Source organism: Fulvimonas soli (assembly GCF_003148905.1).
Taxonomy (GTDB): Bacteria; Pseudomonadota; Gammaproteobacteria; order Xanthomonadales; family Rhodanobacteraceae; genus Fulvimonas; species Fulvimonas soli.
In genome coordinates this window covers 1-112,427 of record NZ_QGHC01000004.1, presented here as the reverse complement: position 1 = coordinate 112,427, position 112,427 = coordinate 1, and the positions used below count along the sequence as shown (strand labels likewise).

Below are 112,427 nucleotides of genomic sequence, written 5' to 3'. Positions count from 1 at the left end.
CGATGCCCATAGCCTCATACAAGGCCAGTTCAAACTCCCCGACCAGCTCGTGCACGAACACAGCGCGGTTGCTTCCGGCCTTGTCGGCCGCGTAGTGGATGCCGTCGAGCGCGGCCATGGCGATCTGCGTCTCGGTCAGCCCGTAGGGCGCAAGGGTGTTGTCGTCGTTGCTGGTGCCGACGCTCACGATCTGGCTCATTGCATGGTTTCCTTGCGGTAGGCCCGGACTACGCCGTGAGACACGTCGATGCGCCAAGGCGTGGGGAGTAGCTCGCCGGTGATCAGGTGGACGAAGCCGCCGGCCACCCGTTGCAGCGTCGGGAAGCCCCGCTGCTCGTAGCGGCGAGCGTACGCGCACCACTGTTCCTCTTCAGCGAGGCGGCGTTCTTCTTCGGCGATGCGCAGCTCCCACCACGCGGCGCTATCCTCGGGCGGACGGGCCGGATCGACGTAGCGGATGCGCACAGTGCCGTCCGGCTGCGGCGTGCGGACCTCGATCCGACGCGCCTTCCACGCCTCTTCGGCCTCCAGGTCAGTGCACCATGCCTCACCTTGGCGCTGGTCCCACTCCTGGCGGACCCACATCGGCCAGAGCCGCTCGCGCAGCTCCACGCGCCGGGCGGGATCGTGGCCGCCGTTGCCGTGCAGGCGCACGCCCTTGGGCAGGCGCTTGATGTCCTCGGGGCGGGTCTTGGTGGCGTACTTGACCATGTAGCCAACCGGGTTGCGGGCGGTTTCGATGTTGCTCATGCCGTAGGGCCACCAGCCGCATTGGTCGGGGCGGGGCAGGCGGAGCCTGCGCGGCACCCAGACCAGCACGTGGTAGTGCAGCGCGCCGCGTTTCTGCAGCTCCCCGACCCATGCGAAGCGGCACGGGTAGTCGCGGCGCTTGAACCACTGGCGCATCAGGCGCACGAAGCGCGACACGTGGCACGGCTCCCACGTCTGGCCGGGGCGGTAGGTGAGGGTGATGAAGGTCTTGCGGTAGGCCGACCGTCCCAGCCGTTCCGAGGCCCAGCGGGCCTCGCGCTCATGGAGCTTGGCCGCTTCGGTCACGGTGCGGCGTAGCCGCTGGCAGCGGGCCTTTCGTGGGTCGATGACGACCATGTCAGCCTGCACGACGCACCCCCGGGAACCGTTGCTGGAAACGGGTTTGTGGGGAGCGGCGTTCCACTTGTTTGGAAGAGCCGACAAGCCCCGCGGCGCTGCGCGCCGCAGCCGCGCTCTGTGCCCGTACGGCACGCCGGTACCGACTGACCGCCATGCTGGCCTGGCTCGTTCGCTCCGCGATCCGAGGCAGGCCAGCAAGAGCGGTCAGCGTGGAAGCGGCTCCGATCGGATGCGCCAGCGCGGCTGCGGCTTCCTCTGCGGCCTCACCGGCTTCGGGTTGGAGCGTCAGCGCGGGGGCTGGCGCCCCCACACCCCCGAGGGTGCGGCGGTCGTAGTCCTCGCGCCACCACCGGGCCTGCTCGCTGGTGATCCACCAGCGGCGCATGGTGCCTTGGTGGTAGCGCTTGCCGTCCGGCGCCCACAGGCCGTTGCGGTTGAGGGTCCAGCCGTCCCACGCGTCATCGAGCGCGCCCAGGTCACCGAGGCGCACGAAGCGCAGCAGCCGGACCACGGCCCAGGGCACGCGGCAGCGGCCGGCGTCCCAGTAGCGGACGGTTCGCAGGCTCACACCCAGGTACTTGGCGCAGGCCTCGCGGCTCAGAAAGCAACTGTGCCGGAGGGCGCGGAAGCCGTCCGGCGAGAGCCGCCACACGCGCTTGGGGCGAGCCCGTGGGGTCCGCCCTTGAGTGCGCATAATGTATATTATGTAAAATTAAATATGGCCAACAAACGTCGCCCGCCCAAGCCCTGGCTCATCTCGCCCGAGGAGTTCCGCACACTCCGCCATTCCTGGCCGACTCGGTGATCTGGGCGCGCTTCATCCGGCATGGCAAGGCTGGACGCTTGAACCTTCAGGCGATCTGGTCAGCCTCAACGGTTACCGCTTCCAGCCCGACCGGCTAGCCAAATGGCCCATCATCTGCGAACAGGCCCGCTTCTGGTAGCGCCAATGCAACCCGCCGACTGGCACACAACTGCACTTGTTCTGACGTAGCGGCAAAAAGGAGCACGCAGCCTCAGGGCAGCCCACCCGCACGTATCGTCGCTTCGTTGATCGCCCGCACCTGGGCCTCGTCCACCTTCTCGACCTTGCGGTCGTAGGTGAACAGGCCGTTGTGCTCGCCCTCGACGTCGGTGATCTGGGTGTAGACGCTGCCGGACATGCCCTTGGGCACGCCCTTGTCGCGCAGCACGGCGGTATTGGCGACGTAGCCGGCGGTGAGCGCCGCGCGGTCTTTCACCGCGCCGTAGGGGTTGATCGGCGTGTTGGGCCAGACGTGGCCGGGAATGCCCAGGGTCAGGCCGCCGTGCTCGCCGTCGATGGCGGCGCGCTCCGCGTCCGGGCTGGGCAGGCCGGGCCCCTGGTAGTCGTGCACGTCGTAGACGTCGCCGGCGTGCGGGTCGCCCTGGGTGTCGCAGCAGTTGGCGCCGCTGCGCGCATCGACCAGGCGCGAGGGGTCGAGCTGCTTGATCTGCGCGGCCAGCTCGGCGGCGGCCGGGATGCTCCATTGGCCCCAGCCCTCGTTGAACGGGATCCAGCCGATGATCGAGGTCTCGCCCCTGAGCTGGTCGACGATGGCCGAGACGCCGGCGCGGAAGCCGGCCTTGTCGGCGTCGCCGAGCCTGTCGTTGCGCCCGTTCGGCAGCGCCGGCATGTCCTGCCACACCATCAGGCCGATGCGGTCGGCCCAGTAGTACCAGCGCGCCGGCTCCACCTTGATGTGCTTGCGGATGGTGTTGAAGCCCAGGTCCTTGGTCTTCTGGATGTCGAACCTGAGCGCCGCGTCGGTGGGCGCGGTGTAGATGCCGTCCGGCCAGTAGCCCTGGTCCAGCGTGGCCAGCAGGAAGGTCGGCTTGCCGTTCAGCACGATGCGGTTGCGCCCGCCCACCTTCTCCACGGCGATGGTACGCAGGCCCGCATAGCTGGTTACTTCGTCGCGCTGGTCGCCCTGCGTGAGCGTGGCCTTGAAGGTGTAGAGGAACGGATCCTGCGGACTCCACAGATGTGGATGCGCGACGGCCAGGCGCAGCGGCTGGCCGGCCGGTCCGCCCGCCTCGCCCACCGCCTTGCCGTCCGCGTAGGCGGTGACGTGCAGCGTGGCGCCCTCGCCGCCGCCGTCCACCTTCGAGGTGACGGTGAAGGCGTCCAGGCCGCGGTCCGGCGTGAAGACCAGTTGCGCCAGGCTGGTGGCCGGCACCGGCTCCAGCCACACCGACTGCCAGATGCCCGAGGCCGCGGTGTAGAAGATGCCTTCGGGTTTCAGCCGCTGCTTGCCGACCATCACGTTGGCGCCGTCCACCGGCGCGTGCACGGCGACGACGATCTCCTGCGGGCCGTGCGGGCGAAGCGCCGACGTGATGTCCGCGCCGAAGGACGTATAGCCGCCCGCATGATGCGCCACCCGGGTGCCGTTGACGTACACCGTGGCGTCGTGGTTCGCCGCGCCGAAGTTCAGCCGCACGTGCTGGCCGTGCGCGGTGAAGGCCGCCGGGACGTCCACCAGCCGGCGGTAGAACATGAAGTCCGAGTGCTTCTGCACGCCCGAGAGCACCGACTCGACCGGATACGGCACCAGCACCTGCCCCTCCAGCGTCCGGCCGAACGGCGGCGCGCCCTGCCCGTCGCCCGGCGCGTACTGCCACAGCCCGTTCAGGCTCATCCACTGCGGATGCTCCAGCGACGGGCGCGCCAGCTGCGGGCGCGGATACTCGGGCAATGCGTTGGCGGGCGACACCTCGGCCGTCCACGGCGTCGCCAATGGCGCCACCTTGCCGTTCCAGACGGTCGCCCGGCCCGGCCCCGCCACCGCCGCCGAAGCGAGGCCCATGGCCACGGCCGTCCAGACGCCCACGCCCCATGCCCTGATGCTGCCCGTCATCCGCCCTTCCCTCATCGGCCTCGCTCATGGCGGCGCACCGCCGTTCCGGCAGGATGGCCGATTGTCCGACAAATGTCCAAGCCTGCCGTCACGCCTGGGAACGGGCACGTGGGTTCGGATAGGCACAGGCCGAGACCTCAAGCGCCCGCGCCGAAAGGAGATCGCGCCGGTCGCGCACGTGGCCTAGTAGTCGCGGGTGCGCATGTCCTCGGACGTGCCGCGGCGCCTCCGGCAACGCCGTCTAGGCCGATGCCGACCATGCGGCCAGCGCCAGTCCCGACACCACGCCCAGCGACGGATCGCCCTGCACCATCCCGATCCCCGGAAAGCAGTCGCGCACATGGGCCTGCAAATAGGGCGAGCGCTAGCTGCCTCCGGTCAGGAAGAGGCTGGCCGGCGTGCCGGCCATGTCCGCGCGGGCCCGTTCCAGGAGCTGCCGCAGGCGTTGGAGGAAATCCTGGGACGCCTGCAGGAAATCGTCCTGCCCGACCGCGACGGCCAGGCCGCTTTCGATGAACCCCAGCGCGGCCTCGCTGTGTTCGGCCCCGCCCAGCTCGATCTTGATGCGTTCGGCCAGGCGGTTCAGCCGGGTGGTCGCGCCGGGCCGCTGCAGCGCGCGCAGGCGTGAGCCGTAGGGTTCCTCGACCCGGCGATAGTCCTGCCGGCGGAACTCGCGCTGCTTCGGCAGGATGTGCACGCTCGCCGCCTCGACATAGTGGTGCGCGGGTACCGCCGAGGCATCCCGGCCGAACAGCGGCATGAAGCCGTGCAGGTTCACGCCGACGTCGAGGTCGGCGCCGCCCCTGGGCAGGCCCCAGCTGCGGTGGACGACCGGCGGCAGGCCGCCGCCCAGCTCCGCATGGGCGAGATCGGTGGTGCCGCCGCCGATGTCGACGATCAAGGTGTCCTGCCGCTCGGCCAGACCCAGGTGGTAATGCATGGCCGCGGCGGCCGGTTCCTCCAGGAACGACACGTCGTCGAAGCCGGCCATCGCGGCCGCCTCGCGCAGCAGTTCGAGCGCCTGCGCGCCGCCGGCCACCCCCATCGAGCTGCGGAACTCCACCGGCCTGCCGATGACCGCCTCCCGCACGGGCACGCCCAGCTGGCGCGTGGCGGTGAGGCGGATGTGCTCGAGGATGTGCGCGGCGATGCTGACGATGACCTTGCGCACGGGCGGATCGAGCCGGTAGCCCAGCATCGATTTCGGCGACTCGATGAGATGGCCCGTGCCCTCTTCCAGGTAGGCTTCGACGGCCTCCTCGCCGAACAGCGCGGACTGGAAGTCGGCGATGGAGGCCGCCGCCGTGCGCGCCTGTTCCTCCATCCACTGCCGGCGCACCACGCGGATCGCATCGCGGCGCAGCTGCGCGTCCGGGCCCCTGGCCTGCTGCATGCGCGCGGCGCGCACGATGGATTCCACCTGCGCGGCCAGCGCGGGGGTCAAGCGGAAGTCGTCGGGATTGGGCACCTGCTCGGGAAAGAACACGGCCGTGCGGAACTGGCAGGCGTCGCCGAAGCGGATCAGCTCCACCTTGCCATCGACGACCGCGGCGGCGGCCGAATAGCTGGTTCCAAAATCGATTCCAACACGCATGGGGTTCGTCACTTCTTCTGTCTGTTCCTGGTTTCGATGGAAGACGGCAGCCCAGCGGACGCGGCTCCGGCCAGCCCGGCCAGCCATCGCGCCGACTCGCGCGACAACGGGCGGGCGTTTCCGTAAATGTCCGGCTCGACGGCGCGGCGGAGCAGCGCGGCGGCAGCCGGCGACAGCCAGGGACCGTAGGCCGGGTGGCGCAGCCGCTCGCGGCAGGCGTTCGCCAGCCCGGCGAGATCGCCGGCCGCGCCATCGAGCAGCCGCCCGGCGCCGTCCTGGCCGGGCGGCTCGAACAGCGCCGCGGCGGCCGCCACGAAGGGGTGCCGGCGCCGTGCCTCGCGGGCCGGTTCGGGCGGCAGCGTGGCGTGCAGCCGCCACAGGACGAGCAGCGTCCTGACCAGGGCCAGGCGCGCGCGTGCATTGTCCCGCTCGGCATCGAGGAGCGCCGGCAACGCCGCGAGGATGGCCGCGACGGCGGCCTCGCCCAGCGCGAGCAGCGCCTCGTCCGCGGCGCCTTCCAGCACGTCGTCGCCGAGCATCCGCACCAGGTCGGGTGCAAGCGCCGCCAGGCCCAGCCGCCCTGCCGCAGCCACCGCGCCGGGCAGGCGCTCGGATTGCAACGCGCAGGCGACGTCTGCGTCCCGTTCGGGGTAATCGCGCCCGACCAGGTGGCGCAGCGCGGCGTCCCTGACCTGGTACTCGGCGTCCCGCTGGCTGGCGGGCAGCTCGCGCAGCGGCGTTCCGCGCAGCACCTCGCGCAGCCCGGCGGTGGCTTCCGCCGAGCGCAGGCGCGCAAGCATGTCCACGGCGAACAGCCGGCCCTGCGGGTTGGCCTGGGGGCCCTCCCGCAGGTAGCGCCGCAGCGGACGGATCGCTCCTTCGCCCATGCCGGCCAGCCGCTCGATGGCCGCCGCGTGGTCGGCGTAGTCGTCGATGAGCGCGCGGAAGGCCGCCGGATCGTCGCCGGGCGCGGGCGTCTCTCCCGCGTTTTCCGCCAGCCCGGCCGCCGCCCTGGCGACCGCCGCGACCGGATGCTCCCGCAGCGAGCGCACGGCGGCCAGCCACGCCGCATCGCGCGGCAACCGCTCCAGCGCGTGGATGATCGCCATTCCCTGCACCGGGTCGCGGGGATGGCGCATCGCGCAATCGGCCAGCGCCCATGCCGCGCCGGGAGCGCGCAGGCGCCCCAGCGCGTCGATCGCCGTCATGCGCACGTCGGCCAGCGGATGCAGCAAGGCATGGACCAGGCGCTCCGGGTACGCCCGCCCGCGCCAGGCGGCGACGTCGGCGCCGCAGGCGGGACAGATGCGGGTCGCCGGATCGATCCCGGCGAAGCAGGACGGGCAGAAGAACGTGGGCATGGGCGGACCGCCCGGCCGGGGCCCGGCGGGCGTCGAGACTTTCCGGCTGGTGGCGCCGGCGTGCCGGCACCTTCGTAGGAGTCATCAGCCCTGAGGGCGGTCGCAGGCGGACTCCATCGCCCATGCGGCGGCCATTTTACTTCACTTCGCCCGAGCGCCGGCGGCTTGATTTTGGCCGGAGCGCGCGGCTAACGTTGGCCGCCAAGGAGATGGCATTCTCCTCGAACCGCCGCAAGGCTGATGATGCCTACCTGTACCGGGCTTCCGGCAGGCGGCGGCTGATCCCCCCTTCCCTGCCGGAGTCCGCCCTGAAACCTGTCCGGGGTGGTGGGTCATGCGCATGCCGGCTTCGCTGCGACGGAATCGCCCCGGGGTGCCGGCGCACCCCGGCCGGCACGCCGCGGGGCCGGCTGCGCGCGGCGCCGGAGCCCTCCCGCCCGCAAGCACGGTGGAGGTGTCATGAAAGGTTGCTCGCTTCGTTTCTACATGCACGAGAACCAGAAGCACCGCGGCACGCTGCTGTACGAATGGCTGCTGGAGCAGGCCAAGAAGCACGGCGTCCACGGCGGCTCGGCCTTCAAGGCGCTGGCCGGCTACGGCCGCCACGGGGTGCTGCACGAGCAGCACTTCTTCGAGCTGGCCGGCGAGAACACGGTGATGGTGGAGTTCATCCTCGACGACGACGAGACCACCAAGATGCTCGACATCGTGCACGAGGACGGCGCGCCGCTGTTCTGGGCCAAGTTCCCCGCGGAATTCGGCGTCGTCGGCCAATGAGCGCCGGCACGGCCGGGCTCAACATCCGCCGCCTGGTGATGGACGTGGACAAGGCCGTGGCGCGGCCGGCGATCCCCGACATCGCCGCGGCGATCGGCGCCTGCGACGGCGTGGCGGGGATCAACATCACCGTGGGCGAGATCGACATCGAGACGGTGGGCATGGACGTGATCGTGGAAGGCGAGCGGCTGGACTACGCGCAGATCGTGCGCGCCATCGAGCAGACCGGCGCGGTGGTGCACAGCCTGGACCAGATCGTCTGCGGCGAGCGCGTCGTCGAGGCGGTGGCGAGGAAGCGTTGAGCCGCCTGGCCGGCCGCGGCGCGGCCTACCGGCTGGACCTGGTCGCCGGGCTCACCGACGGCATCCTCACCGCCCTCACCCTGGGCGCCGGCCACATGCTCGCCGCCGCGGCGCCGGCGACGCCCGGCCTGGCCTTCCGCGTGGCGGGCGCGGCGGCGGTCTCCGGCGCCTTCGTCTTCCTGGTGGCGCACTACGCCGACCTGCGTGGCGAGCTGGTCGAGGCCGAGCGGCAGCTCAACTTGGTGGCGCACGGGCGCTTCGCCACCAGCCGCCTGGGCCGTGCCGTGTTCCGCGAGGCCGTGTCCAAGGCGGCCATGGCCAGCCTGTGCACGTTCGCCGGCGCGCTGCTGCCGATGCTGGTCGGCGCGCTCGCCTGGCTGCCGCGCTGGACGCCGATCGCGGTCTCGATCGTCGCGCTGTGCCTGCTCGGCTGGCTGCTCGCGCGCACGGTGTTCGGCCGGCCGCTGTACTGGGTGCTGGCGCTGGGTGCGGCGGGCGGCCTGCTGGCCTGGCTCGGCGCGGCGCTGAAGATCGCCTGAGAGCGTCAGGCCCCGTCGGCCGGAGCATCCTTCAGCCACGCGCGCAGGCGTTGCAGGTCCAGGCGCATCTGCTCGGCGTCGCCGCCCGCCGGCGCGCCGGCGGGGGCTTCGCCCCGCATCGCCTGCCGCAGCGCGCGGCAGGCCTGCGCCAGCCATTCCCGCAACTGCTGCGCATAGTCCGCCAAGGCTTCCTGCAAGGGCGCGCCGAACTGCCGCTGCAGCTCGCGCCGCAGCCGCCACTGCCGCCAGAAGCGCGGGCCGCCGCGCGCGGACACGCCCGCGTCCGGCGGCGTCCAGGCGAACGGCGGCGCGCCGCGCAGCAGCTCGTCGCGCTGGCCGGGCGCCGCCTCCGCCGCCAGCTTGCCCAGGCCGGCGGCGATGTCGCGCACCACCTGGTCGGCCAGCTCGCCGGCCAGGCCGGCCACGCGCTGCGGCAGCGCCGCGTCCTGCGATTGCTCCTCGGCGGCATCGCGCAGCACCACCGCGGCGCCGTTCTGGGCGAACCGGGCGCACAGGTCGCGCAGCCGGTCCTCCAGTTCGTTGAGCGCCGCCAGCGCGGCGCCGGGCGCGCCCGCCGGCGCCGATGCGGCCGGCGCCTCGCGCAGGCCCTGCTCCAGCCGCAGGCCGACCTGCCGCGCCAGCCGCAGCGTGCGCGCCCGCGCGCGCTCGGCCGAGGCCGCCGCGCAGGCGGCCTCGGCCGGCGCCAGCACCGTCTCGCGCCAGTGGCGGAACAGCCCGGCCTGCGCCGCCGCCACGCTGACCGGGTGCACCTCCACCGGCTCGCCCAGCAGCTCCGAAAGCGTCCTGGCCACGTAGTCGCGCTGCTGCGCCAGCGCCGCAGGCGCCACCGCGTCGCACTTGGTCAGCAGCACCATGCGCTGCGCGTGCGCCTGCTGCAGCGCGCGCAGCAGGTCGGCGTCCGGCGTGGACAGCGTCGCCGCGGCGTCGATGGCGACGATGCCCAGGTCGCAGCGCGGCAGGTAGGTCAGCGCGTGCGCGGACGCGCTGGCGTGCAGCGAGCCCAGCCCCGGCGTGTCGGTGAGCACGATGCCGCCGGCCAGCATCGCGGCCGGCACGGCGATGTCCACCTCGCGCAGGCCGCCCGCCAGGCGGCCGCCCTCGACGATGCACTGCGGCAGGTCTTCCGGCGCGACCGTCTGCGCGCGGCCCTCGGCGTCCAGCGCCTCGATGCGCAGCGCTTCGCCGTGGCGGATGCGCGTGACCACCGCGGTGACCGGAATGGCGCCGGTCGGCAGCAGGTCCTGCCCCAGCAGCGCGTTGACCAGCGAGGACTTGCCGCTGCTCACCCGGCCGAGCACGGCCACCTCGACCGTCTCGCCGCCGGCGAGCAGCCGGCGCAGCGCCTCGCGCAGCTCGAAGAAGTGGTGGCGCGCCACGATCTCCGCCAGCAGCGCGAGCAGGCCGCCGCGGTCGACGCCCGCGGGCAATTCCAGCGGCTGGCGGCGCAGCTCGCGGCCGATGTCGTCCAGCAGCAGCCCCAGCTCCGCCGCCAGCGCGCGGCAGTCGCGCTCGCCCTCCTCGTCCAGCGCGCCGTAGCCGCGCATGTAGCCCGGGCGCAGGTCGTACACCGCGTTGCGCGCCAGCGCCATGCGCGTCTCGAAGGCCCAGGAAGCGTCCACCGCCGGCAGGTTCGGCCGGGCCATGCCGTGCGCGTCCATGAAGCGGCGCATCGCCGAGCGCAACCGCTCCAGATGCGCGCGCAGCGCGGCGACGCGGCGCGGCTCGGGCGGGTCGGCGTAGCGCGGGAACAGCGCCTGCGGGTCCTGCTCGGTCAGCGCGCGGAGGCCGTCCTGCACTTCGTGCTCGATATGGCTGAGCAGGTTGAGGATGTGTTGGCGCTGGTTCTCGGTCAGCATCGCTTGAGGGTCAGACCAGCGCCACCGCCATGATCAGCACCAGCAGCACGCCCACCAGGCCGAGGTAGAAGTTCATGTGCCCGGACTGCAGCGGGCTCAGGCCCCGCGCCAGCCATTGCACCGCGCGCACCGGCACGCGGAACACCTTGGCCTCGAACAGCGGCGAGACCTGCGCGCGGTACAGCACGCGCCGCACGAAGTACGCGCTGCCGGCGTACTCGTGGCCCACCTCCGTCTCCGGCCGGTAGACGAAGGCGTAGAAGGTGCGCATCGCGTTGGAGAAGGTGAGCGAGGTCGTCGCCCCGTGCGGCGGCCGCGCGAAGCCGCCGTACCACACCGGCGCGCGCCGCGGGCGGTGGCGCAGGCGCGCCCGCAGCAGCAGCGCGCAGGGGATCAGCGCCAGCAGCGGCAGCGCGAGCGCCAGCTTGGTCGGCGAGATGAAGGCGAAGCCGTCGGTCAGCGGCACCAGCAGCAGGTCCTTGCGCAGCGCCAGGCTGCTCTGCCCCGCGAAGCGCGCGGCGCTCGCCCCGTCCAGCGCGTGCAGCCACCACGGCATGCCCACCGCCAGCGCCAGCACGCCCAGGCCGAGCAGGCCGCAGGCCGCGGCGTGGGCGCCCGGCACGCGGCCGGCCGCGCCGTCCTCGCGCGCACGGCGGCCCAGCGCGCCCAGGCCCACCAGCTTGACGAAGGTGGCGAAGGCCACCGCCGCGGTCAGCGCCATGCCGGCGCCGGCCAGCGACAGCGTGAGGCGCCCGCCCAGGCCGTCGAGGTGGAAGCCCTGGAACAGCGTCTGGAAGGTGAACCACTCGCTGACGAAGCCCGCCTGCGGCGGCATCGCCGCCAGGCTCATGCCGGCGAACACCACGCCCACGCCGTAGTACCAGCGGCCGTGGCGCAGCAGCGCCTGCTGGCGGATGGCGTAGCTGCCGGCGGCGCGGTAGGCGCCGTCCGCGGCCAGCATCAGGCAGCCCTTGGCCAGCGCGTGGCCGGCCAGGTGCAGCAGCGCGACCAGGTAGCCCAGCGAGGCGAGCGCCTGCAGCCCCTCGCCGCGGAAGATCGCGCAGGCGCCCAGCACGGTCACCGCGATGGCCGCGTTCTCGGCCGAGGAGAACGCCAGCAGGCGCCGCCAGTCGTCCTCCTGGAAGGCGTACAGCACCGCGAGGATCGCGCTCAGCACGCCGGCCGCCACCGTCACCACGCCCAGCGGCAGGCTGCCGGGCAGCCAGACGGTGTAGCCGCGCTCCAGCGCGAAGAACGCCGCGTTGAGCACGATCCCCGACAACAGCGCGCCGCTGGCGCCGCTGCCCTGCCCGTAGGCGCCCGGGTACCACTCGTAGAACGGCAGCAGGCCGAGCTTGGCGCCGAAGCCGACCAGCAGCAGCAGGCCGATCAGCAGCTGCCGCGCGCCGGCGGCGTGCGTGGCCAGCCCGGCGAAATCGGCGAAGTCGAGGCTGCCGACACTTTGCGCCGCCAGCAGCAGCGCGGCGGTCAAGGCGATGGCGCCGACTTCCAACAAGCCCAGCATGAACAGCAGGCCGTAGCCGTCGCGGGTGGGGCCGAGCCGCTCGCCCACCAGCAGCACCGCACCGCCCAGGCTCATCAGCTCCCAGGCGATCAGGAAGCCCGGCGCGTCCTGCACGCCGAAGCAGCCCAGCGCACCCAGCAGACACAGCCCGGCGCCGACGCTCCAGCTGCGCCAGGACGCGGCCGGCGAGCCCAGCGCGGTGGCGAAGAACGCCGCGATCGCGCCGAACAGCAGCAGCCACAGCGCGTCCGGCGCCAGCGCCAGCCGCGTGCCGGCCACGCCGGGCCACAGCGGCGCGAAGGCGATGCCGCCGGGCAGACGCCCCAGCGCGGCGGCCGCCGCCGCGGCGCAGCCCAGCGCCAGCGCCAGCCGCGCCGGCCGCCGGCCGACCCCGAGCACGCCCAGCACGATCGCCAGCAGCCACAGCGCGGCGGCCAGCGCGAGCAGCGACTCAGCCGTCATGCAGGCGTCCTCCCTTCACGCGCTGCGGCTTGCGTTCGAGCAGCAGCAGCAGCGCCTCGATGATCGCGGCGGGATTGGGCGGGCAGCCCGGCAGCCACACGTCCACCGGCAGCACGCCATCCAGCCCGCGCCCGCTGGCGTAGGTGCCGCCGCAGGCGCCGCCGCTCACCGCGCAGGTGCCGCAGGCCAGCACGCGCTTGGGCGCGGGCATCGCCTCCCACGCCGCCAGCAGCGGCTCGCGCATCGCCGCGGTCACCGTGCCGGTGACCAGCAGCAGGTCGGCCGCGCGCGGCGAGGCGGTGAAGAAGATGCCCAGCCGGTGCAGGTTGTAGAACGGGTTGTTGAGCGCCTGCAGCTCCGACTCGCAGCCGTTGCAGGAGCCGGCGTCGACGTGCCGCACGTGCAGGCTGCCGCGGAAGCTCTGCTCGATGTGCGCGGCCAGACGCTCTTCGGCCGGCAGCGGGCCGGGCGCCAGCGTCCATTCCAGGTCCTCCCGCTCGCGCACGCCGAAGGCCCACTCGCCGCCCGGCTGCAGCGTGCCGGCGGGACAGGTCTCCACGCACAGCTGGCAGGCCACGCAGCGGCCGTAGTCCAGCGACTCCAGGTGGCCGCGCGTGTCCAGCCGGATCGCCTGCGTCGGGCACACGTCGGCGCAGCGGTGGCAGGCGTCGGCGCAGCGCTCGGCGGCGATGCGCGGCATGCCCAGCGTGCCCTGCTGGCCGTGCGCGTCCGCCGCGCCGTGCGGCCAGTCGGCGGTGGCGATGCCCTGGGCCAGTCCCCGCAGCGTCCACAAAGGCATGGCTCGTTCCTCCTAGCGGTCGCAGCCGGCGATGGTGAGGCCGAAGCTGGCCTCGTTGATGGCGTAGTCCATCATGTTGGTCTGGTGCACGGTGAACGGGAACGCGCGCCAGTTGGAGAACGAAGGCGACTTGATCTTCACCCGCGCCAGCATGCCTTGCGCATCGAGGTGCACCGCGTAGTAGAGCGAGCCGCGCGGAGACTCGGCCCAGCCCAGGCCGAAGCCCAGCGGCTCGGGCGCGCACGGCGCGTACACCGGGCCGTGCTCCAGCCGCGGCAACAGCAGCTCCAGCAGGTCGAAGCCGGCGCGCAGCTCGGCCGCGCGCACGCGGGCGCGGGCGTAGGCGTCGCCCTCCTCGGCCAGCGCCACCGGCACGTGCAGTTCGTCGTAGGCGGCGTAGGGATGGTCGCGGCGCAGGTCGCGGTCCAGCCCCGAGGCGCGCTCGACCGGACCGGTGGCGCCCTGGTCGAAGGCCACGTCCTTGCGCAGCACGCCGGTGGCGAGCAGGCGGTCGAGGTAGCTGGTGGTGCGTTCGAGTTGGGCCAGGTAGCTCTCGACCTCGCGGCGCAGCCGTTGCAGCGTGTCGGCCAGGTCGACCGGCACGGCGACGTCGCGGCGCAGCCCGCCCGGGCACAGCAGGTTGCGCATGAAGCGCTGGCCGGTCAGGCGCCCGGCGAGCTGCTTGATCCGCTCCTCCAGCAGACGGCCCTCGGCCTGGCCCACCTTCAGCGTGGTGGAGTCGGCCAGCTGGCCGAAGTAGTGCAGATGGTTGTACAGGCGCTCCAGCTCGGCCAGCAGCACGCGCAGCCGCTTGGCGCGCGGCGGCACCGTGCAGCCGGCCGCGTCCTCCACCGCCTGGCAGTAGGCCAGCGCGTGCGCCACGCTGCCCACGCCGGAGACGCGCTCGGCCAGCACGCAGCCGTGCATCGGGGACGCGCCCTCGAACTTGGCCTCCATGCCGCGGTGCTTGAGGAACAGGCGCGGCAGGTAGTGCACGATCGCCTCGCCCAGGTAGAAGAACAGGAACTGCGCCGACTCCAGCACGTCGGCGCGCACCGGGCCGAAGCCCAGCAGTTGCACCTGCGGGTCGCTCACCTCCGGCAGCACCAGCGGCGCGCGCAGCGTGCCTTCGGCCGAGCGCTCGACCACCAGCGGGTAGGGCTCGGGATGGCCGCGGAAAGCCAGGCCGTAGAGGTCCTGCATCTCGCGCTCGTACCAGCCCAGCAGTGGCGCGCGCAGCGCCAGGCTGGGCAGCTCGCCGCCGTCGGCGCGGCAGCTCCACAGTTCGAACGGCTGGCGCGGCCCCGGCGCGGCGAGGTAGCGCACCTCCGTGCGTCCCGGCTGCGGATGCCAGGCGTAGGCCATCTGCATGCGCCCGCCGGCACCGAGCAGCTGCTCCAGGCGCGTCGGCAGCGCCTGCGCGTCGAGGTTCGCGGCGCGCACCGAGGCGCTCATGGCACGGCTCCCAGTCCGCGCGCGATGTCGGCGAACAGCGCCTGCCAGGCCGGCGGCCACCATAGCCCCAGCGCGAGCAGCGCGGCCAGCGCCAGCGCCATCGGCAGCACGCGCCAGCCGGCGCCCCAGGCCGCCGTCGGGGCCGCCGGCGGCGCCAGCGGCGACGCTTCCAGGTACATCGCGCGGAAATGGTTGAGGAAGGCCACGAAGATTGCGATCAGCAGCACCAGCATCACGATCGCCGCCCACAGGTGCGGCCCCGACCAGCCCGCGCGCAGGATGGCGAACTCGCTGGGGAACAGGCCGAACGGCGGCGCGCCGGTGATGGCGACGGCGCCGCACAGCCAGATCGCGCCCGACACCGGGAACTGCCCCCACACGCCGCGGATGTCGTCCATGCGCTTGCTGCCGTAGCGCTGCATCGCGTTGCCCGCGCCGAAGAACAGGAGCGGCTTGGCCAGCGAATGGTTGAGCATGTGGTACAGCGCGCCGGCGACGCCCAGCGTGCCGCCGAAGCCGAAGCCCAGCGCCAGCACGCCCATGTGCTCCACGCTCGAATACGCCATCAGCCGCTTCACCTGCCGCTGCCGCACGATGAACAGCGCGCCGATCAGCAGCGAGAACACGCCCAGCACCACCAGCGCCACGTGCGGCAGGCGCCCCTGCCCCGCCGCGTCGGCCGCCGCCAGCAGGCGCACGATGCCCACCATCGCGGTGTTGAGCAGCGCGCCGGAGAGCATCGCCGACACCGGCGCGGGGCCCTCGCTGTGCGCGTCCGGCAGCCAGGTGTGCATCGGCGCCAGGCCGACCTTGGTGCCGTAGCCGATCAGCGCGAGCAGGAAGCCCATCTTCAGCAGCACCGGCGGCACGTGCGGCGCGGCGGCGGTCAGCGAGGCCCAGGTCAGCATGTAGGTCTCGCCGTAGACGAAGCTGCCGCCCCAGTACAGGAGCGCCGTGCCCAGCAGCGCCAGGCTGATGCCGGAGGAGACCACGATGATGTATTTCCACGCCGCCTCCATGCTCTCGGCGTTGTGCTCGAAGCCGACCAGGAAGGTGCTCACCAGGGTGGTCAGCTCGATGGCGATCCAGTACACGCCCACGCTGTTGACCAGCGGCGCCACCAGCATGCTCAGCGCGAAGCCGGCGAACAGCGCGTAGAACACCGGCAGCTGCGCCTGGCGGTGCGCGGCCTGGCGCATGTAGGCCACCGCGTAGATCGAGGCCAGCAGGTAGACCACCGCCACGCACAGCGCCACCCAAGCGCCCAGCGCGTCGACGATCACGTAGCCGCCCAGCAGCGTCGCCGGCAGGCCGTGCAGGAACGGCAACGGCACGGCCAGCACGAACACCGCCACGCTCGCGGCGAGGTTGAGGTATTCGCTGGCGCGCGGTCGCCGCGCCAGCAGGCCCAGCGCCACCGCCAGCGCCGGCGCCAGCCACAACAGCGCGATGCGCAGCCCCAGGCTCATCCGGTCAGCCTCCGCAGTTCGCGGCTGCTGGTGCTGCCGATGTGGGTGAGCAGGTAGCGCACCAGCACGCCGAAGCAGGCCACCGCCACCAGCAGGTCGAACAGCAGCACCAGCTCGATCATCAGCGGCATGCCCGGCATCAGGATCTGCGTGCCGAGGAAGATGCCGTTCTCCAGCACCAGGATGCCCAGGATGTGGCTGATCGCCTCGTGCCGCAGGGTGAGCATGAGGAAGCCGATCAGCTTCATCGAGAACATCACGGTGAGCGCCAGCACCACCACGTTGGAGGCCAGGCCCAGCTCGGCGGCCAGGCGGACCGACACCACCAGCGCGAAGATCACCGCGCCCGCGCCGATCACCAGGCTGGTGGAGGTGCTCAGCACCTCGTGCAGCTCGCGCGCGGTGTTGAGCCGGCGCAGGATGCGCAGGATCAGCCAGGGCAGCACCACGCCGCGGAACAGCACGGTGAGCCCGCCCACCCAGTACAGCTCGGCGTAGCCGCCGTAGTAGCCCACCGCGGCCGACAGGATGCCGATCAGCCACGACTGCGCGGCGAAGGCCAGCATGTAGTCCTTCAGCCAGCGCGAGCCCAGCATCACGAAGGCCAGCAGGAGGCTGGCGATGGCCAGCAGGCTGAACAGCGAGGCGGCGAGCGGGGCGAGGTGGGCGGCGAGCATGGCGGTCAGCGGATCTGGTTGGCCACGACGGCCAGCACGGCGAGCAGGAAGGCCGCGGCCAGCGGCTCCTGGTAGCGGTAGAAGCGCAGGCGCGACTGCGCGGTCTCCACCCCGATCACCGCGCAGGCGACCACGGCGAACTTGAGCCCGATGCCGAGCACGGCGCCGCCCACGCCCAGCGCGGTGCCCAGCCTGGACAGCCCCCACGGCAGCAGCAGCACGTGGCAGAAGATGGTGTAGAGGATGAACTGCTTCATCATCGACGCCCACTTCAGCAGCGCCAGCAGCGGGCCGGAATATTCGAGGATGCGCGCCTCCTCGATCATGTAGACCTCGATGTGCGTGCTGGAATGGATCGGCAGGCGGTCCGTCTCGGTGAGCAGCAGCACGAAGAAGGCCGCCACCAGGAACAGGTGCGTCGGGCTCCAGTACACCTCCGGATGCGCCACCAGCAGGTGGTTCACCACGAACGGCAGCATCGCGTGCGCCATCAGCGTGATGCCGACGAACACCAGGATCAGGATCGGCTCGGCGAGGATCGCGATCATCACCGTGCGGCTGGCGCCGATGCCGCCGTAGGCGCTGCCCGAGTCCAGCGCCGCGAGGTTCACGAAGAAGGTGCCCAGGGTGAGCACCAGGCCGCCGCCCAGGATGTCGCCCATGTCCGACTGCGGCAGCGGGAAGTCGGTCAGCACCGGGATCAGGATCGGCACCGTCAGCATCGCCGCGAACGCCACCACCGGCGCGCACCAGAACACCCAGCTGGCGGTGGCCGGCACCACCAGCTGCTTGCGGAACAGCTTGCGCAGGTCGCGGTAGGGCTGCAGCAGCGAAGGCCCGCGCGCGCGCTGCACGCGCTCCTCGTAGCGCAGGATGAAGCCTTGCAACAGCGGCGAGAGCGCCGCCACCGTCACCACCTGCGCCACCTGGTCGAGGACGTCGCGCAGCATGGCGGCGCGTCAGCGCGACGGACGGCGGACCGGGAAGCTTGCCGTTGCCGGGCCGGCCCGCCGCCGTCGCGCCGCGGCGCGGCACAAGATGCCGCTGGCGCGCTGCCGCGCCGCGAGCATGGCGGCGGTCAGGAGGGAAAGGCACAGGGCGATACAGGTCATGAGCGGCTCCCGTGGGGTCGCGTTCGATACCTGTAGGAGTCATCAGCCCTGGGGGCGGTCGAAGGCGGACTCCATCGCCCTGCTTCGCAACTTAGCACGCGCCCGGGCGGCGTTGGAATACCTGCCCGGACGCGCACCGTCCTGATCTATCGGCCCGCTCGTGCAACGGCCGTGAAACCCGGCTTGCCGCCCCGCGACGCCCTGCGCTACCGTCGCGGCGGGGAGATGGCATGCCTCCCGTCGCCGAACCGCCGCAAGGCTGATGATGCCTGTCACGTGCCGGACATCGGCGGACCGTCGCCCATGCCCGGCCTCGCCGGATCGCGGGCACGAGGAGACGGGCGATGGATCTGAATGCGTACCTGCACCTGATGGTGCAAAGGCAGGCCTCCGACCTGTTCCTCAGCGCGGGCGCGCCGCCCAGCCTCAAGGCCGGCGGCGAGACGCGCCACCTGGGCGAGGCGCGGCTGACCGCCGAGCAGGTGCACGCGATGGCCTACGCGGTGATGAACGAGCGCCAGCAGCGCGAGTTCGAGGCCACGCTGGAGATGAACCTGGCGATCGCGCTGGCCGACGCCGGCCGCTTCCGCATCAACATCTACCGCCAGCGCGGCGACGTGGCGATGGTGGTGCGCTACATCACCAGCCGGATCCCGGGCATCGAGGCGCTGAACCTGCCGCCGCTGCTGAAGGAGCTGGTGCTGCTGCCGCGCGGGCTGGTGCTGGTGGTGGGCGCGACCAGCTCGGGCAAGTCCACCTGCCTGGCGTCGATGCTGGACCACCGCAACAGCGTGCGCACCGGGCACATCCTCACCATCGAGGAGCCGATCGAGTACCTGCACGTGCACAAGCAGTCGGTGGTGGACCAGCGCGAGATCGGCCTGGACACGCTCAGCTACGCCAACGCGCTGAAGAACGCCATGCGCGAGGCGCCCGACGTGATCATGATCGGCGAGATCCGCGACCGCGAGATCATGCAGCAGGCGATCGCCTACGCCGAGACCGGCCACCTGTGCCTGGCCACCCTGCACGCCAGCAACGCCAGCCAGGCGCTGGACCGCATCGTCAACTTCTTCGCCGAGCAGGCGCGGCAGCAGCTGCTGATCGACCTGTCGCTCAACCTGAAGGCGGTGGTGTCGCTGCGCCTGCTGCGCGCCGTGGACGGCGGGCGCGTGCCCGCGGTGGAGCTGCTGCTGGCCACGCCCTACGTCTCGGACCTGATCGCCAAGGGCGAGATCCACAAGCTGCGCGACGCGATGAGGCAGGGCAAGGAGCTGGGCATGCAGTCCTTCGACGACGCGCTGTACCGGCTCTACGCGGACGGCCGCATCGACTACCGGCAGGCGCTGGACGCCGCCGACTCGCGCACGGACCTGGCGCTGCGCCTTCGGCTGGACGGCCTGGCCCCGCCCGACGATCCCGGCGCGCTGCGCCTGGACGACTTCGCCGGCGAGCTGCCCGGCGAGGCGCCTATCCGCTAGCGTCCGCCAGCATCGCCTCCAGCGCCTGCGTCGCGGCAACGTCCGCGCGCAACGCGCGCAGCCGCGCTTCCACAGCCGCCGCATCGTCCTGTTGCCGCGCCTCGCCCTGCGCCAGGGCCTCCCCGATCCCGGCCAGGCTGGCGTCGACGTGCGCGTCCGCCTGTGCCAGCAGGCATTGCGCCGCCTGTTTCAGCCGTTCCTCGAAATCGTGGCGCATGCGCCCGGACTGCACCTGCACCAGGTCGTCCGCGCGCTCGCGCGCCTGGCGCATCGCCCGCGCGCGGCCGAGCGCGCCGGGCAGCAGGCGCGCCAGTCCCTGCCCGAGCAGGCGCAGCGACGGCGGCGCCTCCCAGAACTTGTAGTAGAACGCGGGCGGCGCCTGTGGCGGCGCCTCGGCCGGCGTGGCCGCGAACGGCACGTCGAGGAGCTCGGCGCAGGCGCGCAGCAGCCCGTCCACGGCGTCGGCCAGGTGCCGCCACAGGCGTTCGCCGGCCTGGTCGAACGCCGCGCGCATCGTGTCGCCTCCCGCCCGCCGCCAGGCATCGCATTCGCGGCGCACGGTCTCCACCGTGCACGCCTCCAGCGCCTCGCGCAGGCGCGCGACGCCGGCTCCGCGCCACGTCTCGCCGCAGGAGGCCAGTGCGTCGCGCAGGCGCGCGCGCAGGTCGCGTCCGAAGGCGTCCAGGTCCGGCTCGATGCGCTCGCGCATGATCCGCCGCCGCTCCGCCTCCAGCGCCGCGGCGAAGTCGGCGCGCGCATGGCGCAGCCGTTCGCGCCCTTCCGCGAGCGCGCGCCGCGCGGCCTGCAGCGTTTCCTGCGGCGCGGTGAGCGCCCGGATCTCCATCTGCAGTGCGAACCGCCGCTCGGCCAGCAGCCGCGCCAGCCGGCGCGCCATCGCGTCCAGCCACAGCCGGCCGCCCTCGCGCTGCAGGAACGCGCGCAGCACCGCGTCGAACGCGGCCAGGCCGCTGGCCCGCCATCCCGGCTCGTCCCGCTCCAGGCGGGCGCGCAGGCCCTCGCGCGCGGACACCGGGAACAGCGCGGGCCGCGTCCCCAGCGCCTTTTCCAGCGCCGCGCCGACGAAGGCCAGCGACTGCTCCCGCTCGGCCGCCGTCAGGTAGTCGACCTTGTTGAGCAGCACGAACACCTTGCCGGCGTGGCCGCGCACCACCTGCAGGAAGTCCAGCTCGTGGCGGCTCAGCGGCTGGTCGGCGGACACCACCAGGATCACCGCGTCGGCTTCCGGCAGATAGCGCGCGGTGGCCTCGCTGTTGTGCTCGTGCACCGAGCCCACGCCGGGCGTGTCGATCAGCCGCAGCCCGCCGTCGAGCGAGGGCAGCGTCAGCGTCACCTCGCGCACGCCCCTGGCGTTGCCCGGATTGCCCGCCTCGGTGACGTAGCTAGCCAGTTCGGCAAGCGGCGCCTCGCGTGTCCCGCCGTCCTCGAAGCGCACCGTCATCGCCGTCGCCGGGCCGCCGCGCAGCACGGTCACCACCGAGGTCAGCGGGACCACGCCGGTGGGCAGCAGGTCCTGCCCGACCAGCGCGTTGACCAGCGTGCTCTTGCCGCGCTTGAACTCGCCGGCCACCACCAGGTGGAACGCATGCCCGGCGAAGCGCTCGCGCAGGGCGGCGAATGCGTCGGCGCGGCGGCCGGGCAGGCGCGCGGCCGCCGCGATCGCCGCGGCCAGCCGCGCATGGCGCCGGTCGAAGGCCGTGCTCATGCCGCGGCGCCCTCGTCCAGCGCGGGCACGCCCAGGCAGCGCCGCAGCGTGCGCAGGGCCAGATACGTCCACGCCAGGTCGGGCAGCGCCTCCGGCCGCAACGCGAAGCCGCCGCTGCCGGTCTGGCAGCCCGCGATGAAGTCGATGGCGTCGTCGGCGTGGTCGACCGGGATGCCCAGGCGCGCGCAGCAGGCCACGCCCGCGCAGGTCGTCTCCAGGCTGGGCGACAGCGAGTGCGCGGTCAGCTGGAAGCCGAAGCCGCGGACCGCCAGGCGGCGCACGAACGCCGCCGTCCGCGGCCCTGCCCGCTCGCCGCAGGCGGCCAGCACCGCCAGCGCTTCCGCCGTGTCGTGCAGGTTGGGCGGATGGCCGTAGCCGCCATCGGGGTCCTCCGCCTCGCGCAGCGCATGCGCGAGCGCGGCTTCATCGCGCGGCAGGCCGGCATGCCGCCGGAGCCACAGGCCGTAGGCCAGCCGCCGCAGGGGCGACTGGAGGTCCGTCCCGTCCATCGCCGGCAGGCGCAGGGACAGCGCGGCGATGGCGGCCCGCACCTCGGCCTCGTGGAAGTCCGCGGCGCCGAGCGCCTGCAGGCCGCGCACGCGGTAGCAGAGGGCGAACGGCTGCGGCTCGACGGGCAGGCCGCGGATGAACGCCACGTGCCGCGCGTGCCCGGGCAGGCGCTCGCGCGTCAGCAGCCTCCAGGCCCCCACGCCATGCCAGGTGTCGGCGAGGCTGGGTTCCTCGAGGTAGTAGCCGCGGTAGAAGCAGAAGCCGCCGCCGGGCGACTGGCGTTCCAGCAGGTAGGCGCGCGCCTGCCGGAAGGCGCGCGCCAGGCGCTGCCGCAGGACGGGATTCGGTGCGGTGATCGCGGGCGTACAGGACACGGGGAGTTCCTCGGGGGAGCTTCGAGTTGCCTGTAGGAGTCATCAGCCGTCGCGGCAATCGTAGGTGGACTCCATCACCCGTCCGCCGGCAAGCATGCCATCTTCCGCGCCTTCCTGCCCGGCGCTTTCCCGGTCGCACACCGTCGCCGGGGACTCGCGGCCCCGCCCGCCACGGCACGCGCGGCTCTCCCCGCCACCGTCTTGATGCGCGGATGGGGCTGGGGTACTGTTGATCGCGGGAGATGGCATTCCTCCCCGCATGACCCAACCGCCGCAAGGCTAATGATGCCTACCAACGACGCGCTTCGGTGACGAAGCTCCTGGTAGGCACGACTTTCCCCCGCAAAGTCCGTCTCCGAGTGCGCGCCTGGCAGGCCCATTGGGAGCTTGGTCATGTACAGCGTTCATCCCGACGGATTCCCCGCAGGAGAGGAAGGCGGCGGGCACATCCTGGTGCTCTACGACGGCTCGCCGGACACCGACAGGGCCGTCGAGCATGCCCTGACGCTCGCGCGGCAACGCTCGGCGCGGCTGTTCGTGCTGGCGGTCGCGCCGCATTCCGCGAATGCCGGCGCCGCCGCTTCCGCCCGCGTCGCCCTGACCGACGACCTCATCGCCTTCGCCCGGCTGGGACGGCGCCTGGGCGTGGAAGTCGACGGCAGCTGCCTCGACCAGCCCGACCGCGGCATCGTCGAGCAGGTCATCGCCAGCCACCGCATCGACCGCGTCGTGCTGCCGAAGGCGGACGGCGTGCCGAAGTCGCCCGGCGCCCGGCTGCTGCGCGACCTCGGCCGGGACTGCCCCGTCCCGGTCGTGTTCAGCACGGACCGCCCCGCGGGAGCCGCGCCATGACCCGGCTGCTCCTGATACGCCACGGCGAGGTGCAGGGCATCGACCCGCCCACCTTCCGCGGGCGGCTCGACCTGCCGCTGACCCCGCGCGGCCTGCGCCAGGCGGAGGCCACCGCCGAGTACCTGACCGGCCGCACCGCGCTGGGCGCGGTCTACTGCAGCCCGCTGAGCCGCTGCGTGCGCACGGCGGACACGATCTGCGCGCCGTTCCACACCGCCGCGATCCCCCACCCCGAGCTCAACGACATCAACTACGGCGCCTGGACCGGCCTCGGCGTCGACGAGGTGTGCAGGCGCTGGCCGCGCGAGGCCGCGCTGTGGAAGGTGGCGCCGCATGCGTTCCGCATCCCCGGCGGGGAATCGCTGCAGGACCTGGCCGCGCGCACGGCGGACGCGCTGACCGCGATCCTGCACAAGCACCCGCGCGGCACCATCGCCATGGTCACCCACGACAGCGTGATCCGCGCCCTGCTCTGCCATGCGCTCGGGCTGCCGCTCTCCGCCTACTGGCTGTTCGCCCCGTCGCCGTGCGGCATCAGCACCATCGCCTACGCCGACGACCGCTTCGTCGTCGAGGCGGTCAACGAAACCCAGCACCTTTCGAGTCTCTGAGGACCGCGCATGGCCTTCTCCGCAGTATCCCCCGGCTGGAACGTGCCGCACGACGTCAACGCCATCGTCGAGATCCCGATGGACGCCGACCCGGTCAAGTACGAGGTCGACAAGGCGTCCGGCGCCATCTTCGTGGACCGCGTGCTGTCCACGCCGATGCGCTACCCGTGCAACTACGGCTACATGCCGCAGACGCTGTGCGGCGACGGCGACCCGCTGGACGTGCTGATCGTCATGCCGATCCCGCTGGTGCCCGGCTCGGTGATCGCCTGCCGCCCGGTGGGCCTGATGATGATGACCGACGAGAACGGCGAGGACGCCAAGCTGATCGCCGTGCCCAACGCCAAGGTGTTCCCCGCCTACCAGCACGTCCGCGACGTCACGGACGTGCCGGAAACCACCCGCGCCCGCATCCAGCACTTCTTCGAGCACTACAAGGACCTGGAGAAGGGCAAGTGGGTCCGCATGGAGGGTTGGCGCCATGCCGATGCCGCCCACGATGAAATCCAGCGCTCGGTCAAGGCCTACGCCGCCGCGCGCCAGGGCTGACGCGGGCCCGGCGGTGGCGCTGCCGGACCGGCCGGCGGGAGCGGTTGCGGCGCCGCCTGCCGAGGAGGCGCGCCGCGCGCTGATGGACGCCATCCAGCAGCTGCCGCTGGCCGCGCACTTCGGCCGCGCCGCGCTGAAGGAAGCCGAGCGCATGGCGCGCGGCGCGCAGCACTGGCACAAGCCGCTGGCCTGGTACCGCCCCGGCGGCGGCCGCGGCGACGCCCTGCAATGCGCCGTGACGGACGAGGGCCGGCTGCTGCGGGTGAGCGTGTTTCTCTACCCGCTGTTCGGGCAGCTGCAGGTCGCCTCCGAATGCGGCTGCGGCCAGCCGCTGTGCGCGCACGCCGCCGCGCTGATGCTTCGCCTGCAACAGCTGCTGGACTGGCCGCGCGCGATGTCGCCGCTCGAACGCTGGCGGCACAGCCTGGCCATGCACGAGGAAACGGCGGCAGCGCCGGCGGCCGTGGCCGACGCGGTCGCGCCGCGGCAACTGGTCTGCCTGCTGGAGACGGTGGACGAGCAGGACAGCGTGCGGCTGGCCGCGCGGCTGGTGCTGGTGCCCGCCGTCGACGGCCTCGCGCAGCCGCATCGCTGGATCGCCGCCGACCAGGCGCGCGCACGGCCGCACCTCTCCCGCCAGGCGCTGATGTGGCAGGCGCAGCTCGCGCTCGGCCGGCGCCGCTCCGGCAAGTCCGAGCAGGGGTACTTCCTGCAGGGCCACGGCGGCGCGGCGCTGCTGGCCGAATGGCTGGAGGCCGGCCTCTGCCACCACGCGCACGGCCTGCGCCCGCTCGTGGCCGGGGCGCCGCGGCAGCCGCCATGGCGATGGCGCCTCGATGCGCGCGGCCGGGCCGTGCTGGAACTGGCGTGGGAGGACGGCCGCGAGCTGCGGCCGATCGAACTGGACGCGCTGTACTACCTCGACGAGCACGACGGCCGGATCGGCCGGCTGGAACTGGGCGCGGCCGCCTGGGCGATGGCCCGGCACATGCCGCCGGCCGATCCGCGGGAGCTCGACGCGCTGCGCGCCGACTGGCCGCCGCATCCGCTGCTGTCCGCCCTGCCCGCGCCGCCGCCGGCGCCGCCGCTGCGCGAGCTGCGCGCGCCACTGCGGCCGGTGGCCGTGCTCGGCGCCTCGCGCCATGCGCTGCGCGGCGACTACGTGTTCCACCTGCAGGCCTGGGCCGACTACGGCGGCCTTCGCCTGCCGCTGGCCGACGAGCCCTGGCGCGCCGAATGGGTGCGCATGGAACGCGACGGCCTCGTCGCCATCCGGCGCGACGTGGAGGCGGAAATGCAGGCCGGCCAGGCGCTGGCCGCGCTGGGCCTGGTCGGCCTGGGCACGCTGGTGCCGGAGGCGTGGCGCCAGCTGGCGCCGCCGCCGCCCGCCGCGGCGCTGGGCTGCCGCGAGCTGTACCAGGGCGGCGCCGAGACCTTCACCGCGCTGGAGGCGCGCCTGCAGGCGCTGGGCAACGCCGGCATCCGCCTCGAGTACGACGCGGAGCTGCCGTTCACCGTGCTGCCGCACGAGCCGCGCTTCCGCGCCACGCTGGCGCCCGGCGAGGGCGGCGCGTGGACGCAGTTCGAGCTGGCCGCCACGCTCGACAACGGCGAGGAGATCGACGTGCTGCCGATCGTGCTCGGCGGCCTGGCGCGCCGCGAGTTCGCGCTGGCGCCGGCGGCGGACGAGCCGCCCGACGCGCACTGGCTGGCGCCGCTCGGCCACGCGCGCTGGCTGCCGCTGCGGCTCGCGTGGCTGCGCGAGTGGATGACCCCGCTGCTGGAATGCCTGCACCGCCCGGGCCGGCGCGCGGACGCCGCCGGGCTGGACCTGTCGCGCTCGCAGGCGATGGCGCTGAGCGACGCGCTGCGCCAGCAGGGCATTCCGGTGGAAGGCCCGCAGGCGGCGGACATCGCCGGCGCGCTGGCCGCACTGCGCGAGGCGCTGGCCGCGCCCGCGCCGGCGCTGCCGGCCGGCTTCCGCGGGCAGCTGCGCCACTACCAGCGCGAGGGGTTGCAATGGCTGCAGGCGCTGCGCCGGCACGGCCTGGGCGGCGTGCTCGCCGACGACATGGGCCTGGGCAAGACCGTGCAGGTCATCGCCCACCTGCTGCTGGAGGACGAGGCGGGCCGGCTCGACCGGCCGGCGCTGATCGTCGCCCCCACCAGCCTGGTGTTCAACTGGCTGGACGAGATCGCGCGCTTCGCGCCCTCCCTGCGCCGCGTCAACTTCACCGGCCCGGCGCGCGCCGCGCGGCTGCCGGAGCTGCCCGGCGCGCACGTGATCGTCACCAGCTACGCGCTGCTGGCCAACGACGTCGAGGCGCTGGAAAAGCTCGACTACGCCCTGCTGGTGCTGGACGAGGCGCAGTGGATCAAGAACCCGCTGACCCGCACCGCGCGCGCGGTGCGCCGGCTGCGCGCGCCGCACCGGCTGGCGGTCACCGGCACGCCGCTGGAGAACCACCTGGGCGAGCTGTGGGCGCATTTCGACGCGGTGCTGCCCGGCTACCTCGGCGACTACCGCAGCTTCAACCGCAGCTTCCGCCTGCCGATCGAGCGGCACGGCGACGACGCGCGCGGCGAGATCCTGCGCCGGCGCATCGCGCCGTTCCTGCTGCGCCGGCGCAAGGCCGAGGTGGCGCCGGAGCTGCCGGCCAAGACCGAGACGGTGCTGCGCGTGGCGATGGGCGAGGCGCAGCGGCGCGTGTACGAGTCGCTGCGCCTGGCGATGAACGCGCGCGTGCGCGAGGCGCTGGCCAGCTACGGCGCCGAGCAGTCGCGCGTGGTGGTGCTGTCGGCCCTGCTGCGCCTGCGCCAGGCCTGCTGCGACCCGCGCCTGCTCGACCTGCCCGAGCCGCCGCCCTCGGCCAAGCTGGACGCGCTGCTGGAGCTGGTGCAGGCGCTGCGCGAGGAGGAGCGCCAGGTGCTGGTGTTCAGCCAGTTCACCTCGATGCTCGCGCTGCTCTCCGCGGCGCTGGAAAAGGCCGGCCTCCGGCACGCCCTGCTCACCGGCGACACCGCCGACCGCGCCGAGCCGGTGCGGCGCTTCCAGCAGCGCGAGACGCCGATCCTGCTGGCCAGCCTCAAGGCCGGCGGCGTGGGCCTCAACCTCACCGCCGCCGACGCAGTGATCCACTACGACCCGTGGTGGAACCCGGCGGTGGAGCAGCAGGCGGTCGACCGCGCGCACCGCCTGGGCCGCGAGCAGCCGGTGTTCGTCTACAAGCTGCTGTGCGAGGACACCATCGAGGACAAGATCGAGGCGATGAAGACGGAGAAGAGCGACCTCGCCGGCCTGCTGCTCGACGCCGCCGACGCGCCCGGCGCACTGGACGCGCGCGACCTGCGGGCCCTGTTCGACCTGCCCGCCCCCTAGATTCCCACTGCCACGGAGCCCCCACGCCATGCGTATCACCCACCTGGATGCGATCGAAGTCCTCGACTCGCGCGGCAACCCCACCGTCGAGGCGTGGCTGCGCCTGGAGGACGGCTCCGAAGGCCGCGCCATCACCCCGTCCGGCGCCTCCACCGGCATGCACGAGGCGGTGGAGCTGCGCGACGGCGACCCGCAGCGCTACGGCGGCAAGGGCGTGCAGCAGGCGGTCGGCCACGTGCGCGGCGAGATCGCCGCGGCGCTGGTCGGCAGCGCGCCGGCCGACCAGCGCGCGCTCGACGACGCGCTGCGCGCGCTGGACGGCACGCCGCACAAGTCGCGCCTGGGCGCCAACGCCCTGCTCGCCGTGTCGATCGCCTACGCGCGCGCGGCGGCGGCCTCGCGCCGGCTGCCGCTGTACCGCTACCTGGGCGGCGACGAGGCCGCGCTGCTGCCGGTGCCCTGCCTCAACGTGATCAACGGCGGCCGCCACGCGGACAACACGGTGGACTTCCAGGAGTTCAAGATCGTGCCGCACCGCGCGCCCAGCTTCGCCGAGGCGATCCGCATCGGCGAGGAGGTGTTCCACGCGCTGAAGTCGCTGCTGCACGCGCACGGGCTGTCCACCGGCGTGGGCGACGAGGGCGGCTTCGCGCCCAACCTGCACAGCAACGAGCAGGCCATCGAGCTGATCCTGAAGGCGATCCGGGCCGCCGGCTACAAGCCCGGCGACGACGTGGCGCTCGCGCTCGACCCTGCCGCCAGCGAGATGTGGCACCACGGCCGCTACCGCTTCTTCAAGTCCAACCAGTCCGAGCGCGACAGCGCGGCGATGATCGCGCTGTGGGACGACTGGCTGCAGCGCTACCCGATCGTGCTGCTGGAGGACCCGCTCTCCGAGCACGACTGGGACGGCTGGAGCGAGCTGACCCGCCAGCTCGGCGAGCGCGTGGAGCTGGTCGGCGACGACATCTTCTGCACCAACCCGGAGCTGCTGCGCCGGGGCATCAAGGAAGGCGTGGCCAACGCCATCCTGATCAAGCCCAACCAGATCGGCACGGTGACCGAGACGCTGGACTGCGCCGCCGAGGCGAAGGCCGCCGGCTACGGCTGCTACGTGTCGCACCGCTCCGGCGAGACCGAGGACAGCTTCATCGCCGACCTGGTGGTGGCGCTGGGCTGCGGCCACATCAAGACCGGCTCCGGCTGCCGCGGCGAGCGCACCGCCAAGTTCAACCGGCTGCTGCGCATCGAGCACGAGCTGGGCGCCAGGGCGCGCTTCGCCGGCCGCGGCGCGTTCGTCCGCTGACGCCGTGCGGCACCGCTGCCGCGCGCCGCGAGGGCACGCGCGCGCCGCCTTCCAACGCCCCGGCCGGTCGAACCGGCCGGCCGCCGTCGCCCCATGCCGCCACGGACCGGCGGCGCCTCTCACGGCCCGCCACGCAACCGCATGCCCCTTCATAAGGACATTCCGCATCGGACCTTCCGGCCATCGGGGCCCTGCCCCATACTGCGACGCGACGGAGATGGCATTCCTCCGACCCTGCGCACCGGGTGAACCGCCGCTCGCGGCTGATGATGCCTGCCGACTGCCGGAGGCAGGACGCAGGCGTCTTTCCGAGCGACGCCCGCGGACCGCGCGCCTCCAAGGACCCGGAGGCCACCGCTTGAACCGCCGCACCCGCATGCCCGTTTCCCGCCGTCCTTCGCCCGTGGCGCGGCCGGCCCGCCTGGCGAGACGCTGCGCCGACGCCACCGGAGCCGCGGCATGAACGCCGGTGACGCCAGGCACGGTGCGACCACGGCCAGCCGCACCGCCATGCGGTTCGTGCTGTTGATCGGCGCGCTCAGCTTCTTCGCCGACTTCACCTACGAGGGCTCGCGCAGCATCCTCGGCCCCTATCTCGCCTCGCTGCAGGCCAGCGCCTTCGTGGTCGGCGCGGTGACCGGCTTCGGCGAGCTGCTGGGCTACGGCCTGCGCTTCTTCTCCGGCCGGCTGGCCGACCGCACCGGCCGCTTCTGGCCCATCACCATCGTCGGCTACGTGGTGCAGATGGCCGCGGTGCCGGCGCTGGCGCTGACCCACGACTGGCCGGCCGCCGCCGTGCTGATCGTGCTGGAACGCACCGGCCGCGCGATCCGCAACCCGCCGCGCGACGCGATGCTCTCGCACGCGGCCGCGCACCTGGGCGGCTACGGCTGGACCTTCGGCGTGCACGAGGCCTGCGACCAGTTCGGCGCGATGTTCGGGCCGCTCGCGGTCGCCTGGGTGTTGGCGCGCCACGGCAGCTACCACCAGGCCTTCGCGGTGCTGCTCGTGCCGGCGGCGATCAACCTGGCGCTGGTGCTGGCCGCGCGGCTGCTCTATCCCAGGCCGGAGGACATGGAGCAGACAGCGGGCGGCCCTCGGGATGGCGCCGCCTTCCCGCGCACGTTCTGGGTCTACCTGGCCGGCGCGGCGCTGGTCGCGCTCGGCTTCGCCGACTATCCGCTGCTGGCCTACCACTTCAACCGCAGCGGCAGCGTGCCGGCCGACTGGATCGCGGCGTTCTACGCCGTGGCGATGGCGGTCAGCGGTACCGCCTCGCTGGTGCTGGGCCGGCTGTTCGACCGCTACGGCTTCCGCGTGCTGGTGCTGCTGACCGCGGCGGCCTCGCTGTTCGCGCCGCTGGCCTTCCTCGGCGGCTTCTCGCTCGCGCTGGCCGGCGCGGCGGTCTGGGGCATGGGCATCGGCGTGCACGAATCGATCATCCCGGCGGCGGTGGCGCCGATGGTCCCGGCGCGGCGCCGCGCCTCGGCGTTCGGGCTGTTCACGGCCGGCTACGGCATCTTCTGGTTCCTCGGCAGCGCCGCCATCGGTCTGCTCTACGAGCGCTCGATAGCGTGGACCGTCGCCTTTTGCGTGGTCACCCAGTGGCTGGCCGTGCCGGTCTTCCTCTGGGTGGGACGGCGGGTCCGCCTGCCCCGCCGCGCCTGAGGGCAGGGTCCGGCGCGGCGCGCGCCCGCCGGGGAACGGCGGCGACTCGCGGCCTTACGCGCGCCCGGCCCCGGCATGCGCCGTCCGGTCGTCGGGCCGGCCGGCCCCGCCATCGCCGGACGTCGCCTGCCCCTCCCCGAACACCTGCCGGTAGAGGTCCGCGCCATGGCTGGTCTCCAGCGGCTCGCCCTCGGCCAGCCGGAACGTGCGCGTGCCGTCGGCGAGCCGCTGCGCGCGCAGGAAGAGCGCGTCCGGCATGCGGCGCTCGTACAGCCCGCGGGCGAACGTGTACAGGTGGGTGACGAAGACGACCTTGACGTTCCGCGCCAGCAGCGCCTCGACCACCTGCCGCGCCACCTCCGATCCCTCGCGCTCGTTGGTCGAGGCGAAGGATTCGTTGAACAGCACCAGCGCGCCCGGCCCGACCTGGCCGGCCAGGTCGCTCAGGCGGGCCAGCTCCTCGTCGAACTTGCCGCTGGCCATGGCGGCGTCCTCCTCGCGCTTGTAGTGCGTGAACAGCCCGCCGCACAGCTCCGCCGCGAACGCGCGCGCGGTCACGAACATGCCCGCCTGCATCATCAGCTGCGCCAGGCCCAGGCTGCGCATGAAGGTCGACTTGCCGCCCTGGTTCGCCCCGGTGACCACCAGCAGCCGCTTGCCGTCGGCCGCGAGCGTGTTGCCCACCGGCGGGCGCTCCTGGGCCAGCGCGAGCGCCGCGTCGCAGAGCCCCTCGAACCCGAGCGTCCCCGAACCGGCCGCCGCCGCCGCCGGGAACGCCGTCGGCACGCCCAGCGCCTCCAGCCGCGCATGCAGGTTCAGGCAGCCGACGTAGAAGGCGAGCTCGGCGCGCAGCATCTCGAAGAAGGCCAGGATGTGGTCCATGGACTGCGCGAGCGCGTTCGCCACGTCGTTGATCGCGCGGTCGCGCATGCCGGCCAGCGTGCGCGCGCCGGCCAGGTCGCGCTCGGCGATGCGGAACGTGTACGCGGGCGGGCGCTTCCCGAACGCGCGCCTGAGCCAGCCGGCCGCGGGCGGGTGCGGCCGGCGCAGCACGTAGCCGTTTCCCTGGTTCTCCGGCCCGAGCATCGCGCTCATCAGCACGCCGTCCTTGAAGCGCAGCTCGGCCAGGTGCGCGCGCACGTTCCCGAGGTAGGCGTCGTCGAACTCCTCGCGCAACATGGCGAACAGCGCGCCGAACCCGCGCGAGGCGAATCCGCCGGCGTGCGCTTCGGCCAGGCCACGCAGCTTTTCCAGCACGTCCATGAACATCCGCAGCATGCTGATCGCGCCGTGCAGGATCGAGGTGGGATGGTCGCCCAGGAAGCTCCAGTAGTTCTTCTTCCTGTTCTCGATCGCCTCCACCGCGAGCGCGTAGAGCTGGCGCACCACCTCGGGCTGGCGCAGCGCATCCCGCAGCGCCGCCTGGCGGTGAAGGATCGTCGGCACGTCGCCGTGCAGGCCCTGCAGCAGGGCCTTCCGCGCGATGTCGAGCAGGAAGTCGTCCCCGCCGGCCATCGCGTGCAGCAGCACGTCCAGCCCCAGGTCCTGCCGCAGCAGCGCCTCGTGGGACGGCGCCGGCCGCTGCGCGTCGAAATCCCGGTCCGGGTGCATCAGGTACGCCTTCATGGCCGTATGCGCTCCAGCAGGCGAGGATAGGTCACGCCGTATTTCTCGGCGATCGCCAGCGCGTAGGCCAGCCCGTCGGCGGGGCGGCGCTCCACCTTGTAGGTACGCACGGCCGGGTCCGCCGGATCGACCGTGCTCACCATGCTGACGGTGCGCCGATCGAACGTGGCCAGCTCGGTGAGGAAGGTGACGCAGACGCCGAGCGCGTCGAGCCGGGCGAGCCGCTCCATCACCTTGCGGCTCAGGAAGACGGCATCGTCCAGCGTGGTCGAGGAGAAGATCTCGTTGAGGATGACGATGCTGCGCGGGCTCGCCTGCGCCAGGACGTCGCGGATCCTGACGAGGTCGTCCTGCAGCTTGCCGCGCAGGTTCTCGATGCGCTCCGCCTGCTCGAAATGCGTGAGCAGCCGGTCGAACAGGTAGAGCCTGGCCTCCGTGCCCGGCACCGGGCATCCCAGGCAGGCCAGCCAGTGCATCTGGCCGAGCATGCGCGCGAAGGTGGTCTTGCCGCCCTGGTTGGGCCCGGAGACCACGAAGATCCGTTCCTCCCCGTCCAGCTCGAAGTCGTTGCACACCACGCCCTGGCCGCCCAGCTTGGCGGCCAGCGCCAGGTCGAATGCCGCCCTGCCCCGGATCGCCTTGCTCGCGCCCGACACTTCCGGGTAGCAGAACGCCAGCCCGCGCTGGCGCAGCGGCCGCAGGTAGGCCAGGCAGGCGAGGTAGAACTGCACCTCGCGGTCGAAGCGGGCCATGCGCGCGTCCACGAACTCCGCGTGCGCGGTGCAGAAATCCGCCAGCCGCCGGAAAGCCTCCGGATGCAGCAGGGCCACGCGGTCCAGGATCTGCGCCTCGACGTGGTCGAGGCCGACGTGCGCGCGGAATCCGACGCCGTAGTTCCTGCCGCCCTGCCGCCGGAACTTGGCGAAGGTGGCCTCGATGGCGACGCGGGCATCCTCCTCGCCGTCGTACGCGCGCACCGTGACGCTGCCGCCCTTGATGAGCAGGCCGTAGCGGATCGCGGCCAGGCCGGCCTTGCACGCCTCCGCGTCCGCCAGCAGGCGCTGGAAGGCCGCGTCGGCGACGTAGCCGTCCAGATGCTCCCGCAACGCGCGCATGCCCCGCGAGGCCAGCTCCAGCGGCTGCAGGTCCCTGGCCAGGCGGCGCACGCTCTCGACATAGAGCTCCGCGGCGCCGAGGAACCAGCGCTGCTGCTCGAGGGGATAGAAGAGCTTGCGCATCCGCGCGAGCCGGTCGCGCATGGCACTCATGTCCGCGCAGAACGCCTCGACGGCGGCCCTGGGCTGCTCGGCCTCCAGGTCGCGCATCACCTCCTGGCGGTAGGCGATGTCGTCCACGTCCTGCAACGGCGCATGGAACAGCGGGACCAGATCGTAGCTTTCCCGCCCCGCCGTGATCGCCGCCACGATCTGGTCGAGGTTGAGGTCGTGGAAGCAGTCCGGCGCGTCCGCCGGGCCTACGCTGTCCGCCCGCTCCGGAGGAAACAGGATGCTGCGGAACGGTACGGACGGGTTGCCAGGTGGACGGCTCACGGCTCGCGGCTCCTCGGCTTGCTGCACGAACGCGCGAGGTGGCCACATACGGCAACGACCTGCGCACCCGATGCTCGGGGTGAACAGGCATCATCAACCGGACAAGGTGATTCGCCCTGGTTCGACAGGACCGGAGGAATGCCATCTCCGGCTGGGGATTCTACCCGTTACAGGGGGCGGCTCAACCCGTCCACGGATGGTTCGCCGTCGACGATGGGGCATGCGATGGCGGACAGAGCGCCAGGGTCGGCATTCCCACCGTCCCGGGCGCGCTCATGTGCCCAGGAAGCGGCCAGGGTCGGTCGGCTTCGGTCTTCGCGCGACGGCCCGTTGGCCCTAGACGGCACGATGACTCCGCCGGGTGTCCACTGCGCAGATCATCCAGGCGGGAGGAGAACGGCCATGGCCATCTGCGAGGTCTGCGGCAACAGCTACGCGAACACCTTCACCGTCTTCTTCGAGGGCCGCGAGCACGTGTTCGACGCCTTCGAGTGCGCGATCCACGCGCTGGCGCCGCGCTGCCAGTCGTGCCGTTGCACGGTGATCGGGCACGGCGTGGAGCACGACGGCCGCATCTTCTGCTGCGCGTTCTGCGCCCGCAAGGCCGGGGTGGACGGCCTGGTGGACCACAACTGACCCGCGCGGCGGCGTGACGGATAATGGCCTTCCCTGTGTCGGCCATCATCCGCATGTCTTCCGTGCCCGTCCCTGCCAGCGGCGACCTGGCCGCCTTCCTTGCCGGCCACCGGCGCCTGTTCGTGCTGACCGGGGCCGGTTGCAGCACGGCGTCCGGCATCCCGGACTACCGCGACGCGGACGGCGGCTGGAAGCGCGCGCAGCCGGTGACCTACCAGGCCTTCATGGGCGAAGAGGCCACGCGCAGGCGCTACTGGGCGCGCAGCCTGGTCGGCTGGCGGCGGTTCGGGCGCGCCCTGCCGAACGACGCGCACCATGCCCTGCGCCGGCTGGAGGAACAGGAACGCCTGACGCTGCTGGTCACGCAGAACGTGGACGGCCTGCACCAGCGGGCCGGCAGCCGGCGCGTGGTGGACCTGCACGGCCGGCTGGACCAGGTGCGCTGCATGGCCTGCGAGCGCCGCTTTCCGCGCCAGGATTTCCAGCAGCGCCTGCTCGCGCTGAACCCGGATTGGGCCGCGCTGGACGCCGCCGACGCGCCCGACGGCGACGCCGACCTGGACGGGCATGACTTCACCGGCTTCGCGGTGCCGCCCTGCCCGCACTGCGGCGGCGTGTTCAAGCCCGACGTGGTGTTCTTCGGCGAGAACGTGCCGCGCGAGCGCGTGCAGCGGGCGATGCAGGCGCTGGACGAGGCCGACGCCATGCTGGTGGTCGGCTCCTCGCTGATGGTGTTCTCCGGCTACCGCTTCGCCCACGCGGCGGCCAGGGCCGGCAAGCCGATCGCCGCGGTGAACCTGGGCCGCACCCGCGCCGATCCGCTGCTGGCGCTCAAGGTCGAGCGATCCTGCGCGGAGGCGCTGGCTTTCCTGCTTTGAGGGCGGTGGCCAAGGGCGTTTCGGCCTGGGCGCGCATTCAACATGGGCGCGCGTCCCTTCTCCGCGAAGTGCATCTCCCCTCACCGTCATTCCGGCGAAGGCCGGAATCCACTAAAAGCACGTTGTGCGAAGCACGCAAAATCACTTCGAGCGCTCCGCGCGAGGGCTTGACCGGGGATGATCCGCTGCGCTCGTCCCTTCGTGGCCACCTGCGCAGGCGTTCTTCGCGCCACGCGCTCGCCGGGCCCTCGCGGGAATGGCGAACGCTGGTACGCCCGGAAGCCGGAACGCCCCTACCGCCGGGCGCGGAAGAACTCGCGCAACATGGCCGAGGATTCCTCGGCGAGCAGTCCGCCCTGCACCTCCACGCGGTGGTTGTGCCGCTCGGAGACCAGCGTGTCGAACACGCTGCCGGCGGCGCCGGTCTTGGGGTCGGCGGCCGCGTACACCACCCGGCCCACGCGCGCGTGCACCAGCGCCATCGCGCACATCGCGCAGGGCTCCAGCGTCACGTACAGCGTGGTGCCCGCAGGCATGCGGTGGTTGGCCAGCTTCTCGCCCGCCGCGCGCAGCGCCATGATCTCGGCATGCGCGCTCGGGTCGCTGAGCGTGATGTTGCGGTTCCAGCCCAGCCCGACGATCTGTCCCTCGTGCACCAGCACCGCGCCCACCGGCACCTCGTCCTCGGCATCGCGCGCATGCGCGGCCAGCTGCAGGGCGCGGCGCATGAAGGCCGCGTCCTGCGCGCTGAACGGAGACTCGTCGACGGTGGCGATTTCTTCAGACATTCAATGGATTGAGCGCAATACTTGCAGTCCGGGGGACAGCCGCCTCACGGATGGAAGGCTGCAACCGGCTGATTTTCATCATTCCCACTCGATCATCAACGAGTCACGCAAGTCCGCGTGATTAAAGGGATTGGCTTTGATCGACATGGGCCTCTACCGTCGCTTTTACCGTCAGAAAAACACGCCCTTTGCTGGCGCGGGTTTACGCGGCATCGGCTCATCATCAATCAGCGTCAATCATACCGAACAGGCGACTGCACTTCAGCCCCGCTCTTCGGGAGCAGCCTGACGTGTTCCATCCTCATACGCCCTCCAGCAACCGGGCAATGGCTTCGGGCGACGGCAACTGATCCTTCAGCTTCTTCGGCAGCGTCTTGGTGATCTCGTAGGTCGCCACGCCGATGGGCTTGCGCGCGTCGCGCAGCGCGTACTCGACGATGGTGCGGGTCTTCTCCTTGCACAGGATGATGCCGATGGACGGGTTCTCGTCCTCCTGCCGCACCTGCGCGTCCAGCGCGGCCAGGTAGAACTGCATCTTGCCGACGAACTCCGGCTCGAACGCGCCGATCTTCAATTCGATGGCGACCAGCGCACGCAAGCGGCGATGGAACAGCAGCAGGTCGATGAAGTATTCCTTGTCTTCAACCTCCAGCCGGTACTGGCTGCCCATGAAGGCAAACATGCCGCCCATCGCCCGCAGGAAGTCCTCGATGCGGGCGATCAGCGCGCGCTCCAGTTCGCGCTCGCTGTGCTGCTCACCCAGTTCGAGGAAGTCGAAGGCATACTCGTCCTTCACCGCCAGCTTGGCTTGCGCGCGCAATGCCGGTGTCAACGCCTGGTCGAAATTGGTCTGGCCGAGCAGCGACTTCTCGTAGCTCTGGTTGTCGATCTGGTGCGCGAGCACGTTCTTCGACCAGCCGAACTTGCGCGTCATGCGCAGGTAGAACTCGCGCTCCTGCGCGTCCTTGCAGCGCGACAGGATCAGCAGGTTGTGCGCCCAGCCGATTTCTCCAACCAGTGGTTGGAGTTTTGGCGCAGCACTGTATTCCTGAAAGAACTGGCGCATGTACCACAGGTTCTGCGTCGAGAACCCGCCCACGCCAGGGAAGGCCACGCGCAAGTCGGCGGAAAGCCGCTCCACCACACTCTTGCCCCAGCCTTCGGTCTGCTGCCGCTCGACGATCATCCGCCCAATGTCCCAATACAGGCCGACCAGTTCCTTGTTGACCGCGCGCAGTGCCGCGTATTGCGCGGACTGGATGCGCGCCTTCACCTCGGCCAGCAAGGCCGGGTAGTCCTTCGCCGTGGCGGCCAGCACCGCGCCGGTCTTTCGCACCGCTGGCGTGCTTGTCTTGCGAGTGGTTTTCTTCTTACTCGTCGCCATCAGCGACCTCCTCGTCGGTACTGCCCTGCTTCATCATCGCCCGGCGCGGCAAGAACACGCGAGAGCGTTGTTCCGCCGCCCGGCCATCTTTACTGTTCAGCGAATCTTGGTCGTCTCCGCAGGCGCCCGCTGCAAGCCGCCGGCTATTTGGGATTGTTTGTCCGGTCGTAGTCAGACTACGACAACGACAATTTATCCAAACGGCTCGGACGCGACCCTCGACGGACCGCCGCCGCTCCATCCCCGGTCTTCCGGCGGCTATCCAGCAGTCTTCGCCCCTCCACCGCCCTTCCTGAACCCCCGATCCCCAGCCATGAACGCCTCCAGCATGTACGGGATCAGCGTCGTCGCATCGACCGCTTCGCCGTAGGTCTGCGCGTGCATGGCCGCATAGCGGTCGAGGTCGGCCTTGAGCGTGGCCGGACACGCGAACGTCAGCTTCACGCTCTCGGTCTTGGGCAGCGGCCCGAGCCGCAGCTTGCGCGCCGTGCTCATCGAGTCCCCCGATTGAAGAACAGCGGCTGGTACGGTCGCAGCACTAAATCGCGGTTGACGATGATGCGTACTGGCAAGCCCGGTCGCTCGGTCAAGGTCGGTTGGATGTTGAGGTTGCGCCGGGTCATCTCCTGGCCGACTTGGTTCACGCTGTCCTGCAAGCTGTCGCGGCCGGCGACGATGACGCGATCGCCGTTGCGGTTCTCTGGCGCGGCCAGTTCGGCGCCGACGCCCAGCAGCGTCGTCAGTGCCGCACCGGCGAAGATGCGATCCCAATGCCAATCGACGCCATCTTCCAAGCCGGCGTAGCCGGCCGGGTCGGTGCCGGCCAGATTGTCGAGCGTGAGCGAAGACGTGTCGGGCAGGATGATCCGGTTCCAGACGACTTGGACGCGGCTCTGCCCGTAGGCGACCTGGCTGTTGTATTTGCCGAAGATGCGCGATCCCTGCGGGATCAGCAGATAGCGGCCCGTCGCGGTGTCGTACACCGGCTCCGTCACCGTGCCGATCACGTCGCCCGGCAAGTCGGACTTGATGCCCGTCACCAGCGCCGCGGCGATCACCGTGCCGGCCATCACCTGATACGGCGAAGCCGGCATTTGCAGGTTGCCGGAATTACGGGTTTCCGTGGTTCCGGCTTTCTGGAACGCCTCCTTCTGGTCTTGCCGGTTCTGCACGGCGGTCGGGTCGGCCGGCTGTGCTGCCGTCGAGGCCGGCCCGGCGGCCTGCGGGTCGAAGCCTGTCAGGCCGGATGCCGGCGCGACCGCAGCGGTCTGCGCCGGTGCAGCCGCAGCGCGCTGGTTGCTGGAACGGAAGAACACCGATGAACCCGCTGCCGCTTCCGCCTCCTTGCGCAGCGCGTCGCGCTCGGCCGCTGCCGCATCCTGGCCGGGCGGCGTGTAGCTGGCCACAACCGGCGGCTGCGACTTGACGATGGCCGGGCCGAGGTCGCCCGGCAGCGGCGGCCCCAGCTCCGGCACCTTCGGCGGCAGCTGGGAGTAGTCGGCGGGAAGCCGGTTGAGTTCTTCGGACTTCGACACGCGATCGACGTTGTAAAGCTCGGTCGCATCGTTGTTGCCGCGCGGGTGCTTCGGCTGCAACGACCACAGGGTTGCGCCCAGCACGGCGACGCCGAGGCCACCCGTCAACAACGCCAGCGTGCGCCGGTTGAGGCGCGTCACCGGGCGCGGCTGCGCGCGCAGCGCCACGTTCTCCGGCGCGACTTTCGGCGCGGCATCGGGAATCGGCACGTCGGGGGTTTCGTCCTGGCTCATGGTCAGTTCCCCCGCGTGCCATCCGTGCGCTCGATGCGCACCACATCGCCCTTGTCGCCGCCGAGGCGCAGTTCGGCCGCGCCGAACAGTCGATCCACGATGTAGTACGGCGAGCGGAAGCGGTAGTTGACGAGCTGCCCGTCACCCTGCGCGCCGATGACGAACAGCGGCGGCAGTTCGCCTTGGGCGATGCCGGGCGGAAACTGGATATAGACCTTCTCGCCGTCGTCGAAGGCGCGCAGCGGCTTCCACGGCGGATTGCTGCCGCTGATCGCGTAGCGGAAGCGGATCTTCTCCAGCGACAGGCCGGCGTCGATCGGCGCGGCAGCTTGCGCCGCCCGATCCTGACGCTGCAAGGCAAGCATCTGGTCCTTCGGATACTCCCACGACACCGACGCCATCCAAGCCTTGTCGGTCGAGGTCAGCTCGATCAGGTAGGTGCGCCGGCTGGTGGTGATGACCAAGTTCGTCTTGAGGCCCGAACGGATCGGCTTCACCAGCACGTTGACGCGCAGCGCGTCGCCGGTGCCGCTGGACGTGTCGCCGACGATCCAGCGCACCGTGTCGCCAGCGGCAACCGTCACCAGCTCCTCGCCGGGCTGGAGCGAAATCACGGTCACGCGCCCCGGTGCCGCATAGACCTGATACAGCGCGCCATCGGTGAAGGGCCAGACCTGGATCGCATTGACGTAGCCCTCGCGCGTCGGCGCGATGCGTGCCTCGGCGTTGGCACGCGACACGCGCACGGTTTCGTCGGCCGGTTCCGGCGCAGGCTTGGCATCGTCCAGCGGTTTCATCTGCGCCGGCATCGGCAGCACCTTCGGCACTTCCACCACTTCGACCGGCTTGGGCGGTTCGGGCTGCGGCTGCGCCTGCACCGGCTCATCGAGCGAGATGCGCGGCGGCGGCTTGCCCTGCGAGGCGCAGCCCGACAGGGCTGCCACGGTCAGCACGAAAGCGTAAAAGCGGAAAGACAGATTCATGGCTTGGCTCCTTCGGACGCATCGAGTTCGCGGCTCCACGACAAACCGTTGACGTAGATGCCCAGCGGGTTCTTGCGCAGTCGCTGCTCGGTGCGCGGGGTTTGCAGGACGATGGAAACCACGGCGTTCCAGCGTTCGGTGCCGGTGGGTGCGCCGTTGGCGAACCGCTGCTCCGTCCAACGCACGTTGAACGACGAATCGCTGGCGCGCGTGACGCTGGTGATCTGCACCGTGACCGATTCCTTGCCGACGCGGGCGAAGGGATCGTTCTTGCTGGCGTAGTCGTTGAGCACGACGGCGCCCTTGTCCGTGGTGTAGTCGTAGGCGTCGAGCCAGTTCTGCCGTACTACGATCGGGTCGATCGAAAGCGAACGAACCAGCGTGATGAAGTGCGCGAGGTGGAAAGCGATCTGTGCATCTGCCGGCCGGTATGGTGTGGCGGCTTCGCCGACCGCGCGCACTTCGCCGGTCTTGTCCACCTCCACCACGTAGGGCGTGACGATGGACTGTGCCGAACGCCACACCAGGCCGCCGGCCATCAGCAGCGCGAGCGCGAGACAGCCGAAGGCCATGAAGCGCCAGTTCTTCGCCTGCACGCGGGCCGAGCCAATGCGCTCGTCCCATGCCTGCGCGGCGGCTTGATACGGAGTGGCCGGCTGCGGCGTGTGGGCGTAGCGCACCTGCGGTCGCTTGAATCGCATGAGTCGTTCTCCTCAAGAATCGCTTCATTCGTCGGATTGGCCCAGGCTTGGGCCTTGTGCCGAGCCGCCGCCGTCCCCGCCGCGCAGCGTGTGCGCGGTGGTGGTCGCCGCGTGGGCGATCTGCTGGCGACGATGCAGGCGCTTAGCCCAGGCGGGTTGCTCTTGGTTGGTGGCGGCCGAGGTGGAGCTGGCGCTGGATGCGCCCGCTTCGGTGGACGCGCCGGCAGTCGCGCCACCTTCGCCACGGAATGCACCGGCCACCCGCTCGCCGAATGCGCGTGCGCCAGCGGCGACTCGCTGCCCGGCGGCCTGCGCGCCCGTCCGCGCGACGTTGCCCACGCCTGCGGCGGCGCCCCTGAAGCCGCCGCCCGCCGCAGCCGAGCCGGCTTGGAACGCCGACCGTGCGCTGCCGGCCGTTGAAGCGGCGGCCCGTGCGCCGCTACCTATCGCACTGGCCGCCGCCGGCGCCATGCGCGCGCCAGCGGCCACGGCACCGCCAACGCCAGTTGCGGCAGCGCCGATAGCGACGGCGGTTCCGGCGGCGCCCAGCGCCGCACCAGCCATCGCGCCCGCGCCGAGCTGCGGCGCACCGGACACCAGGCCCGTGGCGATGCCCGGCCCATAGATGCCGAGCGCGAGCATGGCGAGCGAGGCCAGCATCACGACCAGCGCATGGTCGATGGATGGTTCGCCCGGCGTGGTCTGGAACTCCGCGAACAGGCCGGTGCCGATGCCGACGATGACGGCGAGGACCAGCACCTTGATACCGGACGACACCACGTTGCCGAGCACCTTTTCGGCGAGGAACGCGGTCTTGTTCCAGAGCGCGAACGGCACCAGCACGAAGCCGGCCAGCGTGGTCAGCTTGAACTCGATCAACGTGATGAAAAGCTGCACCGCCAGCACGAAGAAGCAGACGATGACGGTCAGCCACGCGAGGAACATCACGACGATGGGCGTCATGTTGATGAACACTTCGGGGAAGCCGGCCATGTCGCTGATCTGGTCGAGGATCGGCGCGGCGGCGTCGATGCCGGTCTTGGCGAGATGGCCCGGTTGCAGGAATGTCTCCATGCTCACGGCCGAGCCGGTGGCCGTCAGGCCCAGGCCAGCGAACGAGCGGAACACGATGCTCGCCAGCATGTTGAAGTTGCCGATGATGTAGGCGAAGGCGCCGACGTAGAGCACCTTGCGAATGAGCTTCGCCAACACGTCTTCGCCCTGGCCGGTGGCGTGGCCCAGCGCCCAATACAGGCCGGCGAGCGTCATGTCGATCGCCACCAGCGTTGCGGTCAGGAATCCGACTTCGCCGCGCAGCAGGCCGAAGCCGGAGTCGATGTAGGCGGAAAAGACGTTGAGGAAATGGTCGATGATCGAAACGTCGTTCATGGCCGTTTCTCCAGCGGCGCGTCGGGGCCGTCGAAGCTGGCCGGGATCGGCGGCAGATCGGCGAGCGTCTGGTATTCGTCGGGCTGGGTTTGCCCGGAGAGGAAGCGGCGCAGGTCGGCTTGCGCGACCTGCGCACAAAACGCGCCGTCATGCTCGCCACGGCGGCACTGCGCGCGCAGCGCGTGCAGCCGCGTCGGATCGGTGGCCAGCGCATCGACCGACAGCGCCTGCGGCCGGTCGCAGCCGGCCAGCAGGCACGCGAAGGCGAACAGGACGGGCGCGCGTTGCATGGTCGTTCCCGTCAGTTGCCGTAGAAGTTCACGGTCTGCGGCGTGTATGGCGTGCCGGTGCCGAGGAAGCGTCGCGTCACCTCGCGGCCACGTTCGACGGCAGCGGCTTGCCGCGCCAGTTCCAGCGACACCGCGCGCCCCTGCGTGAGCTGAAGCTGCTGGGCCTGGATCGACTGTTTGGCCTGCAAGGCGAGAAGCTGATTGGTCGCCTGCTGCGCCTGCAAGGCACCAGTGGCCGACTGGCTCTGGTTCACGAGGTCGGTCAGCACGTCTTCGTCTTCGGTCAGGTTTTGCGACACCTGAGCCTGCATCTGCATCGCGGTCTGCAAGCCGGTCAGCGTGTTGCGCCACCGCTGCTGCGCGTCCTGGTACATCTGGTTGCCGCTGATGGTCGCGGCGTACTGATCCGGGTACAGGCGCGCGAACTCGGCGTTCATGCTCTGCACCTCGAACGCCAGCCCTTGCGCCTGCGCGATCAGACGTTCGGTCGTCGCCAGCGTCGAGCGCAGCCGGTTGACGACGTTGAACGGCAGGCTGGCGAGATTGCGCGCCTGGTTCGTCAGCATCTGCGCTTCGTTCTGGAGCTGGTTGATCTGGTTTTCGATCATTTCCATCGTGCGGATTGCGGTCAGCGTGTTCTGCACGAGGTTGGTCGGGTCGATCACGGTGATGGCCGCCGCCGGCTGCGAAAGCAGCAGTGAGCCGGACAGCACAGCGGCGAGCGCCGCGGAAAGGACGCGGGTTTTCATGGCGAAGTCTCCTGGGGTTGGCGAGCGAGGAAGGACGCCGCGGACGGCAGCAGATCGGCCGCCCAATCGAGGCCGCGATGGCGCAGCCATGCGCCGGCGAAGCCGGGAGCGCCGGCCTGCGTCAGCACGCGGTCAATGTCGCGTTGGTCTTGCGCGGTGGATGCGCCGGCGAAGGCGAGCGCGGCCGGCCCCAGGTCGAGGTCGAACAGGCGATTGCCGAGGCGCGATTGGTAGTAGTAATCGCGCTTGGGCTGCGCGGTGGCGACGATTTCGATTTGCCGGCTGTTGAGGCCGAAGCCCTCGTAGATCGTGCAAATCTGCGGCTCGGTGGCCTGCGGGTTAGGCAAGAAAATCCTGCTCGCGCAGCTTTCGATGATCGCGGGCGCGATGGTCGAATCCTTGATGTCGGCCAGCGACTGCGTGGCGAAGATGACGCTGACGTTCTTTTTCATGAGCGTCTTGAGCCATTGCCGGATGCGGGCCGCGAAGGACGGTTCATCGAGGAACAGCCACGCCTCATCGAGAATCAGCAGCGTGGGCGCTCCGTCGAAACGCTCGTCGAAGCGGGCGAACAGGTAGCGCAGCACCGCTTGCACGGCGGCGGGGCTGTGCATCAGTTCTTCCATCTCAAAGCCCTGCACGTCGCCGCTGCCCAGCCGGTCGTGATCGGCGTCCAGCAGCTTGCCGTGCGCGCCGCCGAGCACATACGGCGACAGCGCCTGCCGCAGCGCGTTCGATTGCAACAGCACGGAAAGCCCGGTCATCGTGCGCTGTTCCTGCGGCGCACCCGCGAGGCTGCCCAGCGCCGACCAGATGGCCGCTTTCTCGTCCGGGCCAACGGTCACGCCCTCATGCAGCAGCCGGCCTTCCACCCATTCGGCGGCCCAGGAGCGGTAGCCCTCATGGTCGATGCGGGCGAGCGGCTGGAACGCGATGCCGCCATCCGCGCCTAGGTCGTAGTGCTCGCCGCCCAGGCCCAGGATGGTGGCGTGCATCGAGCGGCCCATGTCGAAGGCGAAGATCCGCGAGCCGAAGTAGCGGCGGAACTGCAAGGCCAGCGTCGCCAGCAGCACGGACTTACCCATGCCCGTAGGGCCGGCGACCAGCGTATGCCCCACGTCGCCGATGTGCGTCACCAGCCGGAACGGCGTCGCGCCATCGGTGCGGGTGACGATCAGCGGTGGGCCGTCGAGGTGGTCGTTCTTCTCCGGCCCGGCCCACACCGCCGACAGCGGCATCATGTGCGCCAGGTTCAGCGTCGAGACGATGGGCTGGCGCACGTTCGCGTAGGCGTTGCCGGGAATCGAGGACAGCCACGCATCCACCGCATTGAGGGTTTCGGGGATCGTCACGAAGCCGCGCCCCTGGATGACGCGCTCCACCATGCGCAGCTTTTCGTCGGCCACGGCGGCGTCCGCATCCATGACGGTGACGGTGGCCGTCAGGTAGCCGAAGGCGACTTGATCGCTGCCTAGCTCCTGCAAGGCCGCGTCTGCATCGGCGGCCTTGTTGCTGGCGTCGGTATCGACCAGCGGGCTTTCCTGCTGGAAGATCGTTTCGCGCAGCAGCGCCACCACGTTCTTGCGCTTGGCGAACCACTGGCGGCGCAGGCGGCCGAGTTCCTTTTCCGCATCGGCTTTGTCCATGCAGATAAAGCGCGTGCTCCAGCGATAGCCAAAGCCCAGGCGGTTGAGGTCGTCCAGCAAGCCCGGCCAGGTCGAGGTCGGAAAGCCCCGCACCGACACCACGCGCAGGTGCTGGTCGCCCAGCGTGGGCGCGAGGCCGCCGGCCAAGGCGGAATCGGCCAGCAGCGCGTCGATGTGGAACGGTACTTCTGGCACGCCCACGCGGTAGCGCCGCGTCGAGACGGTCGCGTGCAGGTAGGTCAGCGTCTCGGCATCATCGAGCCAGGCGATTTCCGGCATCACGCCGTCGAGCAAATCGAATACGCGATCGGTTTCCGCCACGAAGGCATCGAGCCGGCCGCGCCAGTCCACGCCGTCGCCGGGCGAGTTCTCGTAGAGCAGCTTGGCGGCGCGGGCGCGGGATTCCTCGGGCGGCAGGAACGCCACCGTCAGGTGATAGCCGCTCTCGAAGTGGTTGCCCGATTCCTCGAAGGCGGCGCGGCGTTCCTCGTCCACCAGCCACGACAGCGGTTCGGGAAAATCGGAGTGCGGGTAATCCGCCGCCGGCCGGCGCTCGGCCTCGATGAACAGCGCCCAGCCCGATCCCAGGCGGCGCAGCGCGTTGTTGGGCCGCGCCGATGCGGCGATCAGCTCGCTTTGCGTGGCGCTGTCCAAGTCGGGGCCGCGAAAGCGGGCCGTGCGCTGGAAACTGCCGTCCTTGTTCAAGACGACGCCCGGCGCGATCAGCCCGGCCCAGGGCAGCCAATCGGCGAGCAAGGCCGGGCGCTGGCGGTATTCGGCAAGGTTCAGCATCGCGGCATCCCCCTACACGTCCAGCAGCGGCTTGTGCTTGATGTGCCGGGCGAAGACCTGCATGAACTGCGGATCGACGCGCGCGCCCCACACGGCGAGCGAGTGGCCGACGATCCAGAGCACCACGCCGGGAATCCACAGTTGCAGACCCAGGCCCACGGCGGCGGCGAGCGTGCCGTTCGCAATGGCGACGGTACGCGGCGCACCGCCCATGAGGATCGGTTCGGTCAGCGAGCGGTGCAGCGGCACCTCGAAGCCCGGCAGGTCGTTGGCGGTGCTCATACGACCGCCCCGCCGGAGAAGCTGAAGAACGACAGGAAGAACGAGGACGCCGCGAAGGCGATGCTCAACCCGAACACGATCTGGATGAGCTTGCGGAAGCCGCCGCTGGTGTCGCCGAAGGCGAGCGCGAGGCCCGTGGCGATGATGATGATGACGGCGACGATGCGCGCGACTGGCCCCTGGATCGAATCCAGAATCGACTGCAACGGGCCTTCCCACGGCATCGACGAACCGGCCGCCTTCGCCGTGCCTGCCGTCATCAGCATGACGGCGGCCAGCAGCAGGCCGTGGTGCGCCGGGCCGGCCAGGCGACGCAGGCGTGCGAAGCACGAAGCCGGATTTGCGGAAAAACGGAAAGCATGGGTGTGCATCTGCGTCATGGCAGTTCTCCAGGGTGGTCAGGGGATGGGAAAGACAGCGGCAGTTCGGGAAGCGGTGGCTCCAGCGCATCCGCCAGGCGATAGCCCGCGCCGTCATAGCCAGTGACGCGGGCGATGCTCTCGATGCGGCGCTTGCGGCCACGGCCGGCGATGAACACGACGACGTTCACCGCCTCGGCGATCAGGGCGCGCGGCGGGTTCACCGCGACTTCGAGAATCAACTGCTCCAGGCGCAGCAGCGCGCCCAAGGCGGAGCCGGCGTGGATGGTGGCGATGCCGCCGGGATGGCCGGTGCCCCACACCTTCACCAAGTCCAGGGCTTCACCGCCGCGCACTTCGCCGACGATCACGCGGTCGGGGCGCAGGCGCATGGTGGCGCGCACCAGCTCGGTCATCGACACGACGCCAGCGCGCGTGCGCAGCGGAACGTGGTCACGCGCTGCGCATTGCAGTTCGATGGTGTCTTCGAGCACCAGCACGCGGTCGCCGGTGGCGGCGATTTCCGCGAGCAAGGCATTGGCGAGCGTGGTCTTGCCGGTGCTGGTGCCGCCCGCGATGAGGATGTTCTGCCGCTCGCGCACGGCACGGCGCAGGAACTCGGCTTGCGGCGCGGACAGGATTCCGTCGGCGACGTAGCGATCCAGGCCGATGATGCTCACGGCCCGTTTGCGCAGGGCGAAGGCCGGCCCCGGCGCCGCTGGCGGCAAGATGCCCTCGAAGCGTTCGCCCGTCTCCGGCAGTTCGGCGGTCAAGAGCGGCTGGCCGCGATGCACCTCTGCGCCGACGTGCGCAGCGACCAGGCGGATGATGCGTTCGCCGTCTTCCTCGGATAGCTCCATGCCCAGCGGTGCGCGACCGGACGACAGCCGATCCACCCATAGGGTGTGGTCGGGGTTGAGCATGATTTCCACCACGTCGGGGTCTTCGAGCGCGGCGGCGATGACCGGCCCCATTGCTGTGCGCAACATGCGGATGCGCCGGTCGAGCGACGTGCTGGCGAAGGACTGCGGTTGCGCACTCATGAGGCACGCTCCTGGGCTTCGGCCAGCGCCGCCGCATCGTCCAGCTGGGCGGTGTCGGGGTTCAGTTCCTCCACCACGTCGCGCACCAGGCTGCGCCCGCGCATCAGGTGGCGGCCGAGCTGTTCGACGAACTGCTCAAAGCGCGCCTTGCCCTGTGCGCGGGCGGCTTCCTGATGGGCTTCGGGAACCGGCGTGCTGACCGTCAGGAAGTAGCGGACGAACAGCGCCAGCGTTTCGATTTCGATGTTCTGGTCGCGCTCCAGCCGCTCGAACTGGCGCGTCAGCCGGTCGAGGCGCTTGGCGATGGCGGCCTCGCGCTGGTCGCCCGCGTCGGGCGACAGCCACGACGCCAGCGCCGCCGCGACGATGGACGACTTGGACACGCCTTTCTTGGCGGCCAGTTCGTCGAGGCGCTTGGCGTGCTCGTGCGGAATGAACAGGTTGAGGCGGTACTGGCTCATAGCTCGATCCCGTCGTGTTGGTCGAGGGACGCCAGCCGGGCTGTGCGTTGCATGGCCGGGTCGAGCTGGCGAGGAAGCGGCAACGGCAGGTCGTCGTCGTCATCAAGCAGCGCCAGGTCGGTGCCGGCGGTCTGCGGTTCGGGGCTGTATTCGGCGACCTCGGATAGCTCCGGTTGCCGGCGTGGGCCGCCGTCGTCGGCGGTGCCGGTGTCGTCGCCCGTGAGGCCAGTGGCAGGCGCGGCCGGAACGGCGGGAATGGCCAGCCCGCTCCAGTCGTCGGGCCGTAGCGGCGGCGCATCGGCGTAGCGCCGGGTGGCGAGCGCAGGCGGCGGCAACACGCGGCGCTTGAAATTGGCGTCGGCGTAGTAGCGCAGCTTTTTCGCCTTGATCGGCGCGACGCTGGACACCATCACCACGGCCTCGTCGGGCGGAAGCTGCATCACTTCGCCCGGCGTCAGCAGCGGGCGCGCGGTTTCCTGGCGCGACACCATCAGGTGTCCGAGCCACGGGGCGAGCCGGTGGCCGGCGTAGTTACGCTGCGCGCGTAGCTCTGTGGCGGTGCCGAGCGTTTCGGAGATGCGTTTGGCGGTGCGTTCGTCGTTGGTGGCGAACGTCACCCGCACATGGCAGTTGTCGAGGATGGAATGGTTCTGCCCATACGCCTTGTCGATCTGGTTGAGCGACTGCGAAATCAGGAAGGCACGCAAGCCATAGCCGGCCATGAAGGCAAGCGCAGACTCAAAGAAATCCAGGCGCCCCAGCGCCGGGAATTCGTCCAGCATCAACAACAGCTTGTGGCGGCGCGCGATGCCGTCGCTGCCGTCGAGTGATTCGGTCAGGCGTCGGCCGATCTGGTTGAGAATCAAGCGCACCAGCGGCTTCGTGCGGCTGATGTCGGACGGCGGCACGACGAGGTACAGCGAGACGGGATGCTCGGACGCAATTAGGTCGGCGATGCGCCAGTCGCAACGAGAAGTGACTTCGGCCACCGTGGGGTCGCGGTACAGGCCGAGGAACGACATGGCCGTGGACAGCACGCCCGATCGCTCGTTGTCCGACTTGTTGAGCACTTCGCGCGCTGCGGATGCGACGACGGGATGCGGAGCATCGCCCAAGTGCCGCGTTGTCATCATCCGGTGCAGCGTCAGCTCGAACGGGCACGCGGGATCGGACAGGAAGTTGGCGGCCGCGCAGCGTCTTGTCCTCGCCCGCGTAGAACACATGCAGGATGGCGCCGACCAACAGTGCGTGACTGGTCTTTTCCCAATGGTTGCGGCGTTCGAGCGCGCCTTCGGGATCGACCAGAATGTCCGCGATATTCTGCACGTCGCGTACTTCATGCGCGCCGCGTCGGACTTCGAGCAGCGGGTTGTACGCGGCCGATTTCGCATCGGTCGGGTTGAACAGCAGGCAATGCGAGAAGCGCGAGCGCCAGCCCGCAGTGATGCTCCAGTTCTCGCCCTTGATGTCGTGGATGACGGCGGACGCGGGCCAGCTCAACAGCGTCGGCACCACGAGGCCGACACCTTTGCCGGAGCGCGTCAGCGCGAAGGTCAGGACGTGTTCCGGGCCTTCATGGCGCAGGTACTGACCGCGATGCAGGCCGAGGAACACGCCCGCAGGCTTGTCGAGTCCGGCCTTGTGAATGTCGGCGGCTTCGGCCCAGCGTGCCGAGCCGTAGGTCGTAACGAGCTTCGATTGCCGCGAGCGCCACACCGACATGGCGATGGCGACCAGCGCGGCAACCAGGCCCCCGCTGCCCGCGATGGCACCGCCTATGCTGAAAATGTGCGGCGCATAGCCATCGAACAGGAACCACCACTCGAACAGTCGCCATGGGTGATAGACCGGCGTATCGAGAAAGTAGAACCACGGCGAGCCAAGGCGTAGCTGATAGCCCAGGGCAGCGGCTGTCCATTGTGTGGCAGTCCACACGCCGGCGAGCGCGATGCCGAACACGACGGCAATCTGCCCGAACAGCACGCCTTGACCTTGCATCCCGGCCTCCGCTTTTTCTCGCGCGACACGCGGCACAAAGGCGCGCCTCAGTTGCGAGGATTGGCGTCAGGTCGAGGGCCGGTCAAAGACCGTTATCGGCAGAAACGTCGTGGAAAAAGGCGCCACCGGCCCCTTTGCGAACGTCACGTTTACCACGCTGGCAGAAGCAAGCCCGGACAATGCCCGGACGTCGGCCTAGAACCGGTACGACACGTTGAGACTGCCCTGCTGTGCGCGGGCGCCACCCGTGTTGAAGAGTGTGTCGTAGCTGAAGGTGACGTCGAGGTTCTTTGCCGCGTGCAGCGTCACTCCGACGCCCGCGGTCAAGTAGCCGCGCGGCAGGCTCGTCCCCGGCGCCGTGAACTGCGTGCCGTCCTGTGACATCACCCCCAGGCTCCGGCTGGCGTCGAGCAGTTCGCGCGCGTACCCCACGCGCAACTGCGCGTTGGCCGGATGCGCGGCATCGCCGAACGCCTGGTCGAGCGCGACCCCCACATAGGGTTGCAGGCTGTTGACCGTATCCGAACCCACCTTCAGGTTCTGGCCGCCCGCGCCGTGCTCGCCGAAGCCGTCGGCGTGGAACCAGGCGTAGCGCAGGCCCAGCTTCGGCGTCAGCGTGGTGTTCGCGCCCAGGGCCAGCGGCAGGCTGGCCTGCGCGCCCAGGGTGAACTCCTGCCCGGCGTGATCGTCCTCGGCCATGCCGAACTGGCCGAAAGAACGTTTCTGCGAAAGGGAAACCAGCCCCACCCCGGCGGTCGCGCCCAGCGTTACCGGGCCGGCGTCGCGCCGGCCATAGAGCATCGCCCGCACCGTATCGAGCGTGCCTGTATCGCCGGTGTCGTGCTCGGACAGCGCGGCATGGTCGTAGCCGAAGGCGATGCCCGCGGCGTCCGGATCCGAGGAGAAGTCCCGGCCGGCCAGGAAGCCGTAACGCTGCGCTTGGAAGCCCGGCGCGGCGGCGCGACCGGCCACCTCGGTGACGTTGCCGGTCAGGGTCGCCCAAGCCGCGCTGCCCGAAGCGTTCGCGTCCGCAGCCGCGCCGCCGGCCGACCCCGCGCGATCGAGCAGCGCGGCGTTGGTGGCCTGCGCGCCGAGGACGGCGGCGGTGCCCATTGCGGTGTAGATGCTGGTCTGGGTGGGCGCGACGACGACGGAAGCGTTCGAGCCAGTCAGCGACAAATCGACCGTGTTGTCCGTATAGCCCAGCCCAGGCGACAGGCCGCCCAGATTGGCCGTGCCGATATGGTTGACCGTGTCGAAAGCGCCCGTGATGCCCTGGGAGGCCGAGACCAGGGTGTAGGACCGGGGCGAATACGTGCCGGGAGCGTAGGTCACGTTCAGCGTGCCGGCCAGGCTGGCGCTGCCGCCGACCTTGAGTTGCGATGCCGCAGTGGGGCTGACCTCGATGTTCAGCGCGGCGTTGCCGGTTTGCTTATAGTTGCCTTTCACGCTCAGCGTGCCGATGGACCCGCCCGGGGCGACGATGCCGTTGTTGGCAACGTCGCCCAGGATGCTGCCATGGCCGCGCAGGGTGCCCGCGTCATCGACCGTGACGTTGCTGCCCAGAACCGCCGAGGGCGTATTGATATCGCCCACTTCCAGCGTGCCGCCCGACACCGTGGTCGTGCCGCTGAAGGCCGAGCTGTCACCGTTGAGGGTCAGCAGGCCGCTGCCTTGCTTGACGAACTGGCCCGTGCCCGTGAACGTGCCGCTGAAGATGCCACTGGCGTTGGTCAGAGTAAGCGACTGGCTGCCCAGGTTCACCGTGCCGGAACCGGCCAGGTTCTTGATGGACGCTCCCGACGTAGTCCCTGAAATGTCGAGCACGCCGTTGTCGAGCACGCCGCTGGACGCGGCAACGCTACCCGCGCCGGAGAGCGCCAGCGTGCCCGCCGCGATCGTCGTCGTGCCGGTGTAGGTGTTGGCGCCGGTCAGCACCAGCGTGCCGTCGCCGGCCTTGGTCATCGCGCCGGCGCCGGCTATGGCGCTGCCGATGGCGAGCGTGGTGCCGGACAGCGTATCGAAGGCGCCGCCGTTCGTGCCCAGCGTCACCGCGCGCGCGGTCGTCATGTCCGCCGTGGTCCGCAGCGTGCCGCCGTCCAGCCCCAGCCCGCCCGCCGCGGCGCCCAGGTTGGCGTCGCTCGCCACCTGCACCACGCCGCCGTCGATCTGCGTGCCGCCCGTGTAGGTGTTCGCCCCGTTCAGGACCAGAGTGCCGAAATCGGTCTTTTCCAGCGTCGTCGCGCCGGCCAGCACGCTGTTGATCGTGGCCGTGTACGCGGCGCCGTCCGAGGCGCCATCGCCCACGCGGATGACCGACACGCCGGGAGCCGCCGTCGATCCGACCAGCGTGATCGCATCGCCTTGCACCACATAGCCGTCGCTGGCGAACTGCATGCCCGAGGCGCCGACCGCGCCCAGCGAGCCATCCACCGTCACCGTGCCCGGCGCCGCCGAGAAGACGGCGTAGGCATTGCTGGCCCAGGGTGCGTTGAGCGTGCCGTCGACCGTGGTCCAGTTGTCGTTGCCCGCGCTGTTCTGCCACACGCCATCGCCGCCGGCGATCGCGCCGTCGTTCTTGCCGCCCGCCGCGCCGTCCCAATAGTTGAGCGTCAGGCCGGCGGTATTGACCAGGTTCACCTGATTGACCACCGAGGTCTGCACGAAGAAGCTGCCGGCGGGCACCGTGCCCAGCGCCAGCCCGTTGTTGGTCAGCGAGCCCGCATAGTTGATGACGCGATAGATGCCGGGGTCGAGGCTGCCGCCCGTGCTGGTCGCCACGTTCAGCGTGCCGCCCAGGGTGAGGTTGCCCTGCACGTCGGTCAGGTCGTTGAGCGGGCCGCCCACCACGTTCGCCTGGCCGAAGCTGTAGGCCAGACTCGCGCCGTTGTCCAGGGACAGGTCGCCCTTGATCGTGAGCGTGCCCGGCGCCGGGCCCGTATCGCCCGGCGTCAGCGTGCCGCCGCCGGCGATGGCCACGCTGCCGCCGATCGTGCCGATGCCGCCCAGGGCCGCGCCGCCGGCCACGCTGGTCGCCCCGGTCGCCGCGCTCTGGTCGCCGTCGATGTAGAGCGTGCCGCCCGATACGGTGGTGGCGCCGGCATAGCTGTTGGCGCCCGTCAGCACCGTCGCCGACCCGGCCGGTCCCGACTGCGTGACCGAACCCGTGCCGGACACCACGCCGTTCATGGTCAGCGTACCGGCGCGGTCGAAGACCAGCGCGCCGTTGTCGACGACGTTGCCGACGATGCTGCCGCTGGCGCCGCCGCTGCCCAGTTGCAGCGTGCCCGCGCTGATCGTGGTGCCGCCCGTGTAGCTGTTGTCGGCGGTCAGGATGGTCGTGCCGCTACCGGCCTGCACCAGGACTCCCGTGCCCGACACCGTGCCGTCGACAGTCAGGGCGTCGCTGCGGTCGAAGGCCAGCACGCCGTTGTCCACCACATTGCCGACGATGCTGCCGCTGGCGCCGCCATCGCCGATCTGCAGCGTGCCGGCGTTGACCGTGGTGCCGCCGGCATAGCTGTTGGCACCCGTCAGCACCAGCGTGCCGTCGCCCCGCTTGATGAGGCCGCCGTTGCCCGACATGACGCCGGACTGCGTGAGCAGCGTGCCGCTGTCCACGTCGAACGTGCCATCGGCGAGCAGCGTGGTGGCGCGGTTCATGGTGAAGCTGCCGGTCGTGCGCAGCGCGCCGCCGCTGAAGGTCAGCGTGCCGGCGGCGTGGCCGAGGCTGGTGTTGCTGGCGACCTGAAGCGTACCGGCGGCCATCGTGGTGCCGCCGCTGTAGCTGTTGGCCTGCGTCAGCGTCAGCGTGCCGTCGCCCAGCTTGGTCACGCTGCCCGTGCCGCTGATGGAACTGTCGAAGCTCACCGCATCGCTGCGGTTGAAGGCCAGCTCGCCGTTGTCCGTCACGGGGCCGTTGATCATGCCCGACGTGCCGCCGTCGCCAAGCTGCAGGGTGCCGCCGCTGATGACCGTGACGAAGGGCTGGCTGGTCCCACTGTCGCCGGTGAGGGTGAGCGTACCCGCCCCCTCCTTGGTGAAGCCGCCCGGCAGCGGCTTCGTCGTCAGCATGCTGCCGCTCAAGGTGACGTCATGACCGTTGGTGTCGATGATGTCGTCGTCGGCGCTGAAGCCTCCCCACGCCAGGTCGTTCGCCAGCGTGAAGTCGCCGAGGAAGCGCAGGGTGGCGCTGTCGCCGCCCGATCCCAGCACGATCTGGCCGGAGCCGAGGGCGTTGGCATTGCCGACTTGCAGGACGCCGGCGTTGATGTTCGTGCCGCCGGTGTAGGTATTCGCACCCGCGAGGGTGAGCGTACCGTCGCCGGTCTTGGTCAGGCCGCCGTCGCCGGCGATCGCGCCATGGGCCGTCAGGTCGGCGTCGGTCTGCAGCGTGCCGCCGCCGGCGCCCAGCGCGATGTCGCGCGCGCTGGTGAAGGCCGCGGTGTTTTGCAGTGTGCCGCCGTCGAGCGTCAGACCGCCGCTGGCATCGCCCAGGTTGGCGTCGGACGACACGGAAAGCGTGCCGCCCGCCACCGTCGTGCCGCCGGTGTAGGTATTCGCGCCGCCGAGCACCAGCGTGCCCGCGCCGCTCTTGGTCAGGCCATTGGTACCGGCAATCGGCGCGTCGATAGCGGCGGTGGTGCCGGCGTTGAGCACTTCCACCGTCGCGGCGCCGGTGAGCTCCAGCTTGCCGCTGCCGGCGGCCGAAAGCCGGTAGCCGTCCGTGAGGAACGACAGCGCCGGCGCGCTGGCGGTGTAGCCGTCGGCGATCGTCACCGTGCCGGCCGTGCCGGCGAAGATGGCGGCCAGGTCGCCGCTCCAGGCGCTGTTGGCGCTGCCGGCGCCGTTGGTCCAGTTGCTGGTGCTACCATCCCAAGCGCCGCTGCCGCCCGCGCCTTGGGCCACGCCGGACGGCGTGGTGTTCGCGCCGTCCCAATACTGCGCCGTGGCCGCGGTCACGCCGAGCTTGACCTGGTGGGCGGTCGCCGTGTCGAGCTGGTAGTCGTAGGCTACCGGCATGACGCCGAAGTCCAGGCCGTTGTCGGTGAGCGTGCCGCCGTAGCTGAACAGTTGGTACTCGCCCGCACCGTAGCCGGACAGCGCGCTGACGTTGAGCTTGCCGTCCAGCGTAAGGTTGCCGCCCACGTTCACCAGATCGCTGTCCACGCCGGCCGTGCCGGCGGAATTGCCCAGCTCGAATTGCAGCAGCGAGCCGCTGTTCAGCGTCAGGTTACCGGCGATGGTGGTGGTGCCGGGCGAATTGCCCGGGGCCAAGGTGCCGCCGTCCTGCACGGTGACGCTGCCGCCGATGCCGCCGTGGCCGCCCAGCAGGCCGCCGGCGTTCACCGTCACGTCGCCGCCGAAGCTGGCGCTGCTGTGCGCGGCGTCGCTGCCGACGATCAGGGCTCCGTTCACCGTGGCGTTGCTGCTCGTGCTGCTGCCGTCGACGACGAGCGTACCGGCGGTGACCAGGGTGTCGCCGGTGTAGGTGCTGGCGCCCGTGAGCAGGGTCGTGCCGGTGCCGCGCTGGTTGACGGCCAGCGCGCCGGTGAGCGGCGCGGCCAGGGTCAGACTGTCGGTCTGGTTGAAGTTGACGATGCCGCCGCTGGCAACCTGGCCGGTGATGGGGGCGCCGCTGTAGCTGCCCGCCGTGGTGGGGTTGGCGAGGTCGGGGCTGCCGAAGTTGATGGTGCTACCGTTCCACAACCGCACGCCAGTCCCGGAGCCCGTCATGAGCGTGCCGCCATCCTCCAGCGTGAGGCTTCCATTGAACAGATTGACATCAAGGATGCTGCTGGTGGTTGTCAGGGTGGAGCCCGGGCCGGTAACGATGATTCGGCCGGAAGAAGACAGATCGGCGCGACCGCCCGTGATTCCAAGCGTATCGATGACGCCCCCGTTCTTGACGACCAGAGCGGCATCGTTGTTGATCCCGACATCTATGCTTTCGGCGTTCGTGAGATTGCCGCCGTCCACCACCAAGGCGCCGCCGTCCACTGATGTGGAAGTGACGGGAGAGGCCGAATTGCTGCCGTAATCGGCCGTGCCGGTGAGCGTCAGTGTGCCGGCGCCCAGCTTGGCGAGGCCGCCCGCGCCGCCGATCGTGCCGGAGAGCGTCAGGTCGGCGTCGGTCTGGAAGATGCCCGCGGTGCCGCTGCCCAGGGTGATGTCGCGCGCGCTGGTGAAGGCCGCGGTGTTTTCCAGCGTGCCGCCGGCGAGCGTGAGGCCGCCCGAGGCCGCGCCCAGGTTGGCGTCGGCCGACACGGCCAGCGTGCCGCCGCTGATGGTGGTGCTGCCGGCGTAGGTGTTGGCGCCGGAGAGCGTGAAGGTGCCCGTGCCGGTCTTGACCAGGCCGCCGGCGCCACTGATGACGCCGGAGAAGGTGGTGCTGGTGTCGTCGCCGCCCGTGGTGAGCAGGGTCGCGCCGTTGCCGCCGAGGGTGACGCCGCCCGCGCCCGCGAGCGAGCCGATGCTCTGGCTGTTGTCGTTCAGGTCGAGCGTCGCGCCCGCGTTTACCGTGATGGCGCTGTCGTCGCCCAGGACGTTGGACGCGATCGCCCGCAGCGTGCCGGCCTGGACCGTCCACGGCGTCGCCTGCGTGGTCGCGCCGCTCAGCGCCCAGGTGGAGGCGCCGGTTTTCTCGAAGACGCCGAAGCCGGAATATTGCGTGCCGATCTGCGAGACGTCGAAGACGGCGTCCGCGTCGCCGCCCAGGCGCAGCGTGTCGGCGCTGCTGTAGGCGAGGACATTGCCGGTGATCGTGGAGCCGGCCCGCAGTTCCAGCGTGTTCACGCCACCGGTGAAGTCGATGGCGTCGGCCCGCGTCGCGCCGTCGCCGGACAGGCCGCCGCTGATCGTGCCGCTGTTGATGACGGTCAGATCCGCGCCGGTGATGCCGACGCCGCCGACGCCGTTCGGGCTGCCGGCATAGGCAGCCCCGCCGTTGCCGCCCTGCACCGTGCCGGTGATGACGGCCGTGCCGCCCGACTGGGCGAACACCAGCCCGGCGCCGCCGTTGCCGCCGCTGCCGCTGGCGCCGGCGCCGAGCCCACCGCCGCCTTTGCCGCCATCGCCGCCCGATACCGTGCCGGCGATGGTGACGCTAGCGTCCGGTTGGGCAAGATACAGCCCGACGCCGCCGCTGCCGCCGTCGCCGCCGTAGCGGTTGGGGCTGTCACCGCCCGCGCCGCCATCGCCGCCCCGGACGGTGAGGCTGCCGGCCAGCGTACCGAGATCGCCGCCGGCGTCCATCACCACTCCGTAGCCGCCCGCGCCACCGCCGCCGCCATCGCCGCCGGAGCCGAAGCCGCCTTGGCCACCGCCGCTACCCGCAGTGGCGGCGGTGATGTCCGAAAGCGTGCCGGCCAGCACCGCGCCATGCGCGCCGCCCGCGCCACCGTTGCCGGCGCCGGAGGCCGAGTCGCCCTGGCCGCCCGCGCCGCCGGTGATGCCTGCGCCGCCGCCGCCGCCGCCCTGCGTGCTGCCCGGAACAGCATCGCCGCCCGCGCCGCCCGGCCCCAGCGGATTGTCCACCCCGCCCGCGCCGCCCAGGCCGGTATTCCTGTGGTTGCTTCCGCCGCCGCCATCGGCCAAGGCGGGTCCGGCGGCCAGCGCCAGCGCCAGCGCCGCGCCCGCCAGGGCGGCGCTTCGCCCCGCCTTGCCCCGCGCCCGGGCGGTTTCGGAAACGACCTGCCACAACCCGAGGCTGCGGTTGAATACGATGCGGTAGATACGGTTCATGCGTCCCCCTGGATGCGCTCGATGGGCTTGTGCGTTGCGCAGCAAGCCCTCAGCCAGAGACGCTTCACGCCCGCCACGCGGCAGGCCCATGGACAGTGATACGGGCAGCCGGCTCCTCAGCCCCTCCACTTTAGGAATCCGGGTTGGCGCGAAAAAGTCGCCGCGAACGGCGACATCGGCTAGCGGCCCAGCCAGAGCGACATCAACTGCGCGCCGTCGGAGACGCCGTACTTCCTGAAGATGCGCCGCGCGTACTCACGGGTGGTGTGCGGGCTGTGGCCCAGGACCGTGGCGATCTGCTTCTGGGTCTGCCCTTGCAGCAGGCCGCGCAGCACCTGCCGCTCGGCGGGAGACAGCGGCGCCGAGGCCACGCCCACGCCTTCGGCCAGCATCTGCTGGCGATGGAACCACCTGAGCCCGCGTAGGGCGGCGCCGGCGGCATCGCGCTCGGCGTCGGTGAAGGGCGGCCGGCCGGGCTCGCGGAAGATGCCGACGTAAAGTTCCGCGTCCTGGTTGATGGGGATGCCGGCCCACAGGGCGTCGGCACGGTTCATGCCCAGGTAGTAGTCGCGGTAGTAGTCGCCCTGGAACCAGGCGGGGCCGACCAGCTCGGCCAGGCGGTGGATGCGGAAGCGCCCGGAGTCGGCGACTTGGCGCAGCACGGTCTCATCGACCCGACCGCGCTCCACGCCGCGCTGCTGCTCGCGCGCCTTGCCCACCAGGATCCGGTCCGGATGCAGGAAATGGATGACGCGCGCGCGCCAGCCGCGCACCGGGTCGCCGGGGCCGACGTCGTCCATGCGCACGGCGCCGGTCCAGTTGGCGTTCTGCGCGCCGACCAGGGCACACAGGCCGGTGAGAAGATGGTTGCGCGCGTCCTGCGCCCGGGCCGCGCCGAAATCGGCCAGTTCGTCCCATAGGGCATAGATGGCGCTTTGCGCGGCGGGATCGGTCATCGTGCGTCGTTCGATCAAAGGCAGGATGGCATAAACCTATCAATTATAACCGGTTGATACATTTGGCCGAACGCGAAATCCTCCCCCGGCCCGACGGTTTCAGGAGACGCCGCGCCGTCGCCCGACGTGCCACGACACCCCGTTGCCGTGCATCGTGGCCGCCAATTGCTGCCCCAACCGCGGCTCGACCACCGGCTTCCACGGCACCAGCGAGAAGCCCATGCCGTCGTCGAGCATGGCGTAGCGCCCGCTGGCGAGCATGACGGAGCGCCGGTAGATGCCGGCCACGCGCTGCCCGTCGGCTACGGGGCGATGCTCCAATCCAGTTTCGGCCGCAATGTCTTTTGCAGTCTGCGCCAGCTCGCGCCCGCGCAGCGTCGCCAGCAGGTTGCGCGCAAGGACGACGCGCTGCCCACGATGCTCGGCCAAGCCCTGTTCGGCCAGGAAGTCGGCGCGCTGGCGTAGCGCGTCCTTGACCTCGGCCCCAAAGCCCAGGTGGCCCAGCCCCTTCCCGCCGCCGATCAACTGCTGGTCGAGCCAGGTGGCGCCGATCACGCGGGCCTGCCGCTCAATCGGCAGGTGCGATTTGAGATCCACCGCCACGCCGCCGCCAAGGCGCTGCGCGTCGTACTGACGGCCTCGCTCGGCTAGGTCGTCGGGAATGCGCCAAACCCCTTCGGCTTCGCGCTCCACGATGCCGGCTCGGCGCAGGGCTTCAAGCCGGCGGACATGGGCGGCGACCACTTCGCGCGGATCGCGGTCGGGCGTGGCCTGACCTTGGGCGACGGCCAGGTGATGATCAGTGCGGTACACGCCATCGACGGACAGTGCGGCGATGTTCCGATCAGCGGCGCGCACGTCGGCCGCGCCTTTCACCTCCACCACGGCGCCGGTCGGGTACTGCTCCAGCTCCGACCGCGGCGGCAGTGCGACGTAGTGGGCTTTGCCGTCCGTGCCATCGACGATCAGATAGCCCTTGTCGTACAGCTCATCGGCCAGTCCTTTGCCGGCGACGCGACCGATGACGGCGCGACCGTCCGCGCCCAGCGGGAACACGGCCAGCTCGCGTGACTTGCCGCTCATCGCCCGCTGCATGGTGCGGATGATGTCGCCGCGCTCGCCCATCGCCCGCAGGGTCGGCTCGGCCTCGGCGTGGACGGCCCACGCGCCGGGCTGCTGCTCGGTCGCCAGGCCCATGCGCTGCAAGCGTTGCAGGCGACCGATCAACGCTTGCCGCTGCCGTTGCAGCCGGGGTTCGGCGAAGCGTTCGACGCGCACCAGGCCGTCGTCGCCGGCCTCGCGTTGCAAGCTGCGATCCAGCCCCGTCCATCGCTCCTGTTCCACCTCGCGCAGCATGGCGCGCTGCATCTCCAGCTCGGTGCGCGGCCCCAGCCACTCGGTCGCCAGCTCCGACGCCCGCTGACGCATCCCCTCGGCGATGTAGTCGCGGGAAATGATGAGGTCTTTGCCGGTGTCGTCCTTGCCGCGCAGGACGACGTGTGTGTGCGGGTGGCGCTGCGACCGTGCAAGCCGCCGCGCAAGAGGTTTTCCTGCGTGCGGTTGAACACGCTCCACAGGTCGCGGCGGTCGTCGTCGAGACGGCGCGGCGCGAGCACCTGCGTTTCGGTGATGGGCGCGGGCTTGTTCGGGTCGTCGTACTTCAACGCCAGCGCGGCACGCGCGAACACTTCGGCCTCGCCGCTGTCCAGCGTGACGGCCTGCATGGCATCGCGGGATTCCTGCGCCCGGTCGAAGCCGTGCAGGACTTCGTAGGCGCCTTCGATGACCTGCGCGGCCACGTCGCCTTTGTGGGGCACGCGCACGTCGGCCACGGTATCGCCGCACACCAGTCCGTTCTTGCAAACGAACCGGAACATGCCGGCAAGCATCTGATAGCTGCTCGTCCCGTCATGGGAGTTCAGCAGGATGATTTCGTTGGCCTCGCGGCCGTTGATCTGGCTGGCGTGGCGCAGCCGGATCATGTGCTTGGTGTAGTCGCGGCGGTCGTCCTGCCGCACGCGGGTCTGCGTCACCATGAAAGGCTCGAAGCCTTCGCTGCGAAGCTCGCGCAGCACGGTGGCGGTGGGGATATAGCTGTACCGTTCCGAGCGGCTTTCGTGCGGGGCATCCGCGAAGATGGACGGGGCTACGGCGCGAATCTGGTCATCCGACAAGGGATGTTCCGAGCGCAGCACCGGGGAGCGGGATGCGAAGCGGGAAGCAAGTTGCATGGTCGTTCTCCTGACAAGGGTTGCTGTCGAAAACCCCCACCGGATTCCTAGATTCGGAGCCCGCCTTTCGGCTTCTCCGGTGGGGTCGGCGCGGAGACCTGGGCCGGCCTCGTTGCCACCGTCTTTCCTGAGTTCATCGCCCGCGACGGTCAGGAGCGCGCGGACGGGGGCCGTCAAGGAGGCAAGCGCAGGGTTGGTGCGGCCCGCAGGCGCAGCCGAGGACACGGCCCTGCGCGCCTTGACGGCACACGGCCGCGGGCTACAGTCGCGGACAAGGTGATGAAGTCAGGAAAGGCGGATCGACAGGCAACGGCCGCTGCGTTGGCGCAGACACCACGCAAGCGAAGCGCGCAGGCGCGGATCTCGGAGCCGGGCCGAAGGCCGCGCCGCGCCGGCGCAGCCGGAGCGGCGGACTTGCAGGGGCGCCAAGCGCAGCGCAGCGCGGCGGGGATAGCCCGCAGGGCTTTCCCCTGGAGTGCAAGCGGCAGCGCGTAGCGCCGCAGGCGTGAAGGCATCGGCAGCGGACGCGGCAAAAAGGGGGCCGAAGCCCCCTTCGTTCAAAGCAGGCCGCGTTCGGCAAAGGATGCCGTGGTGTCGCCGGCGACGATGACGTGATCGAGCACGCGCACGTCCACCAGGTCCAGTGCCTGCTTGAGCCGTGCAGTCAGCGCGCGGTCTGCCGCGCTTGGCTCGGGGCTTCCGCTCGGATGGTTGTGCGAGAGGATCAGTGCCGCCGCGTTGCACCGCAGAGCTTCCTTGACCACCTCGCGCGGATGAACCGAAGCGCCGTCGATCGTGCCGCGGAACATTTCCAGGTAGTCGATCAAGCGATGACGCGAATCGAGGAACAGCACCGCGAAGACTTCATGGTCGAAGCCGGCGAGCTTCGTGCGCAGGTACGTCTTCACCGTCGCCGGCGAATCGAACAGCGTGCCGCGCTGCATCTTCTGGTCGATGACCTGGCGCGCGGCTTCAAGGATGTCGTCGGCCGACGCCGGCAGATAGCGCCCGTGCGCATCGCGTACCAGCAATGCGGACTCGAACGAGGAAAAGGACAGTTGCGACATGATCGTGCTCCGGTTGACGGGCGGAATTGCCCGGAACCGTCGCCAGCACGGCGCAGCGCAAGCAGTCAGGGGGCGAAGCCGGCCGCCAGGACGCCAGCGCGCCATGCGCGCGCAGCCCTTGACGGCGAGAACGCCGTGGTACGGTGAGGGGAACAGCAAGACCGCCCCACTGCCCTGCCCCTTGGCAAGCGGAGCGCGCAGGCCCGCGAGGGCCGAAGGCGTCAGGGATCAAAGCCGAATGGCCGCGACTCGACACGAGGCGCGGGGCGCAGCCCGCGAGCCCGACGGCGGAACGCCGGGACGCAAGCAGCTATAGGTAGACTGGCATTTCCAACCACAGAGATATTGAGCGCATCATGATGGCAAGTACGACGACAGGCGCCGCGATGGAATGGTTGTTCAAGATGGCGCAGCGCGCACCGATGAATATTGCTCCCGAGCGCCAAGACGAACTTGCCTCAGAGATATTTGGGGCCGAGAAATGGACAATCTCGTGGAGCGACCAACCTGCGAATTTTTTTGCAGTACCACAAGACAAGGCCATCTACCTGACCGCCGCAGGACAGGCCAGCCTATGGTGCCTGGCCTACACGGCCTTTCATGTTATGGACATCGCTTCTCGGAGCCAACGTGCTACCGATTTCGACAGGCAATCCGTCCTGGACATAGGCGAATACTGCGCTGCACTTCATCTCGGCGAATACATTGCGTTCGCGCGATCGCTCTTTCACGCTGATCGCCCTTGGCCGGACAATCTGGAGACGCCGCTTGAGAGTCCAAAGGAAGACTCGAATGAATGGCGTATCAACAATGTTTACTTGGGAGCGCTTAGCTGGATATTGCTCCATGAAGTCGCGCACGTTTACCACGAAGACCAGAAATTCGTGCCGGACAGCTTGCGCATTCGGCAGGAATATTTAGCTGATGGCTTCGCCACAAAGTGGATTCTGGACAACGCCGGCAAAGGGCTTCGGCGCGAGTTCCGTATTCTCATGATCGCGGTCGCGCTGACATGGTTGTTCTTGAATGAATCGGAGTTAGGACGGGGAAATACGCACCCCGCAGCCATACTTCGATTCAGAGAAGCCGCAGAGCAATTTAAGGCTGGATCAAGAAGCGCAGGACTGGAGAACGCGACATATCTGCTGAAAGCGGTACTTGATCCCGAGACGGCAGCACCCGCACATGAAACGCCTCTGGAAGCATTTGAGTGGATGTCCATGCGACTTGAGTCACTATTCCCGGTCTAGCGACGACGCTCACGTTGCTGAGTGTCCTTTCGCATCGAAGGCGCGCTGTTCGATCTGCAACTGCGCTCTATGAGTCGCATGGTGCATGCCTTCCAAAAAAGCGCGTCGCCCCAAAGGACGACGCGCTTGCCAGGTCACACGACGATCCGCCCGGCGTGCCATGCTTCGCGCGCGTAGGCGCTCAGGCGCTTCTCTGCGCAAAAGTGCAAATCGCGCTCGATCGGCAAGCCGAGCTTTCCCCGGACGATCGCCAACTCCTGCAAGCTGACCCAGCCGAGCTCGGGCGTCCCCATGCCCAAGTCGCACAGACCGAAGGCGTGGTCATGATCGTCCGGGTCGATCTCGGTCAGCAGCCAGGTCGCGCCGGCGTCCGGCGTGAACAGCTTGACCACGGGTGCCGGATCGAAGCCCGGGTTCTGAAGTGATTCGCGGCCGTTGGCCAGCAGCAGGAAGCGTTGTTCGTCGGTGATGAGTGTGTTCATGGCGATCTCCGGTTGCACGGGCGGAATTGCCCAGAACCGTCGCCAGCACGGCGCAGCGCAGCAGTCAGGGGGCGAAGCCGGCCGCCAGGACGCCAGCGCGCATAGCGCGCGCAGCCCTTGACGGCAAGACCGCCGTGATACGGTGAAGGGAACAGCAAGACCGCCCCACTACCCTGCTCCTCAGCAAGCGGAGCGCGCAGGCCCACCAGGGCCGAAGGCGTCAGGGATCAAAGCCGGATGGCCGCGACTCGGCACGAGGCGCGGGGCGCAGCCCGCGAGCCCGACGGCGGAACGCCGGGACGTCCCTCGACGTGCTCTCCGGCAGGCGACCAAAAACAGGACAAACGGCAGTTGACACGCTACATCTAGTGTGTTGACACCTCCCGTGACCCCGGATATAGTGTTAGCACTCTCGGCGGCAGAGTGCTAATTCCAACAACCTGCCACCCATCCCAATCAAAGGGGAAAGTGCTGTGGCAGACGTACATCAGGTCATCTTCTATCCGGTCGGTAATGGCGACACGACCCAAATCGTCCTGTCGAAGGGGCGTCGCGTTCTGTTCGACTTCTGCCACCGGGACAAGGCGGAAGACGCCGACACACCGGAAATCGACCTCAAGGCTCGGCTGAAGGAAGACTTGAAGGCCGCCAACCGCGACTACTTCGATGTCGTCGCATTCACGCACGCCGACCTCGATCACATCCAAGGCAGCACCGAGTTCTTCGAGTTGCAGCATGCGAAGAAGTACCACGGTGACGGTCGAATCAAGATTCGAGAGTTGTGGGTGCCGGCGGCGATGCTGCTTGAAGAAGCGGACAACGATCATCAGACCGAGGAATACGTCCTGCTTCGCCAAGAGGCACGGCACCGTCTACTGGAGGGCAAGGACATCCTCGTCTTCTCGAAGCCGCAAGCATTGGCCGATTGGCTGGAACCGCTGCTGAAAGCCCGCGGCGAATCGGCATCCGCGCGCGATCACCTCTTTATCGACGCCGGCACGATCGTGCCCGGCTTCACGCTGACGAAGGATGGCGTCGAGTTCTTCTGCCACTCCCCGTTCATTAAGCACTGCGACGACGGCGACATCATCCGCAACAGCGCCGCGTTGGTGTTCAACGTGCGCTTCAATGCCGACGGCTCTACCTACGACTATCTGGAGGTCGGCGACGCGGAATACGGCGATCTGGAAGACATCGTTAGCACGACGCGCTACCACAAGAACGATGATCGCCTGGCATGGGACCTGTTCAACATCCCGCATCATTGCAGCTATCGCGCATTGAATGAGGACAAGGGCAAGGACGAAACGGTCCCCACTCCGCTGGTGAAGGACCTGCTGCTGATGGGCAAATCCGATGCATACATCGTCAGTTGCAGCAAGCCGATCCCGGATGTCAAGGATTCGTATGAGCAGGTCCAACCGCCGCACATCCAAGCCCGCAAGGCGTATGAGCGCTACTTGAAGGAAGTCGGCGGGCGCAAGTTCCTGGTCACGATGGAGGAGCCGAACGCCAACAAGCCCGAGCCGATCATCTTCGAGATCGGCAGCGCCGGCGTGACCTGGAAGCGTTCGGCAACCATCGGCGCGCCGGCCATCCTGGCGTCGAGGCCTCCGCGAGCTGGCTGATGACCGATGCGTACCACGAACTGGTAAATGTCACAGAGGTCGGAAGCGCCGATGCACTGACCATTCCGCGTGCGCGCGCGTTGCTCGATGCCGTCCAGCGACAACGCGACTACTCGTTGATCCGGCTTCTGCGGCATTCCGCAGATGGCGCGGCAACACTCGAATGTCTGATCGTCGAAGTCGAGTGCGACGGCATCCCGCCGAAAAATCCAGTCGGCATCCGCTACCGGGAACGCTTGGCGCTATGCGTCCCCAACGACCCCAAGCGGCTGATCGAGGTCTTGGCGCTGCGTCAGGACTTCCCGATTTTGATGCACCAGAATCAGGGCGTACACGGTGCGCCGGCCAGTTTGTGCCTGTACTTCGATCCACCTGCTGCCGTGTTGCGCACTTGGACACCTGCGGCGTTCCTGCGCCGCATCCAGTGGTGGCTGGAAAAGAGTGCTCGTGGCGAGCTGCACCCGGCTGACCAGCCGGTTGAGCACTTGTTCTTCGCCAGCAAGTACGAATTGGTCCTGCCGTGGAATCTGGCCGAACTGCGCAAGAACCCTGAGCTACGCTTCATGGTGCTGCGGCAGGAAGAACGCCCCGATCAAGGATTCACCTGCTTTCTGCAACCGATCTCGAAAGGTGCGCCGCAAGCAAAGACCTTTGCTCATATCGAGTTGACGCTGCCGCCCATCGTGCACGGCTTCGTTGAGCGTGATCCCGCCACCCTCGGGCAGTTGGCAGACCTGCTGACACAGCGCAATGTGGATCTCATCACGCCGCTTCGAGCAAAGCTGCAAGACGGCGTTGGCGAATCCGGTGCTGCCGCTTCGGCCGATGACAAGGCCACGGTCATCCTGCTTCACATCCCGATCAAACGAAGCGCCGACGCTGAACCCGACGGCATCACGCACCGGGCGTTCCTCGTGCCGATCGGCGCACTTGAACTCGGCGTCGCCACCGGCGCGCTGCTGACACACCAAGGGCGTTACTTCAAGGACGTGATGAACCAGCAGCCCTCGACGGCGTGGCAAAACCAGCCCGTCTTGCCGATGGACGTGCTGGTACAGAACGATGCAGCGGCCGCGAGACGCCAGTCGGGCATCTTCGACGAAGGTCCGGCGGCCGTCCTGATCGGCGCCGGATCGCTTGGCAGCGCATTGCTCAACCTATGGGGCCGCAGCGGTTGGGGACGCTGGACGGTCATCGACAAGGATCACATCAAGCCCCACAACCTCTCAAGGCACGCCGCCTATACGCAGCACATCGGCGAGACGAAAGCGACGGTCGTCGCCGGCCTGCACGCTGCTGCGACGGAAGGCGCGACCGAAGTCGTGCCTATCGTCGCCGATGCCACCGACCTTTCGTTGGAGTCGGTTGCGCACGCGCTCGCCGCCGCGAGTCTTGTCGTCGATGCCTCGACAACGCTCGAATATCCGCGTGCGGCAAGTGGGGCCGATACGCTGCCACGCCATTGCTCGGTGTTCATCACACCCGACGGCAACGCGGCAGTGCTGCTTGTGGAAGATGCCGAACGCGCGCACCGCCTGCGCACGCTCGAAGCCCAGTATTACCGCGCCCTGATTCAGGAGGACTGGGGCAGAACGCACCTCAGCGGTCACACCAACACGTTCTGGAGCGGCGCGAGTTGCCGCGACATCTCGGCGGTAATGCCGTATTCGCGCATCCTGGGCCAGGCAAGCACACTGGCCGAACAAGTTCAGGCCGCGACGACCAACAAGGACGCTCTCATACGCGCGTGGCAACGAGATCCGATGCGCGGTGCTATCACCGTGCATGATGTCCCCGTTCTGCCGGAAAGACGCATCTCGCTCGACGACTTGGACGTGTTCATCGACGATGGCGTCGAACAACAACTGCGGGAGCTACGCCGTCGGGGTTTTCCCAACGAGACCGGCGGCGTGCTGCTCGGCTACTACGACTTCAACATCAAAGCTGTGGTGATCGTTGCCGGCCTGCCAGCGCCGCCCGACAGCAAAGCCAGTCGAGATTCCTTCGAGCGCGGCATCGCCGGCCTGGCCGAAGCGGTGAAGGATGCCAGCGTGCGCACCGCTGGCATGGTCAGCTACATCGGCGAATGGCATAGCCATCCTCCCGGTCACTCCGCCTCGCCCAGCGGGCACGATCTGGTGCAACTCATTCAGTTGGCGCTGGGGATGTCCGACGACGGGCTGCCGGCCATCCAGCTCATCGTCGGCGAGCACGATCTTCAAGTCCTTCAGGGCGCGGTGAAGTGACGTGCCCGGACAGATGATTCTGAAAATATGGGATGTGCAGCATGGCGCATGTGCCATGCTCACGCATCGCTCGTCCCTGGGTAACGAAGGCAGGCTCGCCATGATCGACTCCGGTCATAACCATGACACGGGCTGGAAACCGAGCACCTATATCCGGCACTACTTGAAGCGGAGCGTGCTGGACTACCTGTTCGTCACCAATGCAGACCTCGATCACATCAGCGATCTGAACAACCTGTGGCGTGAGGGAATCGCGGTCTCCACCTTCGTTCGCAACCGCAGCGTGTCGCCCGAAGTGATGAAGATCATCAAGGAAGTCAGCGGCGAGTTGACCGACGACATCCAGCGATACTTGGATCTTCACGCCAGCTATGTCTATCCGGTCGATACCCCATTCGATCAGAACATGGGTGGCATCACGGTGAAGACATTCTGGAACTCGACGCCACGCTTCTACGACACGAACAATCTAAGCCTGGTCGCGTTCTTCAAGTTCGGCACCTTCAAGATTCTGTTCCCTGGCGATCTTGAGGAGGACGGCTGGCTCGCGCTGCTGGAGCAGCCTGACTTTCGTGCTGAGTTGGCCGGGACGACCGTGCTCGTGGCCTCTCATCACGGACGCGAAAACGGCTATTGTGAGGCGCTATTTAACTACATCCATCCTCGCGCCATCGTGATGTCCGACAAGGCGATCGTTCACGACACGCAGCGCATGACGCAGACGTACCGCCAGCGCGTGGTCGATCATTGGCCGAACGGCGTTTCGGTCAGGACAACAGGCAAGCAGCGGCATGTACTGACGACGCGGCGTGATGGGTGGATTCAATTTGTCGTCGATGAATTTGGCAACTTCGACATCTACACCGAGAACAACGGATGAGAGACACCAAAGACTACAGCAGCAAGACGTTGAAGGGTCGCAATCTTGCGTGGCTCGTAGCGACGCTTGTCCTCGATGTCCTGATCCTCCTGGTGCTCGCCTTCCATACGGCGATCCAAGACTTGACGCCGACCGCCATCGCGGCCGTCCGAACCAGCCTCACGGTCCTGCTGCCGATTCCAGTTTTGATCCTGTCGTCGCTGATCTCGGCTGACCACAAAGCCATGTTGGTTTTCTGGCGCGTCAAGTTCCCGCTTCCCGGATCGCGCGCGTTCTCCGTGTACGCACCAGCGGATCACCGCATTGACTTGGCGAAATTGAAGAAGAACGTCGGAGCGTTTCCCATAGAGCCGCGCGAACAGAACGCCAAGTGGTACGGCTTGTACAAACAGGTCGATTCGGACCCCTCGGTCGCAGACAGCCACAAGAACTATCTGCTGTTCCGCGACATCGCGGCAATGTCGCTATTGCTGATGCCTGTGCTGCCTGTTGCCATGTACTTCATCGGCATTGATGCGACACGCATTCTGATTACGGCGGCCGTTTTCCTTTGCCAGTATCTGATTACCGCATTCAGTGCACGGACAACAGGCATACGCTTCGTGCAGAACGTCCTGGCTGTGCACGCCAGTCGGAAAGTGACTGCCTCACGGCCAACAGGGGCGCCAAAGGCGTAACGCACACTGGACTCGCCCTTCTACGCCGCAGCAAGTTGTCCCGATAGGTACTGAACTCCACCATGTCTCCATGCGGCGTACTCATGGAGTCCGAGGTGGAACAGCTATCGCAAACATCTAATGCGCTCCCCTTGCCGGGGACGGAAGCCTACGAGGCGCTGCCGCAGTTTCCGAAAAGCCCCCTTCCCTTCCGGCGCACCATCCGCCGCCAGGAACTGCGGCTGATTGTTCCCTTGGCCGAAACGACGATCTACGAAATGGAACGCCGCGGCGAGTTTCCACGCCGTTTCAACCTGACGCCGCGCTGCGTCGTGTGGGACTTGGCCGAAGTGGAAGCGTGGATCGAGCAGCGCAAGCAAGCACCTCGCGGCCGTGTCTCCAAGCCGGATGTCCACCAACGGAAAACCCGCCCTGTTCGGGCGGGTTCGAGTGAGGAATGACGCCGGGCTACGGCTCTCATCCAACCAAGGCTTGCAGTTCCTTGGACGCCGAGCGCGGCAAGCGCTGGCCTTCCTTCGCCACGTTCACCTGCAAAGCCACCCGCGCCACGTCCAGCACGTCCTTGGCCAGCGCATAGCTGCCCTTGGCCTGCAACCAGGTCAGCACGTCCGCCAAATGCCAGATCGAGGCGCTGCCCTCATGCACCGGCGCCGGAAAGCTGCCCGGATGGGCCAGCATCAGCTTGCGCATGTTCTGCCGCGATACGCCCACGATCTCAGCCACGTCGGTCAGGCCGACCAAATCCGGTGCCACCTCGATCAGCTTGGCCGCCGGCGCCGCGCGGCGCACATCCGACAATGCGCTGCGCACGGCGGCGCCGGCGTTGGCCGCTTCGCGGGTGAACTCCAGCGCCAGGCGCCCCGGCTGCCCGATGCCGACCAAGGCATCGTCGCAGCCGGCTTCGCCCAGGCGCTCGACCAGCGCATCCGGGTCGCGGTCATCATCGGCAAGCTGGTACTTCAGAGTGAAGGTGTATTCCATCGCGCTACTCCTTGGCATCGTCATCAGCCTCGCGCTGCTGACGATGCGTGGTGCAGTTGTCCACGACACGCCGCAACGCGCGGGCGTGGTTGCCGGGGTTCTTCGGCGTGCTCCATACGCTGGTGATGCAGAACTCACCGCAGCGGCATTCCTCGTCGTTGTACGGACAGTAAATCCGCCCCCAGGCGTGGCTGCCGCCGACTTCGACGCGCCAGCCCTGCCCTTCGGCATGCCTGAGAGCTTCCTCGACCTCTTTCTTCGGGTGAGGGGAACGGGCCATCAGCGACCTCCAGTATCGGGGTGATCGGCTAGGTTGTCAAGTGACAACCTAGCCGCCATTTCAGGCCACCGCGCTCAACGCCGGCACGACTACGCTCTTCGGCAACAGCGTTGGCACGTAGGTCTGCCCGCCGCCCCAGGCATCGACCAGGTTGGCCCACTCTTGCAGCATGTGCCGCCGCTGTTCGGCGTACTCGGCCTTGTTGTAGACCGAACGCGAGGAACGCCCGTCCTCGTGCGCCAGGCACTTCTCGATCCAGTCGCGGTTGAAGCCGATTTCGTTCAACAGCGTCGAGCCGGTACGGCGCAAGTCGTGGACGGTGAACGGTTGCAGCGGCAGCCCCTTGGTCTTTGCCGCCTCCGCGATGAGCTGCGTGACCCGATTCAAGGTCGCATTGGACATGAACCGCTCGGCGTCGTAACGAGAGGGAAAAACGAACCTTGAGCCGGCCGCGCAGGCGTGCAGCGTCACGAAGATGTCGAGCGCCTGGCTCGACAGATAGACCACGTGCGGGTTGCGTCCCTTCATCCGCTGCTTCGGGATCGTCCAGGTCTTGCTCTCGAAATCGATCTCATCCCAAGTGGCCTGGATCAGTTCGCTCTTGCGTACCAGCGTCAGCAGGATCAGGCGCAGTGCCAGCTTGATGGTGGGATAGGTCGCCACCGACTCGATCTGTTGCACAAACAGTCGGATTTCCAGCGGCGACAAGGCGCGGTCCTTTGGGACGAAGGTGGCGATCGACGCCGCGCCCACGCTGTTGGCGGGGTTGTCCACCTTTTCGCCGTGGGCGATGGCGTAGACATAGACCTGCTTCACGATGTCCCGAATCTGGACCGCGGTGGCCGGCGCCCCGCGCTCCTTGACCTTGTTGCACAAGGCCCGCAAGTCTTCGGCCTGGATCTCGGTCAGCAGGCGATTCTTGAAGACCGGCAGGATGTCCCGGTCGATGATGTGCTTGCGCATGGCGCGCGTGCTGTCGGCCAACCTTGCGTTGGCCAGCCAAGTGTCCATCGCCGTGCCGAAGGTCTTGATGGCAACCACCCGGCGTTTCTCGCGCTGCTTTTCCAGCGCAGGCGAGGTGCCCTTGAGCACGGCTTTGCGCGCGTCCAGGAGCAGTTCGCGCGCCATCGCCAGTGAGATGCCGCCGGGGCCGTAGCGCCCGAGGGTCAGCGTCTCGCGGCGGCCGTTGAGGCGGTAGTCGTAGCGGAAGGTGACAGTGCCGCCAGGCGATACCGTCACGTACATCCCGTCTCGGTCAGAAGCCTTATAAATCTTGGACTTAGGCTTGAAATTGCGTAGTGCAGCGTCGGTCAGCATCGAGGTTTCCTCCGGCTTTGACGGATTTACCGTCAGGTTTTACCGTCAGGGACCTGGAGACCTGCTGATGCCCGGAAAGCCCCATAAAACAAGCTTTCCCGAGGAGGCTTTTACCGTCAAAGACGGTAAAAGTCTGAATAGTGAACGGGAGTGTCTTAATCCGGCCTCGATTTTTACCGTCAGCTCTACCGTCAATTTTTTCTGCTGGCCGGCGATAGCCACCGATAGCTTCCGCGAAGTATTTCTTTCTAAATCAACACGTTGCGTCAGTTTTTCGATAGCTAGCGATAGTCCCCGAAGCTCGTCAATTCACTCCCACTCGATGGTGGCAGGCGGCTTGCCACTGATGTCATAGACGACACGAGAAACACCACGCAACTCATTGATAATCCTGTTAGACACCTTGCCGAGGAAGTCATACGGCAGGGGCGCCCAGTGTGCGGTCATGAAGTCGATGGTCTCCACCGCACGCAGCGCGATCACCCACTCGTAGGCGCGCGCGTCGCCCACCACGCCCACCGACTTCACCGGCAGGAACACCGCGAAGGCCTGGCTGACCCGGTCGTACAGGTCGGCCTTGCGCAGTTCCTCGATGAAGATGGCGTCGGCGCGGGCCAGCAGCTCGGCGTACTCGGGCTTCACCTCGCCCAGGATGCGCACGCCCAGGCCGGGGCCCGGGAACGGATGGCGGTAGACCATCTCGCGCGGCAGGCCCAGTTCCACGCCGATGCGCCGCACCTCGTCCTTGAACAGCTCGCGCAGCGGCTCGACCAGGCCGAGCTTCATGTCCGCCGGCAGGCCGCCCACGTTGTGGTGGCTCTTGATGACGTGGGCCTTGCCGGTCTTGCTGCCGGCCGACTCGATCACGTCCGGGTAGATGGTGCCCTGCGCCAGCCACTTCACGTGGCCGTCGCCGGCGGCGGTGACCTTGGCCGATTCCTCGTCGAAGATCTCCACGAACAGGCGGCCGATGATCTTGCGCTTGGCCTCCGGGTCGGCCACGCCCTGCAGCGCCTTGAAGTAGCGCTCGGCCGCGTTCACGCGGATCACCTTGACGCCCATGTGCTCGGCCATGGTGGCCATCACCTGGTCGCCTTCCTTCCAGCGCAGCAGGCCGGTGTCGACGAACACGCAGGTGAGCTGGTCGCCGATCGCCCGGTGCAGCAGCGCGGCCACCACCGAGGAATCCACGCCGCCGGACAGGCCCAGCAGCACGTGGTCCCGCCCCACCTGGGCGCGCACGCGGGCGATCTGGTCCTCGATGATGTGCGCGGCGGTCCACAGCGTGGCGCAGCCGCAGATCTCGGTGACGAAGCGCCTGAGCAGCGCGGTGCCCTGCTTGGTGTGCGTGACCTCGGGATGGAACTGCACGCCGTACCAGCGCTTGGCCTCGTTCTCCATCACCGCGACCGGGATGCGGTCGGTGACGCCGGTGACGGCGAAGCCCGGCGGTGCCCTGGAGACGTGGTCGCCGTGGCTCATCCACACGTCCAGCCGGTGGCGGCCGCCGTGGTCGCTCAGGCCCTCGAACAGGCGGCTGCCGCCCACGATGTCCACCTCGGCATGGCCGAACTCGCGCGCGTCCGCCGCCTCGGTGGCGCCGCCCAGCTGCGCGGCCAGGGTCTGCATGCCGTAGCAGATGCCGAGGATGGGCAGGCCCGAGTCGAACACCTCCTGCGGCGCCTTCGGCGCGCCCGGCAGCGTGGTCGATTCCGGGCCGCCGGAGAGGATGATGCCCTTGGCGCCGAAGCGGGCGATCTCCGCCGGGTCGTGGTCCCAGGCCCAGATCTCGCAGTACACGCCGATCTCGCGCACGCGGCGGGCGATCAGCTGGGTGTACTGCGCGCCGAAGTCGAGGATGAGGATCTTGTCGCTGTGGATGTCGGTCATGGGATGGGCCGTGGCTCGTGCGTCTTGGCGATGGTCGATGCTATCGAGGATTTCTCGGGGACGAGGGACGAGTAGCGGGGGCGCATGGCAAGGCGCTCTTTCGCCATGGGCATACGAACAAAAAACGCGGCGTCGGCCGCGTTCTGCTCAAGCCGGGCGGGTGCGACGCGGAGGCGGAAAGACACGCCCTCACTGCTCGCCTCTCGCCCCTTGCCCTCACCTCACGAATTCAGCCGGTAGTTCGGCGCTTCCTTGGTGATCTGGATGTCGTGCGGGTGCGCCTCGGTGACGCCGGCCGAGGTCACCTTGACGAACTGCGCCTTCTTGCGCACGTCGTCGATGGTGGCGGCGCCGAGGTAGCCCATCGAGGCGCGCAGGCCGCCGATCAGCTGGTGGATGATGTTGCGCAGCGGGCCGCGGTACGGCACGCGGCCCTCGATGCCCTCGGGCACCAGCTTGTCGGCGTCGGCCTCGTCCTGGAAGTAGCGGTCCTTGGAGCCCAGCGCCATCGCGCCCAGCGAGCCCATGCCGCGGTAGCTCTTGTACGAGCGCCCCTGGAACAGCTCCACCTCGCCCGGCGACTCCTCGGTGCCGGCGAACATCGAGCCCAGCATCACCGACGAGGCGCCGGCGGCCAGCGCCTTGGGGATGTCGCCCGAGTAGCGGATGCCGCCGTCGGCGATCAGCGGGATGTCGTCCTTGAGCGCGGAGGCGACCAGGTCGATCGCGGTGATCTGCGGCACGCCCACGCCGGCCACCACGCGGGTGGTGCAGATGGAGCCGGGGCCCACGCCCACCTTCACCGCGTCGGCGCCGGCGTCGCGCAGCGCCAGCGCGGCGTCGCCGGTGACGATGTTGCCGGCGATCACCTGTACCTGCGGGAAGCTCTTCTTCACCCATGCCACGCGGTCGATCACGCCCTGCGAGTGGCCGTGCGCGGTGTCCACCACCAGCACGTCCACGCCGGCCTCGACCAGCGCGGCCACGCGCTGCTCGGTGTCGCCGCCCACGCCCACCGCGGCGCCGACCAGCAGGCGCTCGTGCGCGTCCTTGGCGGCGTTGGGGTTGTCGCGCGCCTTCTGGATGTCCTTGACGGTGATCAGCCCGCGCAGCTGGAAGTCGTCGTTGACCACCAGCACCTTCTCGATGCGGTGCTGGTGCAGCAGCTGCAGCACCTCGTCCTGGCTGGCGCCCTCCTTCACCGTCACCAGCTTGTCCTGGCGCGTCATGATGTTGCGCACCGGGTCGTCGTGCTTGCGCTCGAAGCGCAGGTCGCGGCTGGTGACGATGCCCACCAGCCTCTCGCCGTCCACCACCGGCACGCCGGAGATGTTGTGCGCGCGGGTGAGCTGCAGCACCTCGCGGATCGATGTGCCCGGGCTCACGCTGATCGGGTTGCGGATCACGCCGGCCTCGAACTTCTTGACCAGCCGCACCTCGGCCGCCTGCTGCTCGGCGGTCATGTTCTTGTGGATGATGCCGATGCCGCCCTGCTGCGCCATGGTGATGGCCAGGCGCGCCTCGGTCACGGTGTCCATCGCGGCGGAGACGATGGGGATGTTCAGGCGGATGGCGCGGGTGAGCCGCGTGGAGGTGTCCACGTCGCGCGGCAGGACCGTGGAGTGGGCCGGAACGAGGTAGACGTCGTCGTAGGTGAGGGCCTCGGCGAGGATGCGCATGCGGGGGTCTCGCTGCAAAGATGGGATTATACGCGAGGAGGCGGGGGACCGAAAGCGAGGGGCGAGGGACGAGTAGCGAGGGCGCGAGGAGGCGCCCGAGGCGCGGAAAGTCGCGCGCCGTCGTCGGGATCGCAACGGGCCTGCCGGACGGCCGGGTTTTGGCGCCCTCGCCACTCGCCCCTTCCTCCCTCGCCCCTGCCCCCTACCGCGCCTCGGCCGCCTCCAGCGTATTCTCGATCAGCGTCGCCACCGTCATCGGGCCCACGCCGCCGGGCACCGGCGTGATCCAACTGGCGCGCTCGGCCGCCAGGGCGAACTCGACGTCGCCGACCAGCCGGCCGTCGTCCAGCCGGTTGATGCCCACGTCGACCACCACCGCGCCGGGTTTGATCCATTCGCCCTTCACCAGCCCCGGCTTGCCGACCGCCACGATCACGATGTCGGCCTGGCGCACGAAGCCCTCCAGGCCACGGGTGAAGCGGTGACAGCAGGTGACGGTGCAGCCGGCGATCAGCAGCTCCAGCGCCAGCGGCCGGCCCACGTGGTTGGACACGCCGACCACCACCGCGTGCTGGCCGCGCACCGGGCGGTCGGTGTGGCCGAGCAGGGTCATCACGCCCTTGGGCGTGCACGGGCGCAGGCCGAAGCGGCGCAGCGCCAGGCGGCCCACGTTGACCGCCTGGAAGCCGTCCACGTCCTTGTCCGGGTCGATGCGGTCGACCAGCGCGTCCTCGTCGATGTGCGGCGGCAGCGGCGACTGCACCAGGATGCCGTGCACCGCCGGGTCGGCGTTGAGGCGGTCGATCAGCGCGAACAGTTCGTCCTGCGTGGTGCTCGCCGGCAGATCGAAGTCGAAGGAGCGGAAGCCGACCTGGTGGCAGGCCTTGCGCTTGTTGCGCACGTAGACCGAGGAAGCCGGGTCGTCGCCGACCAGCACCACCGCCAGCCCCGGCTCGGGCAGGCCCTGCGCCTTGCGCTCGGCGACGCGCCGGCCGATCCGCTCCAGCAGTTCCTGCGCGATGCGTTTGCCGTCGAGGATGCGTGCGCCCATGGCCCTGCCCGTCCGTAAAGGCGCACATTATCCTGACTGGCCGAGAGGCGCACAAACGGAGGAAGGCTTCCCGTGCCGACGGAATCCATCGATCCCGCCGTCGAGCTCGCCGACGGCCCGCTGCGCGTGAGGCCCTGGCAGCCGCAGGACGCCGGTGCCCTGCTCGACGCCGTGCGGACCTCGCTGGACAGCGTGGGACGCTGGCTGCCGTGGTGCCACGCCGGCTACGGCATGGCCGAGGCGCAGGCGTGGATCGCGCATTGCCGGGAGAGCTGGGAGGCGGGCGAGCAGTTCGCGTTCGGCCTGTTCGATGCGGCCACCGGCGTGGTGCAGGGCGGCGTCGGCCTCAACCAGCGCAACCGGCTGCACCGCAGCGCCAACCTCGGCTACTGGGTGCGCCAGTCGCGGCAGGGCCGCGGCCTGGCGGCGCGCGCCGCGCTGGCGGTGGCGCGCTTCGGCTTCGGGCGCCTGGGGCTGGTCCGCATCGAGATCGTCGCGCATCCGGACAACCGCGCCAGCCGGCGCACCGCCGAGAAGCTCGGCGCGCGCTTCGAGTGCATCGCGCGCCAGCGCCTGTGGGCGCGGGGCGCGGCGACGGACGCGGCGGTGTACGCGCTGATTCCGTCCGACCTCGCTCAGCCGGCGGCGGCGCAGAACCGCGCCACGTCCTCGTAGCCGCGGAACACCGCGTCGGCGCCGCAGCCCGGGCAGGCCGGGTCGCGCGGCAGGCGCGTCTCGCGGAAGCGCATCGCCAGCGCGTCGAAGGCCAGCAGACGGCCGACCAGCGGCTCGCCGATGCCGAGGATCAGCTTCAGCGCCTCGGTCGCCTGCAGCAGGCCCACGATGCCCGGCAGCACGCCGAGCACGCCGGCCTCGCTGCAGTTCGGCGCGTCGGCGGCAGCCGGCGGCTCGGGAAACAGGCAGCGGTAGCACGGCGAACCGGCGCGGCGCGGGTCGAACACGCTGACCTGCCCGGCGAAGCGCTCCACCGCACCGTACACCATCGGCAGCTGCAGGCGCAGCGAGGCCGCGGCCAGCAGGTAGCGCGCGGGGAAGTTGTCGGCGCCGTCGATCAGCACGTCGTGGCCGGCCAGCAGCGCCTCCACGTTGCCGGCGTGCAGGCGCTCGCTGCGCGTCTCCACGCGCACGCGCGGGTTGAGCGCGGCCAGCGTCAGCCGCGCCGACTCGGTCTTGGGCATGCCCACGCGCGCGTCGGCGTGGATCACCTGGCGGTGCAGGTTGGAGCGCTCCACGCGGTCGTCGTCGACCAGCGTGAGCCGGCCCACGCCGGCCGCGGCCAGGTACAGCGCCGCCGGCGCGCCGAGGCCGCCGGCGCCGAGCAGCACCACCTTCGCCGCGGCGAGCCGCGCCTGCCCCGCCTCGCCGACCTGCGGCAGGCGCAGCTGGCGCGCGTAGCGCTCGGCCGCGTCGGCGTCGGGCGCGCCCTGCGCAATCGGCAATCCCTCGGCCTTCCAGCGCTCGAAGCCGCCGGCCACCGAGGCCACCTCGGCATAGCCCATTCGCTGCAGCGCCTCGGCGGCCAGCAGCGAGCGCTGGCCGCTGCCGCACAGCGCCAGGATCGGCCGGCGGCGGTCCGGCTCGACCTGTCCGATGCGCAATTCGAGAAAGCCGCGCGAAAGGCCCAGCGCGCCCGCCGGCGTACCGGCGGCGCGCTCGCCGTCCTCGCGCACGTCGAGCAGCAGCGCGCCCTGCGCCTGGCGCGCCAGCGCCTCGGCGGGAGCGACTTCCGGGATGCGGCTGCGCAGGTCGGTCAGCCAGGACTGGCGGTCGGGATAGGCGGTCATGGCCAGAGTGTAGGACACGCCAACTTCGATCGGATCGCCCATGCCTTGCGCCCTCTCCCCTGCGGGGAGAGGGCCGGGGTGAGGGGCCACGCTTGCCGCGAGGCACGAAGGATGAAATGCCGCCGCGAGCCCCGCCCCCTCACCTCGGTCCTCCCCCCGGAGGGAAGCGGAAGAAAGCGGTGGGCAGGTTCGTATCGGCGATGGACAACGCCGCTTCGGCTTCGCACATCGAAACGGGCGTCGGGCCCGAAAGGCGCCGAACCCGCCTACTTCTTGCGCCGCTTCATCTCGCGGATCATCCGCTGCCGCTTGCGGATCTGCCCTTCGGTGAGCACGTTCTTCTTGCCGGCGAACGGGTTCTCGCCCTCGCGGAACTCGATGCGGATGGGCGTGCCCTCCAGCTTGTAGCGCTGGCGGAAAAAGCCTTCCAGGTAGCGGCGGTACGCCGGCGCGATGTGCTTCGTGCGGCTGCCGTGGATGACGATGGTGGGCGGGTTGCTGCCGCCAGGATGGGCGAAACGCAGCTTGGGCGCGTGGCCGCGCACCAGCGGCGGCTGGTAGTTCTCGTAGGCCTTTTCCAGCGTGCGGGTGAGGTCGGCCGAGCCCAGCGTGCGGGTCGCCGCCGCGTGCGCGCGCACGATGGCGCGCATCAGCTCGCGCAGGCCCGAGCCGTGCAGCGCCGAGATGAACACCACCTTGGCCCATTCGACGAACTGCAGGCGCCGCTCCAGCGCGCGCTGGCACTGCTCGCGCTGGTAGGCGTCCAGACCGTCCCACTTGTTGACGGCGATCACCAGCGCCCGGCCCTCGTCCACCGCGTGGCCGATCAGGGTGAGGTCCTGGTCGGCCAGGTTCTCGCGCGCGTCGACCATCACCACCACCACCTGGGCGGCGGCCATCGACTGCAGCGTCTTGATCACGCTGAACTTCTCCAACGCCTCCTCGACGCGCGCCTTGCGCCGCACGCCGGCGGTGTCGATCAGGGTGTACCTGCGGCCGTCGCGCTCCAGCGGCACGCGGATCGGGTCGCGCGTGGTGCCGGCGACGTCCGAGACGACCAGGCGGTCCTCGCCGAGCAGGCGGTTGACCAGGGTGGACTTGCCGGCGTTGGGACGGCCGACGATGGCGACGCGGATGGAGTCGTCCCCGCCTTCGGCCAGCTCCTCGTGCGCGTCCTCCGGCAGCAGCGGCAGCAGCGCCCCGACCAGGTCGTCGGTGCCGCGGTTGTGCGCGGCCGAGAGCGGCAGCGTGGCGGCGATGCCGAAGCGGGAAAACTCCGCCAGCGCGCCCTGCACGTCCAGCCCGTCGGTCTTGTTGACCGCCAGCACGATGGGCTTGCCGCTGCGGCGCAGCTCGTCGAGGATGCCGCGGTCCTGCGGCAGCAGGCCCTCGCGCGCGTCCACCACGAACACCAGCGCCTGCGCCTCGCCGATGGCCAGGCGCACCTGCTGCGCGGTGAGCGCGTCCAGCCCCTCGTCCACGCCGGACAGGCCGCCGGTGTCGACCGCCACGAACGGCCGCGCGCCGAGGCGGCAGACGCCGTAGTGGCGGTCGCGGGTGACGCCCGGCAGGTCGGCCACCAGGGCGTCGCGGCTGCGCGTCAGCGCGTTGAAGAGGGTCGACTTACCGACGTTGGGGCGGCCGACCAGGGCGACGACGGGCAGCATGGGTCCGCATGGTTCCTTGCGGTCAGTGCGCGCCGAGGCGGTAGGCGCCGATGCGGCCCTTCACGTCCTCGACGTACACGGTGTCGCCGGCCACCACCGGCTGCGCGCGGATGGCCTTCTTGGACAGGCGCTCGCGCGCGGCCAGCGCGCCGTCGCCGGTCTGCAGCCAGTGCACGTAGCCTTCCATGTCGCCGACCACCGCGTAGTTGCCCTGCACCGCCGGGCCGGTGAGCCAGCGGTACCTCAGCGCGTCGTTCTTCCACATGTCGGCGCCGCCGTTCTTGTCGAACGCCCACACCTGCGACTCGTCGTTGACGCCGTACAGCGCGTTGCCGCCGGCCGCCAGCGAGGTGAAGGTGGAGAACGGATGCGACCACAGCGGGCGGCCGCTGGGGCCGTCGATCGCCACCAGGTTGCCGTGGTAGGCGGCGCCGTAGAGCGTGCTGCCGTCCAGCAGGATGCTGCCGTCGGCGTCGTCCAGGCGCTCGATGTCGGTGCGGCCCTCGCCGTTGGCCAGCGACTGCTCCCACAGCTTCTCGCCGTTGTCCAGCCGCACCGCCACCAGCTTGCCGGCGTCGCTGCCGAAGAACACCACGCCGTTGGCGATCAGCAGCGGGCCGTTGCCGCGCAGGCTGAGCAGCGGCACGGCCGTCTGGTCGTAGACCCAGCGGCGCTCGCCGCTGCCGGCGTCCAGGCCGTAGAGGCGGCCGTCGCCGGTGCGCGCCACGACCAGGCCGTTGGCGATCGACGGGGTGGCCAGCACTTCCGAGGACAGCGCCGCCTCCCAGCGCGGGCTGCCGTCCTTCGCGTTGACGCCGTAGACGTGGCCGTCGAGCGTGCCGATCACCAGCAGGTCGCCGCTCACCACCGGGCCGCCGGCGTAGAAGGCGTCCTTGCGCTTCTTGTCGCCCCAGCCGAACCAGCCGTGCGTGCGCGAGCTCTTGGACCACAGCGTCTTGCCGCTGCTGGCGTCGAACGCGGCCAGCTCGCCGTCGTTGCTCGCCGCGTACAGCACGCCGTCGACCACCGCCGGACGCAGGCGCAGGCCGGTCTCGCCGGCGCCCTTGCCCACGCGCGCGGTCCACAGCCGCTGCACCTGCACGGTCGGCTTGAAGTCCTTGGCCAGCGGAGTCGGCGGCTGGACGTTCTCCTTCTTGAACGAGTGGCAGCCCGCCAGCGCCACCAGCGAAGTCGCCGCGACCAGCAGCGCGCGTTTCATCAGACCAGCTTTCATGCACCCTGCTTCCCGGCCACGGCCAGATCGTCGAGTTTCATCTGCAAGGCGCCGCGTTGCGGCGCGTCCTCGCCCAGCGCCGCCAGCGCGGCCTCGTAGGCCTTGCGCGCGTCGTCCGGACGGTTGAGCTTGACCAGCGCATCGCCGCGTAGTTCCTGCGCCAGCCCCTTGTAGGCGTCGCCGGCCACGCCGTCGATCCGCGCCAGCGCGTCGGCGGCCTTGCCCGAGGCCAGCTCCACCTGGGCGATGCGCAGCTGCATCAGCGCCTTCAGCGCCGCGTCCTTCAGGTGGCCCTCGGCCCACTGCAGCGAGGCCAGCGCCCTGTCCAGCTGCTTGGCCTGCACCTCGCGCTGCGCGCGCTCGCCGACCGCGAAGGCGGTGTAGCTGGAGTCGGCGAACTCGCTCTGCAGCTGGCCGGTCAGGCGGTCGGCCTGGTCGTTCTGCCCGGCGAGCACCGCGGCCTGCAGCTGCTGGTAGAGATTGGCCGCGGCCATCTGCCGCGAGGCCTGGTGGTTGCGCCACTGCTGCCAGCCGAAGATGCCGACCAGGCCGATGGCGATGCCGACGACGATCGAGAGGCCGTTCTGGCGCAGCCACTTCTGTACGAGCTCGCCCTGTTCGTAATCGTCGTATGCGTCGAATGCCATGCCTTCACCGTTTTGGGGACCGCGCCGCCCGCGCATGCGGGAGCGGGTCGTGCACGAGGGATGAGATGCCGCGGCCCGCCGGCGTGCGGCGGACAAAGGGGAAGCATAACCGAAATGCACCGCCCGGCGAGGCCGGGCGACGCATCACATGCCCGCGGGCACGGCCTTGCCGTCCTGCAGCTGGACGCGGAAATGCGCGACGTTGGCGCGGCGGTAGCCGTCCAGCGCGACCGGCTGGCCGTCGATGCTGACCTGCGCGCCCTCGGCGTTGCCGATGCGCACGTCCAGCGGCTGCCCGCTGCGGTAAGTCTTGTTGCTGCCGGCCGGCAGCAGGCCGTACTCCAGGCGCGTGCCCTTGCCGTCGACGACCTCGACCCAGCTCGCCTCGGCCAGGCTGAGGCCGAGCACGTGGCCGCCCGCGTCCGCGCTGCCGGCCTCGGCGGCCGACGCCTGCGGCTTGGCCGCCTGCAGCGTCTCGCTGCCGAGGTTCGGGAACGGCGCCATCGAGGCCATCAGCGGCTGACCGTCGCCCTGCGCCGGCGCGTCCGCGCGCTGCGCGGGAACGGCGACCGGCGGCATGGCGGAGCCGGCGCGCGCCGGCGCGTCCTGCTGCACCACCGGCGTGGCGTCGAGCGGCGCGAGATGGCTCATGTCGCGGTCGAGCGTGCCGCGCACGCCCAGCCAGATCACCGGCACCACGATCACCGCGGTGAGCACCACGTAGGTGGCCGCGGTGGCGTAGCGCTCGAGCAGGTAGCGCGAGTGCGAGATGCCGCCGGTGGCCACCAGCGCCGGCTCGGCGCCGGCGCGCTTGATGCGCGCGAGCTCGGCCTGGATCGCGGCCTCGTCGACGCCCAGGTGGCGCGCGTACTTGCCGATGTAGCTGCCGAGGTAGATCTGGTGGTCGATGCCTTCGTGCTGGTCGCTCTCCAGCTGGCGCAACACGCGCACGGGCAGCTTCAGCGCATGCCCGCAGCTCTCCAGGTCGAGGCCGCGCGCCTCGCGCGCCGCGCGCAGGCGGCTGCCGAAGCTGGCGGCATGGGTTTCAGGCGGTAGAGCTTCCGTATTCACCGAACGATTGTCGAACAGATCCTTCTCACGCGGATCGTGTCCGGCCGGATGGGACTGCTGTGACGTCATTGGCTTGCGGTTGCATCGAGGGCACGGGCCTGTTCCGAGTCCGGGAACTGGCTCTGCAGGCGTTTGCCGTAATTGAGGGCCGCGTCCTTGTTGCCCAGGCGGGTTTCGATGTCGTGGCCGAGCTTCAGCGAGACGGCGCTGGGCTGGCCCAGTGCGTCGAACCGCTGCAGGAAGGCGCGCGCGCGGAACGCATCGTTGTTCAGGTAGAGCAGATTGGCAAGCTGCAGCAGCGCCTCGCCGTTCTGCGGGTTGGCGTCGACCGCCTTGCGGAAGCTGGCCTCGGCGCCGGCCTTGTCGCCGGCGCGCAGCCGGCAGACGCCGTCGTTGGTCCAGGCCACGTCCGGGGTGCGGTAGAACGGATCGGCGACGGCCCTGGCGAAGTAGCTCTCGCCCTCGGCGTACTTGCCGACCTTGCACAGGAAGGCGCCGAGGTTGTTGTTGGGACCGCCCTTGGTCGGCTCCAGCGCGACCGCCTTGCGGTAGTGCCCCTCCGCCTCGGGCAGGTGGTTGATGCGCTCGTAGACCACCGCGATCACGGTGTGCGCCGGCGCATAGTCCGGGTCGAACTGCAGCGCCTTGGTCAGCTTCTCCAGCGCCGTCTGCAGGTCGCCGTTGGCGAGGTACTGCTGGCCCAGCTCGGTGTGGATGCGGGCGGCGTCCTGCGCCTCGTCCTTCTTGCTGGCATGCGGCATGTTGCCCGAGGGGGTCAGCGTGTTGCCGTCGTGCGTGGTGACGCAGCCGGCCACGGCCAGCAGCGCGGCGAGCATGGCGACCCGTTCAATGCGCATGGACCACTTCCCCCTCCAGTCGTTTGCGGAACTCGGCCTGGCGGCGCGTGCGGTCCAGCACCTGGCCCTTGAGCTGGCCGCAGGCGGCATCGATGTCGTCGCCGCGGGTGCGGCGCAGCATGGTCAGGATGTCGGCGTTGAGCAGCTGGGTCTGGAACGCGCGGATGGTCTCGGCGTCCGAGCGCTCGAAGCGCGTGCCCGGGAAGGGATTGAACGGGATCAGGTTGACCTTGCAGCTGCCGGTGGGCAGCTTGCGCATCAGCCTGATCAGCTGGCGCGCGTGCTCGGGCTGGTCGTTCACGCCCTTCATCAGGGTGTACTCGAAGGTGATCGAGGTGCGCGGCCGGCGCGCGATCCAGCGCTGGCAGGCGCCCATCAGCTCGGCGATCGGGTAGCGCTTGTTGAGCGGCACCAGCTCGGTGCGCAGCTCGTCGTTGGCCGCGTGCAGCGACACCGCCAGCGACACGTCGATGGCCTCCGACAGCTTGTCGATCATCGGCACCAGGCCGGCGGTGGACAGCGTGACGCGCTTGGAGGCCAGGCCGAAGCCCAGGTCGTCGCGCATCAGGCTCATCGCCGCGACCACGTTGTCGAAGTTCAGCAGCGGCTCGCCCATGCCCATCATCACCACGTTGGTGATGCGGCGGTTCTGGTGGGTGACGTTGCCGAGGTACTTGGCCGCCACCCACATCTGGCCGATGATCTCGGCGGCGGCGAGGTTGCGGTTGAAGCCCTGCGTGGCGGTGGAGCAGAACTGGCAGTTGAGCCCGCAGCCCACCTGCGAGGACACGCACAGCGTGCCGCGGGTGGGCTCGGGGATGTATACCGCCTCGACGGCGTTGCCGCCGTCCATGCCCAGCAGCCACTTGTGCGTGCCGTCGGCGGCGCCCTTGTCGAACAGGGTCTTCGGCGGGCCGATGTAGCACGACGCCTCGAGCTTGGCCCGCAGCGCCTTGCCGACGTCGGTCATGTGCTCGAAGCGGTCCTCCAGGCGGTGGTAGATCCACTTCATCACCTGCTCGGCGCGATACGGCTTCTCGCCGAGCCGCGCGAAGAAGTCGCGCAGCCCCTGGCGATCGAAGTCGAGCAGGTTGACCTTTTCCGCCGGGGCGGTCGGGTCGGATGGCATGGATGCTGGAGTGTTCACAACCTTTCAGTGTGCGGGCGGTTCGTGGGGAAAGCGGCCGCGGAGGGCCGCCTTCCGGTCCTTGCGGTCAGGAACGGTCGCCGTGGATTTCGGTCGCGGCGAAGAAGTAGGCGATCTCGGTCTTGGCGGTCTCGGCGGCGTCGGAGCCGTGCACCGCGTTGGCGTCGATCGAGTCGGCGAAGTCCGCGCGGATGGTGCCCGGCGCGGCGTCCTTCGGGTTGGTGGCGCCCATCAGCTCGCGGTTGCGGGCGATGGCGTTGTCGCCTTCGAGCACCTGGATCATCACCGGGCCGGAGATCATGAACTCGACCAGCGCGTTGAAGAACGGGCGCGCCCTGTGCACGGCATAGAAGCCCTCGGCCTCCTTGCGCGACAGCTGCTTCATCTTGGCGGCCACGATCTTGAGGCCGGCCTTCTCGAAGCGGGCGTAGATTTCGCCGATCACGTTCTTGGCAACGGCATCCGGCTTGATGATGGAAAGGGTGCGCTCCAGCGCCATACGGTCTGCTCCGGGGATACGGGTACTTGAGAGTGGGCGGGGCCGGCATCGTGCCGGCGAATGTAGGACCAAACCCGACACGGAATGCGGATTTAGCTCACGAAAGTTTGACAGATTCTCATCCATACGCAAGCCCGTACGCCCATGGATGCGAACGGCCGTTTGACGGGCGGAAAGCCTCGCGCGTATCCTCAAACGATCGTTTGATTCCAGCCGCCGGGGAACCATCCGCGTGAACAGCTCCGCCTCGACCAAGGAACGCATCCTCACCGCCGCCGAGCAGCTGTTCGCCCAGCGCGGCTTCGACGGCGCCTCGCTGCGGCAACTCACCGCGGCCGCGGGCGTCAACCTGGCCGCGGTGAACTACCACTTCGGCTCCAAGGACCGGCTGGTCGAGGAAGTGTTCCGGCGCCGCCTGGACAGCCTCAACGCGCACCGCCTGGCGGCGCTGGCCAAGGTGGCCGGCCGGCCGCAGACCACCCTGGAGGACGTGCTCGACGCCTTCATCCGCCCTGCCCTGGCGCTGTCCAGCGACGGCAGCGGCTCGCTGTTCATGCGCGTGCTGGCGCGCGCCTTCGCCGAGCACGACGACACCCTGCGCCAGTTCCTGTCGGAGAACTACGGCCACGTGATGCGCCAGTTCACCGCCGAGTTCGCCCGCCTGCTGCCCCGCCTGAGCAAGGAGGAGCTGTACTGGCGCATCGACCTGGTCACCGGCGCGCTGACCCACGCCATGTCCGGCTTCGGCATGATCCAGCGCAAGAGCGACGTCAGCGAGGCCGCCCACCGCGAGCAGACCGTCGCCCACCTGGTGCGCTTCGCCGCCGCCGGCCTCAGCGCCCCCTGAAATCCCGGTCGCCGGCCGGCAACGGCCGGCGCCTTTACTTCACGTCTCTACCTGTCCGCATCACCGGAGAAGCCAATGACCGCATCGCCCCAGACCGCGCTACGCATCCGCAAGGCCGCGGTGCTCGGCGCCGGCGTGATGGGCGCGCAGATCGCCGCGCACCTGACCAACGCCGACGTCGAGACCGTGCTGTTCGACCTGCCCGCGAAGGAAGGCCCCAAGAGCGGCATCGCGCTGAAGGCCATCGAGAACCTCAAGAAGCTCTCGCCCGCCCCGCTGGCCGACAAGGACCGCGCGGCCGCGATCGTCCCGGCCAACTACGACGAGCATCTGGACCTGCTCGAGGACTGCGACCTGATCGTCGAGGCGATCGCCGAGCGGATGGACTGGAAGCTCGACCTGTACCGGAAGATCGCCCCGCACGTCGCTCCCGGCGCGGTGCTGGCCTCCAACACCTCGGGCCTGTCGATCAACGGCCTGGCCGAGGCGCTGCCGGAGGAGCTGCGCCACCGCTTCAGCGGCGTGCACTTCTTCAACCCGCCGCGCTACATGCACCTGGTCGAGCTGATCCCGACCCGGCTCACCGACCCGAAGGTGATCGAGGGCCTGGAAGCCTTCCTCACCACCACCGTCGGCAAGGGCGTGGTGATCGCCAAGGACACGCCCAACTTCATCGGCAACCGCATCGGCGTGTTCTCGATGCTGGCCACCATGCACCACACCGAGCAGTTCGGCTTGGGCTTCGACGTGGTGGACGCGCTCACCGGCCCGGCCGTGGGCCGCCCCAAGAGCGCCACCTACCGCACCGCCGACGTGGTGGGCCTGGACACGATGGCGCACGTCATCAAGACCATGGCCGACACCCTGGCCGACGACCCGTGGCACGAGTACTTCAAGGCGCCGAGCTGGCTGCAGGGCCTGATCGACGCGGGCGCGCTGGGCCAGAAGAACGGCGCGGGCTTCTACAAGAAGGTCGGCAAGGATATCGTGGTGCTCGACTTGGCGAAGAAGGACTACGTGCCGTCCGAGCCGAAGGCCTCCGACGAGGTGGCCGCGATCCTCGCCATCAAGGACCCGGCCGAGAAGTTCGCCAGGCTGCGCGCCTCGTCCGACCCGCAGGCGCAGTTCCTGTGGGCGACCTTCCGCGACCTGTTCCACTACACCGCCTACCATCTGGCCGGCATCGCCGACACCGCGCGCGACGTCGACTTCGCCATCCGCTGGGGCTACGGCTGGAAGCTCGGCCCGTTCGAGACCTGGCAGGCCGCCGGCTGGCAGCAGGTGGCCAAGTGGATCCAGGAGGACATCGACGCCGGCAAGGCGATGAGCAAGGCGCCGCTGCCCGCGTGGGTCACCGACGGCCGCGCCGGCGTGCACGGCAAGGAAGGCTCCTGGTCGGCCGCCGAGGGCAAGTACGAGCCGCGTTCGTCGCATCCGGTCTACGCGCGCCAGCTGTTCCCCGATCCGATCCTGGGCGAGAAGTTCGACCAGGGCACCACCGTGTGGGAGAACGAGGGCGTGCGCCTGTGGACGCTGGGCGACGACGGCGTGGGCATCCTCTCGTTCAAGACCAAGATGAACACGGTCAACGACCACGTGCTCGACGGCATCCAGCACGCCATCGGCATCGCGGAGGAGAAGCTCAGGGCGGTGGTGATCTGGCAGACCGGCGAGCCGTTCTCCGCCGGCGCCGACCTGAAGGGCGCGCTGGGCCTGCTGCAGGCGGGCAAGTTCGACGCCTTCGAGGCGATGGTCGCCAACTTCCAGCGCACCAGCATGCGCATCAAGCACGCGCTGGTGCCGGTGGTGGCCGCGGTGCGCGGCCTGTGCCTGGGCGGCGGCTGCGAGTTCCAGATGCACTCGGCGCGCACCGTGGCGGCGCTGGAGAGCTACATCGGCCTGGTCGAGGCCGGCGTGGGCCTGCTGCCCGCCGGCGGCGGCCTGCACGAGCTGGCGCTGCGCGCGGCCAAGGCCAACCCGGCCGACCCGTTCGAGGCGCTGAAGAAGGTGTTCGAGACCGTGGCGATGGCCAAGGTCGCCGGCAGCGCGCTGGAGGCCAAGCAGATGGGCCTGATGCGCGACAGCGACGTGGTGGTGTTCAACGCCTACGAGCTGCTCCACGTGGCGAAGAAGACCGCGCTGGCGCTGGCCGAGAGCGGCTGGCGCCCGCCGCTGTACCAGCGCGCGATCCCGGTCGCCGGCGACGTCGGCACCGCCACCTTCCGCGCCCAGCTCGCCAACCTGCAGGCCGGCTACTTCGCCTCCGAGCACGACGTGGCGATCGCCGCGCGCATCGCCGACACCCTGTGCGGCGGCGCGATCGAGCGCGGCTCGCTGGTGGACGAGCAGTGGCTGCTCGACCTGGAGCGCAAGCACTTCGTGGAGCTGGCCAGGACCGAGAAGACCCAGGCGCGCATCGCGCACACGATGGCGACGGGCAAGCCGTTGCGCAATTGAAACGCGGGAACAGGGAACGGGGAACAGGGAACGCGAAGGCTGTCGTAAGCATGTCCCTTGCGCCCTGCCCCGGACCTGATCCCGGCCACCTTTGATCGGAGGGTACGAGAACGAGACGCCCAGGCCGGCAGCGACGTACCGGCGCCACCTGCACGTTCCCCGTTCCCTGTTCCCCGCTCCCACTCCACCGAGAACCCAGCCATGACCAAGCAAGTCCAAGACGCCTACATCGTCGCCGCCACCCGCACCCCGGTCGGCAAGGCGCCGCGCGGCGTGTTCCGCAACACCCGTCCCGACGACCTGCTCGCCCACGTCATCAAGGCCGTGCTGGCGCAGGCGCCGGGCGTCGACCCGCACCGCATCGGCGACGCCGTGATCGGCTGCGCCATGCCCGAGGCCGAGCAGGGCATGAACGTGGCGCGCATCGGCGTGCTGCTGGCCGGCCTGCCCGACACCGTGCCGGGCGTCACCATCAACCGCTTCTGCTCCTCCGGCGTGCAGGCCATCGCGATGGCCGCCGACCGCATCCGCCTGGGCGAGGCCGACCTGATGCTCGCCGGCGGCACCGAGAGCATGACCATGGTGCCGATGATGGGCCACAAGATCGCCATGAACCCGGCGATCTTCACCGACGAGAACATCGGCATCGCCTACGGCATGGGCATCACCGCCGAGAACGTCGCCAAGCAGTGGAAGATCGGCCGCGAGGAGCAGGACGCCTTCGCCGCGCAGAGCCACGAGCGCGCGCTCAAGGCCATCGCCGCCGGCGAGTTCAGGGACGAGATCAGCCCGTTCCGCCTCGACGACCACTACCCCGACCTCGCCACCCGCGGCATCCGCACCGACAGCCGCGTGATCGACACCGACGAGGGCCCGCGCCCGGGCAGCACGCCGGAAGTGCTGGGCAAGCTCAAGCCGGTGTTCCGCAACGGCCAGTTCGGCGGCACGGTGACCGCGGGCAACTCCTCGCAGATGTCCGACGGCGCCGGCGCGCTGCTGCTGGCCAGCGAACAGGCGATCAAGGACTACGGCCTCACCCCGCTCGCCCGCTTCGTCGGCTACGCGGTGGCCGGCGTGAAGCCGGAGATCATGGGCATCGGGCCGAAGGAGGCGATCCCGAAGGCGCTCAGGCAATGCGGCCTCACCCAGGACCAGCTCGACTGGATCGAGCTCAACGAGGCCTTCGCCGCGCAGTCGCTGGCGGTGATCAAGGACCTCGGCCTGGACCCGGCCAGGGTCAACCCGCTGGGCGGCGCCATCGCGCTGGGCCACCCGCTGGGCGCCACCGGCGCGATCCGCGCCGCCACGCTGATCCACGGCCTGCGCCGGCGCAAGCAGAAGTACGGCATGGTGACCATGTGCATCGGCACCGGCATGGGCGCGGCGGGAATCTTCGAGTCACTCTGACCTTTCCCTTTGACCGGGATCGACGAAACCGGAGGGCTCCGCGATCAAGCGGAGCCCTTTTTGCATGCATGCCCGACAAGCCGGGTCGGGCTTCGCTTGCGGCGATCCTTCGGCCGCGACGCGGCCTGGATCGGCTTCCCCGAACGCTTGGTTTCAGCCGCTCCACCGTGATCCAGGCGGCGGCGACGGAGTTCGGGTTGCCAGGCAGACCGCTCTCACGAACGGCGCGGGCTTCACCGCCTCCCCTGCAACGCCCGGCAATCGGCGTAGAACGCGCGCGTGCCCTCCCACGCCGCGGCCGGCGCGACGAGGAAGCCATAGCGGACGCGGCCGGCGGCGGTCTCGACCCAGGCGCCCAGCGAGACCGTGCGCAGCACGCGGTTCAGCTCGGCGAACGGCAGCGGGCGGGCGAACACCAGCGCGTCGCCCTCCGCATGCGGGCGCTCGCCCGGCTGCGGCTGCCAGGGTTGCCGCTCCACCTCGAAATAGGCTGCGCGGGCCTGCGAGGCCAGCTGCCGGGCGTGCTCGTAGCCCACCGTGTAGTAGGCGGTCAGCGTCACGCCGCCGGGCGCGCAGCGCAATGCGATCCGGTTCCGCCCGCCGCGCACCGTCTGCGACAGCGTCAGCTGCGGCGCGGGCCCCGGCTGGTAGGACGCGGCCAGCGGCTGGCGGCCGTTGTTGGCCACCAGCCAGGGCGCCATCTCCTCCGGCTTCCACCAGACCACGCCGTTCTCCGCCGGGCCCAGCACGTGGGCGAAATAGTCGGGGCGCACGTCCATCTCGACCAGGTAGTCGCGCAGCGCCGCGGGCGAGGCCGGCTGCGCGGGCCCGCTCGCGCCTTGCGGGCCCGGCAGCAGCGATGCGTGCAGGCCGATGCGGTCCGACCCGCTCGGCGCCCAGCGGTACACGCCGCCCAGGTAGGCATACGCGCAGGCGTCCAGGCAGACCGCCGGGCGCGCCGGTACCACGCTGCGCGTCGGCTTGCGCCACAGCCCCACGTGGGTGTTGAGCCCGGCCGAGCGGAACAGCCGCCCCAGCGCCAGCCCGGAAGGCACATCGCCGGCCGAGGAATCCAGATAGACGTCCGAGCCGCGCGGGATCCGGCCCGAGCGCAGCATCCCGTCGACCTGCCGCAGCGCATCCGGGCCGATGGGGCCGGACAGGTAGACCTGCGGCGCCTTGGCCACGCGCAGCGTCAGGCGGTCGCTGCGCACCTGGATGGAGGCCCTGCCCGCCGCGTCCCGGTCCGCCGACGCGGACGCGGCCCGCGTCGACATGCCCGCCCCCTGCAGCAGGACGGCCAGGGCCAGCAGGCATCCCGATTTCCGTGGAATCGACCGATCCGGCAATGCCGCCTCGCGCTCAGCCAAAGGCAGGGAGTGTCGCCGAGCCGGGCCCGCATTGCATGAACGCTCCGTTGCCGCGGGGCGGCGGAGGCGCTTCACCCGGCCTGGACGCACCACGGCATCTGCTACGCGGCATGATTCCCTGTTTCGGCGACCATGCCGCCAACGAGCGCACCTACCTCGCCTGGGTGCGCACGGCGATCACCGTGATGGCCTTCGGCTTCCTGCTGGAGCGCTTCGACATCTTCCTGGCCTACGCCTCGCGCGCCGCCGGCCAGCCGGTGCCGCGGCTGCACGTGCACGCCTCGGAAGTGCTGGGGCCGCTCCTGCTGCTGTTCGGCGCGCTGGTGGTGCTGCTGGTCACGATCCGCTTCGACCGCAACCGCAGGCTGATCGACTCCCCGGAAGTGCGGAGCTACGGTCGCACGCTGCTGGAGCGCCTGATGGCGCCGCTGCTGATCGTGATGGCCGGCTTCCTCGCCGTGTACGTGGCGCGCCAGCTGCTGGCGATCGGCTAGCGCCGCGCCTAGCGCACCGCGCGCGGCGTGGGCCGCGCGATGCCGCCGCGATGCGGGCGCGGCCAGGGGCACAGCATGGGCACCTCGCGCTGGTAGCGGCGGTAATCGCCGCCGTGGAGGGCGACCAGGTCGCGCTCCTCCAGGAACCTCACCGCGACCAGGATGTAGGCGGTGCTGGCGGCGGCGAACAGCAGGTGGCCCACGCTCATCCGCGGCGTGGCCCAGAACGCGACGATGAAACCGAGCATCAGCGGATGGCGCACGACGCGGTAGTACAGGTGGCGCTTGAACGGCAGCGGCGTGTACGGCCGCCCCTGCGCGTCCAGCCAGACCTGGCGCAGGCCGAACAGGTCGAAATGGTTGATCACGAAGGTGCCGCTGAGCACCAGCAGCCAGCCGCACGCGCACAGCGCGAGCAGCGGCCAGGCGGCCCAGCCGCCGACGTTCCAGACCGTGCCGGGCAGCGGCCGCCACTGCCAGAACAGCAGGATCAGCGCGAGGCTGGACAGCAGCACGTAGGTGCTGCGCTCGACGGCCGGCGGCAGCAGGCGCGCGAGCCAGGCCTTGAAGCCGCGCCGCGCCATGCCGCTGTGCTGCATGGCGAACAGGCCCAGCAGCGCCAGGTCGATCACCCACATGGCGGGCGTCGCCGGCCCGGCGGGCAGCGGGCGGTCCACGGTCCTGGGCAGCGGCAGGTCGCCGACGAAGCCGATGGCGTAGAGGAAGGTGAGGAAGAACACGGCGTAGCAGACCGCGCCGTAGCCGAGGGTGAGCAAGGCACGCATGATCGTCGCCCTCCAGTCGGGACCGAACCGCGGCGCCGCGCATGCCCGGTGCCGTCCACGGCGCGCGGCGGATGGCGCAAGCCTAGTCCCCGCCCGGCGCATGCCGACACTGGATGCTCCGCCTATCCCGCCCGGCCGATGGCGGGCGGCGCCCGGCCGGAGCATCCTGGTCCGCTCGGCCGGCCCGCCGCGATTTCCCGGCGGCAGGCTGGCGCGTGACAGCCGCCCCGTCCAGCGCGGGACCGGCTTGACCGGCGTCAACGGAATCTTCCGGCCTGCGCGCTAGATTGCCTCCACCTTGGGCACACGCCGGCGAAGGCCGCGGCCGGCAGGAGGCGACGACATGGCGCAGACCTGGATCCTGGTGGCGGACGGCGCGCGGGCGCGCGTGATCGAGTGCAACGCGCGCAACGGCGTATGGAACGAGGTGGCCTGCTTCGACAACCCCGAGGGCCGCCTGCCCGGCCGCAGCCTCACCCGCGACCGGCCGCCGCGCGCGGCGGAAAGCGTCGGCAGCGCGCGGCACGCGATCGAGCCGCACACCACGCCGCGCGAGAAGAGCGCCGGCAACTTCGCCCGCCTGCTCGGCGACGCGCTGGCGCGCGGGCTGGAGGAACGCCGCTACGAGAAGCTGGTGCTGGTGGCGCCGCCGCGCTTCCTCGGCGCGCTGCACGAGCACATCGGCGCGCCGCTGATGCAGCACGTGACCGGCGAGGTGCGGCGCAACCTCACCACCCTGCCCACCGCGGAACTGCGCGAGCGGCTGCCGTCGCGGCTGCTGCACTAGGGCGTGTCATCAATTGAGCAGGATGACGGCGGCAGCGCCGTAGATAGCACCGAGGAAATTACGAGCCGTTTTGTCGTATCGAGTGGCGATGGCGCGGTACTGCTTGAGCTTGGCGAAGAAGTTCTCGATCAGGTGCCGGGCTTTGTATAGCGCCCGATCGTAGTCCCGCATCACCTTTCGCGTCGGATGGGAGGGAATGACGACCTGTGCCCCGATGCGCTGCATGGGTTCAATGACCCGAGCCTGCGCATCGTAGGCTCGGTCGGCAATCAATGCCTGGGTCGACAAGCTCGGCAACAAGGCATCGGCACCTTCCAGATCCGAAGCTTGGCCGGTACAGCACGGCTTCAACGAACCGCCGATTGTCCTTCGCCGTCACCCCGACATGCCCGGGCCGGCCGGGCAAAAGAGGCTCGATGCGAACCCATTGATCGTCTCGAAGTCCATAGCGTCGGGTCATTGAACGGCTGCGCTCGCAAGAAAACCCAAGCTTCGCTTATCTAGTCAATTGATGACAGGCCCTAGGCGCGCGGCGGCGCCTGGTCCCGCGCCGGCGCGGGCTAGAAGCGTGCCGGACGGCGGCCGCGATGGCCCGCGCCGTGCCCGGGGGCGACCGCGGCCCCTCCACCTGGCCGATCGATTCCCCGGTCGCGCACCCCGCACGCGGCGGGGCGCGGACCGGCCCCGGATCAGTTGACGGCGATCCGGCGCGAGCTGCCGTTGGCCTTCTTGGGCAGGTCGAGGGTGAGCACGCCGTTCTCGTAGTGCGCTTCGGCCTTCGCGCTGTCCACCTCGGCAGGCAGGGTGAAGCTGCGGAACACCTGGCCGCAGTAGCGCTCCGTGCACAGGTCCTTCCGGTTCTCCTTCTTCTGCGTCTCGCGCTTGACCTCGGCGCCGATCGCCACCTGGCTGCCCTCCACCGAGACCTCGATGTCGTCCTTGCTCACGCCGGGGATGTCGGCCTTCACGTGGAAGGCGCCGTCGTCCTCGCTGACGTCGATGCGCATGTCCGGGGCGGCTTCCAGCTCGCGCCACAGCGGACGCGCGGCGAGGCCGCGGAAGAATTCGTCGAAGCCGGCCGTCGGGTCGAGGCGCGCGACGGACCGGAAGGGGTTCCAGCGGGCAAGTGTGGTCATGGTGTCGTCTCCGCATGTCGTTGCGGCCGCTTCGCACGCGGCGAGGCGGTCGTCCATCCGCCGTTCCGCCGGCTCGCGCCGGCGGAACGGGCCAGTCCGCAGCCTGCGCCCGGCATGCGGACGCGGCATTGATGCAAGTCAACGCCGCATCGCGCTATGCCGCCGTCGCCACCGCGTTGACAAAGCGATAACGGCAACGGTGAATACGCGCATGACCCCGTCCGCCACGCAGCGCCCCCGCGCTTCCCTCGCCTACCCTGCGGCGCTGCTCGCGCTGTTCGCCCTGTTCTGGCTGGCGCTGGCGATCCGCCCCTGGTACCGCCAGGACTGGCTGCTGGAGAACGTGGTGGTGTTCGCCGCGGTGCCGCTGTTCGCGTTCACCGCGCGCCGGCTGCGCTTCTCCGACCTGGCCTACACGCTGTTGTTCGTCTTCCTCTGCGCGCACGAGGTGGGCGCGCACTTCACCTACGCCCAGGTGCCCTACGACGAGGCGTTCCGCCGGCTCAGCGGCCAGTCGCTGGACGCGCTGCTCGGCCTGCGCCGCAACCACTACGACCGCCTGGTGCATTTCCTGTTCGGCCTGCTGCTGTTGCCGCTGGCGGCGGAGCTGTTCCGCGCCGAGGCGCCGCCGCGTTCCGCGTTGTGGCGCTTCCTGCTGCCGGTGCTGTTCATCGAGTCGCTGTCGGCGATCTTCGAGCTGATCGAGTGGCTGGCCGCCACGGTGTTCGGCGGCGACCTCGGCCAGGCCTACCTCGGCACGCAGGGCGACGTGTGGGACGCGCAGTGGGACATGCTGCTGGCGCTGGCCGGCGCCACGCTGACGCAGTGCCTGCGCTTCCTCGCGGCGCGGCGCGCGCCCGCGGCCGCCGTATGACGGCCCGCGGGACGCGGGTGAACGGCACCCAACGCGGGCCGGCGGAATTCACCGCGCGCTGACCCGGCCTTGCCAAGACTGCGGCGTCCCCCACACGAGGAACCCGCGCATGAAGAAGCTTGCTCCCTTCGCCCTGGCCCTCGCCCTCGGCGCGACCGGCGCCGTCACGGCGCAGGATGCGCTGACGGAGCACGAAGTGCGCGCCCAGCTCGAACGCCAGGGCTACACCAAGGTGCACGACCTCAAGTTCAGCGACGGCATGTGGCGCGCGCACGCCAAGAGCGGCGACGGCAACCGCGTGACCGTGCGCGTGGACCCGACCACCGGCCAGGCCTTCGCCGACGAGGCGGTGTCGCGCCTGAGCGAGCGCGACGTGCGCGCCGCGCTGTCCACCCAGGGCTACACCGACGTGCACGACGTGGACTTCGAGGACGGCCTGTGGCGCGCCAAGGCCGAGAACGGCGCGGGCAAGCACGTGCGGCTGGAGGTCGACCCCGAGTCCGGCCGCGTGGTCGCCTCCGACTGAAGGCCCGGGCGCGCTCAGGTCGCGCGGCGGCGGCTGGTGAAGAAGCCGTTGAGGGTGAGCCGGCCCGTGCGCGGGTCGTCGCCGAGCCGCTCCGGCGCGAGGATGTCGCCGGAATGCAGGATGCTGCCGTCGTAGAAGATCAGCCGGTTGAAGCGGGCCTCGACGCCGCCGGTGCGCGCGAAGTAGTCGTTCGACGCGAGCATGTAGCCGGGCCGGAGGCCGTAGCGCTGCGCGAAGGCCGCGACGGAGAGCTGCGTGGCGTCGTTGTAGAAGCGCGCGGTCTCCTCCGCCGGGCGCACGGCGCGGTAGAAGCCGGTGCCGCCCAGCCGCGCGTCCTTGAACAGATACAGCACCGAGGCCTGGATGCTGCAGGCCGGGTCGATGCCCACCTGGTCGCTGTGGCAGAACCACTGGTAGGGACGCAGCGCCTGCGGCGGCAGGGTCACCATCGCCAGGCGGCAGTGCATGTGCAGCAGCCGGCGCGCGTCGAACAGCTCGCGCATGTGGCGCAGGTAGAAGGTCTGCAGCGCATCGTTGAGCTGCGGCGGCAGCGGCAGGTAGTTACCCGGGTAGGCGTTGAAGTCGACCGGGCGGAACGCCGCGCGCTGCGCCGACGCCCAGTCCACCAGGCGCTCCGGCTCCAGCAGCGCGTCGTCGATCACGTAGCAGACGTTGCCGTCGTCGAGCGGCACGCGGTCGATGCGGGGGCGCGGATTGAACAGGACGGCATTCGGCATGGCGCGGGCAGCGGCGGGCGACGGCAGCACAGTAGGCAAACCGCCGGCCGGACTCAACGCCCGGAGGCGTCGCCCGCGGCACGGCAAGAACAAGAAGCGGAGTTTCCGCCGCGCCCGCCAGCCTGCACCCATCGTCCCTGACCGATGGAACATGCCATGAACCGTGCGGACGCCATCCGGTGCGCCGCCATCACCGCCGATTCCCGCTGGCCGCAGCTGCTGGCGCACGAGGCCGCTGCCCACGGCAGCTTCCAGTACTCGGTGCGCTCGACCGGCGTGTACTGCCGCCCCTCCTGCGCGGCGCGCGCGCCGCGCCCGGAGCACGTGGCCTTCCACGCCAGTCCGCGCGAGGCCGAGCGCGCCGGTTTCCGGCCGTGCAAGCGCTGTCACCCGGAACGCGACGCCGCTGGCGAAACCGTCCGCTACGGCTTCGGCCGCGGCCCGCTGGGCCTGGTGCTGGTCGCCCGCGGCGCGCGCGGCATCCGCGCGATCCTGCCGGGCGACGACGAGCGCTCGCTGGCCACGGACCTGCGCCGGCGCCTGCCGCGCGAGCGGCTGCAACGAGAGGACCATCCGGGTCGCTGGCTAGCGCGCGTGCTGGCGGCGATCGAGCAGCCGGCCTGGCGCTGGACCCGCGCGGCACGCCGTTCCAGCGGCGCGTGTGGGAAGCGCTGCGCGCCATCCCGGCCGGCGCGGCGGCATGGGGCGATGCGTGGGTGGACTGGGGCGGGGGCGGCCCCTCACCCCGGCCCGCTCTCCGGAGGGGAGAGGGCGAACGGCGCGGGGTCAGGCGAGCTGTTCGGCGGCGGGGCGCCCGAACGCGGGCGGACGGTCGGCGGGCGCGGCGCCGAAGGCCTTGTTCGGCGTCGCGCCCATCGTGAAGGCCAGCGTGCCGCCCCCGGCCAGCTCGGCGTGGCCGATCCAGCTCTTCGTCCACGGCTGGCCGTTCCAGCGCACCGACTGGATGTACGGGCGGCCGGGGCCGTTGCCGTGCGCCTCCACCACCAGCTTGCGGCCGCCGCCGAGGTCGAGCTCGGCGCGGTCGAGCAGCGGGCTGCCGAACACGTAGTTGGCGCTGACCGGGTCGACCGCATACAGGCCCAGCGCGCCCAGCACGTACCACGCGCTCATCTGGCCGCAGTCCTCGTTGCCGGCCAGGCCGTCCGGCGCGGCGCGGTACATGGTCTCCAGCAGCATGCGCACGCGCGCCTGCGTCTTGTGGTGCGCGCCGGTGTAGGCGTAGAGGTAGGCCACGTGGTGGCCGGGCTCGTTGCCGTGCGCGTACTGGCCGACCAAGCCGGCGATGTCCGGCGGCGCGTCCGGCGGCAGCTGCGCGGGCGTGGCGAACAGCGCGTCCAGCTTGCGCTCGAACGCCTCCATGCCGCCGAACAGCCGCGCGTAGGCGTAGACGTCGTGCTGGTTGAGGAAGGTGGCCTGCCAGGCGTTGGACTCGGTGAAGTCGCGCCAGCGCGCGCCGTGGCCCATCGCCTGCGGGTCGAACGGCTCGATCCACTGCCCGTCGGCCGCGCGCGGGCGCACGAAGCCGAGCTTCGGGTCGAACACGTTGCGGTAGTTGCGCGAGCGCTCGCGCAGCGCCTCGGCGTCTCCGTGCGCGCCGGCGGCGTCGGCGAGGCTGGCCAGCGCCCAGTCGTCGTAGGCGTATTCCAGCGTCTTGCTGACCGCCTCGCCTTCCCGGTCGCTGGGAATGTAGCCGAGCTTGCGGTAGTACGGCAGGCCGCGGTAGTCGTCGTCCATCGCGCGCTTGCGCAGCAGCGGCCAGGCGCGCGCGTAGTCGATGCCGGCGAAGCCCTTGGCCTGCGCCTCGGCGATCACCGCGACGGAGTGGTAGCCGATCATGCAGCCGGTCTCCCTGCCCTGCAACGGCCACACCGGCGGGCCGTCCGGGCTCTCGGCCATCATGCGCACCAGGCCGTCCACCAGGTCGGGCACGCGCCCGGCCTGGTACAGGGTGAACAGCGGGTGCAGCGCGCGGTAGGTGTCCCACAGCGAGTAGGTGCTGTAGTTGTGCCTGCCCGGCGGCAGCGCGTGCACGGCCAGGTCCATGCCGCGGTAGCGGCCGTCCACGTCGCTGAACAGCGTGGGCGCGAGCAGGGTGTGGTAGAGCGCGCTGTAGAACACGCGCCGCGTCTCCTCCGAGGGCGTGTCGATGCGGATGCGGCCGAGCTCGGCCTCCCACGCCTGGGCGGCGGCCCGCTGCGCCCCGTCGAAGTCCCAGCCGGGGACCTCCGCCTCCAGGTTGCGCAGCGCGCCGTCGATGTCCACCGCCGAGAGGCCCACCTTCACCAGCAGCGGCGCGCGCTGCGCGTCGTCGAAGTGCAGCGCGGCCTTGAGGTGCGCGCCCTTCGCCTCGGCGCTGCCGTCGGGCAGCGGCGCGTCCTCGCTGTACAACGTGGCGCGCGCGAACGGGCGCGACACCTTCATGGCGAAGTAGATGTGCCGCCCGTTGGCCCACTGGTGCACGACGCGGCCGCCGACCAGGGTGTCGCGGCCGACCAGCTTCAATTGCGCGCCGCTGACCTTGCACGGCACCGCCGGGTCGTCGTGGTAGCCGTGCGCGAGGTCGACCAGCAGGTGCCCCGCGCCCGGCCTGCCGAAGGTATAGCGGTGCAGGCCGGCGCGCAGCGTGGCGGTGAGCTCGGCCAGCACCTCCACGTCGGTGAGCCGCACGCGGTAGTAGCCCGGCCGCGCCCGCTCGTCCGCGTAGCGCGAGCGGTAGCCGCGCTTCGGCGGGCCGCTGCGCCTGGGCTCGTCGGCGGAAGGCCGCACCGCGTCGTAGCGCGAGTGGTGGTTCGTGCCGGCGTATTCGCGGTCGCCCGGTTGCAGCTGCACCTCGCCGGTGCCGGGCATCACCAGCACGTCCAGCATGTCGCTGGCGCCGGTGCCGGACAGGTGGGTGTGCGAGAAGCCCATGATCGAGCCGTCGTCCTGGTGGTAGCCCGAGCAGGCGTCCCATTCGGCGTCGTAGGTGTCGGGGCTGAGCTGCACCATGCCGAACGGCAGCGTGGCGCCGGGGAAGGTGTGGCCGTGGCCGCCGGTGCCGACGAACACGTCCACGTGGCGCGAGACGCCCGCGGCGGCGGCCGTCCCCGCGCCACCGGCTGCCGCGCGCGGCGCACCCAGCGCCGGCAGCCGCGCCAGCGGCGCGCCCAGCGCGGTCATGGCCATGCCCTGCAGGAAGCGTCTGCGCGTCACCATGGGAAAACCTCCGGGGAATGCGTGGGGAAGGCGGCCGGCATCGCGCGGCTCACGCGGCCAGCAGGCGGGGACGCTGCCGCGCGAGCCGCACGATCAGCTCGCCGAACAGCGTGTTGGCCCAGGCGAACCAGGGCCGCGTGTACTTCGCCGGGTCGTCCTGGTCGAAGGCCTCGTGCATGAAGCCGGTGCCGGCGTGCGCGGCCTTGAGCCAGGCCAGGCACTGGCGGATCTCGCCGTCGTCGTCGCTGGTGAGCGCGCGCATGGTGATCGACAGCGGCCAGATCATGCGCAGCCCCTGGTGCGGCCCGCCGATGCCCTCGGCGGCGCGGCCGCGGAAGAAGTACGGGTTGCGCGGGCTCCACGCCAGCGCGCGGCTGCGCCGATAGCGCGCGTCGTCCGGCGCGCAGCAGCCGAGGTAGGCCAGGCTGGAGAGGCCGGGCGCGTTGGCGTCGTCCATGAACAGCCGGTTGCCGTAGCCGTCCACCTCGTAGGCCCAGACCTCGCCGCCCTGCCCGTCGTCCATGACGCCGTGCGCATCGGCCGCACGTGCCACCTCGTCCGCCAGCGCGACGCACTCGTCGGCGAAGGCGCGGTCGCCGTACAGCGCCTGCGCCATCGGTGCGAGCAGGCGCAGCGCCGCCACCGCGAACAGGTTGCCGGGGACGTTGAACGGGTAGATGCAGGCGTCGTCGGAGGGGCGGAACGCGGCGTGGATCAGCCCCACCGGCCGCGTCGGGTTGCCGTAGCCGCCGAGGAACTGCGTGTCGGTCGGGTTGGCCGAGGGCCGCTGGAAGTGGTACGGCCCCGGCCCGTCCTTGCGCTGCTGCGCGCGGAAGGTGGCGACCACCAGGCGCATCGCCGCGCGCCAGTCCCCGTCGAACGGCTCGCGGTCGCCGGTGGCGCGCCAGTAGGCGTGGGCCAGCCGCACCGGGTAGCACAGCGAGTCGATCTCCCACTTGCGCTCGGCCACGCCCGGTTTCATCTCGGTGAGGTCGGCCTGCGCCCAGCTCAGCGTCGAGCGGCCGCGCGGGTCGGGCAGGAAGGCGTTGGCGTAGGGGTCGAGCGCGATGCAGCGCGCCTGCCGGCGGATCAGCCCGCGCAGCAGGCGGCGCAGCGGTGCGTCGCGCGCGGCCAGCGGCACGTAGGGCCACACCTGCGCGGAGGAATCGCGCAGCCACATCGCGTCGATGTCGCCGGTGATGACGAAGGTGTCCGGCTTGCCGTCGAGCGTGCCGGCCTCGACCGTGGTGTCCAGCGTGTTCGGGTAGCAGTTCTCGAACAGCCAGGCCAGCTCGGGGTCGCCGATGCGCGCCTTCACCTGCGCGATCTGCGTCTCGACGGCCGGGCTGGCGAACTTGCGTTTCCCCGGCGGCGGGCGGCGGCTGGCGAAGCTCCCGCCGGACGGCGACGCGGCGACGGCGCGGACCGGGCCGGCCAGCGCCGCGGCGGCGCCGAGCGCGCCGAAGCGCAGCAGGTCGCGCCGCGAGATCACCGCGCCGCCCCCGGCGCCGGCCTCGTCGCGCCGGCCAGCGAGCGCAGGCGCAGGGCGCGGCGCAGGGCTTCGATGTCGGCCGTGGTGGTCAGTCGCACTTGCCGGTGCTCCCCGGGCAGCAGGTCGAAGGCGTTGTCCGAAACCTGGACTTCCAGCCCATTAAAATCGATCCAAATCGCACGCGCCAGCCGCGTTGCAGCAATTTCCAGCAGCGGACCGTGACCGTCGTCGCGTACCTCGGCCGTCAGGCCGGGATCGGGCAAGGCCAGCGCCACGGCCGGCCGGAAGAACACCAGCCGGCGTGAGACCGTCTCCCCGCCCACGCGCCACTCCAGCACGACGACCGTGCGTGCAGGATCGGCGCCGCGCAGCAGCGCCCGGTCGTCGAGGTCCAGCGCGGGCGTGCTGGCCAGCGGCGCGGCGCGCACCGCCTCGCGCCGCGCCGAAAGTTCATGGCCGTCGAAGCCGAGCACGCGCACGGCGAGCTCGCCGTCCAGCGGCTCGCGCCGGTCGGACACCAGCCAGGCGCGCACGCGGCCGCCGTCGTGGAACGCGGCCAGGCGCAGCGGCGCGTAGAAGCGCCGCGCGTGGAACTGCAGCGCCTTCCAGCGCCCGAAGTAGTCGATGCTCGACCACGAGGCGCCGGGCCAGACGTCGTTGAGCTGCCAGTACAGCGAGCCCATGCTGCGCGGCCGCGCGCTGCGCAGATGGTCGGCGGCCAGCTCGATGCCCTCGGCCTGCATCACCTGGCTGAGGTACGCGAAGGACTCGAAATCCCTCGGCTCGCCGTAGCCGCGGCGGACGTACAGCAGCAGGCGCCGGTTGCCGTTGCCCTTGTCGTACTTCTGGTGCGCGCGCAGCACCGGCGATTCGGGCGAGAGATCGCCCGGCGCGGCGAAGGCGCGGATCGTGTCCATCGCGGGAAGGGACTGCAGCCCGTACTCGGACTGGAAGCGCGGCGTGACGCGCAGGTACTCCTCCACCGGCCGGGCCTCGCCCGACCACACCTCCCAGTAGTGGTAGTCGCCGTCGCCGGGCACGTTGGCGGGGCCAGCGTAGTCGGTACCCGGCGAGCCGGCCCAGTACGGCACCTCCGGCGACTCCTCCCTCGCCACCGCGCGCAGGGTGCGGTCGAACAGCGCGCGCATGCCCTGCTCCACCCTCGCGCGCTCGGCCGCGCCGATCGCCTGCGCGAAGGCCTTGCGGTCGGGCCAGGCTTCCCAGCCGGTCTGCACCTCGTTGTTGCCGCACCACAGCACCAGGCTGGGATGGTCGCGCAGGCGCCGCACCTGCTGGCGCGCCTCCTGCTCGACGTTGGCGCGGAAGGCCTCGTCGTAGGGCGGCACGGCGCCGCCGAACATGAAGTCCTGCCAGACCATCAGGCCGAGCCGGTCGGCCTCGTCGAAAAAGGCGTCGCTGGGATAGATGCCGCCGCCCCACACGCGCAGCATGTTCATGTTGGCGTCGCGGGCGGAGGCCAGCAGCTGCCGCATGCGCGCCTCGTCCATGCGCGCGGGGAAGCTGTCGAACGGGATCAGGTTGGCGCCCTTGGCGAACACCGGCACGCCGTTGACCACGAAGGCGAAGCCGCGGCCCCAGCGGTCGCGCTCGCGGCGCAGCTCGACGCGGCGCAGGCCGGTGCCGCGCTCCGCCTCGGCGAGCGGACGGCCGTCCGCGTCCGTCACCACGACATGGAAGCGGTAGAGGTTCTGCGGGCCGTAGCCGGCCGGCCACCAGCGCTGCGGCCGGTCGATGGTCAGGGGCAGGTCCAGCGTGTTGCGGCCCGCGGTCAGCGCCACTTCGCGCGCCGCCTCGCCCCGGCGGCCGTCGGGCGCGGTCCAGCGCACCGCGAGCCGCGCCGGCCCGGCCCGCTCGGCCTGCACCTCGACCTGAGCGTGCAGCTGCGCCCGCTCGGCGTCCACGCGGTCCTGCGCGATATGGAAGTCGGCCAGCCGCAGCGCGTCCCAGCCCTCCAGCCGCACCGGCTGCCACAGGCCCGCGGTGACGTAGCGCGGGCCCCAATCCCAGCCGTACTGGTAGGCGGCCTTGCGCACGTAGTTGGCGGTCTGCCGGCCCGGCGGCTCGTCGCCGAAGGCGGAGTCGAACTCGCCCGGCAGCGCGTAGGGCTGCTTGGCCAGCCAGGGTTGCAGGCGTGCGACCGGCGAGTGGAACACCACGCGCAGCCGGTTGTCGCCCGCGTGCAGGTAGGGTTTCGCGTCCACCCGCCAGCGCCGGAACATGTTGTCGGCGAACAGCAGCGGCCGGCCGTTGAGCTCGACGTCGGCGAAGGTGTCCAGGCCGTCGAACACCAGCTCCAGGTGCCGCTTGGCGGCCAGCGCGGGATCGAGCCGGAAGTCCAGCCGGTATTCCCAATCGGCCAGGCCGATCCATTGCAGCGACGCCTCGTTGTCGCGCCAGAACGGGTCGCCGATCAGGCCGGCCGCGAGAAGGTCGGTCTGCACGCTGCCCGGCACCTGCGCGGCGTGCCAGGCCGCCGCCTGCGGCTGCGCGCGCGCCGCCGGCGCGTCCGGCGCGAGGCGGAACCGCCAGCCCGCGGTCAGCGCCTGCGTCGAGAGGTCCTGCGCCCGCGGCGCGCCGGCGCCGGCCAGCGCCGCCGCCAGCGCCAGCGCCCGCACGGCGCGGCGCCATCCGCGGCGCGTCCTGTCGTGGAGGGATGCCTCCGCCATGACCCTCGGCCTCGTTTCCATGCGATCGTCTCCCAGGCTTGCCGTGCGCTCCGCGGACAGGTCCCCGAGCATAGCCGCAGACGTGCACGCGGATCAGGCGTGCGCATCACGCGCCGCTGGCGCCGCCGCGACGACAATCCGTTTCCCGCGCCGGCCCTGGCGCCGCCGCGGCGCGCCGCCATCTCGGGCGCAGGCCCCGCGCGGGGCGTTGTTCAATGGAGCACGGCATGATCGAACGCAGACCCTTCGACCGCCTGGGCGCCGCCGACCACGGCTGGCTCAAGGCCAGGCACCACTTCTCCTTCGCCGACTACCGCGATCCCGCCCGCATGGGCTGGGGCGCGCTGCGCGTGTGGAACGACGACGCCATCGCGCCGCACGCCGGCTTCCCGCCCCACCCGCACGCGGATATGGAGATCGTCACCTACGTGCGCGAGGGCGCGATCAGCCACCAGGACAGCCTGGGCAACCGCGGCCGCACCGTGGCCGGCGACGTGCAGGTGATGAGCGCCGGCAGCGGCATCACCCACGCCGAATACAACCTGGAGCCGCAGACCACGCGCATCTTCCAGATCTGGATCATCCCGGACCGGCAGGGCCTGCCGCCGTCTTGGGGCACCCGGCCGTTCCCCGCCGGCGAGCGCGCCGGGCGCTTCGTGGTGCTGGCCAGCGGCGGAGGACGACGGCGCCCTGCCCCTGCGCGCCGAGGCGCGCGTGCTGGGCGCCGCGCTGGAGGCCGGCGAGCGCGCCGAGTACGTGACGGCGCCGGGCCGCTACGCCTATCTGGTGCCGGCCAGGGGCACGGTGGACGTCAACGGCGTGCGGATCGAGGCGTGCGACGGCGCGGCGATCCGCGGCGAGGCCGCCCTGCACGTGACCGCGCTGGAGGACGCCGAGCTGGTGCTGGTCGATGTCGCTCCGTAGCGCTTGCTCTCTCTCCCCGGCGGGGCACGCCACGGTGGGGATACAACCCGTTCTTAGCATAGCTCCAGAAGCCTTCGATGCCGTTGATGTGGTCGCGCCCGACCGGCCGTCCCTTATTCCTTTTCCTTGCGGATTATCACTTGCTCGCCGCGCAGCTTCAGTATCGAACGGCTCGCGCTGGGCACAGCAGGCCCACAGCAGGCGATAGAACCGCTCACGTGCCGCCGCGCTGACGCGGCTGCGGAAACGCTGCCGATACCAGTCCGGCAGGGGCTGCTTGACCGGACTGGGCGGCCGCACCGAATTCCATGCAGATCCAGCTGAAGCGATGGCCGCGGGCACGACATTTGAGCCGACTATCCACCCGCCAGTAATGGCGGGCACCCACGCAAGCAGGGCAATACTTCATGACCAAATCCTCGAAGATTTGATCCGGTTTGGCCAGGAATTAGCAAATTTTCCGGCAATGATGCCGGTGCAACGGAAACCTGCTAAAAATCACGCGTAGGTTTGCAAGGGGGAAAAGTATGGACGCTGGAAAGACACTGTGTTTCGCCACGGTAGCACTGGCCTTCACTTCCAGCGGGTTGGTTGCTGGCGAGGTGCATTACTACTACACCGACCCGAACGGGAACGTGCTCGCGAAGGCCGACGCGCAAGGCGACATCGTGGCCCGCTACGACTACAAGCCTTATGGCTCGTCCGTGCCGAGCACGGGCGCACCACCGGACGGGCCGGGCTACTCGGGCCACGTCAACGACCCTGATACCGGGCTCATCTACATGCAGGCGCGCTACTACGACCCGGGGTCGGCCCGATTCCTGAGTGTGGACCCGGACGATCCGGGCTTGGGCAACGTGTTCAATTACAACCGCCACGAGTACGTCAACAACAACCCGGTCATGGGCGTCGACCCGACCGGCCGCGTCATCCAGATCGTGGGCGACACCAATTTCAAGCAGCGCATGCAGGCCGATATCAGGACCATCCGTCAGGGACCGGGCGGCCATGTACTGATCGAGAAGCTCCAGGCGACGCCGAACATTATCTACGTGGAGCCGCAGGTGCCCGGTCAAGGGCAACAGCACCCAGGCCGATCCTTCCGGCATTTCCACTAACGGCAAGGGCACAGGTTCCACGGTGCGGATCGATCCTTCGCAAACGACCGGCGGCATGGACGAGACAGGCAACACGTACCGGCCGGGATACGTCGGCGTGGCGCACGAGTTCGGCCATGCCCGCGCCATCGACCAGGGTGTGCAGAGCTACGACAAGGGCGGCAAGACCCCCGGTACGACGCCGCCGAGCGAGACCCATTCGATGGCCAACGAGAACATGGTGCGTCGGGAGCACAATCTGCCGATCCGTCCCAGCTACTACGATCCGCCGCCTCCAACGCCGCCGAATCCGCCTCCCCCGCCTCCACACAGTCCGACCAACCCATGAGTGCTATTCGCATGTCCAAGCCAAAGCGGATGGCCGCCCTGCTCCTGCTCGCATCATCGACCGCCACCGCGGGTCAGGCGGCGACATGGACGCCGACGCCGGCGTTGATCGCCGAGGTGGAAGCGCACCTCGTCCTGCCCGACGGCGCCGGGCCGCTGGATCAGTACGGCCGCTACTACTACGGCGACGTCAAGCACGGCCGTCGCGTGTTAGTGGGCGAGTTCGTGCAGGTGTCCGATCCCGGCGTCCACATCGTTGCGCCCACCCAGGCGCCCCGCATCCTGGATGGCGGCTGCTCGGTGATCAACCTGGTCTACGACACGGCGGAGAAGAAGGTCACGCCGCTGTTCTGCAACGGCAGCGCTTGAGCCGAGACAACATACCGCTCAGGGAGGGGCTATGGGCAGGAAATCATCCAAGGCGGAAGGCGCATTGCTGATGCTCGCAATCGTGATCGGCCTGCCCGTCTACCTCGCCACCAGAATATTCCAAACGATAGGCGTCGTAATCCCGGTTCTCGCCATGGTTGCAGTCGTTGCCATTGCCGCATGGGCTAATCACGCCAAGCGGCAACAGCACCTGGCTTATCTGCGCTCCAAGTATCGGGACGAGGCCTTGGTCCAAAGGATCGTTCAGCACCGTTTCTGGGAAGGACAAACCCAAGAGCAGTTGCGCGATTCGCTGGGTGCGCCGGTCGCCATCGACAAGAAGCTTCTCAAGACGATGACCCGCGAGGTATGGAAATACCGGCCATCGGGCGTCAATCGCTATCGCCTTCGCATCACGATAGACAATGGCCGCGTTGTGGGATGGGACCAAAAGAATTAGGGTGTGCCGGAAAAACGCACAATGTCACCGCCCGCGCCGGCATCCGCCGCGCGCGCATTCATTTCAGCAGGATCGGTTCGCCCTTCCCCGGCATCCGGCAGGGCACCCCGCGCTGCCGCAGGCATTCGGCCATCGCGCGCATGCCCACCTCGTAGTCGCCGTGCACCAGCAGCACCTCGCGCCGCGGCGCGTCGCCCAGCCAGTCCAGCAGGCCGGCCTGGTCGGCGTGGGCGGAGAAGCCGTTGATCGTCCACAGCTGGGCGCGCACGCGGACGTCATCGTCGAACAGCCGCACCGTCTTCGCCCCGTCGATGATGCGCCGCGCCAGCGTGCCGCTGGCGGCGTAGCCGACGAACACGATGCTGCTCTTCTCGCGCCACAGGTTGTGGCGCAGGTGGTGGCGCACGCGCCCGCCGTCGCACATGCCCGAGCCGGCCAGGATGATCGCGCCGCCCTCGATGCGGTTGATCGCCATCGAGTCGGCGGTCTCGCGGGTGAAGCGCAGGTTGGGCATGCCGAACGGGTCGTCGCGCGCGAGCGTCGCGCGGAACGCCTCGTCGAAGCACTCGGGGTGGCGGCGGAAGATCTCGGTGGCCGAGATCGCCATTGGCGAATCGAGGAACACCTGCGCGCCCGCCGGCACTCTGCCCTCGCGCAGGCCGCGGTGCAGGTAGTACAGCACCTCCTGCGCGCGTTCCATGGCGAAGGTGGGGATGACCACGTTGCCGCCGCGGCCCAGCGTCTGCTCCACCGCGCGGTACAGCTCGTCCACCGAATCGGGCAGCGAGCGGTGCGTGCGGTTGCCGTAGGTGGTTTCCATCGCCACGTATTCGGCCTGCGGCGCCGGCTGCGGATCGCGCAGGATCGGCCGGCCCGGGCTGCCCAGGTCGCCGGAGAACACGACGCGCAAGGACGTCCCGCCGTCCTCCAGTTCCAGCAGGATCGAGGCCGAGCCCAGGATGTGGCCGGCATCGCGGAAGGTGGCGCGAATGCCCTCGGCGACCGCCACCGGCACGCCGTAGCCGACCGGCTCGGCGAAGAAATCGAAGCTGTGCAGTGCATCGTCCAGGGTGTACAGCGGCGCCGCGCCGTCGCGGCCGCTGCGCGCGGCGCGGCGCGCTTCCTCCTCCTGCAGGCCGGCGGCGTCCAGCAGCACCACGCGGGCCAGGTCGCGGGTGGCGGCGGTGGCGTGGATGCGGCCGCGGAAGCCCTCGCGCACCAGCCGGGGGATGCGCCCGCAGTGGTCCAGGTGCGCGTGGGTGAGCAGCAGCGCGTCGATGCCGGCCGGATCGAACTCGAACGGCTCGGCATTGGCCCGCTCGCGCTCGCGGCCGCCCTGGAACAGGCCGCAGTCCACCAGCACGCTGCGCGCGCCGCAGCGCACCAGGTGGCAGGAGCCGGTGACTTCCTTCGCCGCGCCGTGGCAGCTGTAGACGATCATCGCCCGCGCACTCCCCGCCGCCCGCCGCGCGGCGTTCCGCCCGCGGCCCGTCGCGCCATCCTAGCGGCTCGCGGCCTACCGGGCATGCGTCAATGCATCATCAGCACGGGGACGCGCGCGTGCTCCAGCACGTGCCGCGTGGCTCCGCCCAGCACGCGCTCGCGCATCCGCGAGTGGCCGTAGGCGCCCATCACCAGCAGGTCGTAGCCGCGCACCTCGCGCAGCAGCGCGGCGCCGGCCGAGGACGGCTCGGCGTGGAAGCGGCGCCGGCGCGCGGCGATGCCGTGCGCGGCCAGGTAGGCGCAGGGATCGAAGCGCGGCAGGCCGCTGACGTCCTCATCCGGCTCCGGCGCGCCGTCCAGCACGCAGACCTCGCCCGCCCCGGCCAGCAGCGGCAGGGCGGCGCGGATCGCGCGGATCGCCTCTATGCGCCCGTTCCAGCCGACCGCGATGCGCGCGAAGGCCGCCTCCGGCTCGCCCTCCGGCAGCACCAGGCAGGGCGTGCGGCAGCCGAGCAGCGCCTCGCCCAGCACCTCGAACAGGCCCTCCGGCGCGACCAGGTCGCGCTCCAGCACCGCCAGGTCGTGCCACGCGCCGAGCATGCGCAGGGTCTGCGCCACGCCGGTGCGCACCACCGCCCAGCGCGCGGCCTGCACGCCGTAGCGGGCGGCGAAGCCGGCGAAGTCGGCGCGCGCCGGGTCGTCCTGCGACTGGCTGCTCTCGTAGAGCAGCGCCAGCACCGTGGGCTCGGCCTCGGCGGCGTTGAGCAGGCGCAGCGCCGGATCGAGGTAGCAGCCGGTGAGCGTGCCGTTCCAGCGCGCGGCGAGCCGCGCGCCGACCACCGCGGCCGCGCTCCACGGCGCGGCGGAAGTGACCAGGGCGAGCACGTCGCCGGCGCGGCCGACGGCCGGCGCCGGCGCGACCGCCGCGTTCCGCGTTCCCGAAGCGCCCATGTCCGGCTCCCTACAGGTCCAGCGTGTGGACGACCTGGTGCGCGTCGGCCGGGTCGGGCTTCCGCCGGAAGCCGAGGAACGCGGCCAGCTCGCGCATCGGCTCGTTCTCCGCCGCGTCGATCGAGAACATCTGGCGGAAGCCGTTCTGGCGCGCCGCGTCGATCAGGCGCCGCATCAGCGCCACCGCCAGCCCGCGGTGGCGCCAGTCGTCCGCCACGGTCACCGCGCATTCGCAGCGGCTGGCGTCCGCGGCGGCGGCGTAGCGGCTCACGCCCACCTCGCGCAGCGCGCCGTTGTCGTGGACCAGCGCCACGAAGGCCATGCTGTGCACGTAGTCCACGTTGACCATCTGGTCGAGCAGCACCGGCCCGGCCTCGCGCACCATGCCGAAGAAGCGGAAGTGCTGCGACTCGGGCGACAGGCGCTCGATGAAGTCGCGCTCGCGCTCGCGGTCCTCCGGCCGGATCGGGCGGATCAGCACGTGGCTGCCGTCGTTGAGCGTCTCGATCCAGTGGTCGCCGGGCAGCGCCGCGGCGGCTTCGGCGAGGGCCGGATGCAGGGTGGGCGTGGCGATCATGGCGGACCTCCGGAAGTGGAGAAAAACGCGCCGCCGCAATCGCGGCGCGCTACGACGCCTTTGTAGTCCTTCCTGCGGCGCGCGGCTTGACCAGGGTCAAGTGCGCGCCGCTAGCCGGCTTCCCTGCCCCGCGGCAGCGGCCGGGCGTTGCCGCAGAGCCCGGCCAGCAGGTCCGGGCGCAGGATGCGCACCGTCTTGCGGTTCACCGACAGGATGCCGGCGTCCTCCATGCGGCCGAACAGCCGGCTCACCGTCTCCACCACCAGGCCGAGGTAGTTGGCGATGTCGTAGCGCGACATCGGCAGGGTCAGCGTGGCGGTGTCGCGCGAGAGCCGGCCGTAGCGCTCGGACAGGCTGCGCAGGAAGGTCGCCAGCCGCTCCTGCGCCTGCTGGCGGCCCATCATCACCAGGTGGCTCTGCTCGGCGACCACCTCGCGGCTGATCACGCGCATCAGCTGCCGGTGCAGCGACGGCACGTCGCGCGTCACCTGCTGCATCATCGAGTAGGGCAGCTCGCAGATGCTGGTGCGCTCCAGCGCCTCGGCGCTGCACTGGTGGCGATCGTCGGCCAGCGCGTCCACCCCGACGATCTCGCCGGGCAGGCTGAAGCCGAGGATCTGCGCGTCGCCGGCCGGGTTCTCCACGTAGGTCTTCAGCGAGCCGGAGCGCACCACGTACAGCGCGTGGAAGGCGTCGCCCTGGCGGAACAGCAGCTTGCCGCGGTCCAGCGTGCGCTTGTCGCGCACCGCGGTGTCCAGCCGCTCCATGTCCTGGCGGTCGATGCCCGCCGGCAGGCAGAGCTCGTGCAGGGCGCACGAGCCGCAACTGCGGCGCAGCTGGTTGAGGTCGAGGACGGTGCCGGCTTCCACCGCGGAAACCTCTCGCAACGGGAGGCTCGCACCATAGCACCGCCGGCGCGCCGCTTGCAGCGGCGCGTCGCCGCAGCCTTCAGTGGCAGACCAGCACCGGGATCTGGGTGTTGAGCAGCACCTTGTGCGTCTCGCTGCCAAGCAGCAGGCGGTCGAAGCCGCGCCAGCCGTGCGAGGCCATCACGATCAGGTCGCAGCCCTGCCTGGTGGCGGCGCCGATGATCGCGGTGTACGGGCGCTGGTCGAACTCGAAGCCGCCGGTGCAGGCCACCTTGGCCGCCTCGGCGCGCTGCCTCACCTCGTCCAGGCAGCGCTGCGCGCGCCTGGTCGCCTCGTCGGTGTAGAACTCCTGCGTGGCCTGGATCATCTCGGCCAGGTAGGCCACGGTCGGGAACGGCGCCACCACGTGGAAGGCGTAGACCTTCGCGCCCAGCTGGGCCGCCAGCCCGATGCCGGTGTCGACCGCGCGCAGCGACAGGTCCGAACCGTCGGTGGGCAGCAGGATGTGCTTGAACATGGCAGGACTCCTCGTCGATGGAAGGCGCGCCGGGCGGCGCGCCTGTCACGCCCCGCAGCGTGCACGCGGCGCGCGCGGGCGATGTTGACCCGGATCAAGCGAAACGCCGGATCGCGCGGGGTTGACCCCGGTCAAGCGCTCCCGGCCGGGCGGCGCTAGATTGCCGAAGTCAGCCCCACGGAAGCGCGCCCATGGTCGGCCCCGCCCTCGAATCCCCCCCGGCGCCGCCGCGCGGCTGGCTGCGCCGGCTCGGCGCGGGCCTGATCACCGGCGCCGCCGACGACGACCCCGGCGGCATCGCCACCTACTCGCAGGCCGGCGCGCGGTTCGGCTACGCCACGCTGTGGAGCGCGCTGCTCACCCTGCCGCCGATGATCGCCATCCAGACCGTGTGCGCGCACGTGGGCCGCGTCACCGGGCGCGGCCTGGCCGCGAACATGCGGCAGGTCTACCCGAAACCGCTGCTGCTCGGCCTGATCGGCCTGCTGTTGCTCGCCAACATCGCCAACCTGGCCGCCGACATCGGCGCGATGGGCGAGGCGCTGCGGCTGCTGGCCGGCGGTCCGGCGCCGCTGTACGCCTTCGGCTTCGCCCTGCTCTCGCTGGCGCTGGAGATCTGGGTGCCGTTCCCGCGCTACGCGCCGCTGCTCAAGCTGCTCACGCTCAGCCTGTTCGCCTACGTGCTCACCGCGCTGGTGGCGCAGGTGCCGTGGCGCAGCCTGGCCTGGCAGCTGTGGCCGCGGCATGCGGGGCACGACTACATGGTCGTCGTGGTGGCGATCTTCGGCACCACCATCAGCCCCTACCTGTTCTTCTGGCAGGCCTCGGAGGAAGCCGAGGAGGAGGAGGCCGCCAGCGACGCCTCGCCGCTGCTGCTCGCACCCGAGCAGGCCGAGGCGGCGTTCCGGCGCATCCGCTTCGACACCGGGGTGGGCATGGTCTGACCTGCCCCCACTGAGCCATACCAAGTGAAGCTGTAAAGTCCGTCAACCACGAGGACGGACATGAAGAAGAGTCGCTTCACCACCGAGCAGATCATCGGGTTCATCAAGCAGTC

General features: G+C 70.2%; 96 protein-coding genes, 6 pseudogenes and 8 riboswitches (1 of these 110 running past the window's edge). Of the genes and pseudogenes, 36 read left to right on the top strand and 66 right to left on the bottom strand.

Going from position 1 to position 112,427, the window contains the following annotated elements; genetic code table 11:
- The 3 genes in view from C7456_RS06165 to C7456_RS06155 are tightly spaced (at most 1 nt apart) and all read right to left on the bottom strand, a layout consistent with a single transcriptional unit that may run on beyond the window.
- Positions 1-199 carry the 5' portion of a hypothetical protein gene (locus C7456_RS06165; protein ID WP_109722873.1) on the bottom strand. 17 nt of this gene lie to the left of the window's left edge, so the window shows 199 of its 216 coding nt (coding positions 1-199); it begins with the start codon at positions 197-199; the stop codon falls past the left edge of the window.
- Positions 196-1,107 carry a rolling circle replication-associated protein gene (locus C7456_RS06160; protein WP_109722872.1) on the bottom strand — a complete coding sequence of 304 codons (912 nt, stop codon included), beginning with the start codon at positions 1,105-1,107 and terminating at the stop codon, positions 196-198. The genes C7456_RS06165 and C7456_RS06160 overlap by 4 nt, the downstream gene beginning before the upstream one ends.
- 1 nt (position 1,108) lies before the next feature.
- On the bottom strand, positions 1,109-1,762 hold the full coding sequence (locus tag C7456_RS06155) for a DUF3653 domain-containing protein (RefSeq protein ID WP_109722871.1): 654 nt from the start codon (positions 1,760-1,762) through the stop codon (positions 1,109-1,111).
- A 64-nt stretch (positions 1,763-1,826) separates the two neighbouring features.
- Between C7456_RS06155 and C7456_RS17725 the strand changes: the two genes are divergently transcribed.
- Entirely contained in the window at positions 1,827-2,054 is a 228-nt protein-coding gene (locus C7456_RS17725) for a DUF3653 domain-containing protein (RefSeq protein ID WP_109723083.1), read from the top strand.
- 72 nt (positions 2,055-2,126) lie between these two features.
- Here the strand turns inward: C7456_RS17725 and C7456_RS06145 are convergent, their stop codons facing one another.
- The 3 genes and pseudogenes from C7456_RS06145 to C7456_RS06135 form a co-directional block, all read right to left on the bottom strand.
- The gene (locus C7456_RS06145) at positions 2,127-3,989 is read right to left on the bottom strand and encodes a glycoside hydrolase family 2 protein (RefSeq protein WP_170120187.1); all 1,863 of its coding nucleotides are present in this window, start codon (positions 3,987-3,989) and stop codon (positions 2,127-2,129) included.
- A gap of 241 nt (positions 3,990-4,230) precedes the next feature.
- Positions 4,231-5,583 (bottom strand): annotated as a pseudogene (locus tag C7456_RS06140) (Hsp70 family protein).
- 8 nt (positions 5,584-5,591) lie between these two features.
- Positions 5,592-6,944 (bottom strand): hypothetical protein, encoded by a 1,353-nt coding sequence (locus C7456_RS06135; protein WP_109722869.1) that lies wholly within the window; start codon positions 6,942-6,944, stop codon positions 5,592-5,594.
- 68 nt (positions 6,945-7,012) lie between these two features.
- Positions 7,013-7,074: riboswitch (Fluoride riboswitch) on the bottom strand.
- Positions 7,075-7,140: 66 nt separating this feature from the next.
- Positions 7,141-7,201: riboswitch (Fluoride riboswitch) on the top strand.
- 202 nt (positions 7,202-7,403) lie between these two features.
- Here C7456_RS06135 and C7456_RS06130 point away from each other — a divergent pair.
- Genes C7456_RS06130 through C7456_RS06120 form a run of 3 tightly spaced genes read left to right on the top strand, consistent with a single transcriptional unit; the run spans position 7,404 to position 8,562 of the window.
- On the top strand, positions 7,404-7,721 hold the full coding sequence (locus tag C7456_RS06130; protein WP_109722868.1) for a DUF190 domain-containing protein: 318 nt from the start codon (positions 7,404-7,406) through the stop codon (positions 7,719-7,721).
- A complete protein-coding gene (locus C7456_RS06125) occupies positions 7,718-8,023 on the top strand; it encodes a DUF211 domain-containing protein (protein ID WP_109722867.1) in 306 nt (101 codons plus the stop codon). Before C7456_RS06130 ends, C7456_RS06125 begins: the two co-directional genes overlap by 4 nt.
- The gene (locus tag C7456_RS06120; protein WP_109722866.1) at positions 8,020-8,562 is read left to right on the top strand and encodes a hypothetical protein; all 543 of its coding nucleotides are present in this window, start codon (positions 8,020-8,022) and stop codon (positions 8,560-8,562) included. Before C7456_RS06125 ends, C7456_RS06120 begins: the two co-directional genes overlap by 4 nt.
- 5 nt (positions 8,563-8,567) lie before the next feature.
- Here the strand turns inward: C7456_RS06120 and C7456_RS06115 are convergent, their stop codons facing one another.
- From C7456_RS06115 to C7456_RS17180, 8 genes are read right to left on the bottom strand one after another with little or no spacing between them, the layout of a single operon-like run.
- A complete protein-coding gene (locus tag C7456_RS06115; RefSeq protein WP_109722865.1) occupies positions 8,568-10,439 on the bottom strand; it encodes a dynamin family protein in 1,872 nt (623 codons plus the stop codon).
- Positions 10,440-10,449: 10 nt separating this feature from the next.
- Positions 10,450-12,426: a proton-conducting transporter transmembrane domain-containing protein gene (locus tag C7456_RS06110; RefSeq protein ID WP_109722864.1), complete on the bottom strand. Its 1,977-nt coding sequence runs from the start codon at positions 12,424-12,426 to the stop codon at positions 10,450-10,452.
- Positions 12,416-13,225 (bottom strand): NADH-quinone oxidoreductase subunit B family protein, encoded by an 810-nt coding sequence (locus C7456_RS06105; RefSeq protein ID WP_109722863.1) that lies wholly within the window; start codon positions 13,223-13,225, stop codon positions 12,416-12,418. Before C7456_RS06105 ends, C7456_RS06110 begins: the two co-directional genes overlap by 11 nt.
- Positions 13,226-13,237: 12 nt before the next feature.
- Positions 13,238-14,680 (bottom strand): hydrogenase large subunit, encoded by a 1,443-nt coding sequence (locus tag C7456_RS06100; RefSeq protein ID WP_211306277.1) that lies wholly within the window; start codon positions 14,678-14,680, stop codon positions 13,238-13,240.
- Positions 14,677-16,149, bottom strand: a complete 1,473-nt coding sequence (locus C7456_RS06095; protein ID WP_109722862.1) for a proton-conducting transporter transmembrane domain-containing protein — start codon at positions 16,147-16,149, stop codon at positions 14,677-14,679. The genes C7456_RS06100 and C7456_RS06095 overlap by 4 nt, the downstream gene beginning before the upstream one ends.
- Positions 16,146-16,826 carry a hydrogenase gene (locus tag C7456_RS06090; RefSeq protein ID WP_109722861.1) on the bottom strand — a complete coding sequence of 227 codons (681 nt, stop codon included), beginning with the start codon at positions 16,824-16,826 and terminating at the stop codon, positions 16,146-16,148. Before C7456_RS06090 ends, C7456_RS06095 begins: the two co-directional genes overlap by 4 nt.
- Before the next feature lie 5 nt (positions 16,827-16,831).
- On the bottom strand, positions 16,832-17,776 hold the full coding sequence (locus C7456_RS06085; RefSeq protein ID WP_109722860.1) for a respiratory chain complex I subunit 1 family protein: 945 nt from the start codon (positions 17,774-17,776) through the stop codon (positions 16,832-16,834).
- Between the two features lie 9 nt (positions 17,777-17,785).
- Entirely contained in the window at positions 17,786-17,938 is a 153-nt protein-coding gene (locus C7456_RS17180) for a hypothetical protein (protein ID WP_170120186.1), read from the bottom strand.
- Positions 17,939-17,964: 26 nt separating this feature from the next.
- A riboswitch (Fluoride riboswitch) is annotated at positions 17,965-18,026 on the bottom strand.
- A 124-nt stretch (positions 18,027-18,150) separates the two neighbouring features.
- Positions 18,151-18,217, top strand: a riboswitch (Fluoride riboswitch).
- 65 nt (positions 18,218-18,282) lie between these two features.
- Here C7456_RS17180 and C7456_RS06080 point away from each other — a divergent pair.
- Positions 18,283-19,419, top strand: a complete 1,137-nt coding sequence (locus C7456_RS06080) for a PilT/PilU family type 4a pilus ATPase (RefSeq protein ID WP_109722859.1) — start codon at positions 18,283-18,285, stop codon at positions 19,417-19,419.
- Here the strand turns inward: C7456_RS06080 and C7456_RS06075 are convergent.
- Both C7456_RS06075 and C7456_RS06070 read right to left on the bottom strand, forming a co-directional pair.
- Complete coding sequence (locus tag C7456_RS06075) at positions 19,409-21,142, bottom strand: dynamin family protein (RefSeq protein WP_109722858.1); 1,734 nt, start codon at positions 21,140-21,142, stop codon at positions 19,409-19,411. The two genes, C7456_RS06080 and C7456_RS06075, sit on opposite strands and share 11 nt — an antisense overlap.
- On the bottom strand, positions 21,139-22,026 hold the full coding sequence (locus C7456_RS06070) for a prenyltransferase/squalene oxidase repeat-containing protein (protein ID WP_109722857.1): 888 nt from the start codon (positions 22,024-22,026) through the stop codon (positions 21,139-21,141). The genes C7456_RS06075 and C7456_RS06070 overlap by 4 nt, the downstream gene beginning before the upstream one ends.
- 26 nt (positions 22,027-22,052) lie before the next feature.
- Positions 22,053-22,114, bottom strand: a riboswitch (Fluoride riboswitch).
- A 141-nt stretch (positions 22,115-22,255) separates the two neighbouring features.
- A riboswitch (Fluoride riboswitch) is annotated at positions 22,256-22,325 on the top strand.
- A 94-nt stretch (positions 22,326-22,419) separates the two neighbouring features.
- Between C7456_RS06070 and C7456_RS06065 the strand changes: the two genes are divergently transcribed.
- The 6 genes from C7456_RS06065 (at position 22,420) to C7456_RS06040 (ending at position 30,391) form a co-directional block, all read left to right on the top strand.
- Positions 22,420-22,878 (top strand): universal stress protein, encoded by a 459-nt coding sequence (locus C7456_RS06065; RefSeq protein ID WP_109722856.1) that lies wholly within the window; start codon positions 22,420-22,422, stop codon positions 22,876-22,878.
- Positions 22,875-23,489 (top strand): histidine phosphatase family protein, encoded by a 615-nt coding sequence (locus C7456_RS06060; protein ID WP_109722855.1) that lies wholly within the window; start codon positions 22,875-22,877, stop codon positions 23,487-23,489. The genes C7456_RS06065 and C7456_RS06060 overlap by 4 nt, the downstream gene beginning before the upstream one ends.
- Positions 23,490-23,498: 9 nt before the next feature.
- Positions 23,499-24,038, top strand: coding sequence for an inorganic diphosphatase (ppa, locus tag C7456_RS06055; protein WP_109722854.1), 540 nt, complete (start codon positions 23,499-23,501; stop codon positions 24,036-24,038).
- Positions 24,039-24,120: 82 nt separating this feature from the next.
- Positions 24,121-27,417, top strand: coding sequence for a DEAD/DEAH box helicase (locus C7456_RS06050; protein WP_170120185.1), 3,297 nt, complete (start codon positions 24,121-24,123; stop codon positions 27,415-27,417).
- A gap of 28 nt (positions 27,418-27,445) precedes the next feature.
- A complete protein-coding gene (eno, locus tag C7456_RS06045) occupies positions 27,446-28,723 on the top strand; it encodes a phosphopyruvate hydratase (RefSeq protein WP_109722852.1) in 1,278 nt (425 codons plus the stop codon).
- 204 nt (positions 28,724-28,927) lie between these two features.
- A riboswitch (Fluoride riboswitch) is annotated at positions 28,928-29,006 on the top strand.
- Between the two features lie 176 nt (positions 29,007-29,182).
- On the top strand, positions 29,183-30,391 hold the full coding sequence (locus C7456_RS06040; RefSeq protein WP_211306275.1) for an MFS transporter: 1,209 nt from the start codon (positions 29,183-29,185) through the stop codon (positions 30,389-30,391).
- Positions 30,392-30,445: 54 nt separating this feature from the next.
- Here C7456_RS06040 and C7456_RS06035 read toward each other — a convergent pair whose 3' ends face one another.
- Both C7456_RS06035 and C7456_RS06030 read right to left on the bottom strand, forming a co-directional pair.
- Positions 30,446-32,017, bottom strand: coding sequence for a MutS-related protein (locus C7456_RS06035; RefSeq protein WP_109722851.1), 1,572 nt, complete (start codon positions 32,015-32,017; stop codon positions 30,446-30,448).
- Positions 32,014-33,567 carry a MutS-related protein gene (locus C7456_RS06030; protein WP_211306273.1) on the bottom strand — a complete coding sequence of 518 codons (1,554 nt, stop codon included), beginning with the start codon at positions 33,565-33,567 and terminating at the stop codon, positions 32,014-32,016. Before C7456_RS06030 ends, C7456_RS06035 begins: the two co-directional genes overlap by 4 nt.
- A 77-nt stretch (positions 33,568-33,644) precedes the next feature.
- A riboswitch (Fluoride riboswitch) is annotated at positions 33,645-33,725 on the bottom strand.
- A 244-nt stretch (positions 33,726-33,969) separates the two neighbouring features.
- On the opposite strand from C7456_RS06030, the gene C7456_RS06025 reads away from it, so the two are divergent.
- Complete coding sequence (locus tag C7456_RS06025) at positions 33,970-34,203, top strand: hypothetical protein (RefSeq protein ID WP_109722849.1); 234 nt, start codon at positions 33,970-33,972, stop codon at positions 34,201-34,203.
- A gap of 53 nt (positions 34,204-34,256) precedes the next feature.
- Positions 34,257-35,081, top strand: a complete 825-nt coding sequence (locus C7456_RS06020; protein ID WP_109723080.1) for an NAD-dependent protein deacetylase — start codon at positions 34,257-34,259, stop codon at positions 35,079-35,081.
- A 293-nt stretch (positions 35,082-35,374) separates the two neighbouring features.
- Here the strand turns inward: C7456_RS06020 and tadA are convergent, their stop codons facing one another.
- From tadA to radC, 20 genes and pseudogenes are all read right to left on the bottom strand, one after another.
- The gene (gene tadA / locus C7456_RS06015) at positions 35,375-35,869 is read right to left on the bottom strand and encodes a tRNA adenosine(34) deaminase TadA (protein ID WP_109722848.1); all 495 of its coding nucleotides are present in this window, start codon (positions 35,867-35,869) and stop codon (positions 35,375-35,377) included.
- Between the two features lie 301 nt (positions 35,870-36,170).
- On the bottom strand, positions 36,171-37,253 hold the full coding sequence (locus C7456_RS06010) for a PDDEXK nuclease domain-containing protein (protein ID WP_105762823.1): 1,083 nt from the start codon (positions 37,251-37,253) through the stop codon (positions 36,171-36,173).
- Positions 37,254-37,511: 258 nt separating this feature from the next.
- Positions 37,512-37,748 (bottom strand): DUF2274 domain-containing protein, encoded by a 237-nt coding sequence (locus C7456_RS06005; RefSeq protein ID WP_105762822.1) that lies wholly within the window; start codon positions 37,746-37,748, stop codon positions 37,512-37,514.
- The gene (locus C7456_RS06000; RefSeq protein WP_105762821.1) at positions 37,745-39,022 is read right to left on the bottom strand and encodes a TraB/TrbI/VirB10 family type IV secretion system protein; all 1,278 of its coding nucleotides are present in this window, start codon (positions 39,020-39,022) and stop codon (positions 37,745-37,747) included. Before C7456_RS06000 ends, C7456_RS06005 begins: the two co-directional genes overlap by 4 nt.
- 2 nt (positions 39,023-39,024) lie before the next feature.
- On the bottom strand, positions 39,025-40,005 hold the full coding sequence (gene trbG, locus C7456_RS05995; protein ID WP_105762820.1) for a P-type conjugative transfer protein TrbG: 981 nt from the start codon (positions 40,003-40,005) through the stop codon (positions 39,025-39,027).
- Positions 40,002-40,706, bottom strand: a complete 705-nt coding sequence (trbF, locus tag C7456_RS05990; RefSeq protein WP_105762819.1) for a conjugal transfer protein TrbF — start codon at positions 40,704-40,706, stop codon at positions 40,002-40,004. The genes trbG and trbF overlap by 4 nt, the downstream gene beginning before the upstream one ends.
- A 24-nt stretch (positions 40,707-40,730) precedes the next feature.
- Positions 40,731-42,095 carry a P-type conjugative transfer protein TrbL gene (gene trbL, locus C7456_RS05985; RefSeq protein ID WP_105762818.1) on the bottom strand — a complete coding sequence of 455 codons (1,365 nt, stop codon included), beginning with the start codon at positions 42,093-42,095 and terminating at the stop codon, positions 40,731-40,733.
- Positions 42,092-42,385: an EexN family lipoprotein gene (locus tag C7456_RS05980; protein ID WP_105762817.1), complete on the bottom strand. Its 294-nt coding sequence runs from the start codon at positions 42,383-42,385 to the stop codon at positions 42,092-42,094. Before C7456_RS05980 ends, trbL begins: the two co-directional genes overlap by 4 nt.
- Before the next feature lie 11 nt (positions 42,386-42,396).
- Positions 42,397-43,134, bottom strand: coding sequence for a P-type conjugative transfer protein TrbJ (gene trbJ / locus C7456_RS05975; protein WP_109722847.1), 738 nt, complete (start codon positions 43,132-43,134; stop codon positions 42,397-42,399).
- The gene (gene trbE, locus C7456_RS05970; protein WP_105762815.1) at positions 43,131-45,572 is read right to left on the bottom strand and encodes a conjugal transfer protein TrbE; all 2,442 of its coding nucleotides are present in this window, start codon (positions 45,570-45,572) and stop codon (positions 43,131-43,133) included. The genes trbJ and trbE overlap by 4 nt, the downstream gene beginning before the upstream one ends.
- Before the next feature lie 12 nt (positions 45,573-45,584).
- Entirely contained in the window at positions 45,585-45,854 is a 270-nt protein-coding gene (locus C7456_RS05965; RefSeq protein WP_032956449.1) for a VirB3 family type IV secretion system protein, read from the bottom strand.
- Positions 45,851-46,234 (bottom strand): TrbC/VirB2 family type IV secretion system protein, encoded by a 384-nt coding sequence (locus C7456_RS05960; RefSeq protein WP_058179376.1) that lies wholly within the window; start codon positions 46,232-46,234, stop codon positions 45,851-45,853. The genes C7456_RS05965 and C7456_RS05960 overlap by 4 nt, the downstream gene beginning before the upstream one ends.
- A complete protein-coding gene (gene trbB, locus C7456_RS05955; protein WP_425454624.1) occupies positions 46,231-47,202 on the bottom strand; it encodes a P-type conjugative transfer ATPase TrbB in 972 nt (323 codons plus the stop codon). Before trbB ends, C7456_RS05960 begins: the two co-directional genes overlap by 4 nt.
- 50 nt (positions 47,203-47,252) lie before the next feature.
- The gene (locus tag C7456_RS05950) at positions 47,253-47,717 is read right to left on the bottom strand and encodes a ribbon-helix-helix protein, CopG family (RefSeq protein WP_105762814.1); all 465 of its coding nucleotides are present in this window, start codon (positions 47,715-47,717) and stop codon (positions 47,253-47,255) included.
- Positions 47,714-49,715: pseudogene (locus C7456_RS05945) on the bottom strand (conjugal transfer protein TraG). Before C7456_RS05945 ends, C7456_RS05950 begins: the two are co-directional and overlap by 4 nt.
- Positions 49,716-49,910: 195 nt before the next feature.
- The gene (locus tag C7456_RS05940; RefSeq protein WP_170120184.1) at positions 49,911-57,458 is read right to left on the bottom strand and encodes an autotransporter-associated beta strand repeat-containing protein; all 7,548 of its coding nucleotides are present in this window, start codon (positions 57,456-57,458) and stop codon (positions 49,911-49,913) included.
- A gap of 179 nt (positions 57,459-57,637) precedes the next feature.
- Positions 57,638-58,414, bottom strand: a complete 777-nt coding sequence (locus tag C7456_RS05935) for a helix-turn-helix transcriptional regulator (protein ID WP_105762811.1) — start codon at positions 58,412-58,414, stop codon at positions 57,638-57,640.
- Positions 58,415-58,513: 99 nt separating this feature from the next.
- Complete coding sequence (locus C7456_RS17175) at positions 58,514-59,770, bottom strand: DUF3363 domain-containing protein (protein WP_170120181.1); 1,257 nt, start codon at positions 59,768-59,770, stop codon at positions 58,514-58,516.
- Positions 59,771-59,925: 155 nt separating this feature from the next.
- Positions 59,926-60,645, bottom strand: a pseudogene (locus C7456_RS05930) (DUF932 domain-containing protein); the annotation flags it as partial.
- 557 nt (positions 60,646-61,202) lie between these two features.
- Positions 61,203-61,712, bottom strand: a complete 510-nt coding sequence (radC, locus tag C7456_RS05925) for a RadC family protein (protein ID WP_105762810.1) — start codon at positions 61,710-61,712, stop codon at positions 61,203-61,205.
- A 356-nt stretch (positions 61,713-62,068) separates the two neighbouring features.
- Between radC and C7456_RS05915 the strand changes: the two genes are divergently transcribed.
- Positions 62,069-62,962, top strand: a complete 894-nt coding sequence (locus tag C7456_RS05915) for a phage exclusion protein Lit family protein (RefSeq protein WP_109722845.1) — start codon at positions 62,069-62,071, stop codon at positions 62,960-62,962.
- 134 nt (positions 62,963-63,096) lie between these two features.
- Here the strand turns inward: C7456_RS05915 and C7456_RS05910 are convergent, their stop codons facing one another.
- Positions 63,097-63,444, bottom strand: coding sequence for a DUF2958 domain-containing protein (locus C7456_RS05910; protein ID WP_105762360.1), 348 nt, complete (start codon positions 63,442-63,444; stop codon positions 63,097-63,099).
- Positions 63,445-63,917: 473 nt separating this feature from the next.
- Between C7456_RS05910 and C7456_RS05905 the strand changes: the two genes are divergently transcribed.
- The 5 genes from C7456_RS05905 (at position 63,918) to C7456_RS05885 (ending at position 69,315) form a co-directional block, all read left to right on the top strand.
- Complete coding sequence (locus tag C7456_RS05905) at positions 63,918-65,072, top strand: anti-phage 6A-MBL system MBL-fold protein (RefSeq protein ID WP_105762359.1); 1,155 nt, start codon at positions 63,918-63,920, stop codon at positions 65,070-65,072.
- Entirely contained in the window at positions 65,072-67,318 is a 2,247-nt protein-coding gene (locus C7456_RS05900; RefSeq protein ID WP_105762358.1) for an anti-phage 6A-MBL system cap2_3 protein, read from the top strand. Before C7456_RS05905 ends, C7456_RS05900 begins: the two co-directional genes overlap by 1 nt.
- Before the next feature lies 1 nt (position 67,319).
- The gene (locus tag C7456_RS05895; protein ID WP_105762357.1) at positions 67,320-68,198 is read left to right on the top strand and encodes a ComEC/Rec2 family competence protein; all 879 of its coding nucleotides are present in this window, start codon (positions 67,320-67,322) and stop codon (positions 68,196-68,198) included.
- On the top strand, positions 68,195-68,875 hold the full coding sequence (locus tag C7456_RS05890) for a hypothetical protein (protein WP_105762356.1): 681 nt from the start codon (positions 68,195-68,197) through the stop codon (positions 68,873-68,875). Before C7456_RS05895 ends, C7456_RS05890 begins: the two co-directional genes overlap by 4 nt.
- An 83-nt stretch (positions 68,876-68,958) precedes the next feature.
- Entirely contained in the window at positions 68,959-69,315 is a 357-nt protein-coding gene (locus C7456_RS05885) for a helix-turn-helix transcriptional regulator (protein WP_109722844.1), read from the top strand.
- A 16-nt stretch (positions 69,316-69,331) separates the two neighbouring features.
- Here the strand turns inward: C7456_RS05885 and C7456_RS05880 are convergent, their stop codons facing one another.
- The 6 genes from C7456_RS05880 to folD all read right to left on the bottom strand — a co-directional run bounded on the left by C7456_RS05880 (position 69,332) and on the right by folD (position 76,073).
- A complete protein-coding gene (locus tag C7456_RS05880) occupies positions 69,332-69,856 on the bottom strand; it encodes a helix-turn-helix transcriptional regulator (RefSeq protein ID WP_109722843.1) in 525 nt (174 codons plus the stop codon).
- 4 nt (positions 69,857-69,860) lie between these two features.
- Complete coding sequence (locus C7456_RS05875) at positions 69,861-70,136, bottom strand: hypothetical protein (RefSeq protein WP_109722842.1); 276 nt, start codon at positions 70,134-70,136, stop codon at positions 69,861-69,863.
- Positions 70,137-70,196: 60 nt separating this feature from the next.
- Entirely contained in the window at positions 70,197-71,453 is a 1,257-nt protein-coding gene (locus tag C7456_RS05870; RefSeq protein WP_109722841.1) for a tyrosine-type recombinase/integrase, read from the bottom strand.
- Between the two features lie 309 nt (positions 71,454-71,762).
- The gene (gene guaA, locus C7456_RS05865) at positions 71,763-73,343 is read right to left on the bottom strand and encodes a glutamine-hydrolyzing GMP synthase (RefSeq protein ID WP_109722840.1); all 1,581 of its coding nucleotides are present in this window, start codon (positions 73,341-73,343) and stop codon (positions 71,763-71,765) included.
- A 221-nt stretch (positions 73,344-73,564) separates the two neighbouring features.
- The gene (guaB, locus tag C7456_RS05860) at positions 73,565-75,022 is read right to left on the bottom strand and encodes an IMP dehydrogenase (RefSeq protein ID WP_109722839.1); all 1,458 of its coding nucleotides are present in this window, start codon (positions 75,020-75,022) and stop codon (positions 73,565-73,567) included.
- A 202-nt stretch (positions 75,023-75,224) separates the two neighbouring features.
- Positions 75,225-76,073 carry a bifunctional methylenetetrahydrofolate dehydrogenase/methenyltetrahydrofolate cyclohydrolase FolD gene (gene folD / locus C7456_RS05855; protein WP_109722838.1) on the bottom strand — a complete coding sequence of 283 codons (849 nt, stop codon included), beginning with the start codon at positions 76,071-76,073 and terminating at the stop codon, positions 75,225-75,227.
- A gap of 72 nt (positions 76,074-76,145) precedes the next feature.
- Here folD and C7456_RS05850 point away from each other — a divergent pair, with 72 nt between their 5' ends.
- Positions 76,146-76,748: a GNAT family N-acetyltransferase gene (locus C7456_RS05850; protein WP_109722837.1), complete on the top strand. Its 603-nt coding sequence runs from the start codon at positions 76,146-76,148 to the stop codon at positions 76,746-76,748.
- On the opposite strand, the gene moeB is transcribed toward C7456_RS05850, so the two are convergent.
- The 8 genes from moeB to ndk form a co-directional block, all read right to left on the bottom strand.
- Positions 76,709-77,878 (bottom strand): molybdopterin-synthase adenylyltransferase MoeB, encoded by a 1,170-nt coding sequence (gene moeB / locus C7456_RS05845; protein ID WP_109722836.1) that lies wholly within the window; start codon positions 77,876-77,878, stop codon positions 76,709-76,711. The genes C7456_RS05850 and moeB overlap by 40 nt on opposite strands.
- A gap of 266 nt (positions 77,879-78,144) precedes the next feature.
- Positions 78,145-79,545 carry a ribosome biogenesis GTPase Der gene (gene der, locus C7456_RS05840; protein WP_109722835.1) on the bottom strand — a complete coding sequence of 467 codons (1,401 nt, stop codon included), beginning with the start codon at positions 79,543-79,545 and terminating at the stop codon, positions 78,145-78,147.
- A gap of 22 nt (positions 79,546-79,567) precedes the next feature.
- A complete protein-coding gene (gene bamB, locus C7456_RS05835; protein ID WP_211306271.1) occupies positions 79,568-80,779 on the bottom strand; it encodes an outer membrane protein assembly factor BamB in 1,212 nt (403 codons plus the stop codon).
- The gene (locus C7456_RS05830) at positions 80,776-81,426 is read right to left on the bottom strand and encodes a YfgM family protein (RefSeq protein WP_109722834.1); all 651 of its coding nucleotides are present in this window, start codon (positions 81,424-81,426) and stop codon (positions 80,776-80,778) included. The genes bamB and C7456_RS05830 overlap by 4 nt, the downstream gene beginning before the upstream one ends.
- A 144-nt stretch (positions 81,427-81,570) precedes the next feature.
- On the bottom strand, positions 81,571-82,566 hold the full coding sequence (locus tag C7456_RS05825; protein WP_109722833.1) for a helix-turn-helix domain-containing protein: 996 nt from the start codon (positions 82,564-82,566) through the stop codon (positions 81,571-81,573).
- Positions 82,563-83,354, bottom strand: a complete 792-nt coding sequence (gene pilW, locus C7456_RS05820; protein WP_109722832.1) for a type IV pilus biogenesis/stability protein PilW — start codon at positions 83,352-83,354, stop codon at positions 82,563-82,565. Before pilW ends, C7456_RS05825 begins: the two co-directional genes overlap by 4 nt.
- Positions 83,344-84,483, bottom strand: a complete 1,140-nt coding sequence (rlmN, locus tag C7456_RS05815; RefSeq protein WP_109722831.1) for a dual-specificity RNA methyltransferase RlmN — start codon at positions 84,481-84,483, stop codon at positions 83,344-83,346. Before rlmN ends, pilW begins: the two co-directional genes overlap by 11 nt.
- An 85-nt stretch (positions 84,484-84,568) precedes the next feature.
- Positions 84,569-85,000: a nucleoside-diphosphate kinase gene (ndk, locus tag C7456_RS05810; protein WP_109722830.1), complete on the bottom strand. Its 432-nt coding sequence runs from the start codon at positions 84,998-85,000 to the stop codon at positions 84,569-84,571.
- A gap of 232 nt (positions 85,001-85,232) precedes the next feature.
- On the opposite strand from ndk, the gene C7456_RS05805 reads away from it, so the two are divergent.
- The 3 genes from C7456_RS05805 (at position 85,233) to C7456_RS05795 (ending at position 89,711) form a co-directional block, all read left to right on the top strand.
- Positions 85,233-85,847 (top strand): TetR/AcrR family transcriptional regulator, encoded by a 615-nt coding sequence (locus C7456_RS05805; RefSeq protein WP_109722829.1) that lies wholly within the window; start codon positions 85,233-85,235, stop codon positions 85,845-85,847.
- Between the two features lie 75 nt (positions 85,848-85,922).
- Complete coding sequence (locus C7456_RS05800; RefSeq protein WP_109722828.1) at positions 85,923-88,304, top strand: 3-hydroxyacyl-CoA dehydrogenase/enoyl-CoA hydratase family protein; 2,382 nt, start codon at positions 85,923-85,925, stop codon at positions 88,302-88,304.
- Between the two features lie 201 nt (positions 88,305-88,505).
- Positions 88,506-89,711, top strand: a complete 1,206-nt coding sequence (locus tag C7456_RS05795; protein WP_109722827.1) for an acetyl-CoA C-acyltransferase — start codon at positions 88,506-88,508, stop codon at positions 89,709-89,711.
- Between the two features lie 233 nt (positions 89,712-89,944).
- Here C7456_RS05795 and C7456_RS05790 read toward each other — a convergent pair whose 3' ends face one another.
- A complete protein-coding gene (locus tag C7456_RS05790; protein WP_139942810.1) occupies positions 89,945-90,988 on the bottom strand; it encodes a hypothetical protein in 1,044 nt (347 codons plus the stop codon).
- Between the two features lie 203 nt (positions 90,989-91,191).
- Here C7456_RS05790 and C7456_RS05785 point away from each other — a divergent pair, with 203 nt between their 5' ends.
- Complete coding sequence (locus C7456_RS05785) at positions 91,192-91,575, top strand: YidH family protein (RefSeq protein ID WP_170120183.1); 384 nt, start codon at positions 91,192-91,194, stop codon at positions 91,573-91,575.
- An 8-nt stretch (positions 91,576-91,583) separates the two neighbouring features.
- On the opposite strand, the gene mddA is transcribed toward C7456_RS05785, so the two are convergent.
- A complete protein-coding gene (gene mddA / locus C7456_RS05780) occupies positions 91,584-92,360 on the bottom strand; it encodes a methanethiol S-methyltransferase (protein WP_109722824.1) in 777 nt (258 codons plus the stop codon).
- A 343-nt stretch (positions 92,361-92,703) separates the two neighbouring features.
- On the opposite strand from mddA, the gene C7456_RS05775 reads away from it, so the two are divergent.
- Complete coding sequence (locus C7456_RS05775) at positions 92,704-93,147, top strand: host attachment protein (protein WP_109722823.1); 444 nt, start codon at positions 92,704-92,706, stop codon at positions 93,145-93,147.
- Positions 93,148-93,156: 9 nt separating this feature from the next.
- Here the strand turns inward: C7456_RS05775 and C7456_RS05770 are convergent.
- Together C7456_RS05770 and C7456_RS05765 are read right to left on the bottom strand one after the other, a co-directional pair.
- Positions 93,157-93,607, bottom strand: a pseudogene (locus C7456_RS05770) (transposase).
- A 229-nt stretch (positions 93,608-93,836) separates the two neighbouring features.
- A complete protein-coding gene (locus C7456_RS05765) occupies positions 93,837-94,283 on the bottom strand; it encodes an Hsp20/alpha crystallin family protein (protein ID WP_109722822.1) in 447 nt (148 codons plus the stop codon).
- A gap of 211 nt (positions 94,284-94,494) precedes the next feature.
- On the opposite strand from C7456_RS05765, the gene C7456_RS05760 reads away from it, so the two are divergent.
- Together C7456_RS05760 and C7456_RS05755 are read left to right on the top strand one after the other, a co-directional pair.
- Positions 94,495-95,157 carry a DUF2238 domain-containing protein gene (locus C7456_RS05760; protein WP_109722821.1) on the top strand — a complete coding sequence of 221 codons (663 nt, stop codon included), beginning with the start codon at positions 94,495-94,497 and terminating at the stop codon, positions 95,155-95,157.
- Between the two features lie 109 nt (positions 95,158-95,266).
- Entirely contained in the window at positions 95,267-95,683 is a 417-nt protein-coding gene (locus tag C7456_RS05755; RefSeq protein ID WP_109722820.1) for a PepSY domain-containing protein, read from the top strand.
- Between the two features lie 14 nt (positions 95,684-95,697).
- Here C7456_RS05755 and C7456_RS05750 read toward each other — a convergent pair whose 3' ends face one another.
- Positions 95,698-96,420 carry a DUF6445 family protein gene (locus C7456_RS05750; RefSeq protein ID WP_109722819.1) on the bottom strand — a complete coding sequence of 241 codons (723 nt, stop codon included), beginning with the start codon at positions 96,418-96,420 and terminating at the stop codon, positions 95,698-95,700.
- Positions 96,421-96,564: 144 nt separating this feature from the next.
- Here C7456_RS05750 and C7456_RS16810 point away from each other — a divergent pair.
- Positions 96,565-96,804 (top strand): annotated as a pseudogene (locus C7456_RS16810) (Ada metal-binding domain-containing protein); the annotation flags it as partial.
- A 402-nt stretch (positions 96,805-97,206) separates the two neighbouring features.
- On the opposite strand, the gene C7456_RS05740 reads toward C7456_RS16810, so the two are convergent.
- From C7456_RS05740 to C7456_RS05730, 3 genes are read right to left on the bottom strand one after another with little or no spacing between them, the layout of a single operon-like run.
- Complete coding sequence (locus C7456_RS05740) at positions 97,207-99,636, bottom strand: GH92 family glycosyl hydrolase (RefSeq protein ID WP_109722818.1); 2,430 nt, start codon at positions 99,634-99,636, stop codon at positions 97,207-97,209.
- A gap of 49 nt (positions 99,637-99,685) precedes the next feature.
- Positions 99,686-101,128: a glycoside hydrolase family 125 protein gene (locus C7456_RS05735; RefSeq protein WP_109722817.1), complete on the bottom strand. Its 1,443-nt coding sequence runs from the start codon at positions 101,126-101,128 to the stop codon at positions 99,686-99,688.
- Positions 101,125-103,815 carry a beta-mannosidase gene (locus C7456_RS05730; RefSeq protein ID WP_109722816.1) on the bottom strand — a complete coding sequence of 897 codons (2,691 nt, stop codon included), beginning with the start codon at positions 103,813-103,815 and terminating at the stop codon, positions 101,125-101,127. The genes C7456_RS05735 and C7456_RS05730 overlap by 4 nt, the downstream gene beginning before the upstream one ends.
- A gap of 215 nt (positions 103,816-104,030) precedes the next feature.
- On the opposite strand from C7456_RS05730, the pseudogene C7456_RS17490 reads away from it, so the two are divergent.
- From C7456_RS17490 to C7456_RS05705, 7 genes and pseudogenes are all read left to right on the top strand, one after another.
- Positions 104,031-104,336 (top strand): annotated as a pseudogene (locus tag C7456_RS17490) (pirin family protein); the annotation flags it as partial.
- 193 nt (positions 104,337-104,529) lie between these two features.
- On the top strand, positions 104,530-104,739 hold the full coding sequence (locus tag C7456_RS17485) for a pirin family protein (protein WP_245889787.1): 210 nt from the start codon (positions 104,530-104,532) through the stop codon (positions 104,737-104,739).
- Between the two features lie 277 nt (positions 104,740-105,016).
- Positions 105,017-105,247 (top strand): hypothetical protein, encoded by a 231-nt coding sequence (locus C7456_RS17170; protein ID WP_170120182.1) that lies wholly within the window; start codon positions 105,017-105,019, stop codon positions 105,245-105,247.
- A 19-nt stretch (positions 105,248-105,266) separates the two neighbouring features.
- The gene (locus C7456_RS05720) at positions 105,267-105,857 is read left to right on the top strand and encodes an RHS repeat-associated core domain-containing protein (RefSeq protein ID WP_109722815.1); all 591 of its coding nucleotides are present in this window, start codon (positions 105,267-105,269) and stop codon (positions 105,855-105,857) included.
- 55 nt (positions 105,858-105,912) lie between these two features.
- A complete protein-coding gene (locus C7456_RS05715; RefSeq protein ID WP_484098150.1) occupies positions 105,913-106,185 on the top strand; it encodes a hypothetical protein in 273 nt (90 codons plus the stop codon).
- An 11-nt stretch (positions 106,186-106,196) separates the two neighbouring features.
- Entirely contained in the window at positions 106,197-106,553 is a 357-nt protein-coding gene (locus C7456_RS05710; protein WP_139942811.1) for a hypothetical protein, read from the top strand.
- A gap of 31 nt (positions 106,554-106,584) precedes the next feature.
- Complete coding sequence (locus C7456_RS05705; protein WP_211306270.1) at positions 106,585-107,013, top strand: hypothetical protein; 429 nt, start codon at positions 106,585-106,587, stop codon at positions 107,011-107,013.
- 58 nt (positions 107,014-107,071) lie between these two features.
- On the opposite strand, the gene C7456_RS05700 is transcribed toward C7456_RS05705, so the two are convergent.
- From C7456_RS05700 to C7456_RS05680, 5 genes are all read right to left on the bottom strand, one after another.
- The gene (locus C7456_RS05700) at positions 107,072-108,454 is read right to left on the bottom strand and encodes an MBL fold metallo-hydrolase RNA specificity domain-containing protein (protein WP_109722812.1); all 1,383 of its coding nucleotides are present in this window, start codon (positions 108,452-108,454) and stop codon (positions 107,072-107,074) included.
- An 89-nt stretch (positions 108,455-108,543) separates the two neighbouring features.
- Entirely contained in the window at positions 108,544-109,407 is an 864-nt protein-coding gene (locus C7456_RS05695; RefSeq protein WP_109722811.1) for a universal stress protein, read from the bottom strand.
- 10 nt (positions 109,408-109,417) lie between these two features.
- Positions 109,418-109,984 carry a GNAT family N-acetyltransferase gene (locus tag C7456_RS05690; RefSeq protein WP_109722810.1) on the bottom strand — a complete coding sequence of 189 codons (567 nt, stop codon included), beginning with the start codon at positions 109,982-109,984 and terminating at the stop codon, positions 109,418-109,420.
- A gap of 110 nt (positions 109,985-110,094) precedes the next feature.
- Positions 110,095-110,853 (bottom strand): cyclic nucleotide-binding domain-containing protein, encoded by a 759-nt coding sequence (locus tag C7456_RS05685; protein WP_245889785.1) that lies wholly within the window; start codon positions 110,851-110,853, stop codon positions 110,095-110,097.
- A gap of 79 nt (positions 110,854-110,932) precedes the next feature.
- Positions 110,933-111,370 (bottom strand): universal stress protein, encoded by a 438-nt coding sequence (locus C7456_RS05680; RefSeq protein ID WP_109722809.1) that lies wholly within the window; start codon positions 111,368-111,370, stop codon positions 110,933-110,935.
- A gap of 191 nt (positions 111,371-111,561) precedes the next feature.
- On the opposite strand from C7456_RS05680, the gene C7456_RS05675 reads away from it, so the two are divergent.
- Positions 111,562-112,314: an NRAMP family divalent metal transporter gene (locus C7456_RS05675; protein WP_109722808.1), complete on the top strand. Its 753-nt coding sequence runs from the start codon at positions 111,562-111,564 to the stop codon at positions 112,312-112,314.
- The last annotated feature ends 113 nt before the right edge of the window (positions 112,315-112,427 follow it).

What these genes read in the sequence shown, in the direction of transcription:
- C7456_RS06160 (WP_109722872.1), bottom strand. Translation starts at nt 1,107, where the DNA reads ATGGTCGTCATCGACCCACGAAAGGCCCGCTGCCAGCGGCTACGCCGC.
- C7456_RS06145 (WP_170120187.1), bottom strand. Translation starts at nt 3,989, where the DNA reads ATGACGGGCAGCATCAGGGCATGGGGCGTGGGCGTCTGGACGGCCGTG.
- C7456_RS06135 (WP_109722869.1), bottom strand. Translation starts at nt 6,944, where the DNA reads ATGCCCACGTTCTTCTGCCCGTCCTGCTTCGCCGGGATCGATCCGGCG.
- C7456_RS06130 (WP_109722868.1), top strand. Translation starts at nt 7,404, where the DNA reads ATGAAAGGTTGCTCGCTTCGTTTCTACATGCACGAGAACCAGAAGCAC.
- C7456_RS06125 (WP_109722867.1), top strand. Translation starts at nt 7,718, where the DNA reads ATGAGCGCCGGCACGGCCGGGCTCAACATCCGCCGCCTGGTGATGGAC.
- C7456_RS06115 (WP_109722865.1), bottom strand. Translation starts at nt 10,439, where the DNA reads ATGCTGACCGAGAACCAGCGCCAACACATCCTCAACCTGCTCAGCCAT.
- C7456_RS06110 (WP_109722864.1), bottom strand. Translation starts at nt 12,426, where the DNA reads ATGACGGCTGAGTCGCTGCTCGCGCTGGCCGCCGCGCTGTGGCTGCTG.
- C7456_RS06105 (WP_109722863.1), bottom strand. Translation starts at nt 13,225, where the DNA reads ATGCCTTTGTGGACGCTGCGGGGACTGGCCCAGGGCATCGCCACCGCC.
- C7456_RS06100 (WP_211306277.1), bottom strand. Translation starts at nt 14,680, where the DNA reads ATGAGCGCCTCGGTGCGCGCCGCGAACCTCGACGCGCAGGCGCTGCCG.
- C7456_RS06095 (WP_109722862.1), bottom strand. Translation starts at nt 16,149, where the DNA reads ATGAGCCTGGGGCTGCGCATCGCGCTGTTGTGGCTGGCGCCGGCGCTG.
- C7456_RS06090 (WP_109722861.1), bottom strand. Translation starts at nt 16,826, where the DNA reads ATGCTCGCCGCCCACCTCGCCCCGCTCGCCGCCTCGCTGTTCAGCCTG.
- C7456_RS06085 (WP_109722860.1), bottom strand. Translation starts at nt 17,776, where the DNA reads ATGCTGCGCGACGTCCTCGACCAGGTGGCGCAGGTGGTGACGGTGGCG.
- C7456_RS17180 (WP_170120186.1), bottom strand. Translation starts at nt 17,938, where the DNA reads ATGACCTGTATCGCCCTGTGCCTTTCCCTCCTGACCGCCGCCATGCTC.
- C7456_RS06080 (WP_109722859.1), top strand. Translation starts at nt 18,283, where the DNA reads ATGGATCTGAATGCGTACCTGCACCTGATGGTGCAAAGGCAGGCCTCC.
- C7456_RS06075 (WP_109722858.1), bottom strand. Translation starts at nt 21,142, where the DNA reads ATGAGCACGGCCTTCGACCGGCGCCATGCGCGGCTGGCCGCGGCGATC.
- C7456_RS06065 (WP_109722856.1), top strand. Translation starts at nt 22,420, where the DNA reads ATGTACAGCGTTCATCCCGACGGATTCCCCGCAGGAGAGGAAGGCGGC.
- C7456_RS06060 (WP_109722855.1), top strand. Translation starts at nt 22,875, where the DNA reads ATGACCCGGCTGCTCCTGATACGCCACGGCGAGGTGCAGGGCATCGAC.
- ppa (WP_109722854.1), top strand. Translation starts at nt 23,499, where the DNA reads ATGGCCTTCTCCGCAGTATCCCCCGGCTGGAACGTGCCGCACGACGTC.
- C7456_RS06050 (WP_170120185.1), top strand. Translation starts at nt 24,121, where the DNA reads ATGGACGCCATCCAGCAGCTGCCGCTGGCCGCGCACTTCGGCCGCGCC.
- eno (WP_109722852.1), top strand. Translation starts at nt 27,446, where the DNA reads ATGCGTATCACCCACCTGGATGCGATCGAAGTCCTCGACTCGCGCGGC.
- C7456_RS06040 (WP_211306275.1), top strand. Translation starts at nt 29,183, where the DNA reads ATGAACGCCGGTGACGCCAGGCACGGTGCGACCACGGCCAGCCGCACC.
- C7456_RS06035 (WP_109722851.1), bottom strand. Translation starts at nt 32,017, where the DNA reads ATGAAGGCGTACCTGATGCACCCGGACCGGGATTTCGACGCGCAGCGG.
- C7456_RS06025 (WP_109722849.1), top strand. Translation starts at nt 33,970, where the DNA reads ATGGCCATCTGCGAGGTCTGCGGCAACAGCTACGCGAACACCTTCACC.
- C7456_RS06020 (WP_109723080.1), top strand. Translation starts at nt 34,257, where the DNA reads ATGTCTTCCGTGCCCGTCCCTGCCAGCGGCGACCTGGCCGCCTTCCTT.
- tadA (WP_109722848.1), bottom strand. Translation starts at nt 35,869, where the DNA reads ATGTCTGAAGAAATCGCCACCGTCGACGAGTCTCCGTTCAGCGCGCAG.
- C7456_RS06010 (WP_105762823.1), bottom strand. Translation starts at nt 37,253, where the DNA reads ATGGCGACGAGTAAGAAGAAAACCACTCGCAAGACAAGCACGCCAGCG.
- C7456_RS06005 (WP_105762822.1), bottom strand. Translation starts at nt 37,748, where the DNA reads ATGAGCACGGCGCGCAAGCTGCGGCTCGGGCCGCTGCCCAAGACCGAG.
- C7456_RS06000 (WP_105762821.1), bottom strand. Translation starts at nt 39,022, where the DNA reads ATGAGCCAGGACGAAACCCCCGACGTGCCGATTCCCGATGCCGCGCCG.
- trbG (WP_105762820.1), bottom strand. Translation starts at nt 40,005, where the DNA reads ATGAATCTGTCTTTCCGCTTTTACGCTTTCGTGCTGACCGTGGCAGCC.
- trbF (WP_105762819.1), bottom strand. Translation starts at nt 40,706, where the DNA reads ATGCGATTCAAGCGACCGCAGGTGCGCTACGCCCACACGCCGCAGCCG.
- trbL (WP_105762818.1), bottom strand. Translation starts at nt 42,095, where the DNA reads ATGAACGACGTTTCGATCATCGACCATTTCCTCAACGTCTTTTCCGCC.
- C7456_RS05980 (WP_105762817.1), bottom strand. Translation starts at nt 42,385, where the DNA reads ATGCAACGCGCGCCCGTCCTGTTCGCCTTCGCGTGCCTGCTGGCCGGC.
- trbJ (WP_109722847.1), bottom strand. Translation starts at nt 43,134, where the DNA reads ATGAAAACCCGCGTCCTTTCCGCGGCGCTCGCCGCTGTGCTGTCCGGC.
- trbE (WP_105762815.1), bottom strand. Translation starts at nt 45,572, where the DNA reads ATGCTGAACCTTGCCGAATACCGCCAGCGCCCGGCCTTGCTCGCCGAT.
- C7456_RS05965 (WP_032956449.1), bottom strand. Translation starts at nt 45,854, where the DNA reads ATGAGCACCGCCAACGACCTGCCGGGCTTCGAGGTGCCGCTGCACCGC.
- C7456_RS05960 (WP_058179376.1), bottom strand. Translation starts at nt 46,234, where the DNA reads ATGACGCAGATGCACACCCATGCTTTCCGTTTTTCCGCAAATCCGGCT.
- trbB (WP_425454624.1), bottom strand. Translation starts at nt 47,202, where the DNA reads ATGTTGCGCACAGCAATGGGGCCGGTCATCGCCGCCGCGCTCGAAGAC.
- C7456_RS05950 (WP_105762814.1), bottom strand. Translation starts at nt 47,717, where the DNA reads ATGAGCCAGTACCGCCTCAACCTGTTCATTCCGCACGAGCACGCCAAG.
- C7456_RS05940 (WP_170120184.1), bottom strand. Translation starts at nt 57,458, where the DNA reads ATGAACCGTATCTACCGCATCGTATTCAACCGCAGCCTCGGGTTGTGG.
- C7456_RS05935 (WP_105762811.1), bottom strand. Translation starts at nt 58,414, where the DNA reads ATGACCGATCCCGCCGCGCAAAGCGCCATCTATGCCCTATGGGACGAA.
- C7456_RS17175 (WP_170120181.1), bottom strand. Translation starts at nt 59,770, where the DNA reads ATGCTGCGCGAGGTGGAACAGGAGCGATGGACGGGGCTGGATCGCAGC.
- radC (WP_105762810.1), bottom strand. Translation starts at nt 61,712, where the DNA reads ATGTCGCAACTGTCCTTTTCCTCGTTCGAGTCCGCATTGCTGGTACGC.
- C7456_RS05915 (WP_109722845.1), top strand. Translation starts at nt 62,069, where the DNA reads ATGATGGCAAGTACGACGACAGGCGCCGCGATGGAATGGTTGTTCAAG.
- C7456_RS05910 (WP_105762360.1), bottom strand. Translation starts at nt 63,444, where the DNA reads ATGAACACACTCATCACCGACGAACAACGCTTCCTGCTGCTGGCCAAC.
- C7456_RS05900 (WP_105762358.1), top strand. Translation starts at nt 65,072, where the DNA reads ATGACCGATGCGTACCACGAACTGGTAAATGTCACAGAGGTCGGAAGC.
- C7456_RS05890 (WP_105762356.1), top strand. Translation starts at nt 68,195, where the DNA reads ATGAGAGACACCAAAGACTACAGCAGCAAGACGTTGAAGGGTCGCAAT.
- C7456_RS05885 (WP_109722844.1), top strand. Translation starts at nt 68,959, where the DNA reads ATGGAGTCCGAGGTGGAACAGCTATCGCAAACATCTAATGCGCTCCCC.
- C7456_RS05880 (WP_109722843.1), bottom strand. Translation starts at nt 69,856, where the DNA reads ATGGAATACACCTTCACTCTGAAGTACCAGCTTGCCGATGATGACCGC.
- C7456_RS05875 (WP_109722842.1), bottom strand. Translation starts at nt 70,136, where the DNA reads ATGGCCCGTTCCCCTCACCCGAAGAAAGAGGTCGAGGAAGCTCTCAGG.
- C7456_RS05870 (WP_109722841.1), bottom strand. Translation starts at nt 71,453, where the DNA reads ATGCTGACCGACGCTGCACTACGCAATTTCAAGCCTAAGTCCAAGATT.
- guaA (WP_109722840.1), bottom strand. Translation starts at nt 73,343, where the DNA reads ATGACCGACATCCACAGCGACAAGATCCTCATCCTCGACTTCGGCGCG.
- guaB (WP_109722839.1), bottom strand. Translation starts at nt 75,022, where the DNA reads ATGCGCATCCTCGCCGAGGCCCTCACCTACGACGACGTCTACCTCGTT.
- folD (WP_109722838.1), bottom strand. Translation starts at nt 76,073, where the DNA reads ATGGGCGCACGCATCCTCGACGGCAAACGCATCGCGCAGGAACTGCTG.
- moeB (WP_109722836.1), bottom strand. Translation starts at nt 77,878, where the DNA reads ATGACCGCCTATCCCGACCGCCAGTCCTGGCTGACCGACCTGCGCAGC.
- der (WP_109722835.1), bottom strand. Translation starts at nt 79,545, where the DNA reads ATGCTGCCCGTCGTCGCCCTGGTCGGCCGCCCCAACGTCGGTAAGTCG.
- bamB (WP_211306271.1), bottom strand. Translation starts at nt 80,779, where the DNA reads ATGAAAGCTGGTCTGATGAAACGCGCGCTGCTGGTCGCGGCGACTTCG.
- C7456_RS05830 (WP_109722834.1), bottom strand. Translation starts at nt 81,426, where the DNA reads ATGGCATTCGACGCATACGACGATTACGAACAGGGCGAGCTCGTACAG.
- C7456_RS05825 (WP_109722833.1), bottom strand. Translation starts at nt 82,566, where the DNA reads ATGACGTCACAGCAGTCCCATCCGGCCGGACACGATCCGCGTGAGAAG.
- pilW (WP_109722832.1), bottom strand. Translation starts at nt 83,354, where the DNA reads ATGCGCATTGAACGGGTCGCCATGCTCGCCGCGCTGCTGGCCGTGGCC.
- rlmN (WP_109722831.1), bottom strand. Translation starts at nt 84,483, where the DNA reads ATGCCATCCGACCCGACCGCCCCGGCGGAAAAGGTCAACCTGCTCGAC.
- ndk (WP_109722830.1), bottom strand. Translation starts at nt 85,000, where the DNA reads ATGGCGCTGGAGCGCACCCTTTCCATCATCAAGCCGGATGCCGTTGCC.
- C7456_RS05800 (WP_109722828.1), top strand. Translation starts at nt 85,923, where the DNA reads ATGACCGCATCGCCCCAGACCGCGCTACGCATCCGCAAGGCCGCGGTG.
- C7456_RS05795 (WP_109722827.1), top strand. Translation starts at nt 88,506, where the DNA reads ATGACCAAGCAAGTCCAAGACGCCTACATCGTCGCCGCCACCCGCACC.
- C7456_RS05790 (WP_139942810.1), bottom strand. Translation starts at nt 90,988, where the DNA reads ATGTCGACGCGGGCCGCGTCCGCGTCGGCGGACCGGGACGCGGCGGGC.
- C7456_RS05785 (WP_170120183.1), top strand. Translation starts at nt 91,192, where the DNA reads ATGATTCCCTGTTTCGGCGACCATGCCGCCAACGAGCGCACCTACCTC.
- mddA (WP_109722824.1), bottom strand. Translation starts at nt 92,360, where the DNA reads ATGCGTGCCTTGCTCACCCTCGGCTACGGCGCGGTCTGCTACGCCGTG.
- C7456_RS05775 (WP_109722823.1), top strand. Translation starts at nt 92,704, where the DNA reads ATGGCGCAGACCTGGATCCTGGTGGCGGACGGCGCGCGGGCGCGCGTG.
- C7456_RS05765 (WP_109722822.1), bottom strand. Translation starts at nt 94,283, where the DNA reads ATGACCACACTTGCCCGCTGGAACCCCTTCCGGTCCGTCGCGCGCCTC.
- C7456_RS05760 (WP_109722821.1), top strand. Translation starts at nt 94,495, where the DNA reads ATGACCCCGTCCGCCACGCAGCGCCCCCGCGCTTCCCTCGCCTACCCT.
- C7456_RS05755 (WP_109722820.1), top strand. Translation starts at nt 95,267, where the DNA reads ATGAAGAAGCTTGCTCCCTTCGCCCTGGCCCTCGCCCTCGGCGCGACC.
- C7456_RS05750 (WP_109722819.1), bottom strand. Translation starts at nt 96,420, where the DNA reads ATGCCGAATGCCGTCCTGTTCAATCCGCGCCCCCGCATCGACCGCGTG.
- C7456_RS05740 (WP_109722818.1), bottom strand. Translation starts at nt 99,636, where the DNA reads ATGGTGACGCGCAGACGCTTCCTGCAGGGCATGGCCATGACCGCGCTG.
- C7456_RS05730 (WP_109722816.1), bottom strand. Translation starts at nt 103,815, where the DNA reads ATGGCGGAGGCATCCCTCCACGACAGGACGCGCCGCGGATGGCGCCGC.
- C7456_RS05720 (WP_109722815.1), top strand. Translation starts at nt 105,267, where the DNA reads ATGGACGCTGGAAAGACACTGTGTTTCGCCACGGTAGCACTGGCCTTC.
- C7456_RS05715 (WP_484098150.1), top strand. Translation starts at nt 105,913, where the DNA reads ATGGACGAGACAGGCAACACGTACCGGCCGGGATACGTCGGCGTGGCG.
- C7456_RS05710 (WP_139942811.1), top strand. Translation starts at nt 106,197, where the DNA reads ATGTCCAAGCCAAAGCGGATGGCCGCCCTGCTCCTGCTCGCATCATCG.
- C7456_RS05705 (WP_211306270.1), top strand. Translation starts at nt 106,585, where the DNA reads ATGGGCAGGAAATCATCCAAGGCGGAAGGCGCATTGCTGATGCTCGCA.
- C7456_RS05700 (WP_109722812.1), bottom strand. Translation starts at nt 108,454, where the DNA reads ATGATCGTCTACAGCTGCCACGGCGCGGCGAAGGAAGTCACCGGCTCC.
- C7456_RS05695 (WP_109722811.1), bottom strand. Translation starts at nt 109,407, where the DNA reads ATGGGCGCTTCGGGAACGCGGAACGCGGCGGTCGCGCCGGCGCCGGCC.
- C7456_RS05690 (WP_109722810.1), bottom strand. Translation starts at nt 109,984, where the DNA reads ATGATCGCCACGCCCACCCTGCATCCGGCCCTCGCCGAAGCCGCCGCG.
- C7456_RS05680 (WP_109722809.1), bottom strand. Translation starts at nt 111,370, where the DNA reads ATGTTCAAGCACATCCTGCTGCCCACCGACGGTTCGGACCTGTCGCTG.
- C7456_RS05675 (WP_109722808.1), top strand. Translation starts at nt 111,562, where the DNA reads ATGGTCGGCCCCGCCCTCGAATCCCCCCCGGCGCCGCCGCGCGGCTGG.